The 115,343-nt window shown below is 41.6% G+C and carries 110 protein-coding genes (2 of these 110 running past the window's edge); 75 read left to right on the top strand and 35 right to left on the bottom strand.

Annotated features, from left to right (window positions below):
* Window positions 1-1,117, top strand: the 3' end of a protein-coding gene (locus MHI44_RS09020) for a SpaA isopeptide-forming pilin-related protein (protein WP_339203353.1). The gene continues 4,847 nt to the left of window position 1, outside the view; 1,117 of the gene's 5,964 nt are visible here — the last part of the coding sequence; its start codon lies off the left edge, out of view; its stop codon occupies window positions 1,115-1,117.
* A 103-nt stretch (window positions 1,118-1,220) separates the two neighbouring features.
* The gene (locus tag MHI44_RS09015) at window positions 1,221-1,859 is read left to right on the top strand and encodes a class A sortase (RefSeq protein ID WP_175405004.1); all 639 of its coding nucleotides are present in this window, start codon (window positions 1,221-1,223) and stop codon (window positions 1,857-1,859) included.
* Window positions 1,860-1,998: 139 nt separating this feature from the next.
* Here the strand turns inward: MHI44_RS09015 and MHI44_RS09010 are convergent, their stop codons facing one another.
* Window positions 1,999-2,409 (bottom strand): YwpF-like family protein, encoded by a 411-nt coding sequence (locus MHI44_RS09010; RefSeq protein WP_003227794.1) that lies wholly within the window; start codon window positions 2,407-2,409, stop codon window positions 1,999-2,001.
* A gap of 174 nt (window positions 2,410-2,583) precedes the next feature.
* Here MHI44_RS09010 and ywpG point away from each other — a divergent pair, with 174 nt between their 5' ends.
* The 4 genes from ywpG (at window position 2,584) to ywpJ (ending at window position 5,248) form a co-directional block, all read left to right on the top strand.
* Window positions 2,584-2,967, top strand: a complete 384-nt coding sequence (ywpG, locus tag MHI44_RS09005) for a DynA interaction protein YwpG (RefSeq protein ID WP_014478204.1) — start codon at window positions 2,584-2,586, stop codon at window positions 2,965-2,967.
* A 76-nt stretch (window positions 2,968-3,043) separates the two neighbouring features.
* Window positions 3,044-3,385: a single-stranded DNA-binding protein SsbB gene (gene ssbB, locus MHI44_RS09000; RefSeq protein WP_014478203.1), complete on the top strand. Its 342-nt coding sequence runs from the start codon at window positions 3,044-3,046 to the stop codon at window positions 3,383-3,385.
* 223 nt (window positions 3,386-3,608) lie between these two features.
* Window positions 3,609-4,385 carry a transcriptional regulator GlcR gene (gene glcR, locus MHI44_RS08995; protein ID WP_003244075.1) on the top strand — a complete coding sequence of 259 codons (777 nt, stop codon included), beginning with the start codon at window positions 3,609-3,611 and terminating at the stop codon, window positions 4,383-4,385.
* A 5-nt stretch (window positions 4,386-4,390) separates the two neighbouring features.
* A complete protein-coding gene (ywpJ, locus tag MHI44_RS08990; RefSeq protein ID WP_339203350.1) occupies window positions 4,391-5,248 on the top strand; it encodes a phosphatase YwpJ in 858 nt (285 codons plus the stop codon).
* A 127-nt stretch (window positions 5,249-5,375) separates the two neighbouring features.
* Here ywpJ and MHI44_RS08985 read toward each other — a convergent pair whose 3' ends face one another.
* Window positions 5,376-8,144 (bottom strand): DEAD/DEAH box helicase, encoded by a 2,769-nt coding sequence (locus MHI44_RS08985; protein WP_116315764.1) that lies wholly within the window; start codon window positions 8,142-8,144, stop codon window positions 5,376-5,378.
* Window positions 8,131-9,741 (bottom strand): SWIM zinc finger family protein, encoded by a 1,611-nt coding sequence (locus MHI44_RS08980; protein WP_339203348.1) that lies wholly within the window; start codon window positions 9,739-9,741, stop codon window positions 8,131-8,133. The genes MHI44_RS08985 and MHI44_RS08980 overlap by 14 nt, the downstream gene beginning before the upstream one ends.
* Window positions 9,742-9,943: 202 nt before the next feature.
* On the opposite strand from MHI44_RS08980, the gene MHI44_RS08975 reads away from it, so the two are divergent.
* The 12 genes from MHI44_RS08975 to MHI44_RS08920 all read left to right on the top strand — a co-directional run bounded on the left by MHI44_RS08975 (window position 9,944) and on the right by MHI44_RS08920 (window position 19,248).
* Window positions 9,944-10,087, top strand: a complete 144-nt coding sequence (locus MHI44_RS08975; protein WP_003242876.1) for a hypothetical protein — start codon at window positions 9,944-9,946, stop codon at window positions 10,085-10,087.
* A gap of 233 nt (window positions 10,088-10,320) precedes the next feature.
* Window positions 10,321-11,067 (top strand): protein-tyrosine kinase activator TkmA, encoded by a 747-nt coding sequence (gene tkmA / locus MHI44_RS08970; RefSeq protein ID WP_003227811.1) that lies wholly within the window; start codon window positions 10,321-10,323, stop codon window positions 11,065-11,067.
* Window positions 11,057-11,773, top strand: a complete 717-nt coding sequence (ptkA, locus tag MHI44_RS08965) for a tyrosine-protein kinase PtkA (RefSeq protein ID WP_043858830.1) — start codon at window positions 11,057-11,059, stop codon at window positions 11,771-11,773. The genes tkmA and ptkA overlap by 11 nt, the downstream gene beginning before the upstream one ends.
* Window positions 11,774-11,821: 48 nt before the next feature.
* On the top strand, window positions 11,822-12,586 hold the full coding sequence (locus tag MHI44_RS08960; protein WP_014481136.1) for a tyrosine-protein phosphatase: 765 nt from the start codon (window positions 11,822-11,824) through the stop codon (window positions 12,584-12,586).
* Window positions 12,587-12,780: 194 nt separating this feature from the next.
* The gene (gene uglF / locus MHI44_RS08955) at window positions 12,781-14,103 is read left to right on the top strand and encodes a UDP-glucose 6-dehydrogenase UglF (RefSeq protein WP_116315766.1); all 1,323 of its coding nucleotides are present in this window, start codon (window positions 12,781-12,783) and stop codon (window positions 14,101-14,103) included.
* Window positions 14,104-14,294: 191 nt separating this feature from the next.
* A complete protein-coding gene (locus MHI44_RS08950) occupies window positions 14,295-15,080 on the top strand; it encodes a YwqG family protein (RefSeq protein ID WP_116315767.1) in 786 nt (261 codons plus the stop codon).
* A 49-nt stretch (window positions 15,081-15,129) separates the two neighbouring features.
* Complete coding sequence (locus tag MHI44_RS08945) at window positions 15,130-15,255, top strand: hypothetical protein (protein WP_128992287.1); 126 nt, start codon at window positions 15,130-15,132, stop codon at window positions 15,253-15,255.
* A 216-nt stretch (window positions 15,256-15,471) separates the two neighbouring features.
* Window positions 15,472-15,894 carry a DUF5082 family protein gene (locus MHI44_RS08940; protein ID WP_010332155.1) on the top strand — a complete coding sequence of 141 codons (423 nt, stop codon included), beginning with the start codon at window positions 15,472-15,474 and terminating at the stop codon, window positions 15,892-15,894.
* A 9-nt stretch (window positions 15,895-15,903) separates the two neighbouring features.
* Window positions 15,904-16,164: a YwqI/YxiC family protein gene (locus MHI44_RS08935; protein ID WP_003227825.1), complete on the top strand. Its 261-nt coding sequence runs from the start codon at window positions 15,904-15,906 to the stop codon at window positions 16,162-16,164.
* 18 nt (window positions 16,165-16,182) lie between these two features.
* Window positions 16,183-18,048 carry a T7SS effector LXG polymorphic toxin gene (locus tag MHI44_RS08930; RefSeq protein WP_116315768.1) on the top strand — a complete coding sequence of 622 codons (1,866 nt, stop codon included), beginning with the start codon at window positions 16,183-16,185 and terminating at the stop codon, window positions 18,046-18,048.
* Between the two features lie 12 nt (window positions 18,049-18,060).
* Window positions 18,061-18,414 carry a hypothetical protein gene (locus MHI44_RS08925; protein ID WP_014481129.1) on the top strand — a complete coding sequence of 118 codons (354 nt, stop codon included), beginning with the start codon at window positions 18,061-18,063 and terminating at the stop codon, window positions 18,412-18,414.
* Window positions 18,415-18,534: 120 nt separating this feature from the next.
* Entirely contained in the window at window positions 18,535-19,248 is a 714-nt protein-coding gene (locus MHI44_RS08920; protein WP_033885055.1) for an endonuclease V, read from the top strand.
* An 86-nt stretch (window positions 19,249-19,334) separates the two neighbouring features.
* Here the strand turns inward: MHI44_RS08920 and MHI44_RS08915 are convergent, their stop codons facing one another.
* Window positions 19,335-20,216, bottom strand: coding sequence for a LysR family transcriptional regulator (locus MHI44_RS08915; protein WP_014481127.1), 882 nt, complete (start codon window positions 20,214-20,216; stop codon window positions 19,335-19,337).
* A gap of 122 nt (window positions 20,217-20,338) precedes the next feature.
* On the opposite strand from MHI44_RS08915, the gene MHI44_RS08910 reads away from it, so the two are divergent.
* Window positions 20,339-20,884 carry a flavodoxin family protein gene (locus MHI44_RS08910; RefSeq protein WP_024572836.1) on the top strand — a complete coding sequence of 182 codons (546 nt, stop codon included), beginning with the start codon at window positions 20,339-20,341 and terminating at the stop codon, window positions 20,882-20,884.
* Window positions 20,881-21,102, top strand: coding sequence for a hypothetical protein (locus MHI44_RS08905; RefSeq protein WP_116315771.1), 222 nt, complete (start codon window positions 20,881-20,883; stop codon window positions 21,100-21,102). The genes MHI44_RS08910 and MHI44_RS08905 overlap by 4 nt, the downstream gene beginning before the upstream one ends.
* 27 nt (window positions 21,103-21,129) lie before the next feature.
* Here the strand turns inward: MHI44_RS08905 and chrA are convergent, their stop codons facing one another.
* The 3 genes from chrA to chrS are packed head-to-tail and all read right to left on the bottom strand — an operon-like array spanning window position 21,130 to window position 22,746.
* Entirely contained in the window at window positions 21,130-21,666 is a 537-nt protein-coding gene (chrA, locus tag MHI44_RS08900; RefSeq protein WP_029726023.1) for a chromate resistance efflux protein ChrA, read from the bottom strand.
* A complete protein-coding gene (gene chrB / locus MHI44_RS08895) occupies window positions 21,663-22,256 on the bottom strand; it encodes a chromate efflux transporter subunit ChrB (protein ID WP_003227843.1) in 594 nt (197 codons plus the stop codon). Before chrB ends, chrA begins: the two co-directional genes overlap by 4 nt.
* Before the next feature lie 13 nt (window positions 22,257-22,269).
* Entirely contained in the window at window positions 22,270-22,746 is a 477-nt protein-coding gene (chrS, locus tag MHI44_RS08890; RefSeq protein WP_014478181.1) for a chromate efflux transcriptional regulator ChrS, read from the bottom strand.
* A gap of 213 nt (window positions 22,747-22,959) precedes the next feature.
* Between chrS and ggt the strand changes: the two genes are divergently transcribed.
* On the top strand, window positions 22,960-24,537 hold the full coding sequence (gene ggt, locus MHI44_RS08885; protein ID WP_339203533.1) for a gamma-glutamyltransferase: 1,578 nt from the start codon (window positions 22,960-22,962) through the stop codon (window positions 24,535-24,537).
* 4 nt (window positions 24,538-24,541) lie between these two features.
* Here the strand turns inward: ggt and MHI44_RS08880 are convergent, their stop codons facing one another.
* From MHI44_RS08880 to cotG, 3 genes are all read right to left on the bottom strand, one after another.
* Window positions 24,542-24,877 (bottom strand): DUF4181 domain-containing protein, encoded by a 336-nt coding sequence (locus MHI44_RS08880; RefSeq protein ID WP_014481121.1) that lies wholly within the window; start codon window positions 24,875-24,877, stop codon window positions 24,542-24,544.
* A 176-nt stretch (window positions 24,878-25,053) separates the two neighbouring features.
* Entirely contained in the window at window positions 25,054-25,671 is a 618-nt protein-coding gene (locus MHI44_RS08875; RefSeq protein WP_003227852.1) for a flavin reductase family protein, read from the bottom strand.
* A 173-nt stretch (window positions 25,672-25,844) separates the two neighbouring features.
* On the bottom strand, window positions 25,845-26,432 hold the full coding sequence (gene cotG / locus MHI44_RS08870; RefSeq protein ID WP_010886627.1) for a spore coat protein CotG: 588 nt from the start codon (window positions 26,430-26,432) through the stop codon (window positions 25,845-25,847).
* A 140-nt stretch (window positions 26,433-26,572) separates the two neighbouring features.
* On the opposite strand from cotG, the gene cotH reads away from it, so the two are divergent.
* The 3 genes from cotH to MHI44_RS08855 all read left to right on the top strand — a co-directional run bounded on the left by cotH (window position 26,573) and on the right by MHI44_RS08855 (window position 29,668).
* Window positions 26,573-27,661, top strand: coding sequence for a spore coat protein CotH (cotH, locus tag MHI44_RS08865; protein WP_015251067.1), 1,089 nt, complete (start codon window positions 26,573-26,575; stop codon window positions 27,659-27,661).
* 127 nt (window positions 27,662-27,788) lie between these two features.
* On the top strand, window positions 27,789-28,931 hold the full coding sequence (cotB, locus tag MHI44_RS08860) for a spore coat protein CotB (RefSeq protein WP_339203345.1): 1,143 nt from the start codon (window positions 27,789-27,791) through the stop codon (window positions 28,929-28,931).
* Window positions 28,932-28,990: 59 nt separating this feature from the next.
* A complete protein-coding gene (locus MHI44_RS08855; protein WP_003242695.1) occupies window positions 28,991-29,668 on the top strand; it encodes a DUF2642 domain-containing protein in 678 nt (225 codons plus the stop codon).
* Between the two features lie 56 nt (window positions 29,669-29,724).
* On the opposite strand, the gene MHI44_RS08850 is transcribed toward MHI44_RS08855, so the two are convergent.
* Together MHI44_RS08850 and alsR are read right to left on the bottom strand one after the other, a co-directional pair.
* Entirely contained in the window at window positions 29,725-31,053 is a 1,329-nt protein-coding gene (locus MHI44_RS08850; protein WP_010886626.1) for an arsenic transporter, read from the bottom strand.
* Between the two features lie 210 nt (window positions 31,054-31,263).
* The gene (alsR, locus tag MHI44_RS08845) at window positions 31,264-32,172 is read right to left on the bottom strand and encodes an acetoin biosynthesis transcriptional regulator AlsR (RefSeq protein WP_003227859.1); all 909 of its coding nucleotides are present in this window, start codon (window positions 32,170-32,172) and stop codon (window positions 31,264-31,266) included.
* Window positions 32,173-32,329: 157 nt separating this feature from the next.
* On the opposite strand from alsR, the gene alsS reads away from it, so the two are divergent.
* The 3 genes from alsS to MHI44_RS08830 all read left to right on the top strand — a co-directional run bounded on the left by alsS (window position 32,330) and on the right by MHI44_RS08830 (window position 35,498).
* Entirely contained in the window at window positions 32,330-34,042 is a 1,713-nt protein-coding gene (gene alsS, locus MHI44_RS08840; protein ID WP_072173802.1) for an acetolactate synthase AlsS, read from the top strand.
* A gap of 61 nt (window positions 34,043-34,103) precedes the next feature.
* Window positions 34,104-34,871: an acetolactate decarboxylase gene (gene budA / locus MHI44_RS08835; RefSeq protein WP_024572687.1), complete on the top strand. Its 768-nt coding sequence runs from the start codon at window positions 34,104-34,106 to the stop codon at window positions 34,869-34,871.
* Between the two features lie 99 nt (window positions 34,872-34,970).
* On the top strand, window positions 34,971-35,498 hold the full coding sequence (locus MHI44_RS08830) for an NAD(P)H-dependent oxidoreductase (protein ID WP_015251070.1): 528 nt from the start codon (window positions 34,971-34,973) through the stop codon (window positions 35,496-35,498).
* Between the two features lie 39 nt (window positions 35,499-35,537).
* On the opposite strand, the gene MHI44_RS08825 is transcribed toward MHI44_RS08830, so the two are convergent.
* From MHI44_RS08825 to MHI44_RS08790, 8 genes are all read right to left on the bottom strand, one after another.
* The gene (locus tag MHI44_RS08825; RefSeq protein WP_003227867.1) at window positions 35,538-35,834 is read right to left on the bottom strand and encodes a DUF3892 domain-containing protein; all 297 of its coding nucleotides are present in this window, start codon (window positions 35,832-35,834) and stop codon (window positions 35,538-35,540) included.
* Window positions 35,835-35,989: 155 nt separating this feature from the next.
* Window positions 35,990-36,526: an SH3 domain-containing protein gene (locus MHI44_RS08820; RefSeq protein WP_021480756.1), complete on the bottom strand. Its 537-nt coding sequence runs from the start codon at window positions 36,524-36,526 to the stop codon at window positions 35,990-35,992.
* 81 nt (window positions 36,527-36,607) lie between these two features.
* A complete protein-coding gene (rbsB, locus tag MHI44_RS08815) occupies window positions 36,608-37,525 on the bottom strand; it encodes a ribose ABC transporter substrate-binding protein RbsB (RefSeq protein ID WP_015714825.1) in 918 nt (305 codons plus the stop codon).
* A gap of 12 nt (window positions 37,526-37,537) precedes the next feature.
* Window positions 37,538-38,506: a ribose ABC transporter permease RbsC gene (rbsC, locus tag MHI44_RS08810; RefSeq protein ID WP_046381372.1), complete on the bottom strand. Its 969-nt coding sequence runs from the start codon at window positions 38,504-38,506 to the stop codon at window positions 37,538-37,540.
* Window position 38,507: 1 nt separating this feature from the next.
* Complete coding sequence (rbsA, locus tag MHI44_RS08805; RefSeq protein WP_014478164.1) at window positions 38,508-39,989, bottom strand: ribose ABC transporter ATP-binding protein RbsA; 1,482 nt, start codon at window positions 39,987-39,989, stop codon at window positions 38,508-38,510.
* Window positions 39,990-40,004: 15 nt separating this feature from the next.
* Window positions 40,005-40,400 carry a D-ribose pyranase gene (gene rbsD / locus MHI44_RS08800; protein WP_003227877.1) on the bottom strand — a complete coding sequence of 132 codons (396 nt, stop codon included), beginning with the start codon at window positions 40,398-40,400 and terminating at the stop codon, window positions 40,005-40,007.
* Window positions 40,397-41,278, bottom strand: a complete 882-nt coding sequence (rbsK, locus tag MHI44_RS08795; RefSeq protein ID WP_031315363.1) for a ribokinase — start codon at window positions 41,276-41,278, stop codon at window positions 40,397-40,399. The genes rbsD and rbsK overlap by 4 nt, the downstream gene beginning before the upstream one ends.
* A 1-nt stretch (window position 41,279) precedes the next feature.
* Window positions 41,280-42,260, bottom strand: coding sequence for a LacI family DNA-binding transcriptional regulator (locus MHI44_RS08790; RefSeq protein ID WP_032722637.1), 981 nt, complete (start codon window positions 42,258-42,260; stop codon window positions 41,280-41,282).
* Window positions 42,261-43,043: 783 nt separating this feature from the next.
* Between MHI44_RS08790 and pgsB the strand changes: the two genes are divergently transcribed.
* From pgsB to pgdS, 5 genes are all read left to right on the top strand, one after another.
* Complete coding sequence (pgsB, locus tag MHI44_RS08785; RefSeq protein ID WP_003227883.1) at window positions 43,044-44,225, top strand: poly-gamma-glutamate synthase PgsB; 1,182 nt, start codon at window positions 43,044-43,046, stop codon at window positions 44,223-44,225.
* 14 nt (window positions 44,226-44,239) lie between these two features.
* On the top strand, window positions 44,240-44,689 hold the full coding sequence (pgsC, locus tag MHI44_RS08780) for a poly-gamma-glutamate biosynthesis protein PgsC (RefSeq protein WP_003227889.1): 450 nt from the start codon (window positions 44,240-44,242) through the stop codon (window positions 44,687-44,689).
* A gap of 18 nt (window positions 44,690-44,707) precedes the next feature.
* Window positions 44,708-45,850, top strand: a complete 1,143-nt coding sequence (pgsA, locus tag MHI44_RS08775) for a capsular polyglutamate synthetase PgsA (RefSeq protein ID WP_003243306.1) — start codon at window positions 44,708-44,710, stop codon at window positions 45,848-45,850.
* 14 nt (window positions 45,851-45,864) lie between these two features.
* Window positions 45,865-46,032 (top strand): extrachromosomal elements maintenance protein EdmS, encoded by a 168-nt coding sequence (gene edmS / locus MHI44_RS08770; protein ID WP_003227896.1) that lies wholly within the window; start codon window positions 45,865-45,867, stop codon window positions 46,030-46,032.
* A 140-nt stretch (window positions 46,033-46,172) separates the two neighbouring features.
* Window positions 46,173-47,414 (top strand): gamma-DL-glutamyl hydrolase, encoded by a 1,242-nt coding sequence (gene pgdS / locus MHI44_RS08765; RefSeq protein ID WP_339203342.1) that lies wholly within the window; start codon window positions 46,173-46,175, stop codon window positions 47,412-47,414.
* A 33-nt stretch (window positions 47,415-47,447) separates the two neighbouring features.
* On the opposite strand, the gene ywtE is transcribed toward pgdS, so the two are convergent.
* Together ywtE and tagT are read right to left on the bottom strand one after the other, a co-directional pair.
* Window positions 47,448-48,308, bottom strand: a complete 861-nt coding sequence (gene ywtE / locus MHI44_RS08760) for a 5-amino-6-(5-phospho-D-ribitylamino)uracil phosphatase YwtE (protein WP_339203340.1) — start codon at window positions 48,306-48,308, stop codon at window positions 47,448-47,450.
* 155 nt (window positions 48,309-48,463) lie between these two features.
* The gene (tagT, locus tag MHI44_RS08755; protein WP_032722634.1) at window positions 48,464-49,432 is read right to left on the bottom strand and encodes a polyisoprenyl-teichoic acid--peptidoglycan teichoic acid transferase TagT; all 969 of its coding nucleotides are present in this window, start codon (window positions 49,430-49,432) and stop codon (window positions 48,464-48,466) included.
* Between the two features lie 332 nt (window positions 49,433-49,764).
* Between tagT and MHI44_RS08750 the strand changes: the two genes are divergently transcribed.
* Complete coding sequence (locus tag MHI44_RS08750; protein ID WP_003243731.1) at window positions 49,765-51,138, top strand: sugar porter family MFS transporter; 1,374 nt, start codon at window positions 49,765-49,767, stop codon at window positions 51,136-51,138.
* A 36-nt stretch (window positions 51,139-51,174) separates the two neighbouring features.
* Here the strand turns inward: MHI44_RS08750 and gerBC are convergent, their stop codons facing one another.
* From gerBC to gerBA, 3 genes are read right to left on the bottom strand one after another with little or no spacing between them, the layout of a single operon-like run.
* Window positions 51,175-52,299: a spore germination protein GerBC gene (gerBC, locus tag MHI44_RS08745; RefSeq protein ID WP_003242990.1), complete on the bottom strand. Its 1,125-nt coding sequence runs from the start codon at window positions 52,297-52,299 to the stop codon at window positions 51,175-51,177.
* Window positions 52,296-53,402 (bottom strand): spore germination protein GerBB, encoded by a 1,107-nt coding sequence (gene gerBB, locus MHI44_RS08740; RefSeq protein WP_339203338.1) that lies wholly within the window; start codon window positions 53,400-53,402, stop codon window positions 52,296-52,298. The genes gerBC and gerBB overlap by 4 nt, the downstream gene beginning before the upstream one ends.
* A gap of 5 nt (window positions 53,403-53,407) precedes the next feature.
* Window positions 53,408-54,859, bottom strand: a complete 1,452-nt coding sequence (gerBA, locus tag MHI44_RS08735; protein WP_003243291.1) for a spore germination protein GerBA — start codon at window positions 54,857-54,859, stop codon at window positions 53,408-53,410.
* Window positions 54,860-55,123: 264 nt separating this feature from the next.
* Between gerBA and manA the strand changes: the two genes are divergently transcribed.
* Together manA and lytD are read left to right on the top strand one after the other, a co-directional pair.
* Complete coding sequence (gene manA / locus MHI44_RS08730) at window positions 55,124-56,074, top strand: mannose-6-phosphate isomerase, class I (RefSeq protein ID WP_339203336.1); 951 nt, start codon at window positions 55,124-55,126, stop codon at window positions 56,072-56,074.
* 129 nt (window positions 56,075-56,203) lie between these two features.
* Window positions 56,204-58,846, top strand: a complete 2,643-nt coding sequence (gene lytD / locus MHI44_RS08725; protein WP_339203334.1) for a beta-N-acetylglucosaminidase LytD — start codon at window positions 56,204-56,206, stop codon at window positions 58,844-58,846.
* Window positions 58,847-58,884: 38 nt separating this feature from the next.
* On the opposite strand, the gene MHI44_RS08720 is transcribed toward lytD, so the two are convergent.
* The 6 genes from MHI44_RS08720 to MHI44_RS08695 all read right to left on the bottom strand — a co-directional run bounded on the left by MHI44_RS08720 (window position 58,885) and on the right by MHI44_RS08695 (window position 65,780).
* Window positions 58,885-60,744, bottom strand: a complete 1,860-nt coding sequence (locus MHI44_RS08720) for a CDP-glycerol glycerophosphotransferase family protein (protein ID WP_015384814.1) — start codon at window positions 60,742-60,744, stop codon at window positions 58,885-58,887.
* Between the two features lie 18 nt (window positions 60,745-60,762).
* Window positions 60,763-61,932 carry a CDP-glycerol glycerophosphotransferase family protein gene (locus tag MHI44_RS08715; RefSeq protein WP_024571914.1) on the bottom strand — a complete coding sequence of 390 codons (1,170 nt, stop codon included), beginning with the start codon at window positions 61,930-61,932 and terminating at the stop codon, window positions 60,763-60,765.
* Window positions 61,933-61,935: 3 nt separating this feature from the next.
* On the bottom strand, window positions 61,936-62,961 hold the full coding sequence (locus MHI44_RS08710; RefSeq protein WP_003235523.1) for a ribitol-5-phosphate dehydrogenase: 1,026 nt from the start codon (window positions 62,959-62,961) through the stop codon (window positions 61,936-61,938).
* Window positions 62,958-63,671 (bottom strand): 2-C-methyl-D-erythritol 4-phosphate cytidylyltransferase, encoded by a 714-nt coding sequence (locus tag MHI44_RS08705; protein ID WP_015384812.1) that lies wholly within the window; start codon window positions 63,669-63,671, stop codon window positions 62,958-62,960. The genes MHI44_RS08710 and MHI44_RS08705 overlap by 4 nt, the downstream gene beginning before the upstream one ends.
* A gap of 88 nt (window positions 63,672-63,759) precedes the next feature.
* Window positions 63,760-64,911: a CDP-glycerol--glycerophosphate glycerophosphotransferase gene (locus tag MHI44_RS08700; RefSeq protein WP_038427956.1), complete on the bottom strand. Its 1,152-nt coding sequence runs from the start codon at window positions 64,909-64,911 to the stop codon at window positions 63,760-63,762.
* A gap of 95 nt (window positions 64,912-65,006) precedes the next feature.
* Complete coding sequence (locus tag MHI44_RS08695; RefSeq protein WP_029318765.1) at window positions 65,007-65,780, bottom strand: WecB/TagA/CpsF family glycosyltransferase; 774 nt, start codon at window positions 65,778-65,780, stop codon at window positions 65,007-65,009.
* Between the two features lie 508 nt (window positions 65,781-66,288).
* On the opposite strand from MHI44_RS08695, the gene tagD reads away from it, so the two are divergent.
* The 6 genes from tagD to tagH all read left to right on the top strand — a co-directional run bounded on the left by tagD (window position 66,289) and on the right by tagH (window position 74,752).
* Window positions 66,289-66,678, top strand: coding sequence for a glycerol-3-phosphate cytidylyltransferase (gene tagD, locus MHI44_RS08690; protein WP_029318766.1), 390 nt, complete (start codon window positions 66,289-66,291; stop codon window positions 66,676-66,678).
* A 93-nt stretch (window positions 66,679-66,771) separates the two neighbouring features.
* Window positions 66,772-67,956 carry a CDP-glycerol glycerophosphotransferase family protein gene (locus MHI44_RS08685; protein ID WP_015251091.1) on the top strand — a complete coding sequence of 395 codons (1,185 nt, stop codon included), beginning with the start codon at window positions 66,772-66,774 and terminating at the stop codon, window positions 67,954-67,956.
* Between the two features lie 23 nt (window positions 67,957-67,979).
* Window positions 67,980-69,320, top strand: coding sequence for a glycosyltransferase family 2 protein (locus MHI44_RS08680; RefSeq protein ID WP_256683023.1), 1,341 nt, complete (start codon window positions 67,980-67,982; stop codon window positions 69,318-69,320).
* 125 nt (window positions 69,321-69,445) lie between these two features.
* Complete coding sequence (gene ggaB, locus MHI44_RS08675; RefSeq protein ID WP_339203329.1) at window positions 69,446-72,148, top strand: poly(glucosyl N-acetylgalactosamine 1-phosphate) glucosyltransferase; 2,703 nt, start codon at window positions 69,446-69,448, stop codon at window positions 72,146-72,148.
* Window positions 72,149-72,321: 173 nt separating this feature from the next.
* Window positions 72,322-73,149: a teichoic acids export ABC transporter permease subunit TagG gene (gene tagG, locus MHI44_RS08670; RefSeq protein ID WP_014665585.1), complete on the top strand. Its 828-nt coding sequence runs from the start codon at window positions 72,322-72,324 to the stop codon at window positions 73,147-73,149.
* Window positions 73,150-73,168: 19 nt separating this feature from the next.
* A complete protein-coding gene (gene tagH / locus MHI44_RS08665) occupies window positions 73,169-74,752 on the top strand; it encodes a teichoic acids export ABC transporter ATP-binding subunit TagH (protein ID WP_339203327.1) in 1,584 nt (527 codons plus the stop codon).
* Between the two features lie 38 nt (window positions 74,753-74,790).
* Here the strand turns inward: tagH and galU are convergent, their stop codons facing one another.
* Window positions 74,791-75,669, bottom strand: coding sequence for a UTP--glucose-1-phosphate uridylyltransferase GalU (gene galU / locus MHI44_RS08660; protein ID WP_003227944.1), 879 nt, complete (start codon window positions 75,667-75,669; stop codon window positions 74,791-74,793).
* A gap of 340 nt (window positions 75,670-76,009) precedes the next feature.
* Between galU and MHI44_RS08655 the strand changes: the two genes are divergently transcribed.
* The 4 genes from MHI44_RS08655 (at window position 76,010) to wecB (ending at window position 82,083) form a co-directional block, all read left to right on the top strand.
* Complete coding sequence (locus MHI44_RS08655) at window positions 76,010-77,377, top strand: alpha-glucosyltransferase N-terminal domain-containing protein (RefSeq protein ID WP_213419945.1); 1,368 nt, start codon at window positions 76,010-76,012, stop codon at window positions 77,375-77,377.
* A gap of 34 nt (window positions 77,378-77,411) precedes the next feature.
* Window positions 77,412-78,932, top strand: coding sequence for a glycosyltransferase (locus tag MHI44_RS08650; RefSeq protein WP_029318774.1), 1,521 nt, complete (start codon window positions 77,412-77,414; stop codon window positions 78,930-78,932).
* A gap of 75 nt (window positions 78,933-79,007) precedes the next feature.
* Window positions 79,008-80,918: a glycosyltransferase gene (locus tag MHI44_RS08645; RefSeq protein ID WP_339203324.1), complete on the top strand. Its 1,911-nt coding sequence runs from the start codon at window positions 79,008-79,010 to the stop codon at window positions 80,916-80,918.
* A 22-nt stretch (window positions 80,919-80,940) separates the two neighbouring features.
* Complete coding sequence (wecB, locus tag MHI44_RS08640; RefSeq protein WP_038427953.1) at window positions 80,941-82,083, top strand: UDP-N-acetylglucosamine 2-epimerase (non-hydrolyzing); 1,143 nt, start codon at window positions 80,941-80,943, stop codon at window positions 82,081-82,083.
* 39 nt (window positions 82,084-82,122) lie between these two features.
* Here the strand turns inward: wecB and lytR are convergent, their stop codons facing one another.
* Window positions 82,123-83,043 (bottom strand): transcription antiterminator LytR, encoded by a 921-nt coding sequence (lytR, locus tag MHI44_RS08635; protein ID WP_015251104.1) that lies wholly within the window; start codon window positions 83,041-83,043, stop codon window positions 82,123-82,125.
* A 212-nt stretch (window positions 83,044-83,255) separates the two neighbouring features.
* On the opposite strand from lytR, the gene MHI44_RS08630 reads away from it, so the two are divergent.
* From MHI44_RS08630 to MHI44_RS08570, 13 genes are all read left to right on the top strand, one after another.
* Window positions 83,256-83,579 carry a hypothetical protein gene (locus MHI44_RS08630; RefSeq protein WP_038427952.1) on the top strand — a complete coding sequence of 108 codons (324 nt, stop codon included), beginning with the start codon at window positions 83,256-83,258 and terminating at the stop codon, window positions 83,577-83,579.
* A 27-nt stretch (window positions 83,580-83,606) separates the two neighbouring features.
* Window positions 83,607-85,760: a SpoIID/LytB domain-containing protein gene (locus MHI44_RS08625; protein WP_160221847.1), complete on the top strand. Its 2,154-nt coding sequence runs from the start codon at window positions 83,607-83,609 to the stop codon at window positions 85,758-85,760.
* An 87-nt stretch (window positions 85,761-85,847) separates the two neighbouring features.
* Entirely contained in the window at window positions 85,848-87,335 is a 1,488-nt protein-coding gene (locus tag MHI44_RS08620; RefSeq protein WP_217017169.1) for an N-acetylmuramoyl-L-alanine amidase, read from the top strand.
* 219 nt (window positions 87,336-87,554) lie between these two features.
* Window positions 87,555-89,459, top strand: a complete 1,905-nt coding sequence (gene tarQ / locus MHI44_RS08615) for a (poly)ribitol-phosphate teichoic acid beta-D-glucosyltransferase TarQ (protein WP_024573117.1) — start codon at window positions 87,555-87,557, stop codon at window positions 89,457-89,459.
* 234 nt (window positions 89,460-89,693) lie between these two features.
* Window positions 89,694-90,353 carry a sugar transferase gene (locus MHI44_RS08610; RefSeq protein WP_003242561.1) on the top strand — a complete coding sequence of 220 codons (660 nt, stop codon included), beginning with the start codon at window positions 89,694-89,696 and terminating at the stop codon, window positions 90,351-90,353.
* Between the two features lie 55 nt (window positions 90,354-90,408).
* Window positions 90,409-91,860 carry an MOP flippase family protein gene (locus MHI44_RS08605; protein ID WP_339203531.1) on the top strand — a complete coding sequence of 484 codons (1,452 nt, stop codon included), beginning with the start codon at window positions 90,409-90,411 and terminating at the stop codon, window positions 91,858-91,860.
* On the top strand, window positions 91,857-93,026 hold the full coding sequence (locus MHI44_RS08600) for a glycosyltransferase family 4 protein (RefSeq protein ID WP_038427949.1): 1,170 nt from the start codon (window positions 91,857-91,859) through the stop codon (window positions 93,024-93,026). Before MHI44_RS08605 ends, MHI44_RS08600 begins: the two co-directional genes overlap by 4 nt.
* A 61-nt stretch (window positions 93,027-93,087) precedes the next feature.
* Window positions 93,088-94,473, top strand: coding sequence for a UDP-glucose 6-dehydrogenase TuaD (tuaD, locus tag MHI44_RS08595; protein WP_074794403.1), 1,386 nt, complete (start codon window positions 93,088-93,090; stop codon window positions 94,471-94,473).
* An 84-nt stretch (window positions 94,474-94,557) separates the two neighbouring features.
* Entirely contained in the window at window positions 94,558-96,024 is a 1,467-nt protein-coding gene (tuaE, locus tag MHI44_RS08590; RefSeq protein ID WP_101172233.1) for a teichuronic acid biosynthesis protein TuaE, read from the top strand.
* A 28-nt stretch (window positions 96,025-96,052) separates the two neighbouring features.
* On the top strand, window positions 96,053-96,733 hold the full coding sequence (locus MHI44_RS08585) for a Wzz/FepE/Etk N-terminal domain-containing protein (protein ID WP_015714805.1): 681 nt from the start codon (window positions 96,053-96,055) through the stop codon (window positions 96,731-96,733).
* A gap of 23 nt (window positions 96,734-96,756) precedes the next feature.
* On the top strand, window positions 96,757-97,515 hold the full coding sequence (locus tag MHI44_RS08580; protein ID WP_003242619.1) for a glycosyltransferase family 2 protein: 759 nt from the start codon (window positions 96,757-96,759) through the stop codon (window positions 97,513-97,515).
* Between the two features lie 28 nt (window positions 97,516-97,543).
* The gene (locus MHI44_RS08575; RefSeq protein WP_080479645.1) at window positions 97,544-98,737 is read left to right on the top strand and encodes a glycosyltransferase family 1 protein; all 1,194 of its coding nucleotides are present in this window, start codon (window positions 97,544-97,546) and stop codon (window positions 98,735-98,737) included.
* A 144-nt stretch (window positions 98,738-98,881) separates the two neighbouring features.
* Complete coding sequence (locus MHI44_RS08570) at window positions 98,882-99,958, top strand: MraY family glycosyltransferase (RefSeq protein WP_003227975.1); 1,077 nt, start codon at window positions 98,882-98,884, stop codon at window positions 99,956-99,958.
* A gap of 72 nt (window positions 99,959-100,030) precedes the next feature.
* Here the strand turns inward: MHI44_RS08570 and tagV are convergent, their stop codons facing one another.
* A complete protein-coding gene (tagV, locus tag MHI44_RS08565; RefSeq protein ID WP_015714802.1) occupies window positions 100,031-101,206 on the bottom strand; it encodes a polyisoprenyl-teichoic acid--peptidoglycan teichoic acid transferase TagV in 1,176 nt (391 codons plus the stop codon).
* Window positions 101,206-101,859: a YigZ family protein gene (locus MHI44_RS08560; protein WP_003227979.1), complete on the bottom strand. Its 654-nt coding sequence runs from the start codon at window positions 101,857-101,859 to the stop codon at window positions 101,206-101,208. The genes tagV and MHI44_RS08560 overlap by 1 nt, the downstream gene beginning before the upstream one ends.
* Before the next feature lie 216 nt (window positions 101,860-102,075).
* On the opposite strand from MHI44_RS08560, the gene degS reads away from it, so the two are divergent.
* The 17 genes from degS to MHI44_RS08475 form a co-directional block, all read left to right on the top strand.
* Window positions 102,076-103,233, top strand: a complete 1,158-nt coding sequence (degS, locus tag MHI44_RS08555) for a two-component sensor histidine kinase DegS (protein ID WP_003227983.1) — start codon at window positions 102,076-102,078, stop codon at window positions 103,231-103,233.
* Window positions 103,234-103,315: 82 nt separating this feature from the next.
* Window positions 103,316-104,005 carry a two-component system response regulator DegU gene (gene degU, locus MHI44_RS08550; protein WP_003219701.1) on the top strand — a complete coding sequence of 230 codons (690 nt, stop codon included), beginning with the start codon at window positions 103,316-103,318 and terminating at the stop codon, window positions 104,003-104,005.
* Between the two features lie 97 nt (window positions 104,006-104,102).
* Window positions 104,103-104,948 (top strand): DegV family protein, encoded by an 846-nt coding sequence (locus MHI44_RS08545; protein WP_003244125.1) that lies wholly within the window; start codon window positions 104,103-104,105, stop codon window positions 104,946-104,948.
* 105 nt (window positions 104,949-105,053) lie between these two features.
* Window positions 105,054-106,445 carry an ATP-dependent helicase ComFA gene (gene comFA / locus MHI44_RS08540; RefSeq protein ID WP_070547860.1) on the top strand — a complete coding sequence of 464 codons (1,392 nt, stop codon included), beginning with the start codon at window positions 105,054-105,056 and terminating at the stop codon, window positions 106,443-106,445.
* A 59-nt stretch (window positions 106,446-106,504) separates the two neighbouring features.
* Window positions 106,505-106,801, top strand: coding sequence for a late competence protein ComFB (gene comFB, locus MHI44_RS08535; protein ID WP_014478130.1), 297 nt, complete (start codon window positions 106,505-106,507; stop codon window positions 106,799-106,801).
* Window positions 106,765-107,487 carry a comF operon protein ComFC gene (comFC, locus tag MHI44_RS08530; protein WP_339203321.1) on the top strand — a complete coding sequence of 241 codons (723 nt, stop codon included), beginning with the start codon at window positions 106,765-106,767 and terminating at the stop codon, window positions 107,485-107,487. Before comFB ends, comFC begins: the two co-directional genes overlap by 37 nt.
* Before the next feature lie 72 nt (window positions 107,488-107,559).
* The gene (locus tag MHI44_RS08525) at window positions 107,560-107,979 is read left to right on the top strand and encodes a TIGR03826 family flagellar region protein (protein ID WP_003227995.1); all 420 of its coding nucleotides are present in this window, start codon (window positions 107,560-107,562) and stop codon (window positions 107,977-107,979) included.
* An 80-nt stretch (window positions 107,980-108,059) separates the two neighbouring features.
* The gene (flgM, locus tag MHI44_RS08520; protein WP_014478128.1) at window positions 108,060-108,326 is read left to right on the top strand and encodes a flagellar biosynthesis anti-sigma factor FlgM; all 267 of its coding nucleotides are present in this window, start codon (window positions 108,060-108,062) and stop codon (window positions 108,324-108,326) included.
* A gap of 15 nt (window positions 108,327-108,341) precedes the next feature.
* Window positions 108,342-108,824: a flagellar protein FlgN gene (flgN, locus tag MHI44_RS08515; RefSeq protein WP_014478127.1), complete on the top strand. Its 483-nt coding sequence runs from the start codon at window positions 108,342-108,344 to the stop codon at window positions 108,822-108,824.
* Between the two features lie 18 nt (window positions 108,825-108,842).
* The gene (flgK, locus tag MHI44_RS08510; protein ID WP_003228001.1) at window positions 108,843-110,366 is read left to right on the top strand and encodes a flagellar hook-associated protein FlgK; all 1,524 of its coding nucleotides are present in this window, start codon (window positions 108,843-108,845) and stop codon (window positions 110,364-110,366) included.
* A gap of 10 nt (window positions 110,367-110,376) precedes the next feature.
* Window positions 110,377-111,273 carry a flagellar hook-associated protein FlgL gene (gene flgL, locus MHI44_RS08505; RefSeq protein WP_015714797.1) on the top strand — a complete coding sequence of 299 codons (897 nt, stop codon included), beginning with the start codon at window positions 110,377-110,379 and terminating at the stop codon, window positions 111,271-111,273.
* A gap of 46 nt (window positions 111,274-111,319) precedes the next feature.
* Window positions 111,320-111,895 carry a DUF6470 family protein gene (locus MHI44_RS08500; protein ID WP_015384781.1) on the top strand — a complete coding sequence of 192 codons (576 nt, stop codon included), beginning with the start codon at window positions 111,320-111,322 and terminating at the stop codon, window positions 111,893-111,895.
* A gap of 20 nt (window positions 111,896-111,915) precedes the next feature.
* Entirely contained in the window at window positions 111,916-112,347 is a 432-nt protein-coding gene (gene fliW / locus MHI44_RS08495) for a flagellar assembly protein FliW (protein ID WP_003228007.1), read from the top strand.
* Entirely contained in the window at window positions 112,341-112,565 is a 225-nt protein-coding gene (csrA, locus tag MHI44_RS08490) for a carbon storage regulator CsrA (protein ID WP_033884178.1), read from the top strand. The genes fliW and csrA overlap by 7 nt, the downstream gene beginning before the upstream one ends.
* Window positions 112,566-112,709: 144 nt before the next feature.
* Window positions 112,710-113,549, top strand: coding sequence for a flagellin Hag (hag, locus tag MHI44_RS08485; RefSeq protein WP_070547858.1), 840 nt, complete (start codon window positions 112,710-112,712; stop codon window positions 113,547-113,549).
* 233 nt (window positions 113,550-113,782) lie between these two features.
* Window positions 113,783-114,112 (top strand): flagellar protein FlaG, encoded by a 330-nt coding sequence (flaG, locus tag MHI44_RS08480; RefSeq protein WP_015714794.1) that lies wholly within the window; start codon window positions 113,783-113,785, stop codon window positions 114,110-114,112.
* Between the two features lie 17 nt (window positions 114,113-114,129).
* Window positions 114,130-115,343 carry the 5' portion of a flagellar hook-associated protein 2 gene (locus tag MHI44_RS08475; protein WP_014481042.1) on the top strand. 283 nt of this gene lie beyond the right edge of the window, so only the first 1,214 of its 1,497 coding nucleotides appear in the window; it begins with the start codon at window positions 114,130-114,132; the stop codon falls past the right edge of the window.

Raw genomic sequence — 115,343 nt, 5'->3', positions numbered from 1 at the left:
AGGATCGGTTCAGCTGATGAAGGAAGATCAAGATGGAAAAGGCTTGGCAGGCGCGGTATTCAAAATCACGGACAGCAATGGGAAAACAGTGAGAGACGATCTAGTCTCAAAAGAAGGCGGCAAAATTGAAGTTGACGGGTTAGCGCCGGGAAGCTATCAATTTATCGAAAAACAGGCGCCAGATGGATATCTTTTATCAGAAAAGCCAGTGTCATTCACCATTAAAGCAGAATATGGCGGCAAACCTGAGCAAGTGAAAGCAACAGCGGTTAATACGAAGAACCTTGTTGTCCTCACCAAAGTGGATCAGCATGATCAGCATAAAGTTCTGCAAGGTGCGGAGTTCAATTTGACAGATACCAACGGCAAAGTGCTGAAGTCCGGTTTGGTTACCGATGACAAAGGACAAATCACGGTGCACGGCCTTAAAGCTGGCGAATATCAGTTTGTTGAAACAAAAGCGCCTAAAGATTATGAGTTGGACCAAACTCCTATATCGTTCAAGATCACAAACACAGACACGAAAACAGTCGAAATCACCGCGGAAAACATATTGGCACCAGGTGACGTAAATGTGAAAAAAGTGGATCAAGACGATAAAAATACCGTTTTGGAGGGCGCTGAATTCAAGTTATTGGACGAAAGCGGCAAGCCTGTAAAAACTGACGGGTATGGAAAAGAGCTTTCTGAACTCTGGAAAACAGATCAAAATGGGCAGTTCACTGTAAAAGGCCTTGCGCCGGGAAGCTACCAGTTGATTGAAACGAAGGCACCCGAAGGTTACAAACTTGACGAAACACCGATTGAATTCACAATTGAAAAAGGACAGTCAAAAGCTGTTGAGATCGTTGTTTCTAATCAAAAAGTGAAAACACCAACGCCTGATAAGCATGATCATCCTGATAAACCTGCACCGGGTGGAAATGGAAAAGATGATGGAGATCATCCGAATACCAATGGTACAGATGGCAGCTCGGATGGTCAGTCGAACACAGACAAAACCCTCCCAAAAACCGGAGATACAGACAGCATGCTGACAGCAATGATCGGTATCCTGCTGCTTATGGCAGGCGGAGGCTTAGCTGTTGCCTCAAGAAAGAAACAAAGAAAAGGATAAAGTTGAAGGCACCTGATCATTGAAGAATCGATCAGGTGCTTTTTTGAAAAGTGAAAGTGACACGGAGCGTTTTTAGAAGGATGCATAAGAAAGGGTTTTTTGCATGTACAAGAAAATGATCATTACGGTGTTCATCCTTTTCGGACTGCTGCTGATCTCTTCTCCTTATATCAAAGGTGGAATTATAGCTTATCTTAGCAAAAGCCAGAGTGAATCGGCCTTAACTGTGGAGCAGCTGAAAAAAAATAATGAGAGAGAAGCGGAATTTGAATTTGATTCAATCGAGCCGCCTGAGTTGATGGATGCTGTAAAGGCCGGCTTTGATCACGATCAAAAAGCGGTTATCGGGCGGATAACAATTAAAAGTGTTGATCTGGAGCTTCCGATCGTAAAAGGCACAACCAATGAAAATCTTTTGATAGGGGCGGCAACAATGCGCCCGGATCAAAAAATGGGCGAGGGAAATTATCCGTTGGCGGGCCATCATTTGAAGCAAAAGAATCTTCTGTTCGGACCTCTGGAAAACATAAAAACAGGTGCCCAAATTGTCATCACGGATTTTAAAAAGGATTATATCTATTCTGTAACATCTAAAGACATCATATCGGAAATGGATGCAGATGTAGTTGAAGAGACAAACAAAAAAGAGATTACGTTAATCACATGTGACAAGGCGGTCAAAACTGAAGGGCGCCTTGTTGTGAAAGGGAAATTGGTTGATTCTTTTGGCCATACAAATTAAATATGCAAGAGAGAAAGCACGAAAAGAAAAGCTGCCGTTCAAAACGGCAGCTTTTTTCATGCAGAACATATCTATTCAAAATGTCTATTGTGATGCTCTTCGGTTCTGTGTCTGTTTTGGGGAACATGCCCCCTCATATTTATAATTTTTGCTTAAATGCCTCAATGAGTTTTGTTCCTGTATAGCCCTCTTTTACAAGGGACTCGAGAATGGTTTCAGTGCCCTGCTGTTTTCTTGTGACCATTTGTCCGTAGAGTAAAACCTGGATGCTTTCTTCCAGCTTGACGATATTTTTCACTGCTGCTGTCAGCTGGGCGGGGCGATTGCTTTTTTTCGTGATCGTTACAAATACTTTGGCTTCAGATTGGCTGTTTTGAAGCTGTTCAAAAAAAGACAGATGTTCTTTCTGTACAAGCGCCTCAATCAGCCAGTGATTTTCACCGTCTTCTTTATTTATAATCAGTCCGTCAATAAGGGGAAACTGTTCAATTGATTGTTCTTCCTTGTCCACTCGTTCCACATTCAGGTCAACCAGTTTAAAGGTTTTCATTTCTTCTCACCCCGATTACTTCCAAAGTTTTCTTGCCTTCCATTATAACATAAACGTTTTCGAGGAAAAAATCCTGCAATGCTGGGGCTAAAGAATTTTGTATGAGCGAAACATTTAATAATTTCTATTTTTTCATTATACTGTAACTGACTATGGATTACGGAGAGATGTGGTATGAATCAATTTCGTTTAAAAGAAATTTATATTGACGGCGCTCCTTCTGAAAGCCATTTGATTCAAAAGGAAGTAACATATATGTTAAGCCGTAAAGAAGTGTTTGAGGTTCATCTGAACAAAAAAGGAAGAATAAGTTTTTTATACGAAACACAAGATGGCATGGAGCAGTATAAAATCAAGCTGTCAATGCCGGAAAAAAAATTGAGCTTTCAGTGGTTTGCGTGGGATGGCTCTTCCTATGTGCGCATGAATACGCAAAACTGGCTGACAAAGCAAATCTTTTTCCGTTTTTTAAAAAGTACATATTTCTTCAAAGGAAAAAAGCAAAAGATGTTTTTAGCTGAAGGAAAAATGAAAACGAAAGATAAAAACAGAGGCTGAAAGCCATTTTTAAGCGTTTTTCTTTTCTTGTTGCATCATTTACAATACATACAACCGCAAGGAGAGGAGGAATCGCATGTTCAATCAGGTCATGCTTGTCGGACGTCTTACAAAAGATCCTGATCTTCGCTACACTTCCGCCGGTGCGGCAGTTGCACATGTTACGCTCGCGGTGAACCGCAGCTTCAAGAATGCTTCAGGTGAAATCGAAGCTGATTACGTCAATTGCACACTTTGGAGAAAAACAGCTGAAAACACGGCGTTGTATTGCCAAAAAGGTTCTCTCGTCGGCGTAAGCGGACGGATTCAGACAAGAAGCTATGAAAACGCGGAAGGCGTTAACGTGTATGTAACAGAAGTGTTGGCTGACACTGTTCGTTTTATGGACCCTAAACCCCGGGAAAAAGCTGCTGATTGACACCCCTGCTCCTCCCGTTATCTATCCATTCACTATTATCCGGATCTTCGCATCATCCCCTCAAAATTGACCAGTCGACCAGACTGGTTCTTTCTTTTTGCCTACTTAGGAAAAATTGGTTCTCTCGACGCATTTTTACTTAAAACCACTTATTAATGTTGAATAAAATCAAATAAAAACTTATAATTACTTATAAATGATTGCTGAGAAAAGGAATGAGGGCGTGTACCAAGAAGAAAGATTAGTAGCGATTTTGGATTTTTTAAAACAGCATAACCGAATTACAACGGAGCAGATCTGTACGCTCCTGCAAGTGTCAAGGGATACAGCGCGACGAGATCTTGTGAAACTTGAGGAACAGAATGCCATCATCCGCACAAGAGGCGGCGCCATTTTGCCGACTGTGCATCAGAAAATTCAAAGCTATTCCGGCCGCCTGAAAACAGTGTCTGAGGAAAAAAATAAGATCGGCAGGCTTGCAGCATCGCTTATTCATGATGGAGACCGGGTGATTTTAGACGCCTCTACAACTGTTCAGGCATGTGCAAAGCATTTGAATGCGGTTGATTGTACGGTAATCACCAATTCGATTAATCTTGCGGATGTGCTGTCCGATAAAGAGGGAATTGAAATTTATCTGCTGGGAGGCAAGCTGGAAAAGGAGCACCGCTTTCTGTACGGGTCCTCTGTGATTGAAAAGCTCTCAAGCTACCATGTTGATAAAGCGCTGATTGGTGTGGTCGGTATTTCCGAACATGGCATTACAATTGCGCATGAAGAGGATGGCATGGTGAAGCGGAAAATGATACAGCAGGCAAAGCAGGTCATCGCGCTTGCAGATCATTCGAAGCTGGGCAGCACCAGTTTTTATCAGTATGCGGAGCTGAATGAAATCGACCTTTTGATTACAGACAGGCTTCCGAATCAGGCATTTTGTGACTTGCTTGACCGAAACGGCGTTGAGCTTCTCGTGACAGAGCAGGATGAAGGAAAGGACTGACAAACGTGAAATTAATTGCGATTGATTTAGATGGAACCTTACTCAACAGCAAGCATCAGGTAAGCTTGGAAAATGAAAACGCACTGCGGCAGGCGCAGCTGGACGGCATTGAAGTGGTGGTGTCAACTGGGCGCGCTCATTTTGACGTCATGTCAATCTTTGAACCGCTGGGGATCAAAACATGGGTCATCAGTGCAAACGGCGCCGTCATTCACGATCCCGACGGCAGGCTTTATCATCACGAAACGATTGATAAGAAACGGGCGTATGACATTCTCTCATGGCTTGAGTCGGAAAACTATTATTATGAGGTATTCACAGGTTCAGCGATTTATACGCCGCAAAACGGCAGAGAACTTCTTGATGTTGAGCTGGACAGATTTAGAAGCGCAAACCCGGAAACAGATCTTTCTGTCCATAAGCAGGCGGCCGAGGTGCAATACAGCCAATCGGGCTTTGCTTACATTAACTCTTTTCAAGAGCTGTTTGAAGCCGATCAGCCAATCGATTTTTACAATATTCTCGGCTTTTCTTTCTTCAAAGAAAAGCTTGAGGCAGGCTGGAAAAGATATGAGCATGCCGAAGATTTGACGCTTGTCAGTTCGGCTGAGCACAACTTTGAGCTTTCTTCCCGCAAAGCTTCCAAGGGGCAGGCGCTGAAGAGGCTTGCAAAACAGCTGAATATTCCGCTCGAGGAAACCGCTGCTGTAGGTGACAGTTTAAATGACAAATCGATGCTGGAGGCTGCGGGAAAAGGTGTAGCGATGGGCAATGCCCGGGAAGACATCAAATCGATAGCCGATGCTGTCACCTTAACCAATGACGAACATGGTGTCGCACATATGATGAAACATTTGCTGTAGGTATATGTGCTGCTCCAAAAGCGCATCCTGTTGATATAACCGGCGTAACGGATTTTTTGGAGATTCGGCGTGACGGCTATGAACGGAAAAAAGCTGGCTCTATCAGAGCCAGCTTTTTTAGTCATGATCATTGCGCTGTAGCGCTTAATGTAAACAGTTCTTCAAGCTCCTGTGTGGAAAGCTCGGTAATCCAGTTTTCACTTTGGATAATTTGATCGTTCAGGGTTTGCTTGGATTCAAGCATGACATCAATTTTTTCTTCGATTGTTCCCGTCGTAATCATTTTATGAACGTGGACAAAGCGCTCCTGGCCTATGCGGTATGCACGGTCAGTCGCTTGATTTTCAACCGCCGGGTTCCACCATCTGTCATAATGGATGACGTGATTGGCGGCGGTCAAATTAAGTCCGGTGCCTCCAGCTTTGAGTGAAAGAATCAGTGTCGGATATTCTTTCCTTTGAAATTTCTCAACGAGTGTATCCCGCTCTTGCTTGGAGAGACTCCCATTTAAAAATTGCACAGGTTCCCCGAACGTTTTTTCAAGCAGCCGCTTCATCATGTTCCCCATCTGAATGTATTGCGTGAAAATCAGGCAGCTTTCGTTTTGGGAGCGGATCGCTGTCATCAGTTCCAGCAATTTTTCGAGCTTGACTGATCTGCCGGCCAGCAGCTCGGTTTGCTCTTCCTTTAAATAAAGCGCGGGATGATCGCATATTTGCTTGAGCCGTCCAAGCATGCTGAGGATCAGCGCTTTTCGCTGCATGCCGGTCAGTGATGTCATATGGTCAAAAGTGTCTTTGACGAGCTGCTCATAAAGGGATGCCTGCTCGGCTGACAGCGGGATAAATTCTTTTTCTTCCAGCTTCTCAGGAAGATTAAGCGCGACCTCTTCATCCCGTTTCGTCCGGCGGAGAAGGAATGGCCGGATTAATTGCTGAAGCTGTCCGATTCTCTTTTCGTCCCGGTCTTTTTCGATCGGCAGCACATAGCGTTTATGGAAGCCGGTCAAACTGCCGAGGTAGCCTTTATTCATGAAGTCAAAAATAGACCACAGCTCAGTCAGTCGGTTTTCCATCGGCGTGCCGCTCAGCGCGATATGGTGAAGCCCCTTCAGCTTCCTGATTGCGCGTGATTGCTTCGTATGCGCGTTTTTAATATTTTGCGCTTCATCAAGGCAGATCGTGTTCCATGTCACAGAAGAAAGCTCTTCAGTATCGGCATGTGACAGTCCATATGAAGTGAGCACCACGTCTGCGTTTTCATAATGCGCGGCGAAATCATCACCCTTTGGCCGGCGCGGCCCATAATGGAGCGCGACAGACAGATCAGGGGCAAAGGTTTGAAGCTCCCGCTGCCAGTTGCCAAGTACGGATGTCGGCGCAATAATCAAATGAGGCGTTTTTTGCCGGCCGCTTTCCTTCACGTGAAGGAAATAGGCGATCATTTGAATCGTTTTTCCAAGCCCCATATCGTCAGCCAGACAGGCGCCAAAACCGCTTTCCCGAAGAAACAGCAGCCAGTTCATGCCGTATTTCTGATAAGGGCGGAGCGTTCCTTTGAAAGAAGGACTGACTTCGTGCTCCGGCAGGTTTTCCGCGGCAGTGAGCTTTCGAATCAGTGACCTGAGCTGTTTAGACAGATCAAACTGAATGCCGGCGAAAGCGGATGTATCAATCAGATCCGAATCCTCAAGTCCGCCATCCTGCTGATCCATTAGCTCACGCGCCAGAATATCAGACATGTGGAGTCCCTCTGATTCTGCTTTTTCCATCAGGCGTTTCATCTGTTTGATAAACTGCGGATCGATTTTAACCCATTGCCCGCGGATATTAACAAGGCGCCTGTTGCTGGCGACAAGCTCATTAAATTCAGCCTCAGTCAGTTCAATTCCATTTGTCGCAAACCGCCAGTTGAAATCAAGCAGTGCATTCATGCCGACAAATGACTCGCCGCGCGGGGAGGACGACACCTTTGCTTTCAGCATCATGTTGCTGTCTCTGACAATCTGCCACCAGGACGGCAGGAGGATTTCTACCCCCATATCGACAAGCGTCTCACTTGCTTCTGACAGGAAGATCCAGGCTTCTTCCTCCGAGATCAGCGTTGTCCCGGAATCAAACGACAGCCACGGAACCGTTCTGTGAAAGCGGTCCTGCTCACGCGCGATTTTATCGCTGTACGCCTGCCACGATTTTTTGAGGCTCTTCAGTCCGTCAAAGAATTCTACAGCACCGCTCTTTTTATCGCGTAAAAACATCTCGATCTTCCATTCGTCTCCGTCAAAGTCCGGTTCATTTAAGCGCAAGCCGACAGTAAATGGAGATTGATCGTCAATCCAGCCAATGCCTTCCAGAAAATCCTCTTCATCAAGAAAATGGCCGCGGAATGTCGTAACCGCAGGCGATTTCTCCTTGATATGTTCCCATTTCTCCCGCAGGTCATCGTCGTACTGGATGTAATCCTGTACGGCAGCGGAAAACCATTCCGCAGTAAAGCCCTCCAGTATATTGTCGCGGTCCTTCCAGCGAAAAACACCGTTTGTCCATGCTTCATAGTCAGGCATAAAATCGCCGTCTGCGATAAATTCATAGATGGTCGATGCCGCCTCGATCAGCGGCTCCGTTTCTTCTGTAAGCTGCACGGAGCTGAATGAGTTGAACGAGTTTTTGCCGAGAAGCTCTACAGTCATCCATGGCGATAGCAGGACAGCAGTCGTCCCGATGAAGCTGACATCCTCTAGAAAGGTCCCGTAAAATGAGGATTCATGCCATTGGAACAAATGCTTTTTCATATGGCTGTAGGGAAGAGGCTGCTCATTTTCATCAAAGGCTGAGAGCGTAAATGACCCATCTTCCATTTGTTCGACGTGGATGAGAATTTCTTTAAGACTCGCCATCAATCAACTTTCCTTTCTGCAGTTCTTCTTGAAGCGCACGCAGGCGCTTGTAATGCGAGCTCAGCAGCTGAATATACCGCTCCCACACCTTCTGCTTTTTCGCTTTTTTGTACAGGGTGCGCAATTTTTTCAAATACCGGGCGGCTTCCTTGTACGAGCTGCGGTTCTTCTGATCAATGAAAAAAGCCACTTCTCTATGGTAAGCCGGTATAAGCGCCTCAGGGTCGCTCGCTGCAATTTCCTTGAGCATCATTTTATCCATTTCATTGATGGAAAAGCCGACAAGGCTATGAATTTCAATCCACTCGGCATAGCGTTTTTTTTCATATAAATGATGGCTGTATTCTGTGAACGTATACGGCAGACAGCCCGCGGCAAAGCGCTCAAACAGCGCTTGATCATTGGTTTGCTGCACATAGGCATTCAACAGAAGGAACAGCTCGCCGATCACATCGCGAATCTCTTTAAACGGCTTATCCAGCTTCGTATAACCCATCGCAATTGGCTCAATTTGCTGGTACCATGTTTTAAGCCGTTTCCAGTCCTTCTTGGCAGTCATTTCACTCAGCCATTGGAACGTATAAGGGAGCGCTTCCGGCGGGAATTGATCCGCTTCCGCAAAAATAACGTCATCATTCTTTTGCAGGAATTCCAAATGCAGGCGCCCGAATTGCAATTCGGGAGAAAAACGCCGTCCAGCTTCTTTTTTCAATATCTCCTGTTCGCGTGCCACCCATTTTGGCCGCGACAGCAGCGCACTCCAAATTTCACCGAAGACGCGGATGCGTTCATATTGGAAAATTTCTTCTTTCAACAGCAAAGGTCGGATAACATCCGGTGTTTTATCCAAAAACGGATCAAGCGCAAAAGACAGCGCGTACGTTTTTAATTTGTCAATAGAGCTGTAGATTGTATCCATCAGCTGTTCAACGTACGGATTGAGGGAATAAAAATCTTGTTCGGGGTTCAGCTTGCCCGCTTCAATCAATGTGAACATGCGAAGCCAAACCGCAATCGCGGAATGAATCTGATACAGGCTTTTCAGCTCCGGCTTGTTCGGCGCATGTTTTTTTAATGCGGACAGGTAGCCGTAATAGAGGCCCTGCATGTTTTGGCTGCCTTCTGGCGTACGTGCCTGCCAGAGAGAAAACTCTGAATCAAAAAAAGCAAGCCAGCTTGAAAGCGATTCTTCATTAGGCAGCACCTTTTCCTGAAACTGGCGGCGGACGAGCTCTTTGCTTTCCTCAAGCTTTTCCTTCTCGAGCCAATACTCTGTAAAAGTACCCACTCGCTCGAACATTGCATATACATATAAAAACACAGCCAGCATATGGCGGCAGATTCTTCCGGACGGACATGAACAGCCGCTTTTGACTATGACAAACAAGTTCAATGTGACCCGCACAGGCACAACATCCTGCACGTAAGCCGTAACTTCCGTCGGACTCACTGCTTGTAAACGATAGACTGAATCCTGCCGATATAAAATAAGGGCTTTTTTGATCAGCTGAACATTTTCCTCATTGTAAGGAAGAAGTTCTTTTAACTGTTCAGCAGATGCCAGCACATCGTCTTTGGAAATCATATTCTGAAGCATGATTATCGCTCCTAACCGAGTCACGTAATAAAAAGATCCAATTTCTCTATTATATCGCAACACATCGGCCTTAAAAAGTTTTTCCTAAAAAAGGACATAAAAAATGGGATGTGTCGAATGATGTATTAGAGATTGCAAATTGATAACCAGCATCATATAATAATCGTGTTTTCAACTTAATGGAAGCTGAAAGGAAAAAAAGATGAGTGAAAAGAAATTGAATCAAGAAGAATTTCTGAAAATTTTGATGCATGCACATGAAATTGGTGAGCAGTCATCTGAGATGACGACGAAGGAAATGCTTGAAAATTTGATTTCTCATATTAAAAATGGATATGCAACATAAAAATCCCGCACGCCTTTAGCGGGATTTTTTTATGCGAGAGAACGTGACTGCCCGAATAAGAGAAAATGAGACAGCACTGTCAACACAGTAAATATAGCGCTTACATAAAAAGTACTAACATAACGCATTGTAAAAAAATGTCGAATTATGTCACGTGAAAAGCTGGAGTAATGCGGTTTCAACGTTGTATAATCGTAGATGGAAAAGGATGTTATAAGAGATTTGGAGGTATCATGGGAGAATCTACAAGCTTAAAAGAGATATTATCAACGTTAACAAAACGCATACTTTTGATTATGATTGTAACCGCGGCTGCCACTGCTGCCGGCGGACTCATTAGTTTCTTCGCACTTACACCCATCTATGAAAATTCAACTCAGATTCTGGTCAACCAATCGAAAAATGAACGAAAAGAAGTCCAATTTAACGATGTCCAAACCAATCTTCAGTTAATCAATACGTACAATGTCATCATTAAGAGCCCTGCCATCTTAGATGAAGTCATTAAAGAAATGGGCCTGTCGATGACATCCCAAGAACTGAATGACAAAATTACCGTATCCAGCGAACAGGACTCCCAAGTGGTCAACATATCAGTCAGGGATGAAAACGCGGAAACAGCGGCTCATATTGCCAATACTATAGCATCTGTTTTTCAAGACAAAATCACATCCATTATGAATGTTGACAATGTCAGCATTCTGTCAAAAGCCGAGGTTTCAGAACATCCGTCCCCTGTATCGCCAAAGCCGCTACTAAACATTGCCATCGCGTTTGCGGCCGGATTGGCGGGAAGCATCGGACTGGCCTTCCTGCTTGAGCATTTGGATAATACGATCAAATCGGAAGAGCAGCTCGAATCCTTGCTGGACATACCTGTTTTAGGGACAGTTTCCACCATTGCGAATGAGCAGAAAACAGCAAAGACCTTACAGGGTTTCCAATCTGAAAAAACGGGGAGTGGACATTTTGGCGCTTAGAAAAAACAGAGACTCGTGGATGCGGAGAAATGTCATTGCAATGACAGAGCCGAAATCCTTGAACTCTGAACAATATCGGACGATTCGCACGAATATAGAATTTGCTTCAGTGGACCGGCAAATGAAATCAGTCATGATTACATCGGCTTGTCCAGGGGAAGGAAAATCAACAACGGCCGCCAACCTGGCTGTCGTATTCGCCCAACAGGGAAAAAAAGTGCTCCTGATTGATGCTGATTTGCGAAAACCAACAGTACATACGGCTTTTTTTCTTGAAAATACGGTTGGCTTAACATCTGTTTTATTAAAGAAAAGCTCTATGGAGCAGGCTGTACAAGCATCGAATGAAAAACATCTTGACGTGCTGACGAGCGGCCCGATCCCGCCAAACCCGGCCGAGCTTCTCTCCTCGAAGTGGATGAAGGAGCTTGCATACGAAGCGTGTGCGGCATATGATATGGTCATTTTTGATACGCCGCCTATTCTTGCCGTAGCAGATGCACAGATTTTAGGCAACGTGGCAGACGGTTCTGTTCTGGTTATTTCAAGCGGGAAAACAGAAAAAGAACAAGCCGCAAAAGCGAAAGAGGCGCTTGAAACGTGCAAAAGCAAGCTTCTTGGGGCGATTATGAACGGCAAAAAGCTTTCGAAGCACTCTGAATACGGATATTACGGAAACAAGGACAATTTCATGCAAAATAAATAACGTGCATCGTGCCCGTTATTTATTTTTGCGAAAAAAGGGGGCTAGGACATGATCGATATTCACTGTCACATTCTTCCCGCAATGGATGACGGGGCAGGTGATTCGGCCGACAGCATAGAAATGGCAAGAGCCGCTGTTCGTCAGGGAATCCGGACGATCATTGCGACACCTCATCATAACAACGGTGTGTATAAAAACGAGCCAGCCGCAGTCAGAGAAGCAGCAGATCAGTTAAACAAACGTTTAATCAAAGAAGACATTCCTTTACATGTGCTTCCGGGACAGGAAATCAGAATCTACGGCGAGGTGGAACAAGACCTTGCCAAACAGCAGCTGCTTTCGCTGAATGATACAAAACACATCTTGATTGAGTTTCCGTTTGATCACGTTCCCCGATATGCGGAGCAGCTTTTTTATGATTTGCAGCTGAAAGGATATATTCCGGTTATCGCCCATCCTGAACGCAACAGGGAAATTCGCGAAAACCCGTCCTTGCTGTATCATCTTGTGGAAAAAGGAGCAGCATCTCAGATTACTTCAGGAAGTCTTGCGGGGACCTTCGGCAAGCAGCTGAAAGCATTTTCTCTCCGGCTGGTTGAAGCCAATTTGATCCATTTCGTAGCCTCAGATGCCCATAATGTGAAAACGAGAAACTTTCACACTCAAGAGGCTCTTTATGTTCTAGAGAAAGAATTCGGCTCGGAACTTCCTTATATGCTGACGGAAAATGCAGAGCTTCTCCTGCGGAATCAGACCATCTTCAGACAGCCTCCGCAGCCGGTCAAAAGAAGAAAATTGTTTGGTCTTTTTTAACAGCCGATTCTCATTTCACCACTTTCTTTTTGAGAGCGATATAATAGTGTATTGTATGGTTGAATCACATTTCAGAAATCTGTACAGGCTGTACCCGACAGGCTATGCGGGAGATCATTCGCATTCATGATAGGATGTTCTCATACGATATTACGGAAGCTGCAAAGCAGCAATTTAACTGTTGGAGGGAAACAATGAATATAACAGTCATCGGAACAGGCTATGTCGGTCTTGTGACAGGTGTTTCTCTTTCTGAGATTGGACATCATGTAACCTGCATTGATATTGACGCTCACAAGATTGATGAAATGAGAAAGGGCATTTCCCCCATATTTGAACCAGGTCTTGAAGAGCTGATGAGAAAAAATACAGCTGATGGACGGCTGAACTTTGAAACGAGCTATGAGAAAGGCTTGGCACAGGCAGACATCATTTTTATAGCGGTCGGCACACCGCAGAAAAGCGACGGGCACGCCAATCTGGAGCAAATTACAGATGCGGCCAAACGCATCGCAAAGCATGTCAAACGAGATACAGTCGTGGTAACGAAAAGCACAGTGCCCGTTGGGACAAACGATTTGATTAATGGACTGATTACTGAACATCTAGCGGAGCCTGTCAGTATTTCGGTCGCCTCCAATCCGGAATTTTTGCGTGAGGGGTCGGCGATCTATGATACCTTTCATGGTGACAGGATCGTGATCGGGACGGCCGATGAGAAAACAGCAAATACGCTGGAGGAGCTCTTCCGTCCGTTTCAAATCCCGATTTACCAAACGGATATCAGAAGCGCCGAGATGATCAAATATGCCTCAAATGCTTTTCTAGCCACTAAGATCAGTTTTATAAACGAAATTTCGAATATATGTGAAAAGGTCGGCGCCGATATTGAAGCAGTCGCGTACGGGATGGGACAGGATAAGCGGATCGGGAGCCAGTTTTTAAAAGCGGGCATAGGCTACGGCGGCTCTTGTTTCCCAAAAGACACAAACGCCCTCGTGCAAATTGCCGGCAATGTCGAGCATGATTTTGAACTGCTGAAATCGGTTATCAAAGTCAACAACAATCAGCAGGCGATGCTGGTTGATAAAGCGCTGAACAGGCTCGGCGGGGTGACGGGAAAAACGATTGCCCTTTTAGGCCTGTCATTTAAACCGAATACCGACGATATGAGAGAAGCGCCGTCAATTGTTATTGCAGACCGTCTCGCTGCGCTCGACGCCCGTATCAGAGCCTACGATCCCATTGCAGTTAGCCATGCAAAGCATGTTCTCCCGCAAGCTGTTGAATATAAAGAGACGATCGAGGAAGCTGTCAAAGGTTCTGACGCCGTCATGATTTTAACCGACTGGGCTGACATTAAACAATTTCCGTTAGCGGCTTATCGGGATTTGATGGAATCGCCGCTCATATTTGACGGTAGAAACTGCTACACATTGGATGAAGCTGCGGCTTCAGGAGTGGAGTATTATTCTGTCGGTCGGAAGGCGGTTGTTCCGTCAGGTGCAATTCAATAGATGAAAAAGAAAGGCTGGTTGCGCACCAGTCTTTTTTTCATCTATTGTGGGGTGCTGAATACATTTGCTACTATTTAACTATTGTTTGGAAAATTATACAGAAGTAGGGTTTCTTTAAACATTCGTTTGAAAAACATTAGAAGAAAACCAGAAAATAAAACCTTGGAGATGCCGGAAAAGGAGAGAATCTGATGAATCATCTGCCCGAAAAAATGAGACCGTACCGCGACTTGCTGGAGAAATCAGCGAAAGAATACGTGAAACTGAATGTCCAAAAAGGGAAAACAGGACGATATGACAGCAAAATTGCCGGTGATCCCTATTTCCCCAAGCATGAAACATACCCGACTGATGAAAATGGACAGCCGATGAAGCTTCTGGCACAGATTAATTTCTCGCACATTCCCCAGCTTGACGGCTACCCTTCTTCAGGTATCCTGCAGTTCTACATTTCTGTTCATGATGACGTCTATGGATTGAATTTTGACGATCGATGTGAACAAAAGAATTTCAGAGTGATCTATTTTGAAAATATCATAGAAAACGAAGACGAGCTTGTTTCTGATTTTTCATTTATCGGCACAGGCGAATGTGATTTTCCGATTTTATCAGAAGCGGCAGTCGAGCCTGTGAAATCTTCGGAATGGGTGCTGCCTACAGATTTTCAATTTGAGCAGTATACGGGCATGGAAACAATGGAGTTCTTTGGTCAGTTCGGCGAGGATGAAGAAGACATTTATAATGAACTGGCTGAAAACGGATTTGGCCATAAAATCGGCGGATACGCTTCTTTTACCCAGCATGATCCACGGGAATACGCATATAAAGAACACACCATCATGCTTTTACAAATTGATTCAGACGATGATATCGATTCAATGTGGGGAGACGTCGGCATCGCCAATTTTTTCATCACACCTGACGATCTAAGGAAAAAAGACTTTTCAAACGTTCTGTACAACTGGGACTGCAGCTAATACAAGCTTTTGATCCAAAGGGTCAGAAGCGGGGAATAATAGAAGCCAAATGACAAAATCAGACGTGGCCGACCAGATGAAGAACATAAACATGAACAATAAGCTCAGCGCCGAAAGAGGCAGATCAACCACATCTGCCTCTTTCAAGTGCCTTTATAACTATGACATTAGGTGATTTCATTTTATAAAACGCTTTTATTAGCTGTATAACGAACAAAAACAAGATCAAATACCTACATTTCAAGAGCGTTATATGCCTAAATTAAGCCATTTACCCTATTTAAGCCGCCTTCTGGCTATTTTAAAATATAATATATGGAAATAAAGTATGGAAAAGTCTATCTTCATCAGCCCCTCCATACGACTTTTTGAGTATTAAGAGGTGATTCAGATGGGTTATGAAAGTATGCTAGCGGATATCAAAAGTTCGCTCAACGGAAAAATTTCCGACGTGGAAGACAAGATCGAAAAGCTGAAAAAAGCAAAAAAGGACATAGACACGCTGCAAGAAGAGGCAATCACTGAAATCAAAGAAATTGTAAAACCGGAATTGGGCAAGCATTGGACGGGAACAAAAGCCGATGATTTCGACAAGGGAAGAGAAGAGGCGAAATCGGAAGCATCTAAGATTGTGAATGATAAATATAACGAGTATATGGCTTCGATTCAAAGCAAAATATTCTGGCTTGAGACAGAGAAATTTGAGCTTAATTTGACAAAAAGTGCAGCGAATGCCGCAGGCGACCTTCTTGCTAAAGGAGAAGATTTCGTAGAAGAAGCAGGAAGACAAATTAGTAAACTAAAATGGTGGTGATCTTTTTTTATGTCAGAAATTAAGCTGAAGTACGACACAGTCATCAAAACATTGGATTCTGTCAAAGATGCGCTTGCTGACGTATCAATCGGCGCCGCGGGGTCCAATGGAAAAAATAAACTCGATTATACGAAAAAATATCATGAGCGTGAGGAGAACATCAAAACCATGCTCGGAGATTACAAAAAAGCGGTACAGAAAAATATCGAGGATACAAAGGATAACGTAGATTCACTCAAAGAGCAGGACGAGGCGATAGCGGTAAAATAGAACAGAAAGGGCAGTGCGATGAGTAAAGTATTTGAATCAAAATCTTTAATCGAAGAAGCGAAGAGCAGAAAAAAGCAATATGAGACGCTTGAAGAGCAGCTGAATACGCTGAAAAAAGCGTTTCAGGGAGTTGCAGATTTAGGCGACAATTTTAAAGGAAAAGGCGCGGACAATATTAAAGATTTTTTTCAGGGGCAGGCGGAAATCGTAGACAGCTGGCTGACGCTTGTCTCTGCTCAAATTGCGTTTTTAAACGGCATTTCAGGAGATATTAAAGATCAAGAACTCAATGATTCATATGTGGAAACTTCATTTTTGGATCATGAGCTGCCCAATGGAGACCTGAAAGCCTCAGAGATAGTCTCCGCTCATAAAGAAGAAATCGATTCTATTTTGTCAGGCATCAGCGATATTATTGATCTCGACATGTACACGCTTGACGAGTATGCAGATAAGATGGGCGATGCCCAAAAAGTCAGACGTGACACGATCACAGCTGTCGATAAGCTTGATGAATCCCTGACCACTGAATATCAAAATTTAGAATCTCTGGACAACGCAGTGCTCACCAAATATTCTGTTCTCATGCAGGCCACCAGCAATGGGAAGAGCGCATCCCCTATGTACTATGACAAAAAAGCCTTCCACAGCAATGAAGTCTACAAAAGCGTGATTGAAGTAGAAAATCAAGGAACAACCTATATTGATGCAAAAGCCCAGCAAGCAGAAGCAAGACGTCTCCAGGAAAAAGCCGAGGAAGAAGCAAACAAACCATGGTACGAAAAAACATGGGATGGAGTTTGCAACTTTACTGGAGAAGTCACTGGCTATTATGATTATAAAAGAGCAACTGAAGGCGTTGACCCGGTTACCGGAGAAAAACTCTCCACCGCAGAACGTGTGACAGCAGGAGCTATGGCCGCAGCCGGATTTATACCAGTCGTCGGCTGGGCAGGCCGCGCCTTCAAAGGCGGAAAAGCCATCTACAAAACCGGAAAAGCTGCTATCGCGGCTGAACACGCTTTAGATGCCTACAAAACAGGCAAATCCTTAGACATTCTCAAAATGACAGAAATGGGCGCATACGGCCTTGTTGCGTCAAACGGATTCTCAGAAGCCGTCACGGGACGGGATATGTTTGGAAACAAAGTGTCTGAGGAGAAGCGGAAGCAGGGGGCGCTGGAAGCTGTGCTGAGTTTGGTTGGAGCCGGTGCACTGGCGAAACATATTGATAAAGGCATCCCGCTTGCAACCCATTCAAAAGTCCAAAAAGCAAACAAAACACTAGAGAAAGTAAAACAATTCAAAGTCCCAACAAACGTCCGCGTGTACGCAGAACGCCCTGTAACTCCGGATGGCTTTACATTCGGAATCCCGACAGTACGTGTCGATGTGGAAAAGACGGCTGTTAAGGATCTTGGGATTGTGAAGATGGTTAGTGATGGCGGTCGTAAGGGAAGCTCTCATAGTCCTAACATTTCTAAAAATCACGATAAAGTAGCGCACGATGGATATTATGGTCGTAAAGAATTTAGAACGATGCTTAATAATGCTTCGTTTACTCCGCATGGCCATAAACATGTTAAAGCTAAAACACCTGAAGAAGCAAAACGTTTTAGTATGACAGGTAAAAAAGCTGCTCAGTACTTACCAGATGTGAATAACAAAGCTTTAGAAAAAGAGGCACTTCTAAAAGGTCATATTATTGATAATGGAAATAACAACTATTATTTCATTTATGATGCAGGAAAAACAGTCGGTTATGATCTAGGTACACCAACAAGCTGGATTAGAGCGGAGTTTTCTGGTGGTGAATATCATGGTCATCCGATTGCTGGAAGTCGATTAGATAAGTATTTAAAACAACTTGGTATTGATAAGTAATAGGAGGCTTTTATGAGAAAGATAAAAAAAATGCCAGAAATAAGTTTACAACCCTTAAGAATTCCAAAAGGATGGACCATAAATCAAAACAGTTTTAGAGAAATTGATCCGAAAAACCTAGCACCAGACGATGAAAAATGGTTGTTTTTTTCACAAGATTTAATGCAATTAACATACTCTCGTAAAAATTACTTACTTGATTTAGGTTGGTATCCAGATGCGGATGCTAATGGATTTTATCAACTAGTTATGATGCAAAATGAGGATTGGGATCAACCCATATATGAATTTCAGACAAATAGCCATATTGAAATAGTTAAAAATATAGAATTTATATTAAACAAAGTTACGAATAATGAAATGTAGTTAAACATTTAATTAGAACTATTAATAAAGTTTGCAGAACCTGGAGTTGTAAGTTTTCAAAGTAAAAATGAATACAAAGAAAAACAGACACTAGTTAACAGGAGGTAGGATTGATTTTAGATGCATGTTAAACAAATACATTCTTTCAACCTAAACAGAGAAGAATTTGTAAAAACACAACAATCCCTTATCCATAAAATCAACCTATCCACCTCCATCAACCTAGACTCCATCAACACCTGCGCAGGCGTCGATCTCGCCTATTGGGAGCAGAACGGAGAACCATACGGAGTGTGCAGTATTATCGTGATTGACGCTGATACAAAAGAAGTCATTGAAAAAGTGCATAGCATGGGGAAAATCAGCGTACCGTATGTTTCCGGTTTTCTTGCGTTTCGCGAGCTGCCTTTGATCATCGAGGCGGCGAAAAAGCTGGAGACGGAGCCGGATGTCTTCTTGTTTGATGGCAACGGATATCTGCATTACAATCATATGGGCGTTGCCACCCATGCGGCTTTTTTTCTGGGCAAGCCGACGATTGGGATTGCGAAAACCTATCTCAAAATCAAAGGCTATGATTTCGTGATGCCTGAAAATGAAGTCGGTGCATACACCGATATTCTCATTGACGGCGAGGTATATGGCCGGGCGCTGCGAACGCGGGGGGACGTGAAGCCTATTTTCTTGTCTTGCGGTAATTATATTGATTTAGACAGCAGCTATCAGATCACGATGAGCTTGATCAATCAAGAAAGCAGGCTGCCGATCCCTGTCCGCCTGGCTGACCTTGAAACGCATGTTTTGCGAACGTTTTATCAGAAAAATCACATGTAACACTTGGGGCTCTAAGTCATCAAGTGTTTTTTTGTATGTGTGTGCTTTCCTGGTCTCAAAAACCTTGTCGTCCTTGTGGAGAGGTTTTATTTGAATGTTTTCCGTGTCAAATCGATAAAAGCCTTTAATGGCGCAGACATCCATTTGTCCTTATGCCATGCTAATTGAGTGAAAACGGGGCAATCACTCTGCCAATTGAGTTCTTTCATCCGGCCTGCTGCAATATCATCTTTTACTGTCATTTCAGGCAAGATTCCAATCCCAAGTCCGGCCATCACGCATTGTTTGATGGCTTCTATGCTGACGAATTCCAATTTGTTAGGATAGACACCGGAGTCATGCAAATTGTTCTCAAAGAGCGTGCGGTACGAGCAGCCGTCCTCTGTCAGCAGAAGAGTTTCGTTTTGAAGATCCTTCAATGTTACTGGTAAATCCGCAGGAAAAGGATGGTCATTAGCAGCCACCATTTTGATCTCATCCTGAATCAAAGATTCAACGTGCAGTGCGTCTTCCATCCGGTTTACATCCAAGATGAAGGTGATATCAAGCTGGCCCTGTAAGAGCTGTTCTTTCGCTTGTTCATTGGAGATATATGGTTTGAATATGAGCTTTACTTGGGGAAAAGCCTGTTTAAATTCTTTTATGATAGGGGGCAGGCGGTATGTGCACTGGCTTTCTGTCGCCCCGATTTTTAAGGTTCCGGTTGTTTCTCTTACTTGATTTGCGGCCATTTTCGCTTCTTCTGTTAACGCAATGATCTTCTGTGCATAAGATTTGAACGTTTTTCCTGCTTCTGTCAAGATAAGCCGCTTGCCGAGCCGTTCAAATAAAGGCGTCCCAATTTCTTCTTCAAGTGATTTGATCTGAGAGGTAACGCTTGATTGTGCATAATTAAGCATTTTGGCGGTTAGGGTGAAGTTTACATGTTCTGCCGCCGTAATAAAGGTGATCAGCTGCTTCAATTCCACTTGTTCTCTTCCTTTCTAAATCGGTTTTAGCGATTGGATTAATCGAAATAATCATCTGTATTGATTGATGAATCCATTATAAGATGAAGAAAATCATTCGTAAACAAAGGAGCAGATGCATCATGAAAATTGCGGTTATTAACGGCGGAACTCGGTCTGGCGGAAATACGGATGTTCTTGCGGAGAAGGCTGTTCAAGGATTCGATGCGGAGCACATTTATTTGCAGAAATATCGAATTCGGCCAATTGAAGATCTGCGTCACGCCCAAGGCGGCTTTCGTCCTGTTCAAGATGACTACGATTCTATCATTGAACGGATATTGCAGTGCCATATTCTTGTATTCGCCACCCCAATTTATTGGTTTGGCATGTCAGGGACATTAAAGCTGTTTATTGATCGCTGGTCACAGACATTGAGAGATCCGAGATTTCCTGATTTTAAACAGCAAATGTCAGTGAAACAGGCATATGTAATAGCAGTGGGCGGAGACAATCCAAAAATAAAAGGGCTGCCGCTGATTCAGCAATTCGAACATATTTTTCATTTTATGGGAATGCCCTTTAAAGGTTATGTGCTGGGAGAAGGCAATCGTCCAGGCGATATTCTTCGTGATCATCAGGCGCTATCCGCTGCGAGCCGCTTACTGAAAAGAAGCGATGCGATATGAAGTTTTTGCTGTCGATCGTTGCTGGCATGCTGATTCTTGCATTCTTTTTATTTTGGAAGGTCCAGCCTCCTGTTTGGATACAAGTTGAAACCAATTCGTCCCAGTTGAAGCAATATGTGAGAATGGCAGGAACCACGCTGCAAGTCAAGCACATCATCAAGAGTGACGCAGGAGAAGAAACAGCTGTCATATCAAACGGCATTTCTGGGCCAAAATAAATAAAGCACCTGTCAAGGTGCTTTTTTCTATAAATGAGGGATCACAAGGCCCCCATATAAAAACGCCGCGATAATCAAAAATGCCGGATGCATTTTGAATTTTGTCATGGCAAGGAGCGAAATTCCCGCAATCACGATCGATTGGATCCAGCCGATCGCTTTGATGCCGTCTGCGCTGATTTGCCAGGTAAGAATGAGCATCATGACCGCGATGACAGGCTGGACGGACAGCGTCATGCCTTTGATGACAGGTGATTGGCGGAAGCGCTGGATGATGCGCAGCAGGACGATCAATGCGAGCGCCGACGGTACGACGGTTGCGATCAGGGCAATTAGGAAGCCGGGCCACCCGCCTGCGCTGTAGCCGACATACGCAGCGATTTTCGTGGCGATCGGGCCCGGCAATGCGTTCGCAAGTGCGAGCATATTTGAGAATTGATCGTTTGAGAGCCAGCTGTATCTGTTTACGACTTCTTCAAACATTAGCGGGATAGACGCAGGTCCGCCGCCATATCCCAGTAGGTTTGCGATAAAAAACGCCATAAATAAATAGATCGATATCATGAGGCTGACATTCCTTTATCTTTTGAATGTTTATTTGTGATTTTGTCTTTCAGTTTAAAATGAAACGCCCCGTACGCTAAGAAAATGATAATGACAAGGCCGGGATTAATTTGTAAAGTTTGCAGGCCGATAAAAGCGATGATAAAAAACAGGATGCCGGTGACCCAGCCGAAACCTTTTAGCGCTTTTTGGCCAAACTCGTACGCCATGATTCCGAGCATGACCGCAATTACCGGCGTGACGGCACCAATCATACCTGCAACAATTGCTGAATGGCTTAACACATTTACAGCCGCAAACAAGCCCACCATCGCAAGACATGTAGGCAGAATGTGGGCGAGGATCGCCACAATTGCACCTAATGTGCCTTTTAGCTTAAAGCCCAGATAAGCAGCCATTTTGGTGGCAATCGGTCCGGGAAGCGCATTAGCGATTGCTAATATTTCTCCGAATTCATCATCGTCAATCCATTTATATTTATTGACCGCTTCATGGCGGATCAGCGGAATCACGGAAGGTCCGCCGCCGAACCCTAATATGCCGGTGCGAACCATTGCGGCCGTCATATCCCGATAAGGATGGTTTTTCATTCGTTTCTCTCCTTTACAGCTTCATTCCCATACGGCTTTTGTATCGTTTGATCAGCATCTGGCAATCAACACTGACGACGCCTCGCAATGGATACAGCCGTTTTGTTAAGAATTCTTCCATTTCTTGATCGTTGGCAAAGATCCCATGCATATGCAGCTTGCTCGGGCCTGTCATGTGATAAAGGCTGGTGACCGCAGGCTCTTCCTCAAGCTTAAGAGCGACCTCTTCTAAAAATTGCGGTTCTACCTCGACATTGAAAAACACGGAAACATGGATGCCGATTTTAGCGGGATTGATGACAGCGGTGAATTTTTCAATAACACCGGCTTCAATTAATTGGTTGATACGGGCCTGAACGGCGACTCGTGACAAATCGACTCTTTTGCCAAGATCCGTATAAGAAATTCTGCCTTCTTCATGCAAAATCGTGAGAATTTGTTTATCAGTCTCATCAAGTACAAGGTTGGGGATTTGATATTCATGACTCAATTGCTCCACCTGCTTTCGTAGCCTTTTAGCAATCATTTTATCATAAAAGTTACGTATAGAAATAATAATTTTTCATTTGTTTTCGAAATGAATGCGAAAATATCTTATTATTTGCGAAAAGAAGAAAGTTCGTCAGTTTTTCTGCCGGATCAGTAGATGTGAAAAATCAGGCTCCCTATACTGAAGAAAATTTCTTAAAAAAGGGGACTTGTGATAAACAAATCTGTCATCGGTACAAAGCAAATGGTCGTCAGTCCGCATTATCTCGCTTCTCAAGCCGGAAACCGCATACTGGATAAGGGAGGCAACGCGTTTGACGCCGCTGTTGCGGTGAGTGCTTGTCTTGCGGTTGTGTACCCGCATATGACCGGACTTGGCGGGGATTCCTTTTGGCTGACCTTTCACCAGGAAACAAAGGCAGTAAAAGTCTACAATGGCAGCGGCCGTTCAGGAAAAAACGTAACGAGAGATGTATATAAGGGAAAAAGCGCGATTCCGCTGCGGGGAATTGACAGTGCTATTACCGTGCCGGGAATGGTTGATAGCTGGGATGCGGTCCTGAAGGAGTACGGGCGTCTGTCTCTTGCAGATGTATTGGAGCCCGCACGCGATTATGCCCAAAATGGGTTTCCTGTATCAGCTGATCAGTGTCGTCACACAGAAAAGAATATTGAACTGCTGGCTTCCACGCCTTACACGGCTGACATCTTCACGAGAAGGGGCAAAGCACCTGTCCCGGGAGAGCGGTTTGTGCAAAAAGAGCTTGCAGACAGTCTGAACTTGATTGCTGAAAAAGGAAGAAGCGCATTTTATGAAGGAGATCTCGCTCAGCGGATTGTCTCACATTTACAGAATAACGGCAGTTACATGACAATCGATGATTTTAAAGCGCATCGGGGTGAGTGGGCAGCGCCTGTATCAAGTGATTATCGAGGATACAGTGTGTATCAGGCGCCGCCGAATTCTCAGGGATTTACCGGTTTATTAACACTGAACATTTTGGAAAACTATGATTTCACCCAAATCGAACACAGTTCATTTGAGTATTATCATGTGCTTGTGGAGGCGCTGAAAAAGAGTTTTGTAGATCGGAATGCCTTTTTGACTGACCCTGCGTTTGCTGACATTCCGCTTGAAAGGCTTTTGGATAAAAATTATGCGAAACGATTGGCGGGAGAAATCGGCATTCTGGCAGAACCGGCAGAAAGCAGGCCGGTGGGAAGTGATACGGCATATGCGGCCGTAATTGATGCGGATGGCAACGCGGTGTCATTCATTCAAAGCCTGTACTTTGAATTTGGCTCGGCAGTCACTGCCGGTGATACAGGCATATTACTGCAAAACCGCGGATCGTTTTTCTCACTGGATGAAAATCATGTCAACACGCTTGAACCGAGAAAGCGCACCTTCCATACGTTGATGCCGGCTATGGTCTGTAAAGGCGGAAAGCCAAAAATTCTGTACGGCACACAAGGCGGCGAAGGCCAGCCGCAGACTCAGACGGCCATCATTACCCGAATGCTGGACTACGGAATGCATCCACAGCAGGCAATCAGCGAACCGCGCTGGGTATGGGGCAGAACGTGGGGAGAGGAATACGAAGGTCTCAGAGTCGAGGGCAGATTCACAGACAAAACAATCCAAAAACTGAAAGACAGCGGGCATCTCGTGGAGGTTGTCGGTGACTATGATCCGCTGATGGGACAAGCGGCTGCAATCAAAGTTGATGAAGAAGGCTTTCTCCAAGGCGGAGCCGATCCTCGGGGAGACGGAGCGGCTGTGGGGATTTAAATAACTATAGGGTACAAATATAAATCAAAAGCATAAACATAAGGGAGACCTCTACAATGTGGTACATATACTGTTTATCTTCAGGTCTATAATGCCACTCCATAAAAATTCGTATTGAGTCAATCACAATAAAAAATAAAAGAAGCAAATATTCAACTGGAAAAAAGGAGAGTGAAAACACAAACAAAATAAGTAAAGTGATTTCGATCCATTTGTGTGTATTGCTGACATGCTTATATCGCCAGCCTGATTTATCAATACCGTATTTTTTCTTTATAAAAAATTGAGAGGCGAGACTGATGGTAATAGCGATCAGCATTAAAATCCAAAAGTTTGTCATTCCAATTCCTCCTAATCTACCTTTATACGAAGAAAAAGGAAAAACGTTTCATAAAAGAACACCCCGAGCTTACTCTGGGTGTTCTTTTTTTGATATTTTTTCAGTTATTTACAGGCGATATTTTGTAATCATAAGGTCTTTTTGACTAGTTTCTTCTATTTAAATAGTCCTTCTCTTCAGCTGGGACGAATCAGTGTGAATTCTTCTCCCAGCTTGGCATAGTGATTTCCCGCCAATCGTGAGGCAGGCTTTAATTCATCCGTTAAAATATATCCCTTTTCTGCATCATACACCTTTTCATCTAGGTGGAAGCAGACAACTCTTCCGATGAGCAGATCTGCTGTAGTGATGCCTTGATCATTGTCAAAGGTAATATGCCGCTCTAATTTGCACTCAAAGCGAACGCGGGCTTCCTTAATGCCGGGAACTGAAACAGCTTTGCTTTCAACAGGATGAAGCGAGGTGCGTGTAAGCTCGCTTTCATCCGGCCTTAAGCTTGCAGCTGTTTCATTGATATCTTCAATGATGGCTTCATCACTGACATGAACGACAAATTCTCCGTTCTCCACTGCGTTTCGCGCTGTATCTTTTTGGCGTCCTTCCGTCCTGTTAACAGAAATACTGAGAAGCGGAGGATCTGAGCTGACGACGTTATAAAAACTGAAAGGCGCGGCATTGACCGCTCCTCCTGAAGAAAGTGTTGTCACAAATGCAATGGGGCGGGGAATAACGGTACCTGACAATAGCTTGTATGTGTCTTTGGCACTAAGCTGATCAGCTTGAAATATGTACATAGCAACAACCGCCTTTATCGTTAGGATACCTTGATTATAACGAAATGGTTTAAAGGAAACCAAATGATGCGGGTTGCATATGTTATGTCATGACATATATCTAATACAGGGCAAATAAAAAAATAGGCTTCCGTACCTCCGCCGGCAGCCTATTGAAACAATGAAAACTTAGATTATTTGTATTTCTTTTTGACTACCCAGCAATTGCCGTCTTTCCAGTATTCTTTTTTGCTGTCATAATCATCGTGTCTTTTGTAGTCGTCGCAGTGGTGGTGCGGTTTTTTGTAGTATTTCTTATGGGAACGATAAGATTTTTTGTGTGTGCGGCATGACTTTTTATAGCTGCGAGATTTTTTCTTGTGAGAACAGTATGACTTTTTGTAGCTGCGAGATTTTTTGTAAGAACGGCAAGATTTTTTATAGCTGCGAGATTTTTTGTAAGAACGGTAAGATTTTTTATAGCTGCGAGATTTTTTGTGAGAACGGTACGATTTTTTGTGGCTGCGAGATTTCTTGTGAGAGCAGTATGATTTTTTGTGGCTGCGAGATTTTTTGTGAGAACAGAATGATTTTTTGTGACTGCGAGATTTTTTGTGAGAGCAGTATGATTTTTTATGGCTGCGAGATTTTTTGTGAGTGCGGTGCGACTTTTTATGACTGCGTTTTTTTCCATGAGGCTCTTGGTATAAATAATCCTTTAAACCTTCTTTTTTTGCGGATTTCACCGCTTCTTCGATGTCAGAATGGGAATAGTGGCCCAATTTGAAATCCTCCTTTTAAAAATATGTTAAGGATGAAGATCCTTACTACCCTCATAGTACGCGCGGTTTTAAAAAGTGTATAAGTGTTCCGCTGAGATCTTATAAAAATAAAAGCCTAAAATTTGTAAGGAGGATTATGGATGAAGAATCAATCCAATTTACCGCTTTATCAGCTGTTTGTTCATCCAAAAGACTTGCGTGAATTAAAAAAGGATATATGGGACGATGATCCGGTGCCAGCTGTGATGAAGGTAAATCAAAAAAGGCTGGATATTGATATCGCTTATCGGGGATCACATATCAGAGACTTCAAAAAGAAGTCATACCATATTTCCTTTTATCAGCCGAAAACATTCCGCGGCGCGCGAGAGATTCACTTAAATGCGGAGTATAAAGACCCTTCCTTGATGAGAAACAAATTGTCTCTGGATTTTTTCTCGGAGCTAGGGACACTGTCTCCAAAGGCAGAGTTTGTGTTTGTAAAGATGAATGGGAAGAATGAAGGGGTTTATCTTGAACTTGAATCCGTAGATGAATATTATTTGGCGAAAAGGAAGCTGGCTGATGGCGCGATTTTTTATGCGGTGGATGATGATGCCAACTTTTCTCTGATGAGCGATTTAGAAAGGGAAACGAAAACATCGCTGGAGCTTGGATATGAAAAGAAAACAGGGACTGAGGAGGATGATTTTTATTTACAGGATATGATTTTTAAAATTAATACGGTCCCTAAAGCTCAGTTTAAGTCAGAAGTGACAAAACACGTGGATGTCGATAAGTATTTGCGCTGGCTTGCTGGTATTGTATTCACCTCGAACTATGACGGGTTTGTCCACAACTACGCATTATACAGAAGCGGGGAAACCGGATTATTTGAGGTGATTCCTTGGGATTATGATGCGACTTGGGGCAGGGATATCCATGGAGAGCGGATGGCTGCCGATTATGTAAGAATTCAAGGATTTAATACACTAACCGCCCGGATATTGGATGAATCCGAGTTTCGCAAGTCCTACAAGCGCCTGTTAGAAAAAACGCTCCAATCTCTTTTTACAATAGAATATATGGAACCGAAAATCATGGCGATGTATGAACGGATTAGGCCGTTTGTCCTCATGGACCCGTATAAAAAGAATGATATTGAGCGTTTTGACCGTGAGCCGGATGTGATCTGCGAGTATATTAAAAACCGTTCACAATACCTCAAAGATCATTTAAGTATTTTATGAATGCGTGAAAATGGGTATTCGCGGAAAAAGCGACAATTAGGCTATTGAATTAGTTCAACAAATAAATGTGACACGTATATATGCAGTATGTTTATCATCTATGTATAAGTGACTAGGAGGAATTTGAATGAGCAAGAGGAGAATGAAATATCATTCAAATAATGAAATATCGTATTATAACTTTTTGCACTCAATGAAAGATAAAATTGTTACTGTATATCGTGGAGGTCCGGAATCTAAAAAAGGAAAATTAACAGCTGTAAAATCAGATTATATAGCTTTACAAGCTGAAAAAAAAATAATTTATTATCAGTTGGAGCATGTGAAAAGTATTACTGAGGATACCAATAATAGCACCACAACAATTGAGACTGAGGAAATGCTCGATGCTGATGATTTTCATAGCTTAATCGGACATTTAATAAACCAATCAGTTCAATTTAACCAAGGGGGTCCGGAATCTAAAAAAGGAAGATTGGTCTGGCTGGGAGATGATTACGCTGCGTTAAACACAAATGAGGATGGGGTAGTGTATTTTAATATCCATCACATCAAAAGTATAAGTAAACACGAGCCTGATTTGAAAATAGAAGAGCAGACGCCAGTTGGAGTTTTGGAAGCTGATGATTTAAGCGAGGTTTTTAAGAGTCTGACTCATAAATGGGTTTCAATTAATCGTGGAGGTCCGGAAGCCATTGAGGGTATCCTTGTAGATAATGCCGACGGCCATTATACTATAGTGAAAAATCAAGAGGTGCTTCGCATCTATCCTTTTCACATAAAAAGCATCAGCTTAGGTCCAAAAGGGTCGTACAAAAAAGAGGATCAAAAAAATGAACAAAGCCAGGAAGACAATAATGATAAGGACAGCAATTCGTTCATTTCTTCAAAATCATATAGCTCATCAAAATCATCTAAACGATCACTAAAATCTTCAGATGATCAATCATCCAAATCTGGTCGTTCGTCACGTTCAAAAAGTTCTTCAAAATCATCTAAACGATCACTAAAATCTTCGGATTATCAATCATCCAAATCTGGCCGTTCGTCACGTTCAAAAAGTTCTTCAAAATCATCTAAACGATCATTAAAATCTTCAGATTATCAATCATCAAAATCATCTAAACGATCACCAAGATCATCAGATTATCAATCATCAAGATCACCAGGTTATTCAAGTTCAATAAAAAGTTCAGGAAAACAAAAGGAAGATTATAGCTATGAAACGATTGTCAGAACGATAGACTATCACTGGAAACGTAAATTTTAATAGATAATGGAGGAGCATCAGATAAAGTGATGCCCTTTTTCAGTTAAAGGAGGAGAATCGTGAAAGGTTTGAATCAATTCCTTAACACAGATGTTGAGGTTGTCATTTCAGGAGATACAAGGTTTGTCGGCACCCTCATAGATATCGGACAGGATATTTTTGTTATTTTTGATGGCTGCAATTATCTTTATATTCCCTTGTTGCATCTTCATCAAATAAACAAGGCGAAAATAGTGACCAGTACTGAGAAGCCATTTTTGATCAATCCGGAAGATCCAATGATAGAGGCAGAAACTCAAGCTTTTTCATATAGAAATACATTAAACAAGGTCAAAGGCCAGTTTATTGAAGTTTATGTAACTGGGGGTCGATCGATCCATGGATATGTTACAAATGTTTTAAACGATTATATTGTATTTTTCTCACCCGTATTTAAAATACTTTTTATATCTATGCATCATTTAAAATGGTTTACCCCTTATTCAACTGAACAAACACCGTATACTCTTGACAACTCACAATTGCCGGTCGTGCCTTCCAAAGTTCCTCTTGTGCGTAATTTTGAGGAGCAGATCAAAAAAAATATTGGTGAATTGGTCATATTTGATATGGGAGAGGTGCCAGAAAAAGTCGGACTATTAAAGGGTGTCTCTAATAATATCATTGAGCTTATTAACGCAAGTGGAGAGCCAGTCATTTGGAAGTTAAATCATCTAAAGACAATGCATCTTCCCTAGTGTATACAAAACTGCCCTCTTGAAAAGCAGAAGGCAGTTTTTCGTTTCATACTGTGCTAAAGAAATAACCAACTGATCCAAAAATATAAACATGTTAACGTAAAAAGAACAGTCAGCGGAATGATGATAATGGTCGTTTTTATATATTCGCCCCATGAAATACTTTCATCATGCTGTTTTAATATATGCATCCAAATAAGCGTTGCTAAGGTTCCCATAGGTAATAATAATGAACCGATATCACTGCCGATAATATTTGCCAAGTAGATGATTTTTGTTGTTGAAGGATTCAGGGTCATTTCAGTTAAGGTAAAAGTACTGATCATTAAAGCTGGATGGTTGTTAAAGAGATTAGAAAAAACTGAAGTAGAGATACCTGATGCGAAAGTTGCATGGGCGAGGCTTCCAGAAACCACAGGTTCAAAATAACTCACAAGTAACTCTGTGAATCCAATATTATGCAGACCATAAATTAAGACATACATAGTAAAAGCGAATATAAAAATGTGCCAAGGCGATTTATATAACAAGTCTCTTGGGGAGGTTTTGAAATAAATCCATCTCCAGCTCAACAGGATAAAAGATCCGATGACAGCGACTAGAGGAACAGAAATACCGGTATATGATGCTGCAAATAGACTCATTCTGACGAGAAAAACAAATGCAAGCACAAACAACATGATTTTTGTTTGATTTCGTTCTGGTAAAGGAGCTGATGGCGAATGAAGAGGATGGTACCTTCTATGCCGCAGAGACTGAAAATGGCCCGGTATATCTGGCAGGCTTTTGGGAAGACGTTTATAAAAGAACATAAACAGTAGACAAGTCATAAAAATGAGTCCCATCATACTAGGGACAAACATCATGGCGGTGTGAAGATATAGATCCATTCCAATGATTTTGAGAGAAATTAAATTAACAATATTACTTACGCCAATCGGTGCGCTAGAGGCTGTGGCTATTAAAACACCGCTTAATAAATATGGGGCTTTTTGATGTTTTTTTAAACCTAAATATTTTAGTACAAGCAAAAGGATTGGAGTTGTGATCAAAATGCTCCCATCATTATTCAGGAAAATGGTCATGAGAAAGCAGAGCAAATTGGTTAGCCAAAAAAGCTTGATGCCTGAACCCTTGGATTGTTGGAGCAGTTTTGCAGCCACCCAATAAAAGAAACCAAAGCTTTCTAGTGCAATGGCCATAATCATAGTGGCAAGGATTGTAACCGATGCACCCGTGACTTTTGTTCCGATTTCCCCTAAGTCTGCCAATGACACACTTCCGCACAATAAAACCATTAAAGCGCCAAATGTGGCGGGGATAGCTTCATTTAGTCCTTTTGGTCTCCAGAAAATAAAAATCATTGTTACGAAAAAAGCGAGCAATGTGAATATGCCGGTGAACTCAATAATTTACTTCACCTCTCTATCTTTCATTTTTAAAATCAAACTAATGTCCTGCGCTTACTGATGTCCTTGCCAACTATTTGTACTGTATGTATACGTATACTGATATAAAGTTGTACTAAGCGATTATATTAAATTAATAAAAATTCCATAAGAATCCCAAAAGAAAAAAGAGATTGCAAGTATCGTTCATGTACCTGCATCACTCTCTTTAGTTCTTGTCTGCTGACAATTTGAAATATGAATAAAATGCTTTATAAGCGGATTATGATTGTCTTTGCGGTAAGCGATAACCCATTCTGCATTAAGCTGTATTTGGTCCATTTTTCGATAAGTAACATCCAAATTAAATAATTTTTTGGCTGAGGAAGGAACAAATGTCATACCAATTCCGGCACTGACTAAACCAATCACCATTTGATATTCTGTGGCTTCCTGGACAATGTTGGGTCTGAAGCCCGCTTGTTCACAGAACTGAATAAAATCCATGTATAGAGTAGGCCATGCTTCTTTAGCAACAGTAATAATTGGTTCATCTCTTAAATCCTCAATCGTAATTGATTCCTTAGAAGTCAATGGGTGTTGCTTAGGCAAAGCTAAAACACAAGGGCTGCTTTGGGCGGTTTCGATATGTAAAGCTGTATGCTGTAAGGGAGGATGAAGTATACCAATATCAATGTTGCCCTTTAGTAGCTCCTCCTGCTGCCTAGACGAGGATATTTCACGCAGTTCTATTTTCACAGATGGGAATTTTTTACGATATTCCCGGACAATCGGCGGCAGAAATTCATATGTAGCTGATCCGACAAAACCGATTACGAGAAGGCCTTGCTCGCCGCGGGCCGTCCGCTGTGCCAGTTCAATTCCTTGTCCGATTTGCATCAATGCCATGCGGCAATGATTTAAAAAGATTTCTCCTGCTGCGGTAAGCTCGACAAATCGTTTTGTCCTTTTCAGAAGCGTAACTCCGACTTCTTCCTCCAGCTGTTTGATCTGCTGGCTGAGAGGAGGCTGCGTCATGTTCAGCCGCCGGGCAGCCTTTCCGAAATGAAGCTCTTCGGCTACTGCGATAAAGTATTGAAGATGGCGAAGCTCCATTCAATATGCATTCCTTTCCATAGGTTAATAATTCGTATTACATATTAATCATAAGGCGAATCGATATTGGAGGTCAATTTCCAAAGAGTGTATAGTGAAACTTATCACAAGATATTTAAAATTTTACGTTTAAAATGCATAATAAGGAGTGAGGGTGTTGACAAAAGCAACAAAAGAACAAAAATCCCTTGTGAAAAACAGAGGGGCGGAGCTTGTTGTTGATTGCTTAGTGGAGCAAGGTGTCACACATGTATTTGGCATTCCAGGTGCAAAAATTGATGCGGTATTTGACGCTTTACAAGATAAAGGACCTGAAATTATCGTTGCCCGGCACGAACAAAACGCAGCATTCATGGCCCAAGCAGTCGGCCGTTTAACTGGAAAACCGGGAGTCGTGTTAGTCACATCAGGACCGGGTGCCTCTAACTTGGCAACAGGCCTGCTGACAGCGAACACTGAAGGAGACCCTGTCGTTGCGCTTGCTGGAAACGTGATCCGTGCAGATCGTTTAAAACGGACACATCAATCTTTGGATAATGCGGCGCTATTCCAGCCGATTACAAAATACAGTGTAGAAGTTCAAGATGTAAAAAATATACCGGAAGCTGTTACAAATGCATTTAGGATAGCGTCAGCAGGGCAGGCTGGGGCCGCTTTTGTGAGCTTTCCGCAAGATGTTGTGAATGAAGTCACAAATACGAAAAACGTGCGTGCTGTTGCAGCGCCAAAACTCGGTCCTGCAGCAGATGATGCAATCAGTGCGGCCATAGCAAAAATCCAAACAGCAAAACTTCCTGTCGTTTTGGTCGGCATGAAAGGCGGAAGACCGGAAGCAATTAAAGCGGTTCGCAAGCTTTTGAAAAAGGTTCAGCTTCCATTTGTTGAAACATATCAAGCTGCCGGTACCCTTTCTAGAGATTTAGAGGATCAGTATTTTGGCCGTATCGGTTTGTTCCGCAACCAGCCTGGCGATTTACTGCTAGAGCAGGCAGATGTTGTTCTGACGATCGGCTATGACCCGATTGAATATGATCCGAAATTCTGGAATGTCAATGGAGACCGGACAATTATCCATTTAGACGAGATTATCGCTGACATTGATCATGCTTACCAGCCTGATCTTGAATTGATCGGTGACATTCCGTCCACGATCAATCATATCGAACACGATGCTGTGAAAGTGGAATTTGCAGAGCGTGAGCAGAAAATCCTTTCTGATTTAAAACAATATATGCATGAAGGTGAGCAGGTGCCTGCAGATTGGAAATCAGACAGAGCGCACCCTCTTGAAATCGTTAAAGAGTTGCGTAATGTAGTCGATGATCATGTTACAGTAACTTGTGATATCGGTTCGCACGCCATTTGGATGTCACGTTATTTCCGCAGCTACGAGCCGTTAACATTAATGATCAGTAACGGTATGCAAACACTCGGCGTTGCGCTTCCTTGGGCAATCGGCGCTTCATTGGTGAAACCGGGAGAAAAAGTGGTTTCTGTCTCTGGTGACGGCGGTTTCTTATTCTCAGCAATGGAATTAGAGACAGCAGTTCGACTAAAAGCACCAATTGTACACATTGTATGGAACGACAGCACATATGACATGGTTGCATTCCAGCAATTGAAAAAATATAACCGTACATCTGCGGTCGATTTCGGAAATATCGATATCGTGAAATATGCGGAAAGCTTCGGAGCAACTGGCTTGCGCGTGGAATCACCAGACCAGCTGGCAGATGTTCTGCGTCAAGGCATGAACGCTGAAGGTCCTGTCATCATCGATGTCCCGGTTGACTACAGTGATAACATTAATTTAGCAAGTGACAAGCTTCCGAAAGAATTCGGGGAACTCATGAAAACGAAAGCTCTCTAGCACTCTGCGCATCACGACACTGTTTTATGAACAGCACTAAATAAAAGGAGTGAAGGGAAATATGAAACGAGAAAGCAACATTCAAGTGCTCAGCCGCGGTCAAAAAGATCAGCCTGTGAGCCAGATTTATCAAGTATCAACAATGACTTCTCTATTAGACGGAGTATATGACGGAGATTTTGAACTGTCAGAGATTCCGAAATATGGAGACTTCGGTATCGGAACCTTTAACAAGCTTGACGGAGAGCTGATTGGGTTTGACGGCGAATTTTACCGTCTTCGCTCAGACGGAACTGCGACACCGGTCCAAAAAGGAGACCGTTCACCGTTCTGTTCATTTACGTTCTTTACACCGGACATGACGCACAAAATTGATGCGAAAATGACACGCGAAGACTTTGAAAAAGAGATCAACAGCATGCTGCCAAGCAGAAACTTATTTTATGCAATTCGTATTGACGGATTGTTTAAAAAGGTGCAGACAAGAACGGTAGAACTTCAAGAAAAACCTTACGTGCCAATGGTTGAAGCGGTCAAAACACAGCCGATTTTCAACTTCGACAACGTGAGAGGAACAATCGTAGGTTTCTTGACACCAGCTTATGCAAACGGAATCGCCGTTTCTGGCTATCACCTGCACTTCATTGACGAAGGACGCAATTCAGGCGGACACGTTTTTGACTATGTGCTTGAGGATTGCACGGTTACGATTTCTCAAAAAATGAACATGAATCTCAGACTTCCGAACACAGCGGATTTCTTTAATGCGAATCTGGATAACCCTGATTTTGCGAAAGATATCGAAACAACTGAAGGAAGCCCTGAATAAAAGAAAAAAAGAAAGCCCCTTTTAGCAGGGCTTTCTTTTTATTTGGCTCTTTTCCTGATTTTAGATAAAATAACATCAAAACAGTAAAGGTGTGGTCTGATGAAAATATTGGTTTTGGCAGTGCATCCTCATATGGAGACCTCAGTTGTTAATAAGGCGTGGGCTGAGGAATTGAGTAAACATGACAATATCACAGTACGGGATCTTTATAAGGAATACCCGGATGAAGCGATAGATGTTGCGAAGGAACAGCAGCTGTGCGAGGAATACGATCGGATTGTCTTTCAATTCCCGCTATATTGGTACAGCTCTCCGCCGCTCTTGAAAAAATGGCAGGATCTTGTGCTGACTTATGGCTGGGCTTTTGGTTCAGAAGGAAATGCCTTGCATGGCAAGGAGCTGATGCTGGCTGTATCAACAGGGAGCGAAGCGGAAAAATATCAAGCGGGCGGAGCAAATCATTACTCGATTAGTGAGCTATTGAAACCATTTCAGGCCACGAGTAATCTGATCGGCATGAAGTATCTGCCTCCATATGTGTTCTATGGCGTGAATTATGCAGCTGCAGGGGATATTTCTCACAGTGCAAAACGGTTAGCCGAATACATCCAGCAGCCTTTTGTTTAAAATACAGCCCTGTCGAACATACGGCAGGGCTGTATTTGTTTAAAAATCCGGCAGCTCAGACAGGTTATTTTCCTTGATGCCGTCCGGTTCACTTCGCAAAATGTCACGCCCGTATTTATGGAAGACATCAACATGAGCGAGTTTTCCTGATTTTGCTTCTGACAGCGCAGTAGGGTAGTCGAGCTCTCTTCCTGTATTGGTTTTCACTGCGATAATATTGTCTTCCTCATTTCTTCTAACCGCAATAATTTCTTCTTTTCCAGATGGAACATTTTCTTGATCGACAGTTGTTTGCCGGGCTTTATACGATTCATATGCTGCTTCAAATTGATCCATATTTACACCTCCGCTTTTTAGCGTGAACAAAAATGTCGATGATCATGTAAGGTTTCGACACAGCATACGACAATATTTCCTGAGAAATATCTTGGGAATGTGACAAATCAATTCATAATAAAAGGGATTCCGCATAAATGCGGAATCCCTCTCAGTTATTTTGTCATGTGTAAATCCTTTGTTTTCATATAACCTGTCGCACCGCCGTAATCAACGAATACCCAATCAAAATCAAAACCGCCTTTATTCGTTTTACTCCAGCCTAAAAAAGAAACGCTTGTGTCTGCTGGAAGAGTCTTAATGCTCTTTCCATCAGCGGAAGTATATACTTTTGTTTTTGTTTTGGTTTTTACCGTTGTCGCTGCTTTTACAATGTAATGAGTGGAGACAAATCCTATTTTTCCGTTTTTATACTGAACCTTTGCCCAGTCAGCATTTGAGAAGGAAATCAGCTTTAGGCTATCTCCTAGGTGCAGCGTATCGGCTTTCTGGCTTGATGCGGAAGGCTTCGTTCTGACATTTAGAGCCTCTGCTGATACCAAATAAGAATCAATCGGATAACTGTATAAATCATCAATGCTTACCGTTGTTTCTGGCTGTTGGGCATGGATCGTTCCAGCGCCGCCAGCAGCCGCCGCAGTCATTCCAGCCGCAAGTGCTAATGTTGAAAATAGTTTTGTTGGTTTGTTCATGCCGTTCCTCTCCTCACGTAAGAGAAATAATTCGTTCTATATCTCTATTCACGTTATCGCAGGTTCCTAAACATCAGACAATTATTTTTGTGTTTCTAGTTTGAGAGGCGCGGATATTGTTTTTTGCACTTTTTTTCCGTGCAAAATATCATCTGCTGCTTCTGTAGCCAATTTACCGATTAATTCAGGCTGCTGAGCGACGGTGGCTGACAGCTTTCCGTCTTTAATGGAAGCGAGCGCATCTTTATTGCCGTCAAAACCGATCACCAATATGTCTTTCCCCGAGCTGTTAATTGCCTCGAGAGCACCGAGCGCCATTTCATCGTTGTGAGCAAAAACAGCTTGGATATCAGGATGTCCCTGCAGCAGGTTTTCCATGACAGTCAGGCCTTTCGTGCGGTCAAAGTCAGCTGATTGTTTTGTGACAACATGGAGCTTTTGGTCTGCGATGTTATGGAATCCTGAGCCGCGTTCCCGTGTGGCAGATGCGCCAGGGACGCCTTCAAGCTCTGCCACCTTTGCTCCTTTTCCAAGTTTGTCGGCAATAAACGCCGCGGCCATTTCACCGCCTTTTACATTATCGGAAGCAACGAGGGTTTCAACTTTTCCTTGTTCGGCAGATCGATCGATTGTTACGACGGGCACACCGACTGCGTTTGCAGATTCTACTGCCGTTGAGATCGCCGAAGAATCAGTCGGGTTGATTAATAATGCATCAACACCTTGCTGAATTAAATCTTCCACGTCACTCGTCTGTTTCGATGAATCATTTTGTGCATCAACAATGATTACTTTCATTCCCCGTTTTTTAGCTTCTTTTTCGATACCCTTTTTTAATGAGACAAAAAAAGGATTATTAAGCGTTGAGACGGACAAGCCAATGGTGAATTCCTTTTTGTTCCCCGAGTTTGACGGCTTTGCCCATTGGGGAGGCTCAAGCGAACAGGCGGTTAACAAAAATAATGATAACGTTAAAATGACGGATACAGCCTTTTTCATGTGAAAACCCTCCTAAGCTGACTTCTTGCGGTCTAACAATACCGCAATTAAGATAACAATCCCTTTGACAACCAGCTGATAAAATGATGAGACGCCAAGCAGATTAAGTCCGTTATTAAGTGTGCCGATGATCAGCACCCCGATTAACGTGCCGACAATGCGTCCTCGGCCGCCAGAAAGACTTGTTCCTCCTAAGACGACTGCCGCGATAGCATCAAGTTCGTACGATTCCCCCGCAGTCGGCTGGGCCGAATGCAGGCGGGAAGTCAATATGGCACCTGCAAGAGCGGATAAAAGCCCGGCTAAAGAATAGATCATCACTTTCACGCGCGTCACTTTGATGCCTGAAATGAGCGCGGCTTTTTCGTTGCCGCCGATAGCGTACGTTCGGCGTCCGAATGGTGTTTTATGAAGAAGCACCCAAAGGATGACAAAGGCAAGAACCATCGTAATTGCCGGTACAGGAATGCCTAAAAAGTAACCGCGTCCGAACATCTGAAAAGCGTAGTTTGTGCCAAGTCCGGTAATCGGATTTCCATCTGTATACACTAGCGTCAGTCCGCGAAACACAGTCATGGTCGCAAGCGTGGCGATAAAGGGCGCCATTTTTCCTTTAGTAATCAATAATCCGTTGATCATGCCTAGTACGGCACCAATGATACAGCCAAGGATGATCGCGAGAACCGGATCGACACCGGACACAATCACCCCCGCAACTAAAGCACTGGACAGGGCAAGAATAGCGCCAACAGAAAGATCAATGCCGCCTGTCAAAATGACAAAGGTCATCCCGAACGCGATTAATCCGTTAATGGCGACCTGGCGAAGCAGGTTTAAAATATTCAGCGGTTCAAGAAAGCTTGGATTTAAAATAGATACAATGATAACGAGAATAAATAAACCAAGAAACGGGCCGAGTTTTTGCATGACTCCGTCGAAGTGAATCCGTTTTTGTTCTGTTTGCAGTTGTTCCGTTTTCATATTACCGCCCTCCCGTGGCAAGTGTCATAATTCGTTCTTGTGTTGCTTCTCGCGCATGGATCTCTCCGCTGATTCTGCCTTCATGGACAACGATAATCCGATCGCTCATTCCCAGAATTTCAGGAAGCTCTGATGACACCATGATGATAGCGACGCCGCGTTCGGTCAGCTCATTCATCAGCGTATAAATCTCTCGTTTGGCGCCAACATCCACACCTCTGGTTGGCTCATCCAAGATAAGCACTTTCGGTCCGATGCCGATCCACTTGGCTATCACCACTTTTTGCTGGTTTCCTCCTGATAAATGGCGTGCGTGCGTTTCCGGTGATGCTGTTTTGATAGTGAGGCGTTTGATTAACAGATCGACAAATTCAGCCTCCCGCTTATGATCAATGAGACCCTTTGGTGAGAAGCTGGACAGATTGGGCAGGGCAATATTTTCGCGGATCGAGGTGTCGAGCAGGAGCCCTTCATCCTTGCGATTCTCTGTAATAAAGCCGAGACCTTTTTTCACGGCTTCCTGCGGGTTCTTAATAGCCGTTTTTTTCCCAGCGATCCATATCTCACCCGTGTCCAGCCTGTCAACGCCGAACAGCGCTCTCATCATTTCTGTCCGGCCGGCTCCCATCAATCCTGAAACACCGACGATTTCACCGGAACGAACATAAAAGCTGACGTCCTCAAAACTCCCTTTTACGGAAGCATTTTTCACCTCGAATACTTTGTCACCGAGAGAAGGAGTGCGTTTTGGATATCGTTCAGTCAGCTCCCGGCCGACCATTTTTTTGACGACTTCATCAAAATCAGTTTCTGAGATGTTTGTTGTATCTACCGTTTTTCCGTCACGCATGATGGTAATTCTGTCGCAAATCGCAAAAATTTCTTCCATGCGATGCGAAATATAGACAATGGAGACGCCGTTCTTTTTTAACGCTGTAATGACCTCGAAGAGCTTGCTGATTTCACGTTCAGTCAACGCTGCGGTCGGTTCATCCATAATGATGACCTCGGCATTTGTCATAAGCGCTTTTGCGATTTCGATCATTTGCTGCTGTCCGACGGAACATTCGCCGGCTTCTTGATCAAGAGAAAGAGAGACGGAGAGTTTGTCAAATTGCTCTTTTGCTAGCGCTTTCATTTTTCTTGTTTGTAAGACGCCCAGCTTGGAGGATATCTCTTTACCGATAAATAGATTCTCAAGAACGGTCATTTCCGGCCAGATATTCAATTCCTGATGGATAAAGGCTATTCCATGCTGTTCCGCTTCTTTTGGATTGGAAAAATACGTTTCGTTTCCGTTTATGCTGATTTGACCTTTATCTGCTTTGTGCAGGCCTGTCAAAATGTTCATAAGCGTGGACTTGCCGGCGCCGTTTTCTCCCATTAATGCGTGAACCTCGCCAGGCATGAGCTGAAAGGAAACACCTGACAGCACCTGGTTTTTTCCAAATGCTTTATGAATGTCTTTCATTTCAATCTGCATGTTTCATCCTCCTTTCTAGAAAAGCACACCCGCCTGCAGAATGCAGTTGGCATATGGTGTGAATTCTCCTGTTCTTATGACTGCCTTTGCTTCTTTTGTCAGCAGCTTAAACTCCTCGTGAGAAAGGTATTCAATCTCTTGTTCAGAGAAAAGATTTTCTAGAAATTTCGCATTCTCCTGATTGGATGCTTTTATTTCAGCTGCAGCAATGACTTTTTCGATGACCATCTCGTCAGCGAGCACTGCCGCTGTATCTTGGAAAGCCGGAAGGCCCGGCTTCAGTGAAAGATCAATTTTCAAAACGCCGTCAGGAACCGGCAGTCCGGCATCCGCGATGACAATTTTATCAGTGTGGCCAAGGTCGGCTAAAATCTTGGCAAGATGGCTGTTCAGTATACCGTGTTTTTTCATGACAGCAGCTCCTCTACTTTATTTCTTGTCGGCATTCCGCCTTGGGCACCGAAGGAGCAGACAGAAAGGGAAGCGGCACGATTGGCAAACCGCAATGCGGCTTCAATGTCTTTTCCCTCAGCCAGGGCCACGGCAAATGCTGCGTTAAACGTATCACCGGCTCCGGTTGTATCAACGGGCTCTACAGGGAAGGACGGGATGAGCACCTCTTTGCTGCCAGCCGAATAGCGGACGCCTTGTTTTCCTTCCGTAATAAAGAGCTTTGCCGGATAAAGCGCCAGAGCTTCAGAAATGGTAAGCTCAGGGAATAAAATCGAAGCCTCGTGTTCATTCGGTGTCAGATAGGTAGCGTGATCAATTGTTTCCTGCTTGAGCGGGCGGGCCGGTGCCGGGTTTAGCATGATCGGGATATCGTGAGAATGGCAGTATTTGCACACCTCATCAACCGTTTCTTCTGGGATTTCCTGCTGAATCAGCACCATATCGACCTTTTCAATCTGTTCGAGCGCGTTTAATGCATACGCTGGGGTGATGTCATCGTTCGCGCCTTTGACAACGACAATGCTGTTGTCGCCTTCAGCAAGCACAATATGAGCGGTTCCGCTTTCCGTATGTGTAACCGGTTCCATATAGTCAGTGCAAACGCCGTTAGCTTTGAGATTATTCAAAATAGCTGTTCCATAATGATCGTCTCCGACCTTGCCGACCATAAACACTTGCGCCCCAAGTCTGGCTGCGGCAACGGCCTGATTTGCTCCTTTGCCGCCCGGCACAGTCTGAAATGACGTGCCAAGAACCGTTTCACCGGCTTTTGGGCGTTTGTCCGAGGTGACCACTAAATCCATAGAACAGCTACCAATCACACAAATATTACGCATCTTAATCTTCCTTTCTTGTCGTCTTTCTTCCTATATAGGTGACAGGCATTTGAATTGCCGTTTCTGCCAGCGGCTGTTTTTTGATGATACCCAAAAGCAGTTTGGCAGCTTCTTTCCCCATATCATATGCGGGCTGTTTAATTGTAGAAAGTGGCGGGAACAGAAGTCCGCTTTGCGGAATGTCATCATAGCCGATAATTTGAATGTCCTCCGGCACGTTTTTTCCGCGCCGCAATGCTTCATGTAAAACGGCAGCGGCTTGAATATCATTACTCGCGATCACACCATCTGTCGCTGGATAAGCGGCAAACAGCTCCTTCGCCATTGATTGTGCATCTTTAATTGAAAATGAAGCCGTCTCAATGACCTGAAAATCAACTTCAGCCTGCTTTAAGATTTCCAAAGCGCCGTTAAAGCGGTCTTGAGCGGTCGGCAGGTGAGCGGGTCCTCTCAAGAGCGTAATGCGCTGGCTTTTTCCGTGAATGATAGCCTGGGCGGCTAACTTTCCTCCTGTATAGCCGTCACTGGACACAGAAGGAGCCCCTTCAAGTGTTCTGTCCAGAAAAACAACTGGATAATTCATGCCGCTGTATTCCTCGAGATCCGGGTAATTCGTTGCGGCAATAATGCCTGCGACATGATTTTGCTTAAAGGTTTGAAGGTATTCAAGTTCTTTTTTCAATTCCTCGTCACTGTTGCCGAAAATAAGGCGATAGCCTTCCCGGTTCAATTCATCCTCCGCACCGCGGGCAAGCTGAGGGAAGAAAGGGTTTGTGATATCCGGGAGCAAAAGTCCGATCAGTCGGGATTCTCTTTTATATAGAGATCTGGCGACTTCATTCGGGTAATAGTTCAGCTTCGCCATCGCCGCTATGACACGCGTTCGCGTTTCTTCGTGTACATAGCCATTATCATTCAGGACGCGGGAAACCGTCGCAACTGAAACGCCCGCCGCTCCGGCGACATCTTTAATTGTAGCCAAAACAGCTCCTCCTTGTTTATGTAACCGTTTACATAGATAGATTATCATGAACAATCCGAAGTTAGCAATAAAAATATCAAAAGAAATCTACTTGTAAATTGTATATATAATTGAAAAATTTAAGGTTTTCACTCTTTTTTTGACAAAGTCTTCACAAATATGGATGAAGATTTCTTGAACAAATATTAAGTTTTATTAAAATTGTTTCAAAGTCATGCGTTTAGACCTGTAAATGGTGAGAAACAGAAAAGACTATCATCCCAGAAAATGTTTAATTATGTTAGAGAATTCGGACTCGTATGTTTAGCGTTTTCATCTCGAACCTCCTTAGTCATTTTGGAATGGGCCTCATATTGCTTATTCCATGCAGAAAGGATGACATTATGACCTTGTCCTTAAGAAACAGGATAAAACTATTTTGTGTTCATAAGAACCGGAAACACGCATGATCGCAGGAGATGCTTGATAACACAGGCTGAAAAAAAGATTGATTTGAAATGCATATTAAACACAAACAGCAAGGTGTGACTATACGTCCAGAAGGATATCAGGGGAGAAATGAAAGCGCATTCTCTTCGATTTTTTAAAAAAGTGATAAGGTATAAGTCCTGCTGTTTTCCAAAAATAGAAAACAGTTTGTAGGTATAAAATCTCTTTCAAAAGAGAAGTTTGGCTTAGTCGATTAGGGAAGATTATGTTACATAATGCCGATTGAGAATTCATAGTGATTCTATATACTGATGAATGAATTTACAACAATATAGAAGGAGATGTCGAAAAGCAATGTGGTTACTCATTATAGCCTGTGCTGTCATACTGGTCATCGGAATATTAGAAAAACGACGACATCAGAAAAACATTGATGCCCTCCCTGTTCGGGTGAATATTAACGGCATCCGCGGAAAATCGACTGTGACAAGGCTGACAACCGGAATATTAATAGAAGCCGGTTACAAGACTGTTGGAAAAACAACAGGAACAGATGCAAGAATGATTTACTGGGACACACCGGAGGAAAAGCCGATTAAACGGAAACCTCAGGGGCCGAATATCGGAGAGCAAAAAGAAGTCATGAGAGAAACAGTAGAAAGAGGGGCTAACGCGATTGTCAGTGAATGCATGGCTGTTAACCCAGATTATCAAATCATCTTTCAGGAAGAACTTCTGCAGGCCAATATCGGCGTCATTGTGAATGTTTTAGAAGACCATATGGATGTCATGGGGCCGACGCTTGATGAAATTGCAGAAGCGTTTACCGCTACAATTCCTTATAATGGCCATCTTGTCATTACAGATAGTGAATATACCGAGTTCTTTAAACAAAAAGCAAAAGAACGAAACACAAAAGTCATCATTGCTGATAACTCAAAAATTACAGATGAGTATTTACGTAAATTTGAATACATGGTATTCCCTGATAACGCTTCTCTGGCGCTGGGTGTGGCTCAAGCACTCGGCATTGACGAAGAAACAGCATTTAAGGGAATGCTGAATGCGCCGCCAGATCCGGGAGCAATGAGAATTCTTCCGCTGATCAGTCCGAGCGAGCCTGGGCACTTTGTTAATGGGTTTGCCGCAAACGACGCTTCTTCTACTTTGAATATATGGAAACGTGTAAAAGAAATCGGTTACCCGACCGATGATCCGATCATCATCATGAACTGCCGCGCAGACCGTGTCGATCGGACACAGCAATTCGCAAATGACGTATTGCCTTATATTGAAGCAAGTGAACTGATCTTAATCGGTGAAACAACAGAACCGATCGTAAAAGCCTACGAAGAAGGCAAAATTCCTGCAGACAAACTGCATGATCTAGAGTATAAGTCAACAGATGAAATTATGGAATTGTTAAAGAAAAGAATGCACAACCGTGTCATATATGGCGTCGGCAATATTCATGGTGCCGCAGAGCCTTTAATTGAAAAAATCCACGAATACAAGGTTAAGCAGCTCGTAAGCTAGGGGGAAATGCAAACATGTTCGGATCAGATTTATACATCGCACTAATTTTAGGTGTACTACTCAGTTTAATTTTTGCGGAAAAAACAGGGATCGTGCCGGCAGGACTTGTTGTACCGGGATATTTAGGACTTGTGTTTAATCAGCCGGTCTTTATTTTACTTGTTTTGCTAGTGAGCTTGCTCACTTATGTTATCGTGAAATACGGTTTATCCAAATTTATGATTTTGTACGGACGCAGAAAATTCGCTGCCATGCTGATAACAGGGATCGTCCTAAAAATCGCGTTTGATTTTCTATACCCGATTGTACCATTTGAAATCGCAGAATTTCGAGGAATCGGCATCATCGTGCCAGGTTTAATTGCCAATACCATTCAGAAACAAGGTTTAACCATTACGTTCGGAAGCACGCTGCTATTGAGCGGAGCGACCTTTGCTATCATGTTTGTTTACTACTTAATTTAATGTAAGGTGTGTCAAACGATGAAAAAAGAACTGAGCTTTCATGAAAAGCTGCTAAAGCTGACAAAACAGCAAAAAAAGAAAACCAATAAGCACGTATTTATTGCCATTCCGATCGTTTTTGTCCTTATGTTCGCTTTCATGTGGGCGGGAAAAGCGGAAACGCCGAAGGTCAAAACGTATTCTGACGACGTACTCTCAGCCTCATTTGTAGGCGATATTATGATGGGACGCTATGTTGAAAAAGTAACGGAGCAAAAAGGGGCAGACAGTATTTTTCAATATGTTGAACCGATCTTTAGAGCTTCGGATTATGTAGCAGGAAACTTTGAAAACCCGGTAACCTATCAAAAGAATTATAAACAAGCAGATAAAGAGATTCATCTGCAGACGAATAAGGAATCAGTGAAAGTCTTGAAGGATATGAATTTCACGGTTCTCAACAGCGCAAACAACCACGCAATGGATTACGGCGTTCAGGGCATGAAAGATACGCTTGGAGAATTTGCGAAGCAAAACCTTGATATCGTTGGAGCGGGATACAGCTTAAGTGATGCGAAAAAGAAAATTTCGTACCAGAAAGTCAACGGGGTAACGATTGCGACGCTTGGCTTTACCGATGTGTCCGGGAAAGGTTTCGCAGCTAAAAAGAATACGCCGGGCGTGCTGCCCGCAGATCCTGAAATCTTCATCCCTATGATTTCAGAAGCGAAAAAACATGCGGACATCGTTGTTGTGCAGTCACACTGGGGCCAAGAGTATGACAATGATCCAAACGACCGCCAGCGCCAGCTTGCAAGAGCCATGTCTGATGCGGGAGCTGACATCATCGTCGGCCATCACCCGCACGTCTTAGAACCGATTGAAGTATATAACGGAACCGTCATTTTCTACAGCCTCGGCAACTTTGTCTTTGACCAGGGCTGGACGAGAACAAGAGACAGTGCACTGGTTCAGTATCACCTGAAGAAAAATGGAACAGGACGCTTTGAAGTGACACCGATCGATATCCATGAAGCGACACCTGCACCTGTGAAAAAAGACAGCCTTAAACAGAAAACCATTATTCGCGAACTGACGAAAGACTCTAATTTCGCTTGGAAAGTAGAAGACGGAAAACTGACGTTTGATATTGATCATAGTGACAAACTAAAATCTAAATAAACGGAGTGATAAAGATGAAATTTGTCAAAGCCATCTGGCCGTTTGTTGCCGTAGCTATCGTGTTCATGTTTATGTCAGCTTTTAAATTCAATGATCAGCTGACAGATCAGGAAAAACAGAAGATTGATATGGAAATGAATAAAATCCAGCAGCAGGAAGAACCGGTAAACGCCAATAAATAATTCAAAAAAGAGAGTGTCTGATGAGACACTCTCTTTTTATTTGCCCAGCATATTCATTCTGTAAAAATATTAAAAAGTCTCTTAACATATTCAAAAAAATACCGATGTTAAAACTGCAAAAAGAGGAGGAGATAATAAAAGTGAACACACTGGCAAACTGGAAGAAGTTTTTGCTTGTGGCGGTTATCATTTGTTTTTTGGTTCCAATTATGACAAAAGCGGAGATTGCGGAAGCTGATACATCATCAGAATTGATTGTCAGCGAAGCAAAAAACCTGCTTGGATATCAGTATAAATATGGCGGGGAAACGCCGAAAGAGGGTTTCGATCCATCAGGATTGATACAATATGTGTTCAGTAAGGCTGATATTCATCTGCCGAGATCTGTAAACGACCAGTATAAAATCGGAACAGCTGTAAAGCCGGAAAACCTGAAGCCGGGTGATATTTTGTTTTTCAAGAAAGAGGGAAGCACCGGCACTGTTCCGACACATGACGCCCTTTATATCGGAGACGGCCAAATGGTTCACAGTACACAGTCAAAAGGGGTTATCATCACCAATTACAAACAAAGCAGCTATTGGAGCGGAACTTATATCGGGGCGAGACGAATCGCTGCCGATCCGGCAACGGCTGATGTTCCTGTCGTTCAGGAGGCCGAAAAATATATCGGTGTCCCATATGTGTTTGGCGGAAGCACGCCGTCAGAGGGCTTTGATTGCTCGGGGCTTGTGCAATATGTGTTTCAACAGGCACTCGGCATTTATCTGCCGCGATCAGCCGAACAGCAGTGGGCAGTGGGCGAGAAGGTAGCCCCTCAGAACATAAAGCCTGGTGATGTCGTCTATTTCAGCAATACGTATAAAACGGGAATTTCACATGCAGGCATTTATGCGGGCGCAGGCAGGTTCATCCAGGCGAGCCGGTCAGAAAAAGTAACCATTTCCTATTTGTCAGAGGATTACTGGAAATCGAAGATGACGGGTATTCGCCGATTTGACAACCTGACAATCCCGAAAGAAAATCCGATTGTTTCCGAAGCGACGCTTTATGTCGGAGAAGTGCCTTACAAACAGAGCGGAGTAACACCTGAGACAGGATTTGATACAGCTGGATTTGTCCAATATGTCTACCAGAAAGCAGCCGGTATTTCCCTGCCTCGATACGCAACAAGCCAGTACAATGCCGGAACTAAGATTGAGAAGGCGGACCTGAAGCCGGGAGACATTGTGTTCTTTCAATCAACAAGCTTAAATCCCTCCATCTATATCGGAAACGGACAAGTTGTTCATGTCACATTATCAAACGGCGTGACCATCACCAATATGAACACGAGCACATATTGGAAGGATAAATACGCAGGAAGTATACGGGTGCAATAAAAGAAAAAGACTCCAATCTCTGGAGTCTTTTCTTTATGCATATTGTCCTGAAAGAAGCTGGTCTATAAAGTAGGCCACACCATTTTCGTCATTGCTTTTTGTGACAAAGGTGCTTTTTTCTTTTAATTCATCAATCGCATTTTCCATGGCGATACGGTGTCCGGCGACTTCAAACATGGACAAATCGTTTGGACTATCGCCGATCGCATAGATATCCTGTGTTTCAATTCCGTATATGTCCGCCAGCTTTGTTAACGCGCGTCCTTTTCCTGACGAGGCCGGCAGGATTTCGATAATATGTTTTCCTGAAGAGGTTTGCGCCAGTTTTTTATGATGCTTCAGTTCTTCCTTCGCTTGTTTCAGCTTGTCCATATCAAAGGAGAAGCAAAGAAGCTTATAAATGTTTTCACTCCCGTCAAAAACCGATTCGATATGAGGGATTGGTTTAATGCCAAACTGTTTGAATTGAGTCATGGCTCCTTGCCACAATTCATCCGTCTGCTCGTTTGGGTTTGCGCTCTTTAGAATGTCAAGCTCCGCGTGCAGCTTAGCTTCGCCGTCAAAAGGAGAAAGCAGATGGTCATCTGTATATACCTCAAAGTAAATGTTTTTTGAAAGTAAGTAATCAGCAATCGCTTTACCGGCTTCCTGATCCATTAATGTCCGGCTGATCAAACGGTAACCCGTGTCGTGGATCGTGCCGCCATTAGCTGCAATGATAGGGATGTCCAAGTCATCCAGCAGCGCTTTTACATCAAATGTCGCTCTTCCCGTGCAAATGGTGACGAGGATGCCGGCATCAACGGCCCGCTTGATCGCCTCTCTGTTTTCCGCAGAAATGACGCTTTCTTTATTCAGTAATGTTCCGTCTAGATCAATCGCAATACATTTCATATGTAGGGGAACCTCCTTAAAAATGAAGCTGCTTCGTGTAGTATGTTCAGCTTGCCTGTGAAACATAATCCATTTAAATTAAGGCTAAACGTTACTTTGATAATTTTCAACAAGGAAATATGTAAAACGGGATGGCGTAATCGCCATCCCGTTCATTATACACCTAAATCGTTTTGCAGCTCTTTTTTAACTTCCTGCAGCTTTTGCTGATTCAATTTGAAATAATAGACTCCGGCAGGTTCATAATCATAACCCGTCAGCTGAATAGACTCAACTGATTTCAATGAAGTGATGAACGGGAACAGGCCGATGGCATCTTTAAGAGATAAGTTCATTTTTAAATTTTGCCCCATCGTATCCACAATATCATCATAAGCCGGAATTGAGCTCAATGATTTTGATTTATCTATAATGGCGCTCAGCACTTCCATTTGTCTTTGCCCGCGTAAAAGGTCACTGTCCGCTTTACGTGTTCTTACGTAAGCGAGCGCTTCTTCCCCATCAAGCGTATGTGTTCCTTTTTGAAGAACGACTTTACCTTTTGTATCTTTTTTGATTTGCTGAATGACTTTATCGCTTTTTACAGTTACTTTGACGCCATTTAACTCGTTTACGACGTCTTCAAAAGCCGTGAAATTGCTTTCTACGACATAATCGACGGGAATATCCAGCATTTCTTCAACTGTTTTCACAGTCAAGTCAACGCCGCCGTAAGCGTGAGCATGTGTGAATTTATCATACCCGTGGCCTGGGATGTTTACATAGGCGTCACGCGGAATGCTCAGCATTTTAGCTGTTTTTTCTTTCCGATTAAATGTAACCAGCACATTCGCGTCACTTCTTGCCTGATCGACGGTCTCGCCGTTTTTCTCCCTGGCATCAATTCCTAAGAGCAATACAGAAAAAGAATCTTTTCCAGGATCAAATTCTTTGATCCGTTTTACAGATTGTTCTCCGCGTGCAAGGCTGACGTGAGCTTCCTTAGAAGCATTGTTCAGCTTTACAAAAGCATAGGCGCCGACAGAGCCTGCCGCAATGATTAAAAAAGCCATTAATCCGGCAACAACTTTCACCCATTTTTTTAGTTTTCTTTTTTTCTTTCTGCGCTGTGATCGTTCTTCCATATATCAATACCTCACGTTTCTTTAATATTTGAAGCGTACCATTCTATTTGCCATGGGGCAACTACTCGAAAGACATTTTTCGATAAATATTCCTATATTTATAAGTTCTTGTTTTTGAAAATTGATAACGATGATGTAATGAAACACCTTATATTGGACGCCGCAGCAGGTAAAATGTTTCGGCGACATTGAAAAAAATACAAGTAAATGATTGGAAAACTTATGATCAGCAAAATAAAAAGGTTTAATGGCCGGAAAAAGAGGCTAAAAGATTTCTAAAAAAATCCCACAGACAATGTCATTGCAGCTGATGGAGAAAGGGAGTCATCTTTATGAAAAAGCAGTCAAATATATGGCTTTATTTTTTCGGAGCTCTTGGAGGCGCGTTATATGGCTATGATACCGGAGTGATTTCCGGAGCTATTTTATTTATGAAAAAGGAGTTAGGCTTAAACGCGTTTACAGAAGGTCTTGTTGTCAGCTCCTTGCTGGTTGGGGCGATATTGGGCTCAGGAGCGGCCGGCAAGCTGACTGACCGTTTCGGAAGAAAAAAAGCAATTATGGCAGCCGCGCTGCTGTTTTGTATAGGCGGTCTTGGTGTGGCACTGGCCCCAAATACAGGAGTCATGGTGCTGTTTCGCATCATTTTGGGACTTGCAGTCGGAACATCGACGACAATCGTGCCCCTTTATTTATCTGAACTGGCGCCAAAACATAAACGCGGGGCGCTGTCATCACTGAATCAGCTGATGATCACGGTCGGCATCCTTCTTTCTTACATTGTCAATTACATATTTGCCGATGCCGAAGCGTGGCGCTGGATGCTTGGATTGGCTGCTGTGCCGTCATTGCTCTTGCTTATTGGCATTTTGTTTATGCCGGAGAGCCCGCGCTGGCTGTTCACGAATGGCGAAGAAAGCAAAGCGAAGAAAATTCTTGAAAAATTGCGTGGCACAAAAGATATTGATCAGGAAATACATGATATAAAAGAAGCGGAAAAGCAGGATGAAGGCGGTCTGAAGGAGCTGTTCGATCCATGGGTGCGCCCAGCGCTTATTGCAGGTTTGGGACTCGCTTTTTTGCAGCAATTTATCGGAACGAATACGATCATCTACTATGCGCCAAAGACCTTTACAAACGTCGGATTCGGAAACTCCGCTTCGATTTTAGGCACGGTCGGAATCGGCACAGTCAATGTTCTCATGACATTAGTAGCGATTAAAATTATCGACAAGATTGGAAGAAAGCCGTTACTGCTATTCGGGAATGCGGGCATGGTGATCAGCTTGATCGTTCTCGCTTTAGTAAATCTCTTTTTCGATAACACTCCGGCTGCCTCATGGACGACCGTCATTTGTTTAGGCGTGTTTATCGTTGTCTTTGCGGTCAGCTGGGGACCGGTTGTGTGGGTGATGCTTCCTGAATTGTTCCCGCTTCACGTCAGAGGAATCGGGACCGGTGTTTCGACCTTAATGTTGCACGTTGGGACACTGATTGTTTCATTAACCTATCCAATATTAATGGAAGCGATCGGAATCAGTTATTTATTCCTGATTTATGCCGCGATCGGTATCATGGCGTTCTTATTTGTCCGATTTAAAGTGACAGAGACAAAGGGAAGAAGCCTTGAAGAAATTGAGCAGGATTTACGGGACAAAAACGGACAGGGAGGAGCGGCCGGAAAACAGCAGACTGTCGGAACATAAAAAAGGGTGCGCGATCATGCGCACCCTTTTGATTGCTTACTTTCCCACCGTGCCAAAGTTAATGATTTTAAAAGAAATATCGTACTTAAAATCAGTCTCAGAAAATATTTCATCCCAATGCCCTTTTACTTTATTCCAGTAGTCAGGGTGTTGAATCCTTATGTGGTCTGATAAAAAGACCGGATCGGTTTTATACTCGTGCTGCAGTTTATCCATCACCTGCTTTACATCTCGTTCAAGCTTTTTTTCAAAAATGTTTTCCAGCCTGTGCAAATAACTTTTGCTAAAGGAGTTTTCATTCGGGTTTTGGTCTTCTGTCAGGATGCCCTTCGTTTTAACAGAAATATGAAAGACAGGCTTTCCGTTTTCAATGACGGGCTTAATTTTGGTTTTCGACTTTTTAATTTCAAACGTAATCGGATGTCCTTTATCTGTCGTCGGCATGACACCGCCTTGGATCGTCCCCATGACCCATGACAGTGTTTGGGTTTCATCAGCTGAAAGAAACCCAACGAGTTTATTGCTGCCCCTTTTGATAATGCCTGCTCCGTCATACTTGGCTTTTCCCTTTTCGTTTTTCACGGCTTGAATAAGATAACTGTACCCGTTCTGAGAGTAGACAGAAGCTCTTCCGATGCGCAGCGGTATCATAATCTTACCGTTATATCCGCTGTGAGTTGTCAAATCAATCAGTTTTTCGGAGGGCATCGGCTGCTGCTGATTGGGGTTTCCTTTTGTGAAAACATCAGCTGCATTCCCTCTGGCTGCCATCAAATAGCTGCTTCGCCGCAGCTCATCATCCCGGATAAAGTGGTTGAGGACTTGGTCTACATTTTGATTCCTCATCAGTTTTTCTCCCAGAAGGATCACTTTTAAATGATCGCTATAAACAGGAGGGTCCTTGATGGATACATCACTGACTGCTTCCAGAATCGTTTTCCCGTGGGACGTTACATTAACAAATTCGGGTTTTCCGGATGCTTGGCTGTCTTCGCTTTGGGGAAGAAGATTTTGATACGTCAGTTTGTACTGGTGATCATTTGTCTCATCGATCGCCAGCCCTCTGGCGAAGGATAGTTGCTCGATATCTTTGACATCCCAGCAGCCGCAGAGGGCCAGCAGCATAAAAAACATGACGGAGAATTTTGATGCTGTTTTCATTGCAGCTGCCCCCTCCCTATTTTTTTCTGTATCCAGCTTAAAAACCAGACGAAGAATGGAATTGTAATCACAATTAAGAAAGCATATCCAAGAAGCGTCCCGTAATAAAACACGTCATTCAAGTCCTTGGGATACATCGTTATGAAAAACGTCGCAGCCAGCATTGCAGTCAGCAGCCATGCATTGTTTTTATTTTTTAGATGAAAGATTTCCGTTAACCCGATATGGGCGCCTTTAAAGGATCCGAGCATACAGGCAAATTGCTGGGCTGTCCAGGTCAGCTGTAAGAACAAATCAAATCGTTCAATAAAAATACCCGGAACCTCTAATGCGTGAATAAGGGAAATGGTCGGCCATGTCACCGTTTTTGCCTCAGCCACAGTCATACAGCCAATCACAATGAGCAAAGTAATGCTGTAGAACAATGTGGAAGTCGCGATGCCCAGAGCAACAGCCTTTTTCACTTGCTTTGGATCTCTCATAAAGGGGACCAGGTAAAAAATGATTTCAAATCCGGAGAAATATAAAAGTGTTTTTGGGAATAAAGAGAAAAAACTTTGATAGCCTCCTTCAAAAACAGGCCGGATAAAATCGAACTGGAACAAGCGAAAGCTGAACATCAAAAGCATCATAAAAATAATAAGGGTTATAGGGAAAATATAAGCGTATACCTTTGCAATTGAATAAACGCCTCCGCCTACATGATAGATGGCAACTGCAAGAAATATAAACACCACAACTGCCATTGGCGTATTTTTCAACAAAAAGAATCCGACAACCTCTCCCAAAATCCGAGCTTGAAAGCAAACAATCCCAATGAAATATAGACAGATATATAAATTCAATAGAAAGCCGATGAATTTTCCAGCTACAATGCTGTTGAGCTTAAAAAGAGTTTTTCCGCTGTTTTTTTGAAGAAAAGGCAAAAAAAGCAGAACGATGATAATAAAAATAACGCCCTGGAGCAGTATCATTAGCCATCCGCTCGGACTGCCGGTTTCGGCGGCTGAGCGGGGAAGGGTCAGCACCCCGGCACCAATCAATGTGCTGCTGATCATAATGAGCGTCTGCATAAATGTCAGTTTATGCTCTGATTTCCTCATAGCCATCACCTTTGTCTGATGTTATCTTCGGGATCGTTTCGTGTCGGTCTTCTTTTTAAAAACATCGTGGGAATACGGATGACTGTGTCTTTCAAATCCTGTCCAGGCTGCGCCATGATCGGGATAATGTAATCCTGTCCAAAGCTTTTCAGGCGCATGAGATGGCCGATCACAAACAGATAAACCATTATAACGCCATACATGCCAAGCGCTGTTGCACTTATCATAACCCCGATCCGAATGATCCGCAGCGGAAAGTTATAGGCGTATGAAGGAACGGTAAAGGATGCCAGTGCTGTGACAGAAACGACAATGACCATAAGCGCACTGACAATTTGCGCCTGAACAGCTGCCTGTCCGATGACAACGCCGCCGATAAGGCCAATTGTCTGTCCAATCGGCTTAGGCAGCCTTAATCCGGCTTCTCGAATCAATTCGATCGTAAAGATCATGATAAAGGCCTCTACAAAAGGCGGGAATGGTACGTTAAGCCTGCTGCCTGCAATGGAAATGGCCATTCTAGTCGGCAATAGCCCGGTGTGAAAAGAAACGAGAGAAATATACAGACCGGGCAAATAAATGGTGATCAGGATGCTGGAATAACGAAGAAGGCGTACAAGTGACATTGGGATCCAGCGCTGGCTGTAATCATCGGGCGAATGAATAAATTCGTCAACCGTAGCCGGTACAATCAAAGCAAACGGCGTACCATCCACTAATATGGACACTCGCCCTTCTAATAGAGAACTTTCGACCCGGTCCGGTCGTTCTGTGCTTAATATTGTGGGGAAAATTGAAAATGGTTCGTCTTCAATCAGCTGTTCAAGCGTCCCCGATTCCGGCAAATTATCTATATTGACTGATTTCAGCCTTTTAAACACTTCTTTGACGACATAATCTGGGGCGATATCCTGAATATAAGCGACAGCGATTTTCTTTTTGGTCCTTTTTCCGAGTGTCATTTCTTTGATGACGAGATTAGGATCACTCGTCCGTTCACGCAAAAGCGCCGTGTTTGTCCGCAGCTTTTCAATAAATCCTATTTTAGGGCCGCGTTCCACGACTTCGGAGGAGGGTTCATCAAGACTGCGTGTTGCGACTGACTTTGTGTCGAAAGCTAATCCTCCGCGATAGCCATCAGCGAGCAAAATGGCTTGCCCTGAAAAAACGAGCTGCTCTATTTCTTTCATTGTAGAAACAACGCTGTGGTGAAAGCCGAAAAAAAAGGCGGATAAGTCTTCAATCGAGCATTCCTTATGGGCCAACGCCTCTTTTTGTAAAGGAGAAATGACGTATTGCGCCAGCATTTTATTCTCTGTCAGACCGTCAATATACAGTAAACACGCCTTTTGTCTGCTATCTCCGAAAGCAAATGTATAAAACATCATATCGTCGTTTTGTCCCAATGTTTTTTTCAGTGTGTCTAAATTGTTCTGGAGATCAGAGTCGATTTGCATAGTTTCTCTCCTTCGTAAACAGATTGACGGTTTTTATTAATTTGTATCAAAAAAGGAGAATTATTCTTATCGAGGAAAAGGCTGAAACAAAGCTTCTTTTCGACGTGATATAATAGATAGGAAGCGTTTTCTTTGAAGGGGTAATGAAAAGATGATGCTTTGTACATATGTTGTCATCGGAAAAAGGCAGCTTATACGGGCGTTTGTAAGAGGGGCGCACCGGGAAAATGATGATCAGTTATTTACAGGGGAGGGGTACGGATCATGACGCAATCACCGATTTTTCTAACGCCTGTGTTTAAAGAAAAAATCTGGGGCGGAACCGCTTTACGAGATAGATTTGGATACAGTATTCCTTCAGAATCAACGGGGGAATACTGGGTCATTTCCGCTCATCCAAAAGGACCGAGCACTGTTGCAAATGGCCCGTATAAAGGAAAGACATTGATCGAGCTTTGGGAAGAGCACCGTGAAGTATTCGGCGGCATAGAGGGGGATCGGTTTCCGCTTCTGACAAAGCTGCTGGATGTGAAGGAAGATACGTCAATTAAAGTTCACCCTGATGATTACTATGCCGGAGAAAACGAAGAGGGAGAACTCGGCAAGACGGAATGCTGGTACATTATCGACTGTAAGGAAAACGCAGAAATCATTTACGGGCATACGGCCCGCTCAAAAACCGAACTTGTCACAATGATCAACAGCGGTGACTGGGAGGGCCTGCTGCGAAGAATCAAAATTAAACCGGGTGATTTCTATTATGTGCCGAGCGGAACGCTGCACGCATTGTGCAAGGGGGCCCTTGTTTTAGAGACTCAGCAAAATTCAGATGCCACATACCGGGTGTACGATTATGACCGTCTTGATAGCAACGGAAGTCCGAGAGAGCTTCATTTTGCCAAAGCGGTCAATGCCGCCACGGTTCCCCATGTGGACGGGTATATAGATGAATCGACCGAATCAAGAAAAGGCATAACCATTAAAACGTTTGTTCAAGGGGAATATTTTTCGGTGTATAAATGGGACATCAATGGCGAAGCTGAAATGGCTCAGGATGAATCCTTTCTGATTTGCAGCGTGATAGAAGGAAGCGGTTTGCTCAAGTATGAGGACAAAACATGTCCGCTCAAAAAAGGTGATCACTTTATTTTGCCGGCTCAAATGCCCGATTTTACGATAAAAGGAACTTGTACCCTTATCGTGTCTCATATTTAAACTTAATCTCACTTCGAGATTAAGTTTTTTTTATTAGAAAATGGAAGTGATTCACCTATAAATGAAGCATGCGCGTGCCGATAAATAAACTAGTTTTATATACTCATAGAATAAGAAAGAGGAGAAGGAATGAAAAAGAGACTAATCGCACCTATGCTTCTATCCGCCGCGTCCCTTGCCTTTTTTGCCATATCTGGTTCTGCCCAGGCAGCCGCGTATACCGACTACTCACTATATAAAGTAGAGCCGTCGAATACGTTCAGTACAGAAAGCCAAGCCTCACAAGCTGTCGCCAAACTGGAAAAAGATACTGGCTGGGATGCATCCTATCAGGCTTCAGGCACAACAACGACCTACCAAATTTCCGCCTCAGGCATTCATAGCGAATCAGAAGCGAAAGCAATACTGAGCGGACTCGCCAAACAGACATCGATTACAGGAACGTCAAGTCCTGTTGGAAGCAAACAGCCATATGTCACCATCTCGTCAGGTGCCATCTCCGGAGAAAAACAGGCCAACACTACCCTAGCAAAGCTGAAACAGGAGACGGGAGTGGCTGGCGCTGTAAAAGCTTACGGAGCAGCTCGGCCCTATATGAACGTCATGACATCAGACATTGCTGATGAGACAAAAGTCAAGGCGCTTATCCAGAGCCTGGCTAAGCAAACAGGGATTAAAAGCTCGTATCAGCCCATCACACACACGGTGTCTGTCACAACCATTCAGTCTGGCACAATCGTGGGAGACAGCAGAGCAGCGCAGATCAAAAACGCCTTCCAAAAGGAATCCGGGCTGCATGCATCATTAAAGGAAACGGTGAAAGGACAAGCCTATTATACGTTCACAACTGCCGCTATTTCAGGTGAAGCGAATGCCAAAACTCTATTGCAGCAGCTGAAACAGAGCACTGGCATCACAGGCAGCTACAAGTCCATCAATCAAAAAACAACCGTTGAGTCATACAATGTCCAATCAGCTTATTTCAAAGGGCTGAATACAGTAAAGGACGCCATCAGCCAAATCAAGAAAAACACTGGCGTATCCGGCAGTTATCAACAGGTTGGAAAAAGCACATCATATACCGTGAATATGAAGGGTATAACAAAACAGCAGCTCCAAAAAATAGACACTTTCTTTAAAAAGAAAAAATGGCATTACACGTCATCCAGCGTCAAAAAAACGACAACGTCTGCAGCTTATCAAATCACGACGGCAAAGATTTTAGGCGAGCAGCAAGCAAACAAAGCAGCAGCCTTCTTTGCTCAGAAAAAAGTAAAAGCTGCAAAAACAGCAGCTGGATCAACAGCAGAAAATCAATATCAGCTCATCTCAGAAGAAACATCAGATCAAGCAAAAGTCACAAAGGGCTTGAACATATTAAAGAAAAATCAGCTGAGTGCTTCTGCGAAATCCGTCAAAAAACAAATAGCTGACACGTTTAAAATCACAACCGAATCTCTGCTTGATCAAACGAAAGTCAATCAGGCACTCACGTTTTTCAAATCGAATCATATATCAGCAGCAAGCCAGAAAACCGGTCAGACAGCTGCGAGCAGCTATCAAATCACAACTGAAGCTATCATCAGCCAAGAAGAGATTGACCGCGTTTTAACATTTTTCAAACAAAATAAAATCGCAGTCACAACATCAAAAACAGGCCAGACTGCATATACACAATACAAAATCGTGACAACACAGCTCAGCAGCAAAACAGCATTGAACAATGGGTTAACCTATCTTAAATCGAAAAGTGTAACCCCCAGCTACACATCGAAAAGCAATACGCTTTATAAAATCAGCGTAAATGAGCAGTTCACAGGCAATGATACAGCTGCTGCGGCATCATTGAAGCTAAAACAATTATACGGATGGACATCATCTATCGTGAAGATCAAAAACGGCCCGCAAATCATGAAAACAAACTACAATCTCTCGCTTCGTGATATGGTCCAAAAACAAATGACAGTAAGTCCGCAAACAGACGGAGCGGCTTACGTATCGCTCACGTACATTAATACAGCAACATCAACCGTTACGGCTGATGTACTAAATATCCGGTCAACGCCGGAAGTCAGCCCGACAAACGTGATCGGCCAGTTTAAAAAAGGCGATAAAGTGAAAGTCATCGGACAGATAAACGGCTGGGCTAAGATCAATTTGGGCTGGCGAAACGCAAGCAGTGATGAAGTAGTTCAATACGTGGATCCGAATAACTTTTCCAGAGACAGCAAATACTACTTCCAATTTCTCAAGCTGTCACAGACAGCGGGTCTCAGCGTTACTGAGGTCAATCAGAAAGTGCTTGCGGGTAAAGGCATCCTGACAGGGAGAGCAAAGGCATTTATCGATGCCGCCAATCAATATAGCATCAACGAACTGTATTTAATCTCACACGCTCTTCTGGAAACAGGAAACGGGACATCCGCTTTAGCCAATGGATTAACCTATAACGGAAAAACCGTATACAACATGTATGGAATTGGAGCATACGACAGCAATCCGAATTACTACGGAGCCAAATATGCGTACGAGCAGGGCTGGTTCACACCAGAAGCGGCCATTATCGGCGGAGCTAAATTCATAGGCTCATCGTATATCCACAACACAGCTTACAATCAGGACACACTGTACAAAATGAGATGGTCAGCTACAGCGACACATCAATACGCAACAGACATCGGCTGGGCGTACAAACAAGTAAACCGCATGTACAGCCTGTATTCATTGCTGGACGGCTATACACTTTACTTTGATGTTCCGGAATATCAATAAAAAAAACACCTTTTGCGGCTGCAAAAGGTGTTTTTGATTTATCTTTTAAGAACTTTATCCTCTGATGGCTCTTCTTCCTGAGGGAAAACAATTTGATCGACGACTCGCTCACTTGCTTTTCCATCAAGATCATCGAAGAAATAATGAACAAATGAATCAATTTGCTCAAAGTTATACTTCTCTTCTTTAATGATCGAAATCATTTGCTCAGACGTTTTCGCAAGAGGGCCAGGAATAAAGTCAAAGTAATCGTAATAGAAATCACGTTTGCGAATATAATCATCTACATCATAGCTGAAGAAGATCATTGGTTTATTTAATAAAGCATACTCAAAGCAAACAGAAGAGTAATCCGTTATCAGAATATCTGTTACGAGCAATAGCTCATTAATTTCTCTGAACGAAGAGAAATCATAAAAGAAATCGCTGTACTGATAAGGTATATTGGCATCGTTTCGTACGAATGGATGAATTTTGAATAAGAAGATATATTCATCCTTTAACTCTCGATACAGACGGTCAAAATCAAGCACTTCAAAAGGATAATGAGCTGATTGCTGACCGTTTCCGCGGAAGGTTGGAGCAAAAAGAATGACCTTTTTGTCCTTTAGAAACGGATATTCCGTGTAAAGGCGTTCTTTTACAAATGCCTTCTTCGCTTCATCAAAGAAAAAGTCTGTTCGCGGTACGCCCGTAGCAATGACGTTCTCAATGTCTACCCCAAAGCCCTCTGCGTAGTGCTTCCGTATATTTTCAGAGCTGACAATAACCTTCGTGTAGTTTCTATGGTTTTTCGAATGCGGTGACGGTCCTCCTGGCAGACCGATTCGGCTGTAGCCGAATGTCTTAAAGGCGCCGACAGCATGCCACAGCTGGACAAGGTCCGCATTTTTACGGATTTTTAACGGATAAATAATCGGATAAAAATCATCTATAAAAATGATTTTGCTTGTCGCAAAATGATAAGCCATCGACATCAGTTCAGACAGGCTTTTTCTATCTCGAATGCTGCTCTTTAAGAAAAATTTGAAATCAAAATTTTCTTCACGTTTCAGCAGCTCTTCATAAACAAATTCGAAGTTTCCTGTCATATCAAGCCGGCTGTCAGAAGCAAAGACAATTTTATTAGACTTAATTGGAAGCAGGCGGAATACATCATAAGCAAAATGGAATAAGCTTGTATTCAGCTTGCGCAAAAAGCGGTTTGCCTCTTTTCCAGTATCCAGCTCCAAAAGGCTCGGATCAATTTCCTGCAGTTTGTTGCAAGACAAATTAATCGTCTTTTCGCCCTCATCATAATTAACGATTAAATTGAACTTCATCAGCTTTTTAGCAGAATGAAATTCCATTTTTGTGGCATACACATCATTAGAAAGGAAATTACTTACATTTCCGACTGTATGCACTTCCTGATGTTTTACATTTTGGTCATCTACAGCTTCAATCTCGAGAAACAGCTTATACTCGCCTTGCGGAAGAGGTTTGTCATTCATCAGCTTAGAAAAGTTAATCTGCTGTGAAAATCCTGCCCACTTATAGGCTCCTGGCACATTTGAAGTATCAATTGACAGCTTATCTACCGGAACATCCCGCAGTGAAACAGCTGTAAATAAAACACCGTTGTTCACCAATAATAAACGTTTTCGAACCTGATCCTCTTTTTGAAGCGGCAGGCCCTTGATATACATATAACCCGCAATTTTTAGAATTGACCCATTCCAAGAAAACTCAGAAATCTTTCTGACAGGGACTTGCTGGTTTTCTTCAATTCGCTTCGTTTTATCAAATAGAGAAAAAACCCTGTTATCAGCTGGATGGACAATGACAGCTGCATTTTCTTTTTGCGTTTTCTTTTTTGATCTGAAAAGTCTGTTCTTAATCTTTCTTGCCAGCTTCACTTTGTACCTCACTTTCTCCTAATCGGCACCAGATGTTAAAAATGATGAAATAAAATCGGCTACCCGCTCTGAAGATTTGCCGTCCTGATGGGTGATAAATGCCTGTGAAAAATCTTCAATACGTTTCGTATCAGCCTCGTGATCACTCTCGATATCGTGTACAAGCGATGGAACGTCTTTCGAAATCGGCCCGGGTACAAACGATTCAAACGGGTAGTAGAAATCACGTTCTTCCAAGTAGTCTTCTAAATCCGGGCAGTAAAAATACATCGGACGTTTCAGCAGGCTGTACTCGAAAATAACTGAAGAATAATCGGTTATCAGCCCATCAGAGATTGCCATCAAATCGTACAAAGAGTACGAATCAGTTAAATCCAGCACAAAATCATCCTCTTCCGTGTGCGCATGTTTGCGCATATACGGATGAAGATGGAGGATCACGACATAATCTTTATGGTTTAGCGCCGATTTTAATTGTAGCAGATCAAGCGGTATAGCGTCACCCTCTTGATGATGTCCGCTGCCTCGAAAAGTAGGAGCATACAAAAGCTTTTTTTTATGCTTCAGTTCAGGATAAACCCGATGAAACTCATCCAGTACAGTGCGAATATGTTCCTTATGATAAAAATAATCCGTTCTTGGAATGCCGAGCGGCAAAATCTGCTTTTGCTCCATTTGAAAGGCTTCGGCGAAATGCGGAACGGCAGCGGGTGCACTGACAATGGCATAATCATAGTTTGAATGCACGGGAACAATCTTCAAATAATCAGAAGAAGGGCCGAACGGCTTGTTCACAATGCTATAGCCAAATTTTTTAAACGCGCCGCAAGCATGCCAAAGCTGGATGGCAACAGTTTCCTTTCGTTTTGGCACAACATACAAAGGAAAATAATAATCATCCAACAAAAGCACGCGGCATGTTGCAAGGTGATATAACGAGCTGAAAAGATGAAGCAAATATGCAGCTCGTCCGATCAGCCCCTTATCCATCTTGCGGAACAGCAGGGTGATGCGAAGAGACGGGTCTTGCTTCAGCTTTTCATAGACACCTTTAAAATTATCACTTAAATGATCCTCACGATAGGAAGCTATGACAATTTTGTTGTGCTGTACTGGTAATAAAGCGCTCAATAGTTTATAAGCAGTGCCGAATACTCCTTTTACAATTCGCGTAAGGAATGTTTTCACTGTTTAAATTTCCCATTCAATAACAGTTTTTCCCCAAGATGAAGTCAAATCTGCTTCAAACGCGTTTGTAATTTCCTCAATACTGCGTACCGGGAAGCGTCCGCCAACTAATGTTTCTAAATAATCAACGACTTCAGGGTATTGAGCTAAAAAGTCTACAGTACGGGCAAAATCCTCGCGTCCGCTCCGGCTGCTGCCGATCAGCGTAATCCCTTTTTCAAGCACCATTCTTGTTTCAATTTCAACAGGGTATTCAGACACGCCTAGGAGCGCTACACACGCTTCAGGATGGACATGGGCAATGATCTGTTCAATTGCGCTTTCACTGCCGCGTCCGCCCACGCATTCAAAGGCATGATCGATTCTGACATCTTCAGGAATGTCGTTAATTTGATAAGCTGCATCAACAAAAGAAAAATGATCAAGCTTGTAAGGTGTTTTTCCGAAAATAAACACCTTGCTGTCTGGATATTTTTTCTTCAGTAGAAGCGTCATGATAAATCCGAGATTTCCGTCCCCCCAGACACCGAATGTGTCACGCTTCTTATGCGCCATGCGCTCAAAGCGGGAAAGCGCGTGAACTGCAATTGTAATAAGCTCAGTGAAGGCTGCGACATGCGGATTAATGCTGTCTGGAAGCTCAACAAGCCGATCAGGCGCCATGAACATATAATCCTGCATAAATCCATCATAACCGCTTGAACGGAATCTGCTGGACCGCAGGTAATTCTCCGCGATGACTTCATGCTCTTCAACCGGTGTATTTGGCACCATAACAACCCGGGTTCCAACTTTAAATGTGCCTGTCGGATCAAACATGACTTTTCCGATCCCTTCATGGATCAGAGCCATCGGCAGCTTTTTGTCCATCGCTTCTTTGCCGCGTGAGCCAGTATAATAACGCTGGTCTGCAGCACAGATGGATAAATGGGTAGGACGGACGACGACCTTATCTGAATGGACAACTTTATCTTTATATGTCACTTCAAATTGTCGGGCAGAAACTAAACGATATGTTTGATTAATCATTGTGAAATTCGCTCCTGTAAAATGGCATTAGCCACTTTTAAGTCATATGGTGTCGTTACTTTAATGTTAAAGACTTCACCGCGGACCAGCTTCACTTTTTCACCTGCTAACGAGCAGATCTTGCAAGCGTCAGTAAGGACAGCTTTTTGCTCATCGGACAGTTGATTATAAAGCTCGACCAATTTGCTGATCCGGAAGCTTTGCGGTGTTTGCCCCTGATACATGTTATCGCGGACAGGGATATCAGAAATAAATTCCTGGTCTTCTGAAGCAATAATTGTATCAATGGCTGAGATAACAGTATCAACCGCGCCGTATTGAAGAACAGCATCAATGTTTTCATCGATAATGCGATGAGTGAGAAACGGACGCACAGAATCGTGAGTGATGATCACGTCATCATCCTGAATACCGAATTCTTTTTCAATATAGCGGATGCCGCTCATAATAGATTCATTACGGTCGCTGCCGCCTTCAACGACAATCAGGCGATCATCCTGCCCGATGAATTTCTTTAAAATGTCTTTTGTATGGTTAATCCACTCTTTAGGGGAGACGATTAAAATCTTATCGAAACGGTCATTTAATAAAAACTTTTCAACCGTATGAATGATAATTGGGCGTTTATTTAACGGCAAAAACTGTTTTGGCATATTGACGTTCCCCATGCGGGAACCTTTTCCACCGGCTAGAATCTCAGCATAAATCATAAAATGACTCCTTCCTTACTACAACTCATAATGTTTTATAAAAGGTTTTCATATTATTTGCAATACCGATCTCTATTATATATAAAGATCAGTTTGATTTCTCATTTACATAGCTTAAAAGCAGCTTGCTGGCATTCCCTCTTGAGTACAGATTCCATTCACGTGAAAAGCGCTCCACTTCAGTTTGAAGCCTGTTCATATCTTTCAGCTGGTCCAAGAGCATTCCTGAATCACGGCAAGGAACCCCGGGGATTACCTCTGTATAATGGCGGATTAAACCGCGGGTTCTGTTGTAAGCCTCCATATCATACGTATAAAACAAAATGGGTTTGTCCAGCAAAGCAAATTCAAAAGGGACAGAAGAATAATCTGATATTAACAGATCACTCATTTTTAAAAGGTCTGCAAGAGGGAGATCTGATACGTCTTTTATCCACGCACTATCCCCATGCAATTGAGCAGATTGCTTCATAACAGGATGAAGTTTTACTGCAAGTAAATATTCTCCTTTTAAATCATGCTGCAGCTGTTTTTCTGAAAATGGCAGTGAAAAGCTTTCAAACTGATGATCCCTAAAGGTTGGCGCATACAGGATGATTTTTTTCTCTGCCGGCAGGTGATATTTGCTTTTAAGGTCACTGCTGTTTTCCTTCACCTCATAGTAAGCATCGGTTAAAGGCACGCCAAACCGAAGAAATTTATCACCTTTTATATCGAAGAATTCCTTGAATATGTCAGCCATATGTTCAGAACCGACGACAATCCGGTCAAATGAAGCATACACTTTGCGAAAGCGTCTCACGTCAGCCCGCGAACGATTCTGTGTGTTGATATCCTTTAACCCAAATCGTTTAAACGCTCCATTCGCATGCCAAACTTGGATACACTCGATATCAGGTCTGCAGGTCAAAACGGTTGTCAAAACAAAATAGTTATCAACAATCACAGCTTTACTGCTCAGCATAGAAAAGACCGCTTTATATATATGAAGCGGGTGTTTTTCGTTAATAACTGAAACAGTAAGCTCAGGAAATTCTGTTTCCAGCGATTTGGCATGCTGGGTCAGAAGTACATGAATGGGAAATGAGTAGTGTCCCATCTGATATTCTTTTAATATTGCCCGGGCATTATCAGGAAAGGAAACAAGAAGGGTCACTTGACTTCCCGGTTTGACCCAAAACAGCAATGCGCCGATGACTTTGATGAACACATAGTAAAAAAACGCAAACCAGGATTTCAATCTGTCATCAGCTCAAAACGGCTGCCACGGATTGTCGGCAGGCACAGTGAAAGATTCATGCATTTCATTACATACCATAGCTCCTTTAAGGCCCATTACAGATGGCGTGATTGATCTTTGACCTGTCCCGTATATTGCGGCTTTGCTGAAGTTCGTTCATGTTTCAGCACGGCTGTAACATACTTAGGAATGCTAAGCATTCTTCTCCAGCGCGCAGGGTTTGTGATCAGCCTGTACATCCATTCAAGGTGAAAACGGATAAAAAATGAGGGCGCTCTTTTGACATTGCCGCTGAACACATCAAAGCTTCCGCCCAGCCCTACAGAAACAGCCTGAGGGAATAGATGTCGGTATTTATGGATAAAGAACTCCTGATTAGGATAACCTAAAGCAACAAATACCATGTCAGGATTTGAGGCTGCGATCTTGTCTGCCACCTCATGTTGATTCTTCACATAACCGTCAGAATATCCGGCAATTTCAATCCCAGGATAATCACGTTCGACTCGCTCGATTGTCTGAGCAATCACATGCTTAGCTGCACCGTAAAAGAAAACCCGTTTTTTCTTTTGATCAGCCTTCTCAAGCAAAGATGTAAACAAATCATAACCGGCGATTCTGGATTGAAGCGGCTTACCAATTAGCTTGGAAACCAACACAACACCAATGCCATCCGGCAAAATAAAATCAGCAGATGAAAGAACCGCTTCATAACGCGGATTTTGCATCGCTTCAAATCCGATTTCAGGATTCGCTGTTACGATGAACGCACCTTTATTCTGGTCCAAAAATGACGTTTCTAAATGTGATACAAATGAAGTCAGTTCACCGTCTACAAAATCTAATTGATTAATGGGTTTCGTTTGCATCGTATCAACCCTCCTTTTCATCTATATGTCTATAAAAAACACGTGTCATTCGTATAGTTTGATTAAAGACTCTTTGTCTGAAAACATTTTACTCTATCTTACCACAAAAATCTTTAGGAACTTTTAACATTCACATTACAATTCCTTCACGTTTTGACGATGAATTAATATGAGGAGGGGCGTACAAAATAAATGACGCAGCAGAAAGAAAATCGTTTCACTTAAAAACGCGACAAAAGATTCGATTTTTTCGAAAAAGAAAACTTGTTATAATGGGTATAGATAAGGCATTAGACCTGTAAAAATTATACATCAATACAACGATGATACCAAAAAATGCTGGTGATTGACATTTTTAAAGAGCCTTAACTTTTATAGGAACTTATGCTATTATTGTTCAATATTAATGGTACGTAAAAAATGTGTCGAAATTATAAACAATCTGTTAAGGTTTGTGGTTTTTTTCTGGTACTCTCAGTTGAAAACGGTTGGAAGGTGATGTTATCTGATGAAGAAAGTGATAACGTACGGAACATTTGATTTATTTCATTATGGACACATGAAGCTGCTGCAAAGAGCAAAAAATCTGGGTGATTACTTAATCGTGGGATTATCTACAGATGAATTTAATCTTCAAAAACAAAAAAAATCGCATCATTCCTATGAACATCGAAAATTCATTTTAGAAACAATTGATTTTGTGGATGAAGTGATTCCCGAAAAAAACTGGGAACAAAAAATCTCAGATATTCAAAAGTACGATATAGATACATTTGTGATCGGCGATGATTGGAAAGGGAAATTTGACTTCTTAAAGGAATATTGTGAGGTCATTTACCTTCCGAGAACAGAAGGCATTTCAACTACCCAAATCAAAAAAGACATGGCTAGTTTATAGAAGCACTAACTTAAAGAGGCTTGAAGTAATTCAGTTGCTTCTTTTTTTCTTGTTTGCGCAAATATAAATTTTTTACTCTTTAAGGAGTTCATTATGAAATCTTTTATTTTACAAAAATGCAGAAGTTTATTAGTCAGGGCCTATTCAGTTCTTTTTAAGATTTTTGCTCTTCTGCCAAGAAACAATAAATTAATTTTATTTGAAAGCTACTCAGGAAAACAGTTTAGCTGCAATCCCCGAGCAATCTATGAATATTTACAGGAAAATAAAGATCAATATGATTATAAAATGATATGGAGCATTGATAAACGATATTTGTCGGCATTAGACGGCGTAGATGCAGCATATATAAAAAGGTTTTCTTTTAAGTGGATTTGGTACATGGCTACAGCGAAATATTGGATTACAAACAGCCGGCTCCCATTATGGATTCCAAAACCAAAAAACACATTGTATGTACAGACGTGGCACGGCACTCCGCTAAAAAAACTTGCTAATGATATGGATGAAGTGCATATGCCCGGAACCACAACCGAAAAATATAAACAGAATTTTCTGCAGGAAGCAAGCAAATGGGATTATTTGATTTCTCCTAATGCTTATTCGACTGAAATTTTTAAACGGGCATTTCAATTTAAAAAACAAATTTTAGAAACAGGTTATCCGCGAAATGACATTCTATATTCACCAAATAAAGAATCATTAATAAATAGGGTAAAACAAGAGTTAGAAATTAGCGAAGATAAAAAAATAATTTTATATGCACCAACTTGGAGAGACAATGAGTTTAAGAAAGTTGGTCAGTATAAATTTAAACTTCAATTTGATTTAGAGGAAATGAAGAGGAAGCTTGGGGACTCTGTGGTTATTCTTTTAAGAATGCATTATCTAGTTTCAGAACAATTTAATTTAGGGAAATATAAAGATTTTGTGAAAGATGTTTCCTTATATAAAGATATTCGAGATTTATATTTAATTAGTGATTTATTGATTACGGATTATTCTTCTGTCTTTTTTGATTATATGAATTTAAAAAAACCCATCGTATTTTTTGTGTATGATCTCCCGGCTTATCGAGACTCTATCAGAGGTTTTTATTTTAATTTTCAGCAAAAAACGCCAGGAAACTTGGTTCAAACAAGTGAAGAACTTATAGATACGGTAATAGAGTTGTTACATAATCCTTATATAGATCATAACTATGAGGATTTTTATAATGAATTTTGTAATTTAGAAGATGGCAAGGCTTCTAAAAGAGTAATTGAAACGATCCTTTAACTTCTAAATAAAGAGGTACAAACATGTTTTCTATAATTATGCCAATATATAATTCTGAGAATTATTTAAGGTACTCAATAGAGAGTGTCATTAACCAGTCAATAGGATTTAAGGAAAATATAGAACTGATATTAATAGATGATGGCAGTGTTGATAGCAGTCCTCAAATTTGTGAGTCCTTTAAAAATCTATATCCTAATAATATTAAAATCATGAAAATTGAAAACTCTGGACCCTCTGCTGCAAGAAATTGTGGATTATCAAATGTAAGCGAAAAATCTAAATTTATTGGTTTTCTTGATTCTGACGATGCATTGTCTCATAATGCACTGCAAAGTGTTTATGATTTTTTTTGTGATTCCGAAGATGTAAATATCGCGGTATTACCTGTTTATTACACAGGTGAAAAAGAAGGCGAACATAAATTAAATAATAGATTTGAAAAAGGAACAAGAGTTATAAATATTCTCAACGATTATAAAGCTATTCACTTTTATATTGGCGGCACTTTTTACAGAAGACATACACTAAATCGTACCGTCCAGTTTGATGAATCTATAAAGTTTTGGGAAGACGCTATCTTTTTTAATCAGTTATTACTGAAAGAAAAAAGATACGGAGCAGTTGCAGAAGGAAAGTATTTTTATAGAAAACGGAAAGAACAGAACTCGTTAGTTGATCGTTCGTGGTTTAACAAAAAAAGGTACACATATTTGTTGAATGAATGTTACATGACTTTGTTGATGGATTCAATAGAAAAATATGATATAGTTTTGCCTTATCTGCAATTTTTAATTGTATATCATATGAAATTGTTTTTATATCCGAACTATAGAGATGTTTATAAGTCTGTTTTAGATCAACAAGAACAAAAAGTTTTTGTTGATAATTTTATAAAAGTTTTAAAATTTATTGATCCGCAATTTATAAAAGAACAAGATATGCCGATGTACTATAAAGAATTTATGTTTCACTTATTAAAAGAAAATACAGAAGCTCTTGAAAATATAAAAAAAGAAAGAGTACTGCTTAGTTCATGTACTGTTACTTCGACAAAAATAAAAGGGTTTAGGCTTGAATTAACAGGGCACTTTATTAACCAGTATTATGAGATGAAAGAAAATGACAGATTATATATAAAATATTTTAATAGATTAAAAGTATGTAAACGAAAAGAACTGAAAAAAACAATTGAAGTATGGGGATATAAATTAAGAGATTTTAGACATGCTGGTTTTGTTGTAGAAATACCGATTTGGGCCCTTGCATTTGACTTTGTCCTAAAAACACCAAATGATGCTTTAGAACTTAACCATGTAAACGTATTTAAAAGTTTTCTTACAAAGACTTTAAAAAACAGGTAAGGAATCCTTTTTATACATTTTACTAAATTAATTATGTGTTTTCAAAAATTTAGCACTCTAATTGTTTTTACTTTTATTTACCCGGATTCTTATTCATATAAACATTTTGTTAGGAGTAATCTTTTATGAACGAAAAGAGTTTTAACTATGATTTCAGTGTTATAATGCCGATTTATAATGTCGAGTTATATCTAACTGATGCAATAGAAAGCGTTATTAACCAGACTTTAGGATTCGAGAATATTCAGTTAATACTTGTGAATGATGAAAGCCCTGATAAAAGTGAAATGATTTGTAAAGAATATGCTCAAAAATATCCAAAAAATATTGTATATGTAAAGAAACAGAATGGCGGAGTGAGCAGTGCCCGAAATTATGGTTTAAAGTATGCTGAAGGCAGATATATTCAATTTTTGGATCCGGATGATTTAGTTTCAGAAGAAACATTCGAAAATGTTTTAAACTTCTTTAACCAACATAAAAATGAAATTGATATTGTAGCAATCCCAATATTTTTTGAGGAAGGAAGAACTGGAGAACATAATCTAAATAATAAGTTTTCTGCAACGAGAATATTGGATGTGGAAAAAGAACCACATCATATATTAACTCATTGCTGTTCTACATTTATAAAAAATGATGCCTTGAAAAATATCAGGTTTGATGAAAATTGTAAAATAGGTGAAGATGCTAAGCTAGTTAATTTAATTATATCGCAAAAGAAAAAGTATGGTCTTGTTAAGGAGGCAAAATATCATTATAGAGTTAGAGAAGATGGATCGTCTGCCATGCAGACTGCTAAAGCAAATAAGAATTGGTTTAACCATTCACTTATCACTTTCTCCAAGAATTTAATCGATATCACCAAAAATAATGAACAAAAAATACCTTTGTTTCTTCAATACATGGTTATGCATGATTTGAAGTGGAAATTATTGATTAAGGATATTAGTGAAACACCTTTAGACGAAAATGAATACCGCGAATTTTTAACATTGATACGAGAAGTATTATCGTATATTGACGACGATGTCATTATTAATACAAAAAGTGTCAGCCATTTCTATCTATATCATGCTTTAAAAATAAAACACGGTGAAAATTATAGTAAGTATGTATATGAAAAAGAAACTGAACAAGATTATTATTTATTCAGAGAAGATAAAATTGTTTCGAAGTTATCGAATCAAACTCTAACTATTGAGATTTTAGAAGAAAATGAGGATTCTATTCATATTGAAGGATTTTGGAGCTCTCTTTTTAATTCTAAAGGCTTTAATTTTTATGCTAAAATTGGAGAAATTAAAATAAAAGCTAAGAAAATAAAAAGAAGTCATAACGATTATATAAGTTTAGGAGAGGTAATAAAAAAATATCCTGGTTTTTCTATAGATATACCGAAAAGCTATCTTGCTGGAAATCACCATATTGAATTTTTTATAGCAAAAGGTAAAAAAAGAAAAATGGCAAAGCTTCGGTTCTTTAAGTATTCAGGTTTGTCAAATGACCTATTTAATGCTTATGCAGCTAAAAAGGATTATATCTTTTATTATAATTATAAAAAATTAATGTTCGAAAAAAACAATGTTAAAAATAGATTTATAAAAGAGTTTCGTTTCTTGAAATCCCTTCATAAATCAGGGGGGAAATCAAAAAAAAGAAAATCAGCGATTAAGAAGGCACTTGTGGCAAGAATAGCACACCATGTTTTCACTATTTTTAATAGAAAACCAGTATGGTTATTCATAGACAGACAAGACAAAGCTGATGATAATGCCGAGCACCTCTTTAAATATGCAATCAACCAGAATGATGGGGCAAAAAAATACTTTATAATAAAAAAAGATAGCAAGGATTACGACAGGATTAAAAAATATGGAAAGGTTATACCATACAGATCTTTTAGACATAAAATTTTAACCTTATCCTCTTCCAAAGTAATATCGACACATGCAGATATATGGGTTGTAAATCCATTTTTTAATATGGAGATTTATTTTAGAGATTTATTTAATTTTGAGTTTGTCTTTTTGCAGCATGGAATAACAATGGCAGATCATTCTGAATGGTTAAATAAATACAGTAAGAATATCAAATTATTAGTCACTTCTGCCAAACCTGAATATCGGTCTATTGTGAAAGGGAATTACAACTATAAAAAAGAGAATATTTTGTTGGGTGGATTTCCGAGATACGATAATCTTAAGAAGAGTGAAGGAGAAAAGCAGCTTCTAATAATGCCGACTTGGAGAAAAGATATTGTATTACCGAAAGATCAGGCAAAAGGAGTAAGACCGTACAACCCGAAATTTAAAGATAGTGAATACTTTTCTAGGTATAATGCTTTGATTAATGATGAACGGCTAATCGAATTTGCTAAGAAAAATAATTATAAAATAACTTTTTTTCCGCACCCAGATATTCAGCAACAGATTGTAGACTTTGAAAAGCATGAGTATGTGGAGTTTGCCGACTATAACAGCAGCTATCAAATGCTATTTAATTCTTCTAATATAATGATTACTGATTTTTCATCTGTAGCGTTTGATTTTGCATATGAGAAAAAACCTGTTATCTATTATCAATACGAAAAATCATACCATTTTAAACTTGATTATTATGATTATAAAAAAATGGGGTTTGGTGATGTAATAGAAGATCATAATAGCTTAGTTGATAAAGTTATCTATTATATGAAAAACAATAGTCATATGGAAGATAAGTATAGAAAAAGAGTAGATAACTTTTTTGCATATACTGATAAAAATAATAGGAATCGTATTTATAATGCTATTTTGGAATTAGATAATAATAAAGTTGCTAAATGAGGTTGGTTTGTTTTATATTGACACTTCAAAATGTTAGGAGAAGTTCTGAGGGACTTCTCTTTACTTTTTAAAAGTGAAAAAAACCTCAACATCTGTTACAATATTCACCGGTGCTTTCAAATTTCTTTAACCGAAAGATCCAAAAAATCATTTAAGTCTAAGGAAGATAAACAATGAATGCATTAGTAAGAATCGTAAAAGAGCAAGTGACATCGTTTCCTTTAATTTTGCGCTTAGCTTCGTATGAGACAAAGTCTCAGTATCAGATGAATTATCTTGGCGTATTATGGCAGTTTCTCAATCCTCTCATTCAAATGCTGGCGTATTGGTTTGTATTTGGTATGGGGATTCGTAACAGCAAGCCAGTCATAACAGGTATTGGAGAAGTTCCTTTTATTGTTTGGATGTTGGCTGGTTTGATCCCGTGGTTTTTTATTAGCCCGACGATTTTGGATGGATCAAACAGTGTATTTAAACGGATCAATATGGTTGCGAAAATGAATTTTCCGATTAGTTCACTGCCTTCTGTAGTGATTGCTTCAAATTTATTTAGTTATTTTGTAATGATGGGTGTTTATGTCATTGTCCTTTTAGCAAGCGGTGTTTACCCTAGCTTGCATTGGATACAATATATTTACTATTTAATCTGCATGATTGTGTTTATGTTTTCATTTAGCTTGTTTAACTCTACAATCAGTGTGCTTGTCAGAGATTATCAATTTCTGCTGCAGGCCGTAACCAGATTATTGTTCTTTTTACTTCCGATTTTTTGGAATATCTCAGAGCAGCTCGGGAAAAATCACCCGAATCTTCTGCCTGTGCTTAAGCTGAATCCGATTTTTTATCTGATAGAAGGATTTAGGAACAGCTTCTTAGACGGAAAATGGTTTTTCCAAGACATGAAGTACACGCTGTATTTCTGGCTGTTCACATTCCTTTTATTGTTAGTGGGTTCTATTCTGCATATGAAATTCAGAGACAAGTTTGTTGACTTTCTTTAATACGTAAGGAGATTGTACGATGAAACTAAAAGTTTCGTTTCGAAATGTTTCAAAGCAATATCATTTGTATAAAAAACAATCGGACAAGATAAAAGGATTGTTTTTTCCGGCTAAGGATAATGGTTTTTTTGCTGTGCGGAATGTCTCCTTTGACGTGTATGAGGGAGAGACAATCGGCTTTGTAGGGATAAATGGATCAGGGAAATCAACCATGTCTAACCTGCTGGCTAAAATTATTCCACCGACCAGCGGTGAAATTGAAATGAACGGCCAGCCGTCGCTGATTGCGATTGCTGCCGGTTTAAATAACCAATTAACGGGCCGGGACAATGTCCGGCTCAAGTGTTTGATGATGGGGTTAACCAATAAAGAAATTGATGATATGTATGACAGCATCGTTGAATTTGCTGAGATTGGCGATTTTATTAATCAGCCGGTTAAAAACTATTCCAGCGGGATGAAATCGCGTCTCGGTTTTGCGATTTCCGTGCATATTGACCCTGACATTTTAATTATTGACGAAGCGCTTTCTGTAGGGGACCAAACGTTTTATCAGAAGTGTGTAGACAGAATAAATGATTTTAAAAAGCAAGGGAAAACGATTTTCTTTGTCAGCCACTCGATCGGCCAGATTGAAAAGATGTGTGACCGCGTCGCTTGGATGCACTATGGTGAGCTTCGTATGTTTGATGAAACAAAAACGGTTGTCAAAGAGTATAAAGCGTTTATTGACTGGTTTAATAAGCTGTCTAAAAAAGAAAAAGAGACATATAAAAAAGAGCAGACGGAAGAGAGGAAGAAAGAAGATCCTGAAGCGTTTGCCCGTTTCCGCCAAAAGAAGAAAAAGCCGAAATCATTGGCTAATGCGGTTCAAATTGCTATTTTGTCTATTCTGACTGTATTCATGGCAGGAACGATGTTCTTTAATGCCCCGCTTCGTACAATTGCTTCGTTTGGCGCTATCCCGCAAAATGAAGTGGAGAATCATCATGGCAATGCAAAGGGCAAGTCAGAGGAACGCTTAACCGCAGTCAATAAGCAAGGGTTTATAGCAAATGAAAAAGCGGCTGCTTATAAGGATCAGGGTTTGAAACAGAAGGCTGACGTTACACTGCCATTCGGTACAAAAGTGACGGTAGCTGCAAAAGGCAAACAAGCAGCGAAAATAAAGTTTGACGGGCACTCTTATTATGTGAAACAGAGCGCTGTTGCAGCTAACATGAAACATGCTGAATTGCATGCCGCTGCATTTACGTCTTATGTCTCGCAAAACGCAGCATCTTCCTATGAATACTTTCTGAAATTCCTGGGAGACAGCAGAACCAGCATTCAATCCAAATTGAATGGATATACTGAAGGGGATACGGCTGACGGCAGAAAAACATTAGATTTTGATTATGAAAAAATCAGCTATGTGCTGGAGAATGATAAAGCAACAGAGCTTATTTTTCATAACATTTCTCCTATCACCCCGGCGTCACTATCCTTAAGTGATAGCGATGTATTGTATGACAGCAGCAAGAAGCGTTTTCTTGTGAATACAGCTGATCAGGTTTTTGCAGTTGATAATGAAGAGCATACACTGACTTTGATGTTGAAATAAAAAAAGGCTATTGGATGAATGTCCAATAGCCTTTTTGTTTAGATTTCTTCTTTGTTTAGTAAACCTTCCATAAATGGAACGAGCTGATCGCGAAGCTCTTTATCCTGCATCGCAAATTCTAGAGTTGTTGTGATAAAGCCGAGCTTTTCACCAACATCATAACGCTTGCCTTCAAAATCGTAAGCAAACACTCTTTGAATTTCATTCAGCTTTTGAATGGCGTCTGTGAGCTGAATTTCTCCGCCGGCGCCAACCTGCTGCTCCTCTAAATACATGAAGATCTCAGGAGTGAATACGTAACGGCCTAAGATGGCAAGATTAGAAGGTGCTGTGCCTTTAGGCGGTTTTTCAACGAAGTTTTTCACCTGATAACGGCGGCCTTCACTTGTCAGCGGGTCAATAATGCCGTAGCGGTGTGTTTCTTCTTCAGGCACCTGCTGAACACCGATAATAGAAGAAAGTGTTTTTTCATATTCATCCATTAATTGGCGCAACCCTGGTGTTTCAGCCTGAACAATATCGTCTCCAAGCAGTACCGCAAACGGCTCATCGCCGATAAAGTTGCGCGCGCACCAGACAGCATGTCCGAGACCTTTAGGTTCTTTTTGGCGGATATAGTGAATGTCAGCCAGATTAGAAGCCTTTTTCACTTTTTCAAGCAGCTCAGTTTTTCCTTTTTCTTCTAGGTTTCTTTCAAGCTCAGGAGAGTAATCAAAATGATCCTCAATCGCACGCTTGCTTTTTCCTGTTACGATAATAATATCTTCAATACCGGCTTCAACAGCTTCTTCAATTATGTATTGAATGGTAGGTTTATCAACGATAGGAAGCATTTCTTTCGGCATTGCTTTCGTAGCCGGCAAGAATCTCGTTCCGAGACCTGCGGCAGGGATTATGGCTTTACGTACTTTTTTCAATTTCAAAGCACCTTCCTTAAGAACAGATTTAGGGTCACTCTTTTGAATGCAGAGTATTTAAAATGTTTGAGTTTCTTTTCTCATCAATACCCTATTTTCATTCTGTTAAACACATTTAATCATATAAGAAAAACCAATATTAAACAAGAGTCAATTCAGTGACTTTGGGGTCGAGGAAATACAAAAAAATATCATTAATTGATAGATAAAACAGTTTCACCTGATCCGGTATTTCAAGAAATATAACAGCTTCTTCATCTCTAGAGCCTGCTCAGCAAAAGTGATATAATGTAGTTCTGAAAATGTGACTGTACGAATTTATTCGAAAGGTAATAAATAGATGATGACGATTAAGGTTTCTACTCCAAAATTAGCATTTGTTTGTCAAGAGCTGAATGCTGCACAAAAGTTTAGTATCAATACGATCGATTGGAATTATCCAATGGAAATTGTCACTTTACATCATGAGCCCAATGGGCCTTCTTCTTTTAAAGATACTGCTGTTATTAATATGTACAGCTACTTTAAAGGTTCTGAACCTCAGAAAGATAAAATCAAGCATCCGATTGAACAAGAAGGTTTAACATATATTCAAGAACCAAATAAGCCAATTTATCGTTATTACAATAATGGACGTTATATCAAATATCAAAGGTTTACAGCATCAGGAGAACTTGCTGTCATTGATTACTTTAATGAAAGCAGGCAAAGATTTAAAAGGGAAGAATATGATTTGTCTGGATATGTACACAGCTTAATGTACATGGATCTGGACACTAACAAACCGAAGCAGCATCTTTATTTAAGGGCAGATGGCACTTGTTATATGACAAAATGGTATAAGAATGATGGAACAACTGAAAAAATTGTCATTTTTGACGAAAAAGAGAATATAGTCAGTGTATTGTATTCAGAAAATGAACTTGCCCGTTATTTTCTGAGCCGCTTGATAAAGGAAGCGGATTATTTATTTATGACTTCTGAAGTTGAGTTATATACTACATTAAAATCTCTTTCAGTTGAATATTCTTCCATGTATCTAGGTTTTATAGAGACGAATGAGATGTTGGAAAACCCTGAAAAGGAAATAGGCCACCTTGATGCTTTTGTGGTTCCTTCCTTGAAGAGATATCATGACATAATTAAAAATACGGGGCCTCGCACAAATATTTATTACGTTTCTGAAGAGCCGTTTACCCGCAAGCGTTTTGTGGACAAACTAATAGATCAGGTGCCATTTAATAATCAATTGAAGGATATGAATGTTGAGCTGTTAATGGCAGAATGGCAATCAAAATCCGATTTATATCTGTCAGCCAAGGTTGAATTTAAAGGCTGCATTCCTCCCCATTCTGTTGGCCGCCATAAAATGTATTGGAAGTTAAAAAATAAAAAGAGCGGCACTGAAAGCACGTTTAACGCAAAAGTAAACAGCGAGGAAGAACTAATATTTACCGTAAGCGGTACACTTCGTGTTCACTCTGTGTTAGATCAGTTGTCCACCATTGAATTGTATCTCTGTTCCGAGTGGGATAATAGCTTCTTTGCATCAGGTGTGCGAATAACCGATTCAAAGGAAATTCCATTATCAAAACAAAGTATTTCAGGCTGGCAAGTTACTTTAGAAAAAGAAAATAATTATTTGCGTGTTCAGACTGCCGAGGGATTTCGGAGAAAATTAATGAAACGGCTGTTTGTGAAAAAATAGCAGACAAGGTTTTACCAGAAGAAGGAGCTTGAAGATGAGAAGGATCTTTTCACTAATATATGAAATAGACATTGAAAAAGGCGGCATTACAAGCTCTATGATGTCAAGATCTTTTACATTTGCGGAGCGCGGCCATAAAATCGATTTGGTTACACTTGATTATAAGGACAATTATGATCAGATTGAGCAAGTGCTGAAGAGCGCTGGAAGGCTGCATGCTGATGTAAATATCCTCAATATTTATGATGACTATAAAAATCAGCATAAGCATATAAAAATTGGGGAAGTGCAGCAAAGTTACTATGATCAAAATCGTAATCGCTTTGAAGAACCATATGCTGCGTATCATAATGAGGAAAAATTAGAAACGGAATACTTCAAGAATGGCTTATATATTAAAAAGAAAAAATGGGATGAGTCGGATAATCTTTTATATGTAGATCATTTCAATGAAAATATGCAAATGACAAAGCGAGAATTCTTTCATGGCGGTTATGTAAATAAAACTGTGATATTCGATACAAGAAGCGGAAAAATCAATCAAATTCACTACACAGCACCCGACGGTTTCTGTTATTTAACAGAATGGTACCATTTTAAAACAGGAGCCAGTCAAGGAGTTATGCTGTTTGGCCGTGATGAAAAGGAAGCTGTATTTTTCAAAAACAAGCACCAGTTTCATACACATTGGCTTGAAACGTTATGTGAGAAAGAAAAGGACCCTATTATCATCTGTGATGGAGTCGGAAGTGCTTCAAAAGTAAATGAAATGCGTGCAGGATTGGCAAAACGATTTTACTGTGTTCACTCAAATCATTTAGATTATCCTTATACGTTAGGCAGCAAAGTTCGAACCAATCATCAATATGCGATGGAGCATATTAAGGATTATGACGGGCTGATCGTATTAACGAATGAACAAAAAGAAGATATCATGAAGGATTTTGAGTCGAACAATAATATTTTTGTTATTCCTCATGCACCAAGAAGGCTTGAAAAATTACAAACGTATGAAAAGAAGAAAAACGAATTTGTCATGGTGGCCAGATATCATGAGGAAAAAGGGATCGATAAGGTCATAAAAGCAATGGGAATCGTAAAAAAATCCCGGCCGGATATTGTCCTGAATATATATGGCAGCGGTCCCGGCCATGAGGAATACCAGCAATTGATCGATGATCTTAAGTTAGATAATGTACATTTAAAAGGATATGTCGCAAATCCCGCTCCATTTTATCAGCAGGCGCTTGCCACATTATTAACATCAAAATTTGAGGGGTTTAGTCTCGCGATTTGTGAATCGTTTTCGTGCGCAACCCCTGTTATCAGTTTTGATGTGAAATACAGCCCGAGGGAGCTCATAAAAGAACACGAAACGGGAATGCTTGTAGAACCTGATAATATTGACATGCTTGCTGAAAGTATCATTTATTTGTACGACAACCCTGAGAGAGCCATTCAATATGGAAAAAACGCAAAGAACTTAATGGATACTGAATATAGTGAAGCCCGATTATTTGAAAGATGGGAAGAAGTATTTGAAATAACGAAATAGTACGTTTTTGCACCATTTTTGTTCATTATATGAGCTTTTGCGAATGAAATAGAAGCGGATAAGGATAGAGGTGTCATGGTGAAAATCACTGCAGCAGTACCCACATACAACTCAGAACATTTTATCTCCCGCTGCCTGGATAGTCTGGTTCAACAAACCATGCCGAATAATGAGTACGAAATTATTTGTGTAGATGATTGTTCACAGGATGGCACGGTTTCAATATTAAAAAAGTACAGTGAACAGTATTCTAATATAACGGTTATAGAACGAGAAAAAAATTCGGGAGGGCCGGGGGAGCCGCGAAACCAAGCGATACGTGCTGCGAACGGTGAATACATTTTTTTTATTGATTCCGATGATTATGTAGGAATCGAAGCGTTCGAGAGAATGTATCAATTTGCAAAACAGCATGATTCAGATATTGTGCTTGGGAAAATGGTCGGTGTAAACGGCAGATCGGTCCCGCAAGCTATTTTTAAGGAAACGAAACCTGAGGCGGATCTTGTAAAATCTCCGCTTGTTTACTCAATAGGACCGACAAAACTTTTTAAAGTCTCACTGCTTAGAATGCATGACATATATTTCCCCTCTAATATACAGGCTACAGAGGATCAGGTATTTGTCATGCAGGCTTATTTAGAAGCGGACAAAATTTCTGTCTTGGCCGATTATGATTATTACTATGCTGTACAGCATGATGGCGAGCATATGACGTTTGCATACGTTGCGCCTCAAAGCTACTATGGCGCAATGAAGGTAATCATAGATATGATTCGTAATAGCCGTCTTTCACATAATCGCAAAATGAAGTTTATGGCGAAGTTTTTAAATCGTCATTTTGATTTTTCCAGAACAACGGACTTTACCGTAACAATCGAGGACGAACGGGAGCAGCAAACATGGATGACAGAGCTGCATCATTTTGTTGAACAAAATATACCACGGGAAATTGATAAGCTTGTTCATTCTCATACGCGGTTAAAATTACACTTTGTACGCCATAATGACCTAAAGGGCTTAAAGCAGTTTGAATCTGATAAAGAAAATATAGCCCAATATACGTCAGTTAAAAATGGTCATATCATAGCAAACTATCCCAGCCTTATCTCATATCATTTGGCAGAGAATGAACGGATTGTTGATGACAGAAACAAAATCAGTCATTACGTGAGCGAATTTCAAATGAAGGACAACACTTTCACATTAAGAGGGTCGGTTACCCACACGGCTTTACAACCAGAGCATCAAGCTATGCAAACTTTATACGGCATTTGGGTGCACCGTAATAGAAAAACTGAAAAAATCATTTCTCCAGTGTATTCCAAGGACGGAGAATTTGAATTTCTCACGAAGTTTACTGATTTGGCTATTCATGAAGAAGATATTGGTGTTTGGGATTTCTTTATTGAATCGGGGATAGACGGCTATAAAAAACGCGTCCGAATTGGCAGCAGCAGAGAACCGTATCCTTATTCAAAACATGCTAAATATATTGGGAATAACGGGGAATATGCTTTCAGCGCACGGCCGTACTTTACTAAAACCTATGATAATTTGTCGGTGGATATCAGAAAGCAGGAAGTTCTGAAAGTCGAATTCAGAGATAATGATTCGGACCAGCATTTAACGTTCATATTTCCTGGAAGCCAATTGTTTTTTCCGAAGCAATCTTTATTATTGCTCGAATGCAATAACCAAGAGTTTTTAATACCAATAAAAAATCAAATCAGTTCAGCTGATGGGACAGTGATACAGGTTGATCGGAATCTCGTTCAGCAAAAGTTTGCTCCGGCTTATTTACAAAACACCAATATTGTTTTATCCATTAATTCTTATAAAACCACATTGGTTCCGAAAAAGGATGTCAGTGTGTACTTTTGCAGTAAAAATATTGAAAAAAAGCTATGGTGCTTTAAAATAAAGAAGAAAGTAGATCTATTTATACAATCGGACCAATCGAAATTCTATCTAACAGCCCGTTAAACAAAGAAACCAGGTGACAAATATGAAAAAACTAAAAGTTATGACTGTTTTCGGGACCAGGCCTGAAGCGATCAAGATGGCACCGCTTGTGCTTGAATTGAAAAAATATCCTGAAATAGATTCCTATGTAACGGTAACTGCACAGCACAGACAGATGCTCGATCAGGTGTTAGATGCGTTTCACATCAAGCCTGACTTCGATTTGAACATTATGAAGGAGCGGCAGACACTGGCAGAGATTACGTCTAACGCACTTGTAAAATTGGATGAGTTGTTTAAAGATATCAAACCCGATATTGTGCTTGTCCATGGTGATACGACGACGACGTTTGCCGGAAGCCTAGCCGCTTTTTACCATCAAATTGCTGTCGGTCATGTGGAGGCGGGGCTCCGTACAGGGAATAAGTATTCCCCGTTTCCGGAAGAGCTCAATCGACAGATGACAGGGGCGATTGCTGATTTGCATTTTGCTCCGACAGGCCAGGCGAAAGACAATTTATTAAAAGAAAACAAAAAGGCCGACTCTATTTTTGTAACGGGCAATACAGCGATTGACGCACTCAACACAACGGTTAGGGATGGTTACTCACATCCTGTTCTCGATCAGGTGGGTGAGGATAAAATGATTCTCTTGACCGCTCACCGCCGGGAGAATTTGGGTGAGCCAATGGAAAATATGTTCAAGGCTATCCGCAGAATTGTAGGGGAATTTGAAGATGTACAAGTCGTTTACCCTGTGCACCTGAATCCTGTTGTCCGGGAAGCGGCTCATAAGCATTTTGGTGATTCTGGCAGAGTACATCTAATTGAACCTTTAGAGGTGATTGATTTCCATAACTTTGCAGCGAAATCGCATTTTATATTGACAGATTCGGGCGGCGTGCAGGAGGAAGCCCCATCTCTCGGGAAACCGGTGCTTGTTCTGCGTGATACGACGGAACGGCCTGAAGGAGTGGAAGCGGGAACGCTGAAACTTGCAGGGACGGATGAGGAAAACATTTATCAGCTGGCAAAACAGCTGTTAACTGATCCTGATGAGTACAAGAAAATGTCCCAGGCTTCTAATCCGTATGGAGATGGAGAGGCTTCCCGCCGGATTGTGGAAGAATTGCTGTTTCATTACGGGTACCGGAAAGAACAACCGGATTCATTTACAGGCAAATAAAAAAGAAGCTTTGCACATTGTGCGAAGCTTCTTTTTGTTTTACTTTTCGAGGCTTTCCTTCAGCTCTTTTGTAATATCGGAAAGGGCGCTTTCATCAGCTTGGTAGTAGTAAATTCCATTGATTTTCGTGCCTGTACCTTTTAGTTCGTGCTGTTTAATATGTTTCCGCGCACCTTTGTAATCGGACTGGATATCCCACATGTTATCGAAGGTCAAGTTCGTTTTCACATTATCTTCAACAACTTTAAACATATCTCCGAATTTCGTGATGGAAGAAATATTAGCGCCTTTATTAATAATACCTTGGATGACTTGGCGCTGGCGGTCCTGGCGTCCGAAGTCGCCTCTCGGATCTTCTTTTCTCATCCGGGTATAAGCGAGCGCTTCTTTTCCGTTCAGCGTGATTTCTCCTTTGCCGAACGAATAACCGTCATAACTGAACGCGAATGTGCTGTTAACTGTAATGCCGCCAAGTGTATCAACAACGTCTCTAAAGCTTTCCATGTTCACTTTCACAAAATAATCAACCGGAACATCGAGGAAGTTCTCAACAGTGTCTACCGTCATCTGCGTGCCGCCGAAAGCGTATGAATGGTTGATTTTATCCATTGTGCCTTTTCCGATAATTTTTGTATACGTGTCACGCGGAATGCTGACCATGTCGGTTGTATTCGTTTTTGGGTTAACGGTCATATAAATGAGCGTATCGGCACGGCCCTTATCGCCGTCGCGTTCATCCACACCCATGATTAAGACGGAAAAAGGATCTTTTTTATTGATACTGACCTCTTTATCCCTCTTTTTCGATTTATCAATGCTTTCATGAATACTTGCCACGGTTGATGCTGCTTTATGCCATAAGTAGTATGCATAGCCGCCAGTTCCGAGTACAAATACGGCCACAATGGCTAAAATGACAAGTAATGCCTTTCTTTTTTTCTTTCTTTTTTCAGCTCTCATAATAAAGTCCTCGCTTTTTTGTAATCTAGTACGATTATAAGTTTCTTAATATTTGAAAACAACTAAAATTTGTCTGATTCTTTACAATAGACGGCTCCTTGTAACAAATGTTTCGGTATTTTAAGAAAATCCGCAAAAATTTTTCGTTGTTTTGAAAGAAATCTTAAAATAAGCTTAAAATTGTCGATAAAAAGTGGAGAGGTGATATAGGAATGAAAAAAATTGCTATTTTAATGTTCTCAATGCTGCTTCTTTTGTCTGCGTGCGGCACAGCTCAGAACACATCAGGAGCAGAAACAAATTCAGACAGCCAGGATGCAGCTGCAGAAGAGACAGTAACGAAGGAAGGCACTTTTGCGGGTTTGGCGGACAGCCATACAATTGCAGTCACTATTGATGATAAAGAGACGTCGATTCAGGTTGGTTCAGACCTTCAGGACAAAATGAACAGCATTTCAGAAGGGCAAAAAGTTGTTGTCAAATATACAAAAGATTCAAATGGCGCTTTAATGCTTAAGGATCTTGAGACAAAGTAATAAAAAACTCTTAGGGGGTTCCATGTTTTGAAAAAAATGAAGCTCTTGCTTCTATCGTCAGTCACTGCGGCGGCTGTAGCATGTCCGGCGTTTATGCAGACTGCGAAAGCCGCTGATAAAACCATTTCGGTTAAGCTGAGTAATTATGTAGGCAGCAAATCAAGTTTGGATGTCGATATCACAGGCGGATATGAAATTCCCGGCTCAAGAATTGCGGATACGGAGCGATATGGAGGAGCAACCCGTTTTGATGTTGCCAATAATGTCGCCTCTGCCGGATGGACAAATCCAACGACTGTGGTCATTGTAAATCGGGATGCTTTTGCCGATGCGCTCTCAGCAACCCCGCTTGCCAAAAAGTACGATGCACCGATTTTATTAACAGACGCAGATTCGCTAACACCAAAAACAGAAAGCGAAATTGCAAAATTAAATCCTGACAATATTCTCATCATTGGCGGGACAATCAGTGTTTCTAAAAATGTAGAAAATACATTAAAAAAATATGGTTCTATCGATCGGATTGGCGGAGCAACCCGTTACGAGGTTTCTAAAAACATAGCCGATCGGATGGGGAATTACAGCCAGGCAGTAGTGGCCACAGGCATGGTCTTTACGGATGCCCTGTCAATCGCGCCATATGCTGCAATGAACGGTTATCCGATTTTACTTGCGGGAGACAATAACATCCGCAGTGATTACAAAATTCCAAGCAAGGTTACAATTGTCGGCGGTCCGTTGAGTGTCAGCACTGGTGTGGAAGCTGCATTAAAAAAGAAGGCAACTGTGAAACGGATTGGCGGCGTTTCACGATATGAGGTATCTGCCAATATCGTTAAAGAATTAAATATGAAAGCAACAAAGGTATTTATGTCAAACGGCCAAACATTCGCGGATGCATTAACGGGATCTGTGCTTGCAGCAAAGCAGGGAAGCCCTTTACTGCTGGTTGAATCAGGCAGCCTGCCGTCACCAGTCGCTGATGTAGTAGCGTCAAAAGGAACTCAGTCATTTGCGCTGCTTGGAGGAAGCATTTCCATCAGTGATACGCTAAAGAACAAACTGGCAGATACTTTTGCAGGAACTGGATATACAGTCAAGTTAACCGGCGGAAACCTAGTGCTTTATAAAAACAGTACTGCAATCAAGACGCTTGGAACGTCTTTTACAGCACAGCCTAAAAAATATGCAACTACAAATTCTATCAGTCTGAACGGAACGCCATATCTCGGAAACATGAAATTTACAATAGAGTCAGGCAAATATGTTCGGCCAATCAATGTGAATATCCCCTTTGAAGATTATTTAAAGGGTGTTGTTCCTCATGAAATGCCGGCCAGCTGGCAGAAAGAAGCGCTTAAAGCCCAAGCTGTCGCAGCGAGAACTTATTCCATCAGTTCGGCCGGAAAAGAAGTACAAGACACCACCGCTTTTCAGGTATATGGCGGATATGACTGGAATTCAAAAACTTCAGAAGTGGTCGAAGCTACAAAAGGAAAAGTTTTGAAATACAATGGGAATTTGATTTCAGCTACGTATTCCTCAAGCAACGGCGGCTACACAGAAGCGAGCGGTGAGGTGTGGAGCAGCCAGCTTCCTTATTTAATCGCCAAAAAAGATACGTACGACCCGCAAATTAGCTGGTCTCTGTCTTTAAATAAAACCCAGCTTGATAAGAGCAGTCTGAATCTGAAAAGCCCGGGTTCATGGTGGAGCTCTAAAAATGAAACAAACTTATCATATTTGAGCGGTTTGAAAAGCTGGTTTATTAAAAATAAATACAGCAATGCCGAGTCTATCAAAATCACGAAAATATCCAGTGTGAAATTCAGCACGGAGAAAACTGCCGGTCAGCGGCCGAAAACAGCAAGCGTCACATTCTCATATTTCGTGAAAGAAAAATCAAATGGCTATATCCTGTCAAATGGAAGCCTCAGTGAAAAAACAGCAACAATTACTGTACCTGCAACAGAGCTGAGAACGATGCTTGGCGCTTCCAATATGAAGAGTACATATGCTTCTGTCTCAAGCAATACAAACGCCTTTCTCATTAGCGGTAAAGGATACGGACACGGCATAGGCATGAGTCAGTACGGAGCCAATGCCAGAGCAGCTGCCGGACAATCTTATACAACAATTTTAAGTTTTTACTATCCGGGAACAACTCTATCAAGCTATTAAAAGATTGTTAGAGTCAAAGGAGGCGAGATGCCTCCTTTGTTCGTTATTTGATTTATGAATCATTATGAATCTTTGGAGGGACTATCTTTGCGGATCTTTCTTAAAAGCATACCTATGCTGATACTAGGAGTCGTGTTATTTGTACCAAATGCGTTTGCGGCAAACTCTGTTACAAGGCTGGATGGAGCAAGCAGATATGAGGTTGCTGTGAATGTTTCAAAACAAGGGTGGAGCAGTGCGAGCACGGTTGTTGTGGCAAACGGAACAGCGTATGCAGATGTATTAACTGCTGCTCCTTTGGCTTATAAATACAATGCCCCGATTTTATTGACGGAATCATCTAAACTGACTGCACCGACTAAAGACAGAATCAGCCAGCTTAAACCGAGCAAGGTCATCGTCATTGGCGGAACGATCAGTGTTTCTAACAACGTTGTAAGCGACATTAAAAAATTGGGTATTTCCAATGTGGAACGGATCGGCGGAAGAAGCCGCTATGAAGTTGCTCAAAATATTTCTAAAAAATTGTCTTCAAATTCAAAAGCAGTAATCGCAAATGGAACGGCATATGCTGACAGTCTGGCAATCGGTTCTTATGCTGCCCGTAACGGTATTCCAATTCTACTGACGACTGCAAGCTCTATTCCCGAACCAACGAAAAATGCGATGAACAGCAAAGGAACAACATCGACTATTGTGGTCGGGGGAGAAATCAGTGTCTCAAAAAGCGTTTACAGCCAGTTGCCATCACCAACAAGAATCGGCGGGAACAGCCGTTTTGAAGTGGCTGCCAACATAGCGAAAAAGTATTATTCTTCATCAAAAGCTGCATTTGTCAGCAATGGCTATCAATATGCAGATGCTTTAGCGGGTTCTGTGCTGGCGGCGAAGCAAAATCGCCCAATGCTATTTACTGACGCCGGTTCATTGCCGACTGCGACAAGAACAGTCATCGGATCAAATAGCAAGAATACCTTCACAGTTCTTGGGGGAACTATTTCAGTGAAAACAAATGTCGTGAACCAGCTTAAAAATGTAATTGTAGGCAAAAAGGTATTTGTGGATGCAGGACACGGTGGTTATGACAGCGGCGCGGTCGGTAATGGTTTAAAAGAGAAAGATGTTAACCTTGCTGTTGCTAAGCTTGTAAACAGCAAACTTTCCAATGGTGGAGCCATTCCGATTATGGCCAGATCTACAGATGTTTTCTTAGAGCTTTCAGAGCGGGTTGCAAAAGCAAAAAGCAATAATGCAAACCTGTTTGTGAGTATTCACGCCAATTCAGCGAGCCCAGCAGCAACCGGTACTGAAACCTACTATTATACAAAATATGAGTCAGAAAACAGCAAACGGCTTGCGACAGAAATACAAAACAGACTCTATAAAGCACTCAATACTCAAAACCGCGGCGTGAAAATCGGGAATTTCCATGTCATCAGAGAATCAACGATGCCGAGCAGCTTAGCGGAGCTGGCGTTCATTTCAAATGCGAACGACGCAAGTAAGTTAAAGAGTGCTTTGTATCAAGAAAAAGCAGCTCAAGCAATATATGAAGGAATCATTGGATATTATTAGGGGATTAAATTAGTAGACATCAATAGCGGCTTGCCGGCAGAACCCATCAGGAATTGCCGGCAAGCTTTTTTATACGATAAAATGAGAAAAATTTTAAACCACATATGCTATGTAAAAGTTTAACAAAATTTAAGGTTAGGCCTATTCTTATTGACAGATGTTTTTGATATAATTATCAGGCAAAAATATAACCGATCCATTAGGGTAGTGAGGTAATCGATGAAAATAAGCATTGTTATCCCTGTATATAATTCAGAAGATCTTATTTCCGAATGTCTTGATAGCTTAGTTAACCAAACGATGCCAAAAGAGGATTATGAGATTATATGTGTCGATGATAAATCTACGGATTCATCTTTAGACATTTTGAATCGATATAAAAAGAAATATGACAATATTGTTGTTGTTGAAAGAACCGTAAATTCAGGCGGTCCAGGTGCGCCGCGGAATGATGCAATAAAAATTGCCAAAGGTGAATACATCCTGTTTGTTGATTCCGATGACTATCTAGGCAATGAAGCATTGTTAAGATGGTACAATTTCTCAAAAGAGAATGATTCAGATATTACTTTAGGTAAGTTAAAAGGGATAAACGGCCGAGGTGTTCCCAAATCAATGTTTAAGGAAACAAACCCAGATGTTGATTTGGTTGATTCCAAAATTGTTTTCACATTGGGACCCCAAAAACTGTTTAAAGCCTCACTTTTAAAAGAAAATCAAATCATCTTCCCTACTCACATAAAAGCAGCGGAAGATCAAGTCTTCACAATGAACGCTTATTTAAAAGCAAAGAAGATTTCTGTTTCAGCTGACTATGATTATTACTATCTGGTCAAAAGAGACGGTGAGCATATGAGTGTCGCTTATGTTCCCCCAGAGAACTTTTATGGAGCAATGGAAGATATTATCTCTGCTATCAAGGCTAGTGATCTGGAAGAAGCAAGAAAAACGAAACTGATGGCAGTATTTTTAAACAGGCATTTCGATTTTTCGCGGACAAAAAATGTCACAATAAAAATGAAGACAGATGAAGAAAGAGCTGAATGGTTTAAATATTTGTCCTCATTTATTCATGCAGTACCTGAAGAGGCTGACCAATTTGTCCTTCCGCATATCAAATTGCGGCTGCTGTTTATTCGGAATAATGATTTGCAGGGGTTAACCCAGTATGAGCGTGAAGAACAAGACATTAAAAAGTTCTGTGTTGTAAATAACGGGGATTTAATTGCACGTTATCCGAGCTTAGAACGCTATCCAATTTCTGAAGAGTTATTAAAAGTAAATTATAAAAATAAGCTTGAACATTATCTGCAGAATATTGAATTTAGCGATCACAGCCTCAGCATTCAAGGAACCATTAAACACAAATTGTTGGATGATGAAACGAATCAAAATCAATCTCTGACAGGAGTATTTGTTCATCGCGATACAAAGGCGGAAAAATACATTGCGCCGGCTAAGTATGAAAATTCAACATTTACATTTGAGTGCAAGTTTGATGAACTGGCATCTGCAGAAGAAGATTTAGGCGTTTGGGATTTCTTTATTGAATCGTCAATAGATGGCTATAAATTAAGGGCGAGAATCGGAAACAAGCGTGCTGCGTATAAGTATTCAACAAACACGATGTATTTAGGGCATAATGCGTTGTTTGTCTTCAGTGCAAGACCATATTTCACAATGAACTACGATAATCTTTCGATTGATATAAAGAAACATGCCTATACAGAAGCAGAACTTTCATATGAAACTGAATCAAAAGATTTATCATTTATTTTTAAAGATAAGCAAATCTGTTTGCCAAATCATTCAAAAATGATTGTGAATACCGGACAGTCTGAAATCTCATTACCGGTAAAACGTATAGAGTTAGAGCCTAATTGCACAAAATTGACGGTAAACGTGCAGAGTTTGCTTGAACAGCTAGCTCATGTAAAGAAAGAGCGATTAATTGAATTTGCGATAAACACTTCTCAAAATAAAATCAGTGCAAAAGTGGATAACCAAGCAATTGTCCTGGACACAAGGAATGTGGAACGAAAATCCATGTTATTCTTTAGTAAAATGGTTGAGGTTCAATACAAGCTGTTAACCTCTAAATCAAAGTTTTATTTTCAATATTAAATGCTTCACAACGAAAAGAGACAAATCAGTAAAATGATTTGTCTCTTTTTTTAAACAATATGCTTAATTTTTAAAAAAAGTGTCTAAAACAATAAAAAGTTTACGGATAAATGTCAGAAAAAATAACAAATTCACACTTCTTAACATACCATTTACATCCAATTAACATCCGTCTGCTAAACTGACTGGCATAGGTCATCATAACATCCCAAACAAATCGTGAGGTGTGTGTCAGTGAGTGCAGAGAAAAGCATGAATGTGAGTCGTGAATTCTCAGTTCAGCAAATACATTCTTTTACATTATCTGAAAAGACGGCTCGTTATTTGGCAATAAAGCGCGTAATGGATATTTGGTTTGCGCTCATTGGGTTGGCGATTGCGCTGCCAATGATTGCGGTATTTTCAATTTTGATTTGTTTGGAGACGCCGGGGCCTGCCATTTATACGCAGGAACGCGTAGGGAAAGGCGGGAAGCCATTTAAGCTTTATAAGCTTCGTTCCATGAAAATAGATGCCGAGAAGTCTGGGGCGGTTTGGGCACAGAAGCAAGATCCGCGGGTGACAAGGATCGGAGCTTTTATCAGAAGAACGAGAATTGACGAGCTTCCTCAGCTGTTTAATGTGCTGAAAGGCGATATGAGTATGATTGGCCCTCGTCCGGAACGGCCCGTATTTACGGAAAAATTCCAGAATGAGATTCCAGGCTTTACACAGCGTCTGGCTGTTAAACCAGGATTGAGCGGCTGGGCTCAGGTGAACGGCGGTTACGATATGACGCCGAAGGAAAAGCTGATATTTGATTTATATTACATTCGCAATCTGACTTTCACTTTAGAATTAAAAATTATGTTAAAAACTTGTAAAGTAGTTTGGACGGGTGATGGTGCAAGATAAAACGGAATGCCATTATTCACCATCAATCTGAGCTTAAAAAGAAGTAGGGAATATGATGCCAAGTATTACAAAACAAATCATGAGCGGTGCAAAGTGGACAAGTATTTCAACCATGTGTATTACAATCATACAAATTGTTCAGTTTGCCCTGCTTGGAAATATGATGACCTTAACAGAATTTGGGCTTGTCGGCATGATCACAACGGTTACAGTTTTCGCCCAGATTGTGCTCGATATGGGTTTTGGCGCAGCATTAATTCAGAGAGACGACGCGACGGAGCGCCAGCTGTCAACATTGTATTGGCTTAACATTATGACGGGCGTTTTGCTGTTTGTTCTTTTATATGTGAGCAGTCCTGTCATTGCGGGATTTTATCAAAGAGAAGAGCTGGTGTTTCTGGTTCGGATTCTGGCGATTATGTTTTTGATCGCGCCAATTGGACAGCAATATCAGTATATGCTGCAAAAGCAACTGCATTTTAATACGTTAAGCAAAATAGAGATTTTTTCAAATGTATTGTCATTCGGATATTTAGCGATAGCGGTTTTTATGATGGATGCGATTTTGGCGTACGTGATTTCTCAAGTCCTGCTGCAGTCCAGTAAAGGGATTTTATATTGGGCTGTATACCGAAAAAAGTGGCATCCTGCTTTTGTTTTTGATTTGAGAGGCATGAAGGATTTCTTTTCTTTTGGAGCCTTTCAGCTTTCATCCCGTCTTGTGAACAGGCTGGGAGCAAATATCGACATGATTTTGATCGGCCGGTTTATTGGTGCTGAAGCATTGGGGATTTATAACCTCGCTTATCAGATTGTCACTATTCCGGTTTTGAAGATCAATCCGATTGTCACACGGGTGGCATTCCCTGTTTTCGCAAAAAACAAATATGAAAACAGCGCGATCAGAGAAGGCTTTCTGAATATGACAAAAATGCTGGCGCTTGTTTCGTTTCCGCTGTTAATCGGGCTCGTGTCTGTGTCAGACGCCTTTATCACAGCGGTTTTCGGAGAAAAGTGGCTTGCTGCTGTTCCGATCCTAAATGTTCTGGCGATTGTCGGAATACTAAGAGTGCTTATGAATCCAAATGGATCTGTGTTGCTGGCTAAAGGAAGAGCTGACTTAGCGTTTTATTGGGATTCCGGCGTGCTGCTGCTGTACGGATTATCACTGTTTGCAGCTGTACAGACGGGAAGCCTGCTGACAGTCGCATGGGTGTATGCCATTATCAGCGTTGTTAATTTCCTGATCGGGCGCTGGCTTTTGGCATATGTCATCAAGCTTAACCTTTCAGCTTATTTCCAGTCGATTATGAAGCCATTTCTGATTACTGCGGCGATGGGCATCATCGCGTTTGGTGTAAGCCTCAGTACCGAACACTTCAGTATGCAGGCAGAAATGCGGCTGGCCATTTCAGTTGCGGCCGGGGCGCTGTGCTATCTCTTTCTTTTGGTAAAAGCGTACCCTCAAACGAAAAGCAAACTACTAAGAAAAGGACGTTTGTCATGAAGATTTTGTGGATCACAAGCGTATATCCGAGCAGTATGAAACCCGGTGAGGGTGTGTTTCATGAGACACAGGTGCAAGAGCTGCAAAAACTCGGGCTTGATATCACTGTGATATGCCCACGGCCTTTTCATTCAGCGCCTGTCCGCATGCTGAAAAAGACATATCGAAAAAAGGATGCCAGACCGGAGTATGAGATTAGAAAGGGAATACCGGTTTACCGGCCTTTCTATCGGGCAGTTCCCGGACAGCTGAAGTGGGCGCAGCCTCATCGGAGAATCGCATCAGCCGTTTTAAAAACCATGAAACAATGTGACCTATATCCGGATCTGATCCATGCGCATTTTGCCATGCCATCGGGCGGGGCTGCGGCAGTCGTGTCAGAGTCCGCGCAAATTCCTTATGTCCTGACCTTGCATGGCAGTGATGTGAATGTCTATCCGCATTACAGCAAAGGAGCGTTTAAAGCCTTCAAGCGTGCCGTAGGTTCTGCATCAGTTGTTTTAGCAGTCAGCCACAAGCTTCAGGAAGAAGCCAAAAAGCTTTCGGGCTTTGACAGCTCGGTTTTGCCAATCGGCATACAGCTCAGCCGTTTTCAGGAGAATGAGGAGACGAAAGAGGAAATCAGAAAAAGACTCGGACTCCCGCTCGATCAGCGTCTGGCTGTCTATGTCGGCCGGCTGGTCAGAGAGAAAGGCATTTTTGAACTGTCTGAAGCGATCGAATCGCTGCAGGACTCTCCTAAGGCAGTCTTTGTCGGGGATGGTCCCGCAAAATCGATGCTGACACAGAAGGGGCATATTGTCACAGGCCAAGTCCCGAATCATCAGGTAAGAGACTATTTACTTGCGGCAGATCTATTCGTGCTTCCTTCTTACAGTGAGGGGATGCCGACTGTTGTGATTGAGGCCCTGGCGCTAAGGGTTCCTGTTATTTGTACGGATGTTGGCGGAGTGTCGTCTTTATTCGGAAAGCACCAACATCTGCTGATTAAACCGAAATCCGCTCAAGCCTTGGCAGAAGCGATCACTCGGTACGAACATGAGCAAATATGGAAGCCGGAAGTAGCAGATGACTTGTATGAAACCGTGCAGGCTCAATTTGACGCAGGAAAAAACGCCAAGGCCTTGCATCATCAGTATCAGACGGTCACGAAAACGTCCGTTTAATCGTAAGAAACTGCGACCAATATAAATAGGAAGATCATTTTACAGGAGAGGGATGAGCGCTGTGAAAAAAATAGCTGTCATTGGAACAGGTTATGTAGGACTCGTATCAGGCACTTGCTTTGCGGAGATCGGCAATAAAGTTGTTTGCTGTGATATCGATGAATCAAAAATCAGAAGTCTGAAAAATGGGGTAATCCCAATCTATGAACCAGGGCTTGCAGACTTAGTTGAAAAAAATGTGCTGGATCAGCGCCTGACCTTTACGAACGATATCCCGTCCGCCATTCGGGCCTCAGATATTATTTATATTGCAGTCGGAACGCCTATGTCCAAAACAGGTGAAGCTGATTTAACGTACGTCAAAGCGGCAGCGAAAACAATCGGTGAGCATCTTAACGGCTACAAAGTGATCGTAAATAAAAGCACAGTCCCGGTTGGAACAGGGAAACTGGTGCAATCTATCGTTCAAAAAGCCTCAAAGGGGAGATACTCATTTGATGTTGTATCTAACCCTGAATTCCTTCGGGAAGGGTCAGCGATTCATGACACGATGAATATGGAGCGTGCCGTGATTGGTTCAACAAGTCATAAAGCCGCTGCCATCATTGAGGAACTTCATCAGCCATTCCATGCTCCTGTCATTAAAACAAACCTAGAAAGTGCAGAAATGATTAAATACGCCGCGAATGCATTTCTGGCGACAAAGATTTCCTTTATCAACGATATCGCAAACATTTGTGAGCGAGTCGGCGCAGACGTTTCAAAAGTTGCTGATGGTGTTGGTCTTGACAGCCGTATCGGCAGAAAGTTCCTTAAAGCGGGTATTGGATTCGGCGGTTCATGTTTTCCAAAGGATACAACCGCGCTGCTTCAAATCGCAAAATCGGCAGGCTATCCATTCAAGCTCATCGAAGCTGTCATTGAAACGAACGAAAAGCAGCGTGTTCATATTGTAGATAAACTTTTGACTGTTATGGGAAGCGTCAAAGGGAGAACCATTTCAGTCCTGGGATTAGCCTTCAAACCGAATACGAACGATGTGAGATCCGCTCCAGCGCTTGATATTATCCCAATGCTGCAGCAGCTGGGCGCCCATGTAAAAGCATACGATCCGATTGCTATTCCTGAAGCTTCAGCGATCCTTGGCGAACAGGTCGAGTATTACACAGATGTGTATGCTGCGATTGAAGACACTGATGCATGCCTGATTTTAACGGATTGGCCGGAAGTAAAAGAAATGGAGCTTGTAAAAGTAAAAAACCTCTTAAAACAGCCAGTCATCATCGACGGCAGAAATTTATTTTCACTTGAAGAGATGCAGGCAGCTGGATACATTTATCACTCTATCGGCCGTCCCGCTGTTCGGGGAACGGAACCCTCTGACAAGTATTTTCCGGGCTTGCCGCTTGAAGAATTGGCTAAAGACTTGGGAAGCGTCAATTTATAAAAAGAAAAAGTGTTACTTGGTTGAAGCTGCCGGCTGCTAGGCTCGGCCGCCGGCTCCTGAAACATCAGGAAAGGGGTTAAACATGTGAGTATCAAACGATCAGCGGTCCATACGCTAGCGTTACTGGCCGCTGCTATATTTGGAGTCGTCCTATTGCTGGGAGCCATCCATAAAGATATAGGTTTCATGCAGATGGCTGTTGTGCTTGCGGTGTTGGCAATTGGCATGTTTTTACTGACGCTTGCAACCGCATTTACAACAAAAGAACGGCTCTTTATGGCTGTAATCTATATTTTGATCGCCTGCACTTTTTTAAATAATGCATTTTTCGCTATTCATCTTGGATTTTTCAGTTTGTTCCTTTACCGGCTTCTGCTCATTGCAGCGGGTTGCCTTCATATTTTCGGCATGGTTCGGAATCGAACCCATATTGAAAGATGGCATGGGCTGCAAGTAAAAGGGATATTGCTCTTTTTCGCCTTTTGGTTTATATATGGCCTTGTTTCTCTGCTGTGGGCCAAGTCGGTAACAGTTGGCCTCAAGTATTTAGCCTTATTGGCAATGGGAATCTTCTTCATTTATCTTATTGTCATGTACGTGCAAAAAATGGAGCGGCTGATGATTGTTTATGCCATTTGGCTGGTGATGACGGTATTTCTGATGATCATTGGTTTTTACAATCATATCACCCACCATCATCTTGCGAGTTCCACATTGTACAGCGGACCGGAGTATAAGCAGCATTATCCGACATCGGTCTTTTTTAATCAAAATGACTTTGCGACCTTTTTATCCATCAGCTTCTTTTTTTACATCACGATGATGAAAAACATTAAGAATGGATACATCAAGGCAATTGGCCTTGTGCTCTCGCTCTGTGCGTTGTATTTAATTTTTGCCACTGGTTCAAGAGCCAGCCTTCTGGGGATTTTTGCAGGTATTGCTGTCTACATCTTCATTGTATTGCCGCCTGTTTTAAAGAAAATGGCTATATGGCTGTCGGCGGCGGGAATTGCTCTTTTCGCAGTTCTTTTCGCCAGCAAAATCTATTCAAAGTTTTGGGAGCTGTTTCTGGCCCCGCAGACGCTGCATTCATTTCATGACAGGCTTCCATCAAATGTGGCTCGGGCAAATCTGCTGAAAAACGCTTGGCATTTTTTCCTTGATTCATACGGATTCGGAGTCGGAGCAGGAAATGTATCCTATTATCTTGAGCATTATGCTGTATATGATACTGACAATGTGGCAGAGGTGCATAACTGGCTTGTTGAAATTCTTGCTAATTTTGGCTTGTTCATCATGCTGGGATATCTGTCCGTTTATGCCTACCTCATATGGGTGCTTTACAAGTTTTATGAAAGAAAATTAGAAAATCAGTCAAAACTGATCACAGAAGGACTTATTACCGCTATGGTCAGTTTCCTGGTATCAAGTATCAGCCCAAGCTCTGTTTCAAATTTATTTTTCCATTGGGTGTTTATGGCGCTCGTCATCGCCGCCGTGAATGTGTTAAGGCGATCCAGACAAATGCCTGAGCCGATGTACAGATAAACAGACTACAAAAAGCAGGGAGACTTATATGAACGATATATTGATAAGAATAGCCCGTCGCATAAAAAAAAATATCATTTGGATCATAGCGGTGCCAATTATATTAGGTGCGGCGGGGTATATCCTGCCGTCACAGATCGCTGATCAAAAGAGCTATACAGCTGAAGATACTTTGGCTGTGGGGAGCTATGATCATCCGGTTTATAACAGCACAGAAGAGATTCCGCTTCTATTAAAGAGCGACTCCTTTTTGAAGGAGGCGCTTCCTGATGAAAAGGATGAAGATGTAGCAGAGATCAAAGAGAAGCTTACCATCAAAACGGAATCCAAATCGTTACTGACTTTAAGCTATAGCGACGAGGATAAGGATAAAACGGAATCTGTCTTAAAAGCCATTTCCTCCACCTTCCTCAAAAACGATCAAAAGCTGTATGCAGAAAGAGAAGCCGTCATCCGCAGCAGCATAGACGCGCTTGAAGGCGAGTCGGTGAGCGAGGATTCCAAAGTGGATAAAGAGAGATTTTTGTATGAGCTCAAAAACACACAGCTTAACCTGAAAGCGGCAAGTGTTACTGATTCCGAAACCGTAAGTGAGACAGCAGGCGGCGGAATGTCTCCGAAAAAGAAAGCAGTTCTCGGCGTTATGATTGGCCTTACGATTGCCTTTATGTTCGTTGTCATTCCTGAATTTTTCAGAGAATCCTTTTAAAATCATACGATGGAGATGTGATCATGACCAATTGGAAACCTCTCGTATCTGTCATTACACCTTCCTATAATGCGCGTGACTATATTGAAGACACGGTTCATTCGGTATTAGATCAGAGCCATCCTCATTGGGAAATGATTATCGTGGATGATTGCTCAACGGATGGGACCCGCGACATTTTACAGCAGTATGAAAAAATAGACGAAAGAATTCATGTGGTGTATCTGGAAGAGAACTCTGGAGCTGCGGTTGCTCGCAACAAAGCGTTGGAACGCGCTCAAGGGCGCTACGTAGCATTTTTGGACAGTGATGACAAATGGAAAAAAGACAAACTGGAAAAGCAGCTTGAGTTTATGATGGAGCGCTCCTGTGCGTTTTCTTTCACGGGCTACAGCTTAATGGCGCAGGACGGGACCCCACTCGATAAATTTATTCATGCGCCGGAAAGCCTGACGTACGATGACGCCCTGAAAAATACAATTATCGGCTGCTTGACGGTGATGATTGACAGGGAGCAAACGGGACAGATCCAAATGCCGAATATCAGAACGAGACAGGACTTAGCCACATGGCTGTCTCTTTTAAAAAAAGGATTTACTGCCTATGGAATGAATGAATGCCTGGCTGAATATCGGCTTGTCAATAACTCAATTTCCAGCAACAAATGGAAGGCTGCGAAAAAAACGTGGTTTGTCTACAGGGAGATCGAACGGCTTCATTTTATGAAAGCAACATGGTGTTTTGTTCAATATGCAAAAAACGCGGTGAAAAAAAGATTATAGCCGCAAACAGAGAGAAAAGGTGATGAAGGTGGAAACAAAAGAAGCAATCATTCATGTCATCGTTGCCACTGCTGAATGGGGAAAAGACCAATTGAGATACAGAAGGCACCGGCTGGCAGAATTTTTAGCTGCTCAGGAGGAAACGAAGGAAGTTATTTGGGTATGTCCGGCTCCGCGTGCCCAAGGGAAAGAGTTTCAGGAAGTCCATTCTGGCATCAGGCAATTCGCTGTCAAAGACCTGCTGCAGAAAAAAATGTTTCGTTTCGGACGATATACAGATGTCTTTTACAGACATAAGCTCTCCCCATTACTCGATGAGCTTACACCTGCTTCTGCAAACGGTGAACGTTGCTGTTTATGGTACACGTTTCCCGGATTCCCGCTGCTGTCTTCGCTGTATCCTTGGGATCAGGTCATTTATGACTGCAGTGACTTATGGGCGGCGCCGATCAGCGGCCGATCAAATCTGCTGTCTGAATTCCGGCGAAAAGTCATTAAATCGGCAGAGCTGAGAATTATACAACGAGCAGATTCAATAACCTGTTCATCAGATTATCTTCACAAGGAAGTAGACAAAAAACTGACTGCAGGACGAGAAAAGGTTCATACAGTGGAAAACGGTGTGGAGTATGAGCTGTTTTCTGCAAATAAACAAGCTCCCGATCGCAGTATACTGCAGGGGAGAGAAGGAACAGTGTTAGGTTTTATCGGCGGAATTAAACCGAAGCTCGATTTTAAAATGATTGAAGAAGCCGCCCTGCAAAAGCCTGATTGGACATTTTTATTGGTTGGCCCGGATGCCACCAATGGTGATGTTTCGTTTCAAGAGCTGCTGAGGCTTCCCAATGTCATATGGACCGGTCCGGCAGATCCAAAAGAAGTGCCTCATTATATGGAGCTTATCGACATTGGCATTATGCCATATAAACAATCACCGTATAATCAAGCTGTGTTTCCGCTGAAACTATTTGAATTTTTAGCGGCAGGAAAACCTGTTGTAGGCACTAATCTTCCGTCAACCTCAAAAATGCAAAAGCCGTATGTATACGAATATGTAGAGGGCGATCATCCGATTGATTTTATAGCCGCTTGTGAAAAAGTTCTCGGTCAAAACGGAGACGAGACCTATAAAGAAATGCGCCGAAACATCGCCCGGACACAAGATTGGAATTGCTTATTTAGACAAATTATGAAATATACAGGGATTCAAAAACATGCGTAGTCCTATAAATTGGGATGCGCGTTTTTTGATTATACGTGTTTCTTTTTGATGAAGCTTGTTATAATAACTAAGGAGAAGGTATAATGGAAGGAACGGTTCTCTATATAAATAAAGACTTCATTTAATTCCAAAGGAGACTTCTTTATGCTTGACGAACGCATGATTCGCATTGTTGTTGCGTTTATTGTCTCGCTGCTGACAGTTTTAATCATAACCCCAATCGTAAAAAGGATTGCGATTAAAATAGGTGCAGTTGACCAGCCCAGCAATCGAAAAGTACATGACAAAATCATGCCCCGCATGGGCGGGCTGGCCATATTTATCGGGGTGGTTGCAGGCGTGCTTGCATCCGGTATTTACACAGAAACAAGGATGACGGCAATTACAGTCGGAGCATTCATCATTATTGTGTTAGGTATTCTTGACGATAAATATCAATTAAGTGCAAAAGTTAAGTTTTTGATTCAATTAGGTGTAGCCATTATGATTGTAAGCACTGGCTTAAAAATGGACTTTTTCTCAGTACCTTTTTTAACAGAACGATTTGAGTTAGGATGGATGGCTTATCCGCTGACGGTATTATGGATTGTCGGCATCACGAACGCAATTAACCTGATTGATGGATTGGATGGCCTTGCTGCCGGTCTTTCTGTTATCGGCCTGTCAACGATTGCTGTCATGGCGCTATCCGGCGGAAAAGTGCTCATTCTGTCACTCTCATTAGTCGTTATTGCCAGCACGCTGGGGTTTTTGTTTTACAACTTCCATCCGGCAAAAATCTTTATGGGAGATACAGGATCACTTTTTTTAGGGTATAGTATTTCGATTCTTTCATTATTAGGCCTGTATAAAAGTGTCACATTGTTCAGTATCGTTATCCCGATTATTATATTAGGCGTACCGATTTTTGATACAACATTTGCTATCATCAGAAGAATATTAAACAAACAGCCGATTTCAGCGCCGGATAAGTCGCATATTCACCATAGACTGATGGCCTTTGGCCTTTCACATCGGATGTCGGTCTTAGTTATTTATTTAATTGGATTTATTTTCAGTATCAGTGCGATTGTACTTAAAAGTGCCACAATTTGGCTTTCTTTGTTTATTATCTTCATTTTAATTATTTTTATGCAAATCATAGCAGAAGTGACAGGACTCGTGAATGAAAAATTTAAGCCGTTTACAAAGTTTTATAAACGGCTGGTGAAAAGGAATTAAAAACTCCGGCTTATGTTCCGGAGTTTTTTTCTGCGCAAAAATGCCCGATCCTTTAAAAGGACCGGGCATTTTTTAATAGGATGAATCAGTTGTTGAATTCGTTGTACTGTTGTTTGAGCTTGTGCTGCTGTCATTCGAATAGCTGTTTCCGCTCGTCGTCCCGTCAGTTGTTGTGCCAGTGCTGCCAGAACTGCTTGAGCTGTCAGTCCCGTCTGTGGCATTTCCGGTACCGGAAATGCCAGTGCTTGTATCAGGAGTATAATCTAAATGCTCTTGAAGCGTTTTTCTGACTTTCTCGAGATTTGTAGCATCAGGTTCAAAGTAATATGTGTTGTTAGGCCCTAAATACAAATCAGAACCTGTAATGCTCAATGTGTCGATTTTTTTGCTGGTAAAGCCGCTGTAAATCTGCTGAAGCGCTAAACCTTCAGTAATGCGAATATTGGTTTCAACGTTTTCGCTGGCTTTTTCAGCGATTTTATCAATTTTAGCAATGTTGCTTGCACTTGACATGCGGTCAATCAGCGCGTTTAAGATTTGTTTTTGTCTGTCATTACGGCCAAAGTCTCCGCGTTTATCCTGTTTTCTCATCCGGGCATATGCTAAGGCTTCTTCGCCGTTCAAATGCATCTCGCCTTTTTTGAAGTAAATCCGTTTGCTTTCGTCTACATCACTTTTTTCATCGAAATCGAAAGGCACGTCTACATCAATACCGCCGACTTCATTAATCACATCTTTAAATCCGTCAAAATCAACTGTGACATATTTATCAATCGGGATTTGCAAGAAGTTTTCAACAGTTTCAACTGTCTCATCTTTACCGCCTTTGCTGTAAGCGGCATTGATCTTCGTCTTGCTTCCCGTTGTGTCACCAGCTAATTGCACACGTGTGTCACGCGGAATGCTCAGCATTTTCATGGTTTTATTTTTGGGATCCAGGGTAACAACAATAAGAGAGTCTGATCTCCCTTTTTGTCCTTTAGTCGCGTAATCCTCTATTCCCATAAATAAAATAGAAAACGGTTTTTTCTTCATGTCGACAACTTCGTTGCGAAGATTTGATTTATTCCCGCGGGATAGGGCATCGTACGATTCATCCGCAGCGTTAATGGTTTTATAAAGTTTATACCCGCCAAGCCCTACAACTACCAATAGTGCAAGGGCGAACAATAACATAATTCTTTTTAAAATTTTCCTGCGTTTGCTCTTTTTCTTTTTTCGCACACGCACTCTAACGCGTTCAGCCATTATTCAGTCTCCTTTATGTGATTGACGGCTTTTTCAAGATACGTCAACTCTCCCTCTTTAATATCACTCTTTCCATTTGTCAGTTCTGTCATCCATTCAGAAAAAGCGTTTGTTTCTTTTTCTTCGACGTATGTTTCGAATTCAACATTTTCTGAATAATGGATTTCCTTTAACAGAAATTGTGACTCCCTTAATTCATTTTCAATCTTGCCAAGCCATGTGTAATCTGCAGAAGTATGCATGATTCGCATAAGCTTCCGTTCTACAACACCTATATGATTTAATCCTTCAGACACTGATTTCCCATAAGCGCGAATTAATCCGCCAGCACCAAGCTTAATGCCTCCGAAGTAGCGTGTAACGACGGCGCAAGTATCCTTCAGTCTGCGTTTTTTTAAAACCTCGAGCATCGGCACTCCCGCTGTACCGCTTGGTTCCCCGTCATCATTGGCTTTTTGGATATGATCATTCTCGCCAATAACATAAGCCGAGCAATTATGAGTCGCATTCCAGTGCTGTTTCTTTATTTTCTGTATAAATTCCTGTGCCTCTTGTTCGGTAGAAACACGGCTTAAATGACAGATAAAACGCGATTTTTCTATAACAATCTCGTGTTCTCCTGCTTCTTTCACAGTAAAATAGCTGTGCAGCATGCTAGCTGACCCTCCTGCTAAGCATAAAAGACTGCCTATACAAATTCGTACAGTCTTTAGAATTTTTGTGCGTATTTTGGTATCATAAAGAGTAGAGAGTATATAAAAATGTTTTTTTCTAGAATATACGCATTCTTTCATTATAATTCGACATAATTTGCAGATCAATTACATTTATAATAAAAATATATGACAACGCCGTGACGGAGGGAAATTATGAATAAAACAAAGATGGATTCCAAAGTGCTGGATTCTATTTTGATGAAGATGCTGAAAACCGTTGACGGGAGCAAGGACGAAGTTTTTCAAATCGGGGAGCAGTCACGCCAGCAGTATGAACAGCTGGTCGAAGAACTGAAACAAATTAAACAGCAGGTGTATGAAGTGATTGAGCTTGGCGATAAACTTGAAGTGCAAACTCGCCATGCGAGAAACCGTTTATCCGAGGTCAGCCGTAATTTTCATAGATTCAGTGAAGAGGAAATCCGCAATGCTTATGAAAAAGCCCATAAGCTGCAGGTAGAATTGACGATGATCCAGCAGCGTGAGAAGCAATTGCGCGAACGGCGGGACGATTTGGAGCGCAGATTGCTAGGGCTTCAGGAAATCATTGAGCGGTCAGAATCATTAGTAAGCCAAATTACAGTTGTGCTCAACTACTTGAATCAGGATTTGCGCGAAGTTGGACTGCTTCTTGCTGATGCTCAGGCAAAACAGGATTTCGGCTTAAGAATCATTGAGGCGCAGGAAGAAGAGCGAAAAAGAGTCTCAAGAGAAATCCATGACGGACCCGCTCAAATGCTGGCGAATGTTATGATGAGATCGGAATTAATCGAGCGGATTTTCCGTGACCGGGGCGCAGAGGACGGATTCCAAGAAATTAAAAATCTACGCCAAAATGTTCGGAATGCCCTTTACGAAGTGAGAAGGATTATATATGATTTAAGACCGATGGCCCTTGATGACCTAGGCCTGATTCCAACTTTAAGAAAATATCTATATACAACCGAGGAATATAACGGGAAGGTCAAAATACATTTTCAGTGCATTGGAGAAACAGAGGATCAGAGGCTAGCGCCTCAGTTTGAGGTTGCGCTCTTCAGGCTCGCACAGGAAGCTGTGTCTAATGCGCTAAAGCATTCTGAATCTGAAGAAATTACAGTCAAAGTTGAGATCACAAAGGATTTTGTGATTTTAATGATAAAAGATAACGGTAAAGGGTTCGACCTGAAGGAAGCGAAAGAGAAGAAAAACAAATCATTCGGCTTGCTGGGCATGAAAGAAAGAGTAGATTTATTGGAAGGAACGATGACAATAGATTCGAAAATAGGTCTTGGGACATTTATTATGATTAAGGTTCCGTTATCTCTTTGACTATGATTTGTAAAATAGAGCCAAAAGGCATATTGACCGAATGCTAGAGTATATAGAACAATAATACAAGGAGGCGTGGCTTGTGACTAAAGTAAACATTGTTATTATCGACGACCATCAGTTATTTCGTGAAGGTGTTAAACGGATATTGGATTTTGAACCTACCTTTGAAGTGGTAGCCGAAGGTGATGACGGGGACGAAGCGGCTCGTATTGTTGAGCACTATCATCCTGATGTTGTGATCATGGATATCAATATGCCAAACGTAAATGGTGTGGAAGCTACAAAACAGCTTGTAGAGCTGTATCCTGAATCTAAAGTAATTATTCTATCAATTCACGATGACGAAAATTATGTAACACATGCCCTGAAAACAGGTGCAAGAGGTTATCTGCTGAAAGAGATGGATGCTGATACATTAATTGAAGCGGTTAAAGTAGTGGCTGAGGGCGGATCTTACCTCCATCCGAAGGTTACTCACAACCTCGTTAACGAATTCCGCCGCCTTGCAACAAGCGGAGTTTCTGCACACCCTCAACATGAGGTTTACCCTGAAATCCGCAGACCATTACATATTTTAACTAGGCGGGAATGTGAAGTGCTGCAGATGCTTGCAGACGGAAAAAGCAACCGCGGAATTGGTGAATCATTGTTTATCAGTGAGAAAACCGTTAAAAACCATGTCAGCAATATTTTACAAAAAATGAATGTAAACGACCGGACGCAAGCCGTTGTGGTCGCCATTAAAAATGGCTGGGTAGAAATGAGATAGTATAATAGGAGACTTGCCTTTTTCTAGGCAGGTCTTTTTTTAGGCTGCCGTTTCCCTTACAATAGAGTTATAAAGCAATAAGGCAGGTATCGAAGCTATGAATATTGCAGTCGTAACAGACAGCACGGCATATATTCCGAAAGAAATGCGTGAACAACATCAGATACATATGATCCCTCTCCAGGTTGTTTTTAGGGAGGAGACTTACCGTGAAGAAATTGAGTTGGACTGGAAAAGCTTTTACGAAGAAGTGAAAAAACATAATGAGCTCCCGACGACTTCTCAGCCGCCAATCGGCGAGCTGGTTGCGTTGTATGAAGAGCTTGGCAAGTCTTATGATGCGGTTATCAGTATCCATCTTTCCAGCGGGATCAGCGGAACATTCAGCAGTGCAGCAGCGGCTGATTCGATGGTCGACAATATTGATGTGTATCCATTTGACTCAGAGATCAGCTGCTTGGCTCAAGGCTTTTATGCCCTTAAAGCTGCTGAATTAATCAAAAACGGAGCATCATCGCCGGAAGATATTATAAAAGAACTGGAAGAAATGAAAAAAACAGTTCGAGCTTATTTTATGGTAGATGACTTAGCTCATCTTCAGCGCGGCGGGCGATTAAGCAGCGCCCAAGCCTTCATTGGTAGTCTTCTAAAGGTAAAGCCTATCCTTCATTTTGACAATAAGGTAATTGTGCCTTTTGAGAAGATTCGCACACGTAAAAAAGCAATTTCGCGAATTTATGAGCTTTTAGACGAAGATGCGAGTAAAGGGTTGCCTATGCGAGCTGCTGTTATCCACGCTAATCGAGAGGAAGAAGCAGCGAAAATCATTGAAGAGCTTTCTGCAAAATATCCTCATGTTGAATTTTATAACAGCTATTTTGGCGCGGTAATCGGCACTCATTTGGGTGAAGGTGCGTTAGGAATTTGCTGGTGTTTTAAATAAGGCCAAATCTCCGTTTTTAGAGCGGAGATTTTTTTATATTCTTATTTTAATTGTTGGACAGAAAATATTCATTCAGGCATACTGTCTCGAAAGGAGGCGTGCTATGTGAATGTGCCAGTTGAAAAAAACAGTTCCTTTTCTAGAGAATTGCAGCAGACGCTTCGAAGCCGTCATTTGCTCAGGACTGAGCTCTCATTTTCCGATGAGATGATTGAATGGCATATCAAGAATGGATATATCACTGCTGAAAATTCTATATCCATAAATAAACGGGGATATAGATGTAATAGGTGCGGCCAAACTGATCAGCGGTATTATTCTTTTTATCACTCATCTGGAAAGAATAAGCTGTATTGCCGTTCCTGTGTCATGATGGGCAGAGTGAGTGAGGAGGTTCCTTTATATTCATGGGAAGAGGAAAATGAACCAAACTGGCAGTCAATTAAACTGACATGGGACGGCAAGCTTTCAAGCGGACAGCAAAAAGCCGCCAATGTTTTAATTGAAGCAATATCAAAAAAAGAAGAGCTCCTCATCTGGGCGGTTTGCGGCGCTGGCAAAACAGAAATGCTGTTTCCTGGTATAGAATCAGCGTTAAATCAAGGACTGCGTGTATGTATTGCAACACCTCGCACCGATGTTGTATTAGAGCTTGCTCCAAGGCTCAAGGCTGCCTTTCAGGGTGCTGAAATTTCAGCGCTTTACGGAGGAAGCGATGACAAAGGGCGGCTATCTCCGCTTATGATTTCCACTACGCATCAGCTTTTGCGATATAAAGATGCAATCGATGTTATGATCATTGATGAAGTTGACGCTTTTCCATATTCTGCTGATCAAACCCTTCAATTCGCTGTTCAAAAAGCAAGAAAGAAAAACAGCACCCTCGTTTATTTAAGTGCAACACCTCCTAAAGAATTAAAAAGAAAAGCACTGAACGGACAGTTACATTCAGTTCGCATCCCCGCAAGACACCACCGGAAACCTTTACCCGAACCGCGCTTTGTATGGTGTGGAAACTGGAAGAAGAAATTAAACCGAAATAAAATTCCGCCAGCGGTGAAAAGATGGATAGAGTTTCATGTAAAAGAAGGGAGGCCTGTTTTTTTATTCGTTCCTTCCGTTTCTATTCTGGAAAAGGCTGCTGCGTGCTTTAGAGGGGTTCATTGCCGAACCGCATCTGTGCACGCGGAAGACAAGCATAGAAAGGAGAAAGTGCAGCAATTCAGAGATGGTCAGCTCGATCTATTAATCACAACAACAATACTGGAAAGAGGCGTCACAGTCCCCAAGGTGCAAACGGGTGTACTAGGAGCGGAATCACCTATCTTTACGGAAAGCGCACTTGTTCAAATTGCAGGAAGAACCGGCCGGCATAAAGAATATGCGGACGGCGATGTCATTTTCTTTCACTTCGGCAAAACAAAGAGTATGCTCGATGCAAGAAAGCATATAAAAGAAATGAATGAATTGGCAGCAAAAGTTGAATGTACAGACTAGCCATTATTTGAAAACGTGGTACAGTATACTCATATAACCGATGATGAGGAGCTGTAAAAATGCTTGTCAATTCAAAAGAAATTGTAATGAAAGAACTGCTCGACCGATATATGGACCAGCTTCATATGGCCTGTACTTGCCAAGTATGCCAGAACGATGTATTGGCACTTTCTTTAAACAAAGTGAGTCCATCCTACGTTACTGATCTTAAAAAGATCGCATATACGAAAGCTGAGCTGGTAGATAAACAAAAAAACACAGCAATGCTTGTCATTTTGGCTGAATCTGCTGCAGTAGTTTCAGAGAGTCCAAGCGATTTATGTCACACGAAGCAGGAGGAGGCATTCATAAACTGATCTGTTTATTATGTGATTCGCAATTTTCTCAAGATGTTACATGGAGAGCCCTTTTTTTACTAAAGCCTGATGAAAAGGTTTGTTATTCTTGCAGAAGCAAATTAAAGAAAATCACAGGACATATCTGCCCCCTGTGCGGCAGACCTCAATCTGTTCATGCCGTATGCAGGGATTGCGAGGTGTGGAGAACAAGGATCAGAGACAGTTTGCTATTGCGTCAGAACCGTTCAGTTTACACATATAATGATATGATGAAAGAAACGCTCTCCCGTTTTAAATTTAGAGGAGATGCAGAAATCATAAATGCATTTAAAAGTGATTTTTCTTCAACCTTTTCTAAGGTTTACCCCGATAAGCATTTTGTTCTTGTACCTATTCCGCTGAGCAAGGAACGGGAAGAAGAGCGCGGATTTAACCAGGCACAGCTCTTGGCAGAATGTTTAGACCGGCCTTCCCACCATCCCCGCATTCGCCTGAATAATGAGAAACAGTCAAAGAAAAAGAAAACAGAACGCCTGCTGTCAGAGCGCATTTTTGATACAAAAAATAATTCAGCAGAAGGTATGAATATCATTTTAATAGACGATCTTTATACAACAGGCGCCACCTTGCACTTCGCAGCCCGCTGCTTATTAGAAAAAGGAAAAGCCGCTTCAGTGTCATCTTTTACCTTGATCAGAAGCTAAATGATTCTGTTTTTATGCCGATATAATCACTAGAAATTGACACAGGCATATTATCTAATAAGGAGAAAAAAGATGGGAGAACTGGCTAATTGTCCGAAATGCAATGCTTTATTTTTAAAAACAAAGCTGCAAACTGTATGTCAGGCGTGTATTAAGGAAGAAGAAAAATCATTTGAGACTGTCTATAAATTTTTAAGAAAACAGGAAAACCGGCAATCAACTTTGAGCCGGATAACTGAGGAAACAGGTGTGGAAGAAGAGCTGATATTGAAATTCATCAGGCAGAAGCGAATTCAGATCACTCATCTTCCTAATTTGGCATACCCTTGTGAAAGGTGCGGGACATCGATTAGAGAAGGCAAGTTCTGCAAGGCTTGCCAGTCCGATATTAAGGATCAAATGGATCATTTGAACCACGAGGATGCTCTGAAAATCGAGAAAGAAAATAGTAAAAAAGACACATACTATGCCTATAATACCAAAAACAGCTGATTCCCTAAACTAACTGAAAACGCAGTCGATAAAAGGGTTAAGATTGTTTAAAGACTGCAACGGAAAGCGAGAGGAATCCTATGAAAATCAATCAATTTGGAACACAATCCGTTAATCCATATCAAAAAAATTATGATAAGCAAGCGGTGCAAAAAACTGCTGCACAGCCTCAAGATAAAATTGAAATTTCATCACAGGCTAAAGAAATGCAACATGCATCCGACGCAGTCACTGGTTCACGACAGGAAAAAATTGCGCAGCTTAAAGCGCAAATTGAAAATGGGTCATACAAAGTAGACGCAAATCATATCGCGAAAAATATGATTAATTTTTATAAAAAGCAATAAAAAAGGAGAAAGCCCATGTCAGCGAAGGCAATTATTGAACATTTGAAGCGACTTTGCGTTCTGCATGAGCACCTGCTCACGCTGTCTGAAGAAAAGACGGAAGCGCTCAAAGCCGGCAAAACAAAAGAGCTTTCTAACATTTTGACAAAAGAGCAAAAATATATTCAAGCAATCACGCAGACAGAAGATGACCGGATCAAAACAACTTCGGCCTTTCTCGGATATAGCGAAAATAATACTATTTCCGCATGTATCGCCAAAACCTCAGGCAGTGAAAAGGAAGAGCTGGAACAACTATACGAATCTCTTTCTCAAGTTCTCGGACGTCTGAAAAAGGTAAATGAGATGAATAGGCAGCTGACAAGAGACGCGCTGCAATTCATCTCTATTTCGTACGATATGCTGGTTCCTAAGGAAAATAACTTCAATTACAGCAAATCAATTAAAGCTGAGCTGCCGAAAAGCAGCCAAATGAAATTGTTTGATTCAAAAGCTTAGCAGAAAGGAATTCAGAAAATGACATCTACCTTTATGGGGCTTGAAACTGCAAGGCGGGCGTTAAGCGCTCAGCAGGCAGCTTTAAGCACTACTGCAAATAACGTGGCAAATGCCAATACTGATGGTTATACAAGGCAGCGGGTCTCATTGGAGGCAACGGACTATTTCCCTGCTGTATCTAAAAACGCAGAAAAAACAGCGGGACAAATGGGTACGGGCGTTCAAGGAAAATCAGTTGAGAGAATAAGAGATATCTTTCTTGACTACCAATACCGTCTTCAAAACAACAGTGCCGGATACTATGACACGAAGGCCAAAGCGCTGTCCCAAATGGAAGGCGTTTTAAATGAAACGGATGACAGCGGCTTGAACAGTGTGCTCAATTCGTTTTGGAATTCCCTGCAGGAATTATCGAATAATACAAATGAAGAAAGTGCACGTTCTGTTGTTGCTCGAAAAGGACAAGCTGTAGCTGAAACGTTTAATTATATTTCTGAATCACTTACAAATGTCCAATCGAATTTAAAAGCAGAGCTAAATACAACTGTGTTGGATGTCAATTCTCTGCTTTCTCAGTTAAACAGTTTAAATAAGCAAATTGCACAAGTAGAGCCGGTCGGGCTTCTTCCGAATGGCTTATATGACCAGCGAGATTTGCTGATCGATAAATTATCCTCAATGGTTGATATCAAAGTCAGCTACAACAAATCAGGCGGGAATGCACTTGCATCTGCTGAAGGAACTGTATCAATTGAAATCCTTGATAAAAATAAACAGTCGCTAGGAACTGTTTTGGACGGTAAAAATTACGAGGTTTCAGAACTTGCAGCCAACTATGATAATGAAACTGGGTTAGTATCAAGTATTTCAATCGGGGATACAGCTGTGCAGGCGGAGTCCTTTAGCAGCAAGGGATCCCTTTTAGGATTTATAGAGTCTTATGGGTATATAACAGCAGATGGCCAAGAAAAGGGAGTATACCCGGAAATGCTTTCTGATCTTGACAATATGGCGCTTGAATTCGCGAAAGCTTTCAATGAAGTGCACAGAAATGGTGTGACCAAGAGCGGTGAACAAGGCGGAGACTTTTTTGATTTTACTGGCGGTGAAACTGAACCTGCCAAGGGCGCGGCGGGCAAGATCAAAGTGGCTGACAGCATAATAGATTCAAAAGGCGCAAACATTGCTTTCTCACTGACTGGTGCAGCCAACGATAACGCAAATGCTACAAAATTAGCAAATGTTTTAACCGGTAAAATAACCATTAACGGTAAAGAAACTAGTGTTTTAGATTATTATGCGGGTCTGATTGGCGAGCTAGGGATCGAAGCTCAAGAGGCTAATCGACTGGCGTCTAATACAGAAACACAGCTAAATGATGCTGACATAAACCGTCAGCAAATGAGCGCAGTTTCTTTAGACGAAGAAATGACGAATATGATTCAATTTCAACACGCATACAATGCAGCTGCAAGAATGGTGACTTTACAAGATGAATTACTTGATAAAGTGATCAACGGCATGGGTGTTGGAGGAAGGTAGGTAGAGTCACATGAGAGTAACACAAGGCATGATACAGCAAAACTCACTGAGATATATCGGTTCGAGCTACTCGAAGCTGGATAAACTCCAGTCGCAGATTTCTTCAGGGAAAAAAATCTCAAAAGCTTCCGACGATCCTGTAGTAGCAATGAAAAGCTTAAAGTATAATACGCAACTGTCTCAAGTGCAGCAGTACAAAAGCAATGCTTCTCAAGCCTTTACCTGGCTCGAAAACACAGAAACAAACATTACAGAAGGAATTGACATCCTGTCAAAGGTCAGAGAATTAGCGGTTGAAGCTCAAAATGATACAAACGGCGAGTCGGAGCGGCAAGCGATTGGCGTAGAGGTAAAGCAGTTAAAGGAACAGCTTTTAAATATTGCGAATACACAAGTGAACGGCAGATATATCTTTAATGGCACAAATTCAGATAAGCCTCCGGTTACAGATAACGGAGACGGAACTTATACAATTTCTGATACAGCTGATGTCGTAGTCAATATATCAAATAATATGTCATTGAAAGTGAATTCAGATCCAAAGTCAGCTTTTGGAGGCACTTCTGAAAGCGGGCAGAATGTATTTGAAATGCTTGATTCTTTTGAGAAAGCACTAAATTCTGGTTCGCTAGATGGCATGGACAGTGTTTTAGATGATATTGATCATTTTTCTGACGGCATGAGCGCTGAACGATCTGATCTTGGAGCGAGATATAATCGTCTTGAACTGGTTAATACAAGACTGTCAGCGCAAGAAGAAACAGCTACCAAAGTGTTATCAGACAATGAAGATGTAGAACTGGAAGAAGTAATAACTGAATTTATTGCGCAGCAAAGTGTGCACAGGGCTACTCTGGCCGTTAATGCGCAAATTGTTCAGCCTACATTGATTGACTTTTTAAAGTAAGCGGCTCTTAGGAGTTCGCTTTTTTTATAGTTCAGGAGGTAGAGTGATGCAGATTCCCAGATTGATTATGCATAGTGTTCAAGGAAAAATTGGTTTAACAACGACGCCTGCCAGCTTAAAAATGGAGCAGCCTCAAGCTGATCTAGAGATCGAACAGCCGAGTGCGGAAATGGAAATATCGGTGACACCTGGAAAACTCACGATTGACCAGACACAAGCATGGGAAGAATTAGACAGAAAGCATGTTTTCAAGAGAATTGAAGAAGCCGCACAACAAGGGCATGAGGATGTAATGGAGGGAATAGCGCGTACTGCAGAAGAAGGCGACGAGCTTATGAGGATTGAAAATAAGGGGAACCCAATCGCTTCACAAGCAAGGAGGAACTCTGAAATGCACCAAATTCAATTAGGCGAAAATTATGCTCCTTCTCTATCTAGGGTGAAAATACAATATACTCCGTCACAGCTTGATGTTCAGATTACGCCGCGAAAGCCTGTTATTCAGGCTGAGCCGCATAAGCCAATTGTTGAATATACGCCAGGAAATGTTAAGGTTGACATGCTCCAATACCCTGATTTAAATATAGATGTAGAATACCCGAAAGAATCACCCGAAAAGTAAAAAGAAAAGGATCGTGAACAATGATCATTCATACGAAGTACCATGGCCAAATGAACATAAAAGAAGAACAAATCATTCTTTTTGAAAGCGGGATTCCAGGCTTTTTAGAAGAAAAACAATTTGTCATACTTCCGCTTTCAGAAGACTCTCCATTCGTGGCACTGCAGTCCGTCACTTCAGAAAATCTTGCGTTTATCGTCGTAAGTCCGTTTATCTTTTTTAAGAATTATGAATTTGATCTTGATGAATCAACTGCTGAACTTTTGGATATCGATAATATTCAAGACGTAGAAGTCATGACAATATTGACTATGGCAGAGCCATTTGAAAAGTCTACTGCGAATTTATTGGCTCCCATTATTGTGAATCGCAAGAACATGATGGCTAAGCAAGTCGTTTTACACGACTCCTCATATACGACAAAGCATCCGATTGGAGGAGAATCATGCTAGTTTTATCGCGGAAAATAAGCGAAGCGATTCAAATAGGTGCTGATATTGAAGTAAAAGTGATTGCGGTTGAGGGGGATCAAGTGAAGCTTGGAATTGACGCCCCAAAGCATATTGATATTCACAGGAAAGAAATTTACTTGACCATTCAGGAAGAAAATAACCGTGCAGCAGCGTTATCCAGCGATGTGATCTCCGCATTATCCTCACAAAAAAAGTGAGGATTTTTTTATTTTTGTATTAACAAAATCAGAGACAATCCGATATTAATGATGTAGCAGGGAGGAGGTGCAAAAGACTCCGCCAGTTACAAAATAAGGGCACAAGGACGTGCCTTAACAACATATTCAGGGAGGAACAAAACAATGAGAATTAACCACAATATCGCAGCACTTAACACACTGAACCGTTTGTCTTCAAACAACGGTGCATCACAAAAAAACATGGAGAAACTTTCTTCAGGTCTTCGCATTAACCGTGCGGGAGATGACGCAGCAGGTCTTGCGATCTCTGAAAAAATGAGAGGACAAATCAGAGGTCTTGAAATGGCTTCTAAAAACTCTCAAGACGGAATCTCTCTTATCCAAACAGCTGAGGGTGCATTGACTGAAACTCATGCGATTCTTCAACGTATGCGTGAACTTACTGTTCAAGCAGGAAACACAGGTACACAACAAGCAGAAGATCTTGGTGCAATTAAAGATGAAATGGATGCGCTTATTGAGGAAGTTGATGGCATTTCCGATCGCACTGAATTTAACGGTAAAAAGTTATTAGACGGATCTTCCGCTACTACTGGATTTACATTCCAAATTGGTGCAAATGCAGGCCAACAGCTTAACGTTAAAATCGCTGACATGGGAGCAGCTGCTCTAGGTACTACTGTTACAGTTGATAAACTTGACGTAACAGATTTTGCTACTACTTCTTTTGACAATCAACTAAAAGGTATTGATGAGGCTATTAACGCAGTATCAACTCAACGTGCTAAACTTGGTGCGGTACAAAACCGTCTAGAGCACACAATCAACAACTTAAGCGCTTCTGGTGAAAACCTGACTGCTGCTGAGTCTCGTATCCGTGACGTTGACATGGCTAAAGAAATGAGTGAGTTCACAAAGAACAACATTCTTTCTCAAGCTTCTCAAGCGATGCTTGCTCAAGCAAACCAACAGCCGCAAAACGTACTTCAATTGTTACGTTAATTTTAAAAAAGACCTTGGCAACGCCAAGGTCTTTTATTTAATATTTCTAGCTCCGAATACTTCCCCCTTGCTGTCACTAACTCATGATATAATAACCGGATTCTCCACTAACTTTTTATAAATGTATTTCCAAACAAGAAATCTAAAACAGAAGATTTTTTTCCAAAAATATGTGTAATCTTATCTCCATTTAGTCGATATAAACGATAGATTGGGGCATAGGGGATGATCAATTGAACATTGAAAGGCTCACTACGTTACAACCTGTTTGGGATCGTTATGATACTCAAATACATAATCAGAAAGATAATGATAACGAGGTTCCTGTTCATCAAGTTTCAGATACCAATCTTGCTGAAATGGTGGGGGAAATGAACAAGCTTTTGGAACCTTCGCAAGTTCATCTGAAGTTCGAGCTTCATGACAAGTTAAATGAATACTATGTAAAGGTAATAGAGGACTCTACAAATGAAGTGATCCGCGAAATTCCACCAAAACGGTGGCTTGATTTTTATGCGGCTATGACTGAATTTCTCGGGTTATTTGTAGATGAAAAAAAGTAGAATAGGAGTGGTTTGAGATGGTCACAAGAATAACAGGACTGGCGTCAGGAATGGATATAGATGATATCGTATCAAAGCTGATGCAGACAGAAAGAGCCCCGCTTGATAAGCTGAAGCAAAAAAAGCAGACTCTTGAATGGCAGCGTGACAGCTATCGTGAAGTCAATACAAAAATAAAAGAATTGCAAGATTATATGTCTAAAAATACGTTGACATATCCTAGCACGTATCAGAGCAAAACTGTGACAAGCTCTAATGAGTCTGTGTTAACTGCTACAGGAAGCGCAAGTGCACCAAACTCTTCTTCTACTGTTGAAGTGGCGAGCTTGGCAACCGCAGCAACGTATAAGGCAAACAATTATACGGGATACACTCAAGGCGATTACAATTTGGCATTTAACGTTGTTGCGCCTGGCGAAACAACGGCAAAAACAGTGAACATTAGTGTGACGAGCGCCGATACGATTGATAATGTGATTTCTAAACTTAACAGCTCAGATCTAGGAGTATCAGCATTTAAAGATAAAATTTGGAATGGTACAGAGTACGTAGAAACAATTGCGTTTTCTTCTAAAGCAACAGGTGCAGGGGGCAGTATACAGGCAGCAGACTCTGCTACAGCTGACTTTATGTCCGGTCAGCTTGGTTTTTCTTTGGATGCTGATAATAAGCTCACTGCTTACAAAGAAGGCACAAATGCCAAAGTCACAATCAACGGCTTTGAAATGGAGAAGCTGACAAACAATTTCACGGTGAATGGTGTTACTTACTCGATTAAAAATACAACTGCAGCCACAGGCCCTGTTACCACATCTGTTTCTACTGATGTTGACGGGATTTATAACCAAATCAAAGAGTTTGTAGATAAATACAATGAAATGGTTGACAGCCTGAATGAAAAGCTGAAAGAAGAAAAATACCGAGACTATACTCCGTTGACAAGTGAACAAAAAGAAGCCATGTCCGATAAAGAGGTAGAGCTCTGGGAGGAGAAGGCGAAAAGCGGATTGCTTAGAAATGATTCCAGCATCAGCACCGGCACGAACCAAATGCGGACTGACTTTTATACTCAAGTTAATGCGGATGGGAAAACCTATCAATTGACAGAATTCGGCATAACAACCTCAAGTGCTTACCAAATGCGGGGGCATTTAGAGATTAATGAAGACAAACTGAAAGCCAAAATACAAGAAGATCCGCAAAGCGTTGCCGCTTTATTTACAAGTGGGTC

The sequence above is a fragment of the Bacillus sp. FSL K6-1366 genome, from assembly GCF_037976695.1.
Taxonomy (GTDB): domain Bacteria; phylum Bacillota; class Bacilli; order Bacillales; family Bacillaceae; genus Bacillus; species Bacillus subtilis.
Note: the sequence above shows the minus strand (reverse complement) of the source record. Positions and strands in the feature narration are given on the sequence as shown.

Coding starts and splice junctions, on each gene's coding strand:
- MHI44_RS09015 (WP_175405004.1), top strand. CDS start 1,221: ATGTACAAGAAAATGATCATTACGGTGTTCATCCTTTTCGGACTGCTG.
- MHI44_RS09010 (WP_003227794.1), bottom strand. CDS start 2,409: ATGAAAACCTTTAAACTGGTTGACCTGAATGTGGAACGAGTGGACAAG.
- ywpG (WP_014478204.1), top strand. CDS start 2,584: ATGAATCAATTTCGTTTAAAAGAAATTTATATTGACGGCGCTCCTTCT.
- ssbB (WP_014478203.1), top strand. CDS start 3,044: ATGTTCAATCAGGTCATGCTTGTCGGACGTCTTACAAAAGATCCTGAT.
- MHI44_RS08985 (WP_116315764.1), bottom strand. CDS start 8,144: ATGGCGAGTCTTAAAGAAATTCTCATCCACGTCGAACAAATGGAAGAT.
- MHI44_RS08980 (WP_339203348.1), bottom strand. CDS start 9,741: ATGCTTCAGAATATGATTTCCAAAGACGATGTGCTGGCATCTGCTGAA.
- MHI44_RS08975 (WP_003242876.1), top strand. CDS start 9,944: ATGAGTGAAAAGAAATTGAATCAAGAAGAATTTCTGAAAATTTTGATG.
- tkmA (WP_003227811.1), top strand. CDS start 10,321: ATGGGAGAATCTACAAGCTTAAAAGAGATATTATCAACGTTAACAAAA.
- MHI44_RS08960 (WP_014481136.1), top strand. CDS start 11,822: ATGATCGATATTCACTGTCACATTCTTCCCGCAATGGATGACGGGGCA.
- uglF (WP_116315766.1), top strand. CDS start 12,781: ATGAATATAACAGTCATCGGAACAGGCTATGTCGGTCTTGTGACAGGT.
- MHI44_RS08950 (WP_116315767.1), top strand. CDS start 14,295: ATGAATCATCTGCCCGAAAAAATGAGACCGTACCGCGACTTGCTGGAG.
- MHI44_RS08945 (WP_128992287.1), top strand. CDS start 15,130: ATGACAAAATCAGACGTGGCCGACCAGATGAAGAACATAAACATGAAC.
- MHI44_RS08940 (WP_010332155.1), top strand. CDS start 15,472: ATGGGTTATGAAAGTATGCTAGCGGATATCAAAAGTTCGCTCAACGGA.
- MHI44_RS08935 (WP_003227825.1), top strand. CDS start 15,904: ATGTCAGAAATTAAGCTGAAGTACGACACAGTCATCAAAACATTGGAT.
- MHI44_RS08930 (WP_116315768.1), top strand. CDS start 16,183: ATGAGTAAAGTATTTGAATCAAAATCTTTAATCGAAGAAGCGAAGAGC.
- MHI44_RS08925 (WP_014481129.1), top strand. CDS start 18,061: ATGAGAAAGATAAAAAAAATGCCAGAAATAAGTTTACAACCCTTAAGA.
- MHI44_RS08920 (WP_033885055.1), top strand. CDS start 18,535: ATGCATGTTAAACAAATACATTCTTTCAACCTAAACAGAGAAGAATTT.
- MHI44_RS08910 (WP_024572836.1), top strand. CDS start 20,339: ATGAAAATTGCGGTTATTAACGGCGGAACTCGGTCTGGCGGAAATACG.
- MHI44_RS08905 (WP_116315771.1), top strand. CDS start 20,881: ATGAAGTTTTTGCTGTCGATCGTTGCTGGCATGCTGATTCTTGCATTC.
- chrA (WP_029726023.1), bottom strand. CDS start 21,666: ATGATATCGATCTATTTATTTATGGCGTTTTTTATCGCAAACCTACTG.
- chrB (WP_003227843.1), bottom strand. CDS start 22,256: ATGAAAAACCATCCTTATCGGGATATGACGGCCGCAATGGTTCGCACC.
- MHI44_RS08880 (WP_014481121.1), bottom strand. CDS start 24,877: ATGACAAACTTTTGGATTTTAATGCTGATCGCTATTACCATCAGTCTC.
- MHI44_RS08875 (WP_003227852.1), bottom strand. CDS start 25,671: ATGTACATATTTCAAGCTGATCAGCTTAGTGCCAAAGACACATACAAG.
- cotH (WP_015251067.1), top strand. CDS start 26,573: ATGAAGAATCAATCCAATTTACCGCTTTATCAGCTGTTTGTTCATCCA.
- cotB (WP_339203345.1), top strand. CDS start 27,789: ATGAGCAAGAGGAGAATGAAATATCATTCAAATAATGAAATATCGTAT.
- alsR (WP_003227859.1), bottom strand. CDS start 32,172: ATGGAGCTTCGCCATCTTCAATACTTTATCGCAGTAGCCGAAGAGCTT.
- budA (WP_024572687.1), top strand. CDS start 34,104: ATGAAACGAGAAAGCAACATTCAAGTGCTCAGCCGCGGTCAAAAAGAT.
- MHI44_RS08830 (WP_015251070.1), top strand. CDS start 34,971: ATGAAAATATTGGTTTTGGCAGTGCATCCTCATATGGAGACCTCAGTT.
- MHI44_RS08825 (WP_003227867.1), bottom strand. CDS start 35,834: ATGGATCAATTTGAAGCAGCATATGAATCGTATAAAGCCCGGCAAACA.
- MHI44_RS08820 (WP_021480756.1), bottom strand. CDS start 36,526: ATGAACAAACCAACAAAACTATTTTCAACATTAGCACTTGCGGCTGGA.
- rbsB (WP_015714825.1), bottom strand. CDS start 37,525: ATGAAAAAGGCTGTATCCGTCATTTTAACGTTATCATTATTTTTGTTA.
- rbsC (WP_046381372.1), bottom strand. CDS start 38,506: ATGAAAACGGAACAACTGCAAACAGAACAAAAACGGATTCACTTCGAC.
- rbsA (WP_014478164.1), bottom strand. CDS start 39,989: ATGCAGATTGAAATGAAAGACATTCATAAAGCATTTGGAAAAAACCAG.
- rbsD (WP_003227877.1), bottom strand. CDS start 40,400: ATGAAAAAACACGGTATACTGAACAGCCATCTTGCCAAGATTTTAGCC.
- rbsK (WP_031315363.1), bottom strand. CDS start 41,278: ATGCGTAATATTTGTGTGATTGGTAGCTGTTCTATGGATTTAGTGGTC.
- pgsB (WP_003227883.1), top strand. CDS start 43,044: ATGTGGTTACTCATTATAGCCTGTGCTGTCATACTGGTCATCGGAATA.
- pgsC (WP_003227889.1), top strand. CDS start 44,240: ATGTTCGGATCAGATTTATACATCGCACTAATTTTAGGTGTACTACTC.
- pgsA (WP_003243306.1), top strand. CDS start 44,708: ATGAAAAAAGAACTGAGCTTTCATGAAAAGCTGCTAAAGCTGACAAAA.
- edmS (WP_003227896.1), top strand. CDS start 45,865: ATGAAATTTGTCAAAGCCATCTGGCCGTTTGTTGCCGTAGCTATCGTG.
- ywtE (WP_339203340.1), bottom strand. CDS start 48,308: ATGAAATGTATTGCGATTGATCTAGACGGAACATTACTGAATAAAGAA.
- tagT (WP_032722634.1), bottom strand. CDS start 49,432: ATGGAAGAACGATCACAGCGCAGAAAGAAAAAAAGAAAACTAAAAAAA.
- MHI44_RS08750 (WP_003243731.1), top strand. CDS start 49,765: ATGAAAAAGCAGTCAAATATATGGCTTTATTTTTTCGGAGCTCTTGGA.
- gerBC (WP_003242990.1), bottom strand. CDS start 52,299: ATGAAAACAGCATCAAAATTCTCCGTCATGTTTTTTATGCTGCTGGCC.
- gerBB (WP_339203338.1), bottom strand. CDS start 53,402: ATGAGGAAATCAGAGCATAAACTGACATTTATGCAGACGCTCATTATG.
- gerBA (WP_003243291.1), bottom strand. CDS start 54,859: ATGCAAATCGACTCTGATCTCCAGAACAATTTAGACACACTGAAAAAA.
- manA (WP_339203336.1), top strand. CDS start 55,124: ATGACGCAATCACCGATTTTTCTAACGCCTGTGTTTAAAGAAAAAATC.
- lytD (WP_339203334.1), top strand. CDS start 56,204: ATGAAAAAGAGACTAATCGCACCTATGCTTCTATCCGCCGCGTCCCTT.
- MHI44_RS08710 (WP_003235523.1), bottom strand. CDS start 62,961: ATGATTAATCAAACATATCGTTTAGTTTCTGCCCGACAATTTGAAGTG.
- MHI44_RS08705 (WP_015384812.1), bottom strand. CDS start 63,671: ATGATTTATGCTGAGATTCTAGCCGGTGGAAAAGGTTCCCGCATGGGG.
- MHI44_RS08695 (WP_029318765.1), bottom strand. CDS start 65,780: ATGCAAACGAAACCCATTAATCAATTAGATTTTGTAGACGGTGAACTG.
- tagD (WP_029318766.1), top strand. CDS start 66,289: ATGAAGAAAGTGATAACGTACGGAACATTTGATTTATTTCATTATGGA.
- MHI44_RS08685 (WP_015251091.1), top strand. CDS start 66,772: ATGAAATCTTTTATTTTACAAAAATGCAGAAGTTTATTAGTCAGGGCC.
- MHI44_RS08680 (WP_256683023.1), top strand. CDS start 67,980: ATGTTTTCTATAATTATGCCAATATATAATTCTGAGAATTATTTAAGG.
- ggaB (WP_339203329.1), top strand. CDS start 69,446: ATGAACGAAAAGAGTTTTAACTATGATTTCAGTGTTATAATGCCGATT.
- tagG (WP_014665585.1), top strand. CDS start 72,322: ATGAATGCATTAGTAAGAATCGTAAAAGAGCAAGTGACATCGTTTCCT.
- tagH (WP_339203327.1), top strand. CDS start 73,169: ATGAAACTAAAAGTTTCGTTTCGAAATGTTTCAAAGCAATATCATTTG.
- MHI44_RS08655 (WP_213419945.1), top strand. CDS start 76,010: ATGATGACGATTAAGGTTTCTACTCCAAAATTAGCATTTGTTTGTCAA.
- MHI44_RS08650 (WP_029318774.1), top strand. CDS start 77,412: ATGAGAAGGATCTTTTCACTAATATATGAAATAGACATTGAAAAAGGC.
- MHI44_RS08645 (WP_339203324.1), top strand. CDS start 79,008: ATGGTGAAAATCACTGCAGCAGTACCCACATACAACTCAGAACATTTT.
- wecB (WP_038427953.1), top strand. CDS start 80,941: ATGAAAAAACTAAAAGTTATGACTGTTTTCGGGACCAGGCCTGAAGCG.
- lytR (WP_015251104.1), bottom strand. CDS start 83,043: ATGAGAGCTGAAAAAAGAAAGAAAAAAAGAAAGGCATTACTTGTCATT.
- MHI44_RS08630 (WP_038427952.1), top strand. CDS start 83,256: ATGAAAAAAATTGCTATTTTAATGTTCTCAATGCTGCTTCTTTTGTCT.
- tarQ (WP_024573117.1), top strand. CDS start 87,555: ATGAAAATAAGCATTGTTATCCCTGTATATAATTCAGAAGATCTTATT.
- MHI44_RS08605 (WP_339203531.1), top strand. CDS start 90,409: ATGCCAAGTATTACAAAACAAATCATGAGCGGTGCAAAGTGGACAAGT.
- MHI44_RS08600 (WP_038427949.1), top strand. CDS start 91,857: ATGAAGATTTTGTGGATCACAAGCGTATATCCGAGCAGTATGAAACCC.
- MHI44_RS08585 (WP_015714805.1), top strand. CDS start 96,053: ATGAACGATATATTGATAAGAATAGCCCGTCGCATAAAAAAAAATATC.
- MHI44_RS08580 (WP_003242619.1), top strand. CDS start 96,757: ATGACCAATTGGAAACCTCTCGTATCTGTCATTACACCTTCCTATAAT.
- MHI44_RS08570 (WP_003227975.1), top strand. CDS start 98,882: ATGCTTGACGAACGCATGATTCGCATTGTTGTTGCGTTTATTGTCTCG.
- tagV (WP_015714802.1), bottom strand. CDS start 101,206: ATGGCTGAACGCGTTAGAGTGCGTGTGCGAAAAAAGAAAAAGAGCAAA.
- MHI44_RS08560 (WP_003227979.1), bottom strand. CDS start 101,859: ATGCTGCACAGCTATTTTACTGTGAAAGAAGCAGGAGAACACGAGATT.
- degS (WP_003227983.1), top strand. CDS start 102,076: ATGAATAAAACAAAGATGGATTCCAAAGTGCTGGATTCTATTTTGATG.
- MHI44_RS08545 (WP_003244125.1), top strand. CDS start 104,103: ATGAATATTGCAGTCGTAACAGACAGCACGGCATATATTCCGAAAGAA.
- comFB (WP_014478130.1), top strand. CDS start 106,505: ATGCTTGTCAATTCAAAAGAAATTGTAATGAAAGAACTGCTCGACCGA.
- comFC (WP_339203321.1), top strand. CDS start 106,765: ATGTCACACGAAGCAGGAGGAGGCATTCATAAACTGATCTGTTTATTA.
- MHI44_RS08525 (WP_003227995.1), top strand. CDS start 107,560: ATGGGAGAACTGGCTAATTGTCCGAAATGCAATGCTTTATTTTTAAAA.
- flgM (WP_014478128.1), top strand. CDS start 108,060: ATGAAAATCAATCAATTTGGAACACAATCCGTTAATCCATATCAAAAA.
- flgN (WP_014478127.1), top strand. CDS start 108,342: ATGTCAGCGAAGGCAATTATTGAACATTTGAAGCGACTTTGCGTTCTG.
- flgK (WP_003228001.1), top strand. CDS start 108,843: ATGACATCTACCTTTATGGGGCTTGAAACTGCAAGGCGGGCGTTAAGC.
- flgL (WP_015714797.1), top strand. CDS start 110,377: ATGAGAGTAACACAAGGCATGATACAGCAAAACTCACTGAGATATATC.
- MHI44_RS08500 (WP_015384781.1), top strand. CDS start 111,320: ATGCAGATTCCCAGATTGATTATGCATAGTGTTCAAGGAAAAATTGGT.
- fliW (WP_003228007.1), top strand. CDS start 111,916: ATGATCATTCATACGAAGTACCATGGCCAAATGAACATAAAAGAAGAA.
- csrA (WP_033884178.1), top strand. CDS start 112,341: ATGCTAGTTTTATCGCGGAAAATAAGCGAAGCGATTCAAATAGGTGCT.
- hag (WP_070547858.1), top strand. CDS start 112,710: ATGAGAATTAACCACAATATCGCAGCACTTAACACACTGAACCGTTTG.